The organism is Bauldia sp. (assembly GCA_037200845.1).
Lineage (GTDB): Bacteria > Pseudomonadota > Alphaproteobacteria > Rhizobiales > Kaistiaceae > DASZQY01.
The window spans coordinates 3021340-3130853 of the sequence record JBBCGQ010000001.1 but is presented as its reverse complement, the minus strand read 5'-3'; the positions used below and the strand labels follow the sequence as shown (position 1 = coordinate 3130853).

116 protein-coding genes, 1 tRNA gene and 1 pseudogene (1 of these 118 running past the window's edge) are annotated in these 109514 nt (G+C 68.0%); 53 read left to right on the top strand and 65 right to left on the bottom strand.

Annotation, left to right across the window (positions count from 1 at the left end):
* Positions 1–256: the 5' portion of an FAD-dependent monooxygenase gene (locus tag WDM94_15685; GenBank protein MEJ0014017.1), read on the bottom strand. The gene continues 176 nt to the left of window position 1, outside the view; 256 of the gene's 432 nt are visible here — the first part of the coding sequence; it begins with the start codon at positions 254–256; its stop codon lies beyond the left edge, outside the window.
* Between the two features lie 16 nt (positions 257–272).
* Complete coding sequence (locus WDM94_15680; protein MEJ0014016.1) at positions 273–1559, bottom strand: ATP-grasp domain-containing protein; 1287 nt, start codon at positions 1557–1559, stop codon at positions 273–275.
* A gap of 354 nt (positions 1560–1913) precedes the next feature.
* Here WDM94_15680 and WDM94_15675 point away from each other — a divergent pair, with 354 nt between their 5' ends.
* The 3 genes from WDM94_15675 to WDM94_15665 are packed head-to-tail and all read left to right on the top strand — an operon-like array spanning position 1914 to position 4308.
* The gene (locus tag WDM94_15675) at positions 1914–2669 is read left to right on the top strand and encodes a class I adenylate-forming enzyme family protein (GenBank protein MEJ0014015.1); all 756 of its coding nucleotides are present in this window, start codon (positions 1914–1916) and stop codon (positions 2667–2669) included.
* A gap of 12 nt (positions 2670–2681) precedes the next feature.
* On the top strand, positions 2682–3737 hold the full coding sequence (locus WDM94_15670; GenBank protein ID MEJ0014014.1) for a polysaccharide deacetylase family protein: 1056 nt from the start codon (positions 2682–2684) through the stop codon (positions 3735–3737).
* A 25-nt stretch (positions 3738–3762) separates the two neighbouring features.
* Positions 3763–4308 carry an NAD-dependent epimerase/dehydratase family protein gene (locus WDM94_15665; GenBank protein MEJ0014013.1) on the top strand — a complete coding sequence of 182 codons (546 nt, stop codon included), beginning with the start codon at positions 3763–3765 and terminating at the stop codon, positions 4306–4308.
* 176 nt (positions 4309–4484) lie between these two features.
* On the opposite strand, the gene WDM94_15660 is transcribed toward WDM94_15665, so the two are convergent.
* Both WDM94_15660 and WDM94_15655 read right to left on the bottom strand, forming a co-directional pair.
* On the bottom strand, positions 4485–5660 hold the full coding sequence (locus WDM94_15660) for a fumarylacetoacetate hydrolase family protein (GenBank protein MEJ0014012.1): 1176 nt from the start codon (positions 5658–5660) through the stop codon (positions 4485–4487).
* Between the two features lie 27 nt (positions 5661–5687).
* Complete coding sequence (locus WDM94_15655; protein MEJ0014011.1) at positions 5688–7607, bottom strand: CHASE3 domain-containing protein; 1920 nt, start codon at positions 7605–7607, stop codon at positions 5688–5690.
* A gap of 108 nt (positions 7608–7715) precedes the next feature.
* Here WDM94_15655 and WDM94_15650 point away from each other — a divergent pair, with 108 nt between their 5' ends.
* Positions 7716–8072 carry a response regulator gene (locus tag WDM94_15650; protein MEJ0014010.1) on the top strand — a complete coding sequence of 119 codons (357 nt, stop codon included), beginning with the start codon at positions 7716–7718 and terminating at the stop codon, positions 8070–8072.
* 224 nt (positions 8073–8296) lie between these two features.
* On the opposite strand, the gene WDM94_15645 is transcribed toward WDM94_15650, so the two are convergent.
* Positions 8297–9868 carry an altronate dehydratase family protein gene (locus WDM94_15645; GenBank protein ID MEJ0014009.1) on the bottom strand — a complete coding sequence of 524 codons (1572 nt, stop codon included), beginning with the start codon at positions 9866–9868 and terminating at the stop codon, positions 8297–8299.
* 205 nt (positions 9869–10073) lie between these two features.
* Here WDM94_15645 and WDM94_15640 point away from each other — a divergent pair, with 205 nt between their 5' ends.
* Positions 10074–10898, top strand: a complete 825-nt coding sequence (locus WDM94_15640) for an oxidoreductase (protein MEJ0014008.1) — start codon at positions 10074–10076, stop codon at positions 10896–10898.
* Here WDM94_15640 and WDM94_15635 read toward each other — a convergent pair.
* Positions 10895–11791 carry a ribokinase gene (locus WDM94_15635; GenBank protein ID MEJ0014007.1) on the bottom strand — a complete coding sequence of 299 codons (897 nt, stop codon included), beginning with the start codon at positions 11789–11791 and terminating at the stop codon, positions 10895–10897. The two genes, WDM94_15640 and WDM94_15635, sit on opposite strands and share 4 nt — an antisense overlap.
* 217 nt (positions 11792–12008) lie before the next feature.
* Positions 12009–12194 carry a tautomerase family protein gene (locus WDM94_15630; GenBank protein MEJ0014006.1) on the bottom strand — a complete coding sequence of 62 codons (186 nt, stop codon included), beginning with the start codon at positions 12192–12194 and terminating at the stop codon, positions 12009–12011.
* A 154-nt stretch (positions 12195–12348) separates the two neighbouring features.
* Between WDM94_15630 and pyc the strand changes: the two genes are divergently transcribed.
* Positions 12349–15807, top strand: coding sequence for a pyruvate carboxylase (gene pyc / locus WDM94_15625; protein ID MEJ0014005.1), 3459 nt, complete (start codon positions 12349–12351; stop codon positions 15805–15807).
* On the opposite strand, the gene WDM94_15620 is transcribed toward pyc, so the two are convergent.
* From WDM94_15620 to WDM94_15610, 3 genes are all read right to left on the bottom strand, one after another.
* The gene (locus WDM94_15620) at positions 15804–16184 is read right to left on the bottom strand and encodes a DoxX family protein (protein ID MEJ0014004.1); all 381 of its coding nucleotides are present in this window, start codon (positions 16182–16184) and stop codon (positions 15804–15806) included. The two genes, pyc and WDM94_15620, sit on opposite strands and share 4 nt — an antisense overlap.
* A gap of 23 nt (positions 16185–16207) precedes the next feature.
* Positions 16208–17047, bottom strand: a complete 840-nt coding sequence (locus tag WDM94_15615; GenBank protein ID MEJ0014003.1) for an aldo/keto reductase — start codon at positions 17045–17047, stop codon at positions 16208–16210.
* Between the two features lie 111 nt (positions 17048–17158).
* Entirely contained in the window at positions 17159–18028 is an 870-nt protein-coding gene (locus WDM94_15610; GenBank protein ID MEJ0014002.1) for a VOC family protein, read from the bottom strand.
* A gap of 177 nt (positions 18029–18205) precedes the next feature.
* On the opposite strand from WDM94_15610, the gene WDM94_15605 reads away from it, so the two are divergent.
* Complete coding sequence (locus tag WDM94_15605; protein MEJ0014001.1) at positions 18206–20698, top strand: hypothetical protein; 2493 nt, start codon at positions 18206–18208, stop codon at positions 20696–20698.
* Between the two features lie 9 nt (positions 20699–20707).
* On the opposite strand, the gene WDM94_15600 is transcribed toward WDM94_15605, so the two are convergent.
* From WDM94_15600 to WDM94_15570, 7 genes are all read right to left on the bottom strand, one after another.
* The gene (locus WDM94_15600; protein ID MEJ0014000.1) at positions 20708–21736 is read right to left on the bottom strand and encodes an extensin family protein; all 1029 of its coding nucleotides are present in this window, start codon (positions 21734–21736) and stop codon (positions 20708–20710) included.
* Positions 21737–21848: 112 nt separating this feature from the next.
* Complete coding sequence (locus WDM94_15595) at positions 21849–22763, bottom strand: ABC transporter permease subunit (GenBank protein MEJ0013999.1); 915 nt, start codon at positions 22761–22763, stop codon at positions 21849–21851.
* A gap of 8 nt (positions 22764–22771) precedes the next feature.
* Complete coding sequence (locus WDM94_15590; protein MEJ0013998.1) at positions 22772–23731, bottom strand: sugar ABC transporter permease; 960 nt, start codon at positions 23729–23731, stop codon at positions 22772–22774.
* A 32-nt stretch (positions 23732–23763) separates the two neighbouring features.
* Entirely contained in the window at positions 23764–25110 is a 1347-nt protein-coding gene (locus tag WDM94_15585) for an extracellular solute-binding protein (protein ID MEJ0013997.1), read from the bottom strand.
* Positions 25111–25273: 163 nt separating this feature from the next.
* Positions 25274–26494 carry an RNA polymerase sigma factor gene (locus tag WDM94_15580; protein ID MEJ0013996.1) on the bottom strand — a complete coding sequence of 407 codons (1221 nt, stop codon included), beginning with the start codon at positions 26492–26494 and terminating at the stop codon, positions 25274–25276.
* Between the two features lie 5 nt (positions 26495–26499).
* Complete coding sequence (locus WDM94_15575; protein MEJ0013995.1) at positions 26500–26856, bottom strand: YciI family protein; 357 nt, start codon at positions 26854–26856, stop codon at positions 26500–26502.
* Positions 26857–26867: 11 nt separating this feature from the next.
* Entirely contained in the window at positions 26868–27224 is a 357-nt protein-coding gene (locus tag WDM94_15570; protein MEJ0013994.1) for a YciI family protein, read from the bottom strand.
* A gap of 150 nt (positions 27225–27374) precedes the next feature.
* On the opposite strand from WDM94_15570, the gene WDM94_15565 reads away from it, so the two are divergent.
* Together WDM94_15565 and WDM94_15560 are read left to right on the top strand one after the other, a co-directional pair.
* A complete protein-coding gene (locus tag WDM94_15565) occupies positions 27375–27788 on the top strand; it encodes a GFA family protein (protein ID MEJ0013993.1) in 414 nt (137 codons plus the stop codon).
* A 102-nt stretch (positions 27789–27890) separates the two neighbouring features.
* A complete protein-coding gene (locus WDM94_15560; protein ID MEJ0013992.1) occupies positions 27891–29384 on the top strand; it encodes a winged helix-turn-helix domain-containing protein in 1494 nt (497 codons plus the stop codon).
* Between the two features lie 149 nt (positions 29385–29533).
* Here the strand turns inward: WDM94_15560 and WDM94_15555 are convergent, their stop codons facing one another.
* Entirely contained in the window at positions 29534–30316 is a 783-nt protein-coding gene (locus tag WDM94_15555) for a 3-hydroxybutyrate dehydrogenase (GenBank protein MEJ0013991.1), read from the bottom strand.
* A 91-nt stretch (positions 30317–30407) separates the two neighbouring features.
* Between WDM94_15555 and WDM94_15550 the strand changes: the two genes are divergently transcribed.
* From WDM94_15550 to WDM94_15515, 8 genes are all read left to right on the top strand, one after another.
* Positions 30408–30902: a transcriptional repressor gene (locus WDM94_15550; protein MEJ0013990.1), complete on the top strand. Its 495-nt coding sequence runs from the start codon at positions 30408–30410 to the stop codon at positions 30900–30902.
* Complete coding sequence (gene ispG / locus WDM94_15545) at positions 30902–32155, top strand: flavodoxin-dependent (E)-4-hydroxy-3-methylbut-2-enyl-diphosphate synthase (GenBank protein ID MEJ0013989.1); 1254 nt, start codon at positions 30902–30904, stop codon at positions 32153–32155. The genes WDM94_15550 and ispG overlap by 1 nt, the downstream gene beginning before the upstream one ends.
* An 11-nt stretch (positions 32156–32166) precedes the next feature.
* Complete coding sequence (locus tag WDM94_15540; protein ID MEJ0013988.1) at positions 32167–32319, top strand: hypothetical protein; 153 nt, start codon at positions 32167–32169, stop codon at positions 32317–32319.
* A gap of 72 nt (positions 32320–32391) precedes the next feature.
* On the top strand, positions 32392–32937 hold the full coding sequence (locus WDM94_15535; protein MEJ0013987.1) for a DUF6790 family protein: 546 nt from the start codon (positions 32392–32394) through the stop codon (positions 32935–32937).
* A gap of 222 nt (positions 32938–33159) precedes the next feature.
* Positions 33160–33708, top strand: a complete 549-nt coding sequence (locus tag WDM94_15530) for a DUF6790 family protein (protein MEJ0013986.1) — start codon at positions 33160–33162, stop codon at positions 33706–33708.
* Positions 33709–33965: 257 nt separating this feature from the next.
* A complete protein-coding gene (locus tag WDM94_15525) occupies positions 33966–34304 on the top strand; it encodes a hypothetical protein (GenBank protein ID MEJ0013985.1) in 339 nt (112 codons plus the stop codon).
* Between the two features lie 29 nt (positions 34305–34333).
* A complete protein-coding gene (locus tag WDM94_15520) occupies positions 34334–34933 on the top strand; it encodes a M23 family metallopeptidase (GenBank protein ID MEJ0013984.1) in 600 nt (199 codons plus the stop codon).
* The gene (locus WDM94_15515; protein MEJ0013983.1) at positions 34933–35700 is read left to right on the top strand and encodes a hypothetical protein; all 768 of its coding nucleotides are present in this window, start codon (positions 34933–34935) and stop codon (positions 35698–35700) included. The genes WDM94_15520 and WDM94_15515 overlap by 1 nt, the downstream gene beginning before the upstream one ends.
* Positions 35701–35715: 15 nt before the next feature.
* On the opposite strand, the gene WDM94_15510 is transcribed toward WDM94_15515, so the two are convergent.
* Positions 35716–36537 (bottom strand): polyprenyl synthetase family protein, encoded by an 822-nt coding sequence (locus WDM94_15510; GenBank protein MEJ0013982.1) that lies wholly within the window; start codon positions 36535–36537, stop codon positions 35716–35718.
* Between the two features lie 90 nt (positions 36538–36627).
* On the opposite strand from WDM94_15510, the gene mtgA reads away from it, so the two are divergent.
* From mtgA to WDM94_15490, 4 genes are all read left to right on the top strand, one after another.
* Entirely contained in the window at positions 36628–37401 is a 774-nt protein-coding gene (gene mtgA / locus WDM94_15505; protein ID MEJ0013981.1) for a monofunctional biosynthetic peptidoglycan transglycosylase, read from the top strand.
* Positions 37402–37436: 35 nt separating this feature from the next.
* Entirely contained in the window at positions 37437–37622 is a 186-nt protein-coding gene (gene rpmF / locus WDM94_15500) for a 50S ribosomal protein L32 (protein ID MEJ0013980.1), read from the top strand.
* A 105-nt stretch (positions 37623–37727) separates the two neighbouring features.
* Positions 37728–38165, top strand: coding sequence for a hypothetical protein (locus tag WDM94_15495; protein ID MEJ0013979.1), 438 nt, complete (start codon positions 37728–37730; stop codon positions 38163–38165).
* Positions 38166–38310: 145 nt separating this feature from the next.
* Complete coding sequence (locus WDM94_15490; protein ID MEJ0013978.1) at positions 38311–40068, top strand: bifunctional diguanylate cyclase/phosphodiesterase; 1758 nt, start codon at positions 38311–38313, stop codon at positions 40066–40068.
* Positions 40069–40306: 238 nt separating this feature from the next.
* Here WDM94_15490 and phaR read toward each other — a convergent pair whose 3' ends face one another.
* Positions 40307–40939, bottom strand: coding sequence for a polyhydroxyalkanoate synthesis repressor PhaR (gene phaR / locus WDM94_15485; protein ID MEJ0013977.1), 633 nt, complete (start codon positions 40937–40939; stop codon positions 40307–40309).
* 213 nt (positions 40940–41152) lie between these two features.
* On the opposite strand from phaR, the gene WDM94_15480 reads away from it, so the two are divergent.
* Both WDM94_15480 and phbB read left to right on the top strand, forming a co-directional pair.
* A complete protein-coding gene (locus WDM94_15480; protein MEJ0013976.1) occupies positions 41153–42331 on the top strand; it encodes an acetyl-CoA C-acetyltransferase in 1179 nt (392 codons plus the stop codon).
* 114 nt (positions 42332–42445) lie between these two features.
* The gene (gene phbB, locus WDM94_15475) at positions 42446–43171 is read left to right on the top strand and encodes an acetoacetyl-CoA reductase (protein MEJ0013975.1); all 726 of its coding nucleotides are present in this window, start codon (positions 42446–42448) and stop codon (positions 43169–43171) included.
* 414 nt (positions 43172–43585) lie between these two features.
* Here the strand turns inward: phbB and WDM94_15470 are convergent, their stop codons facing one another.
* Entirely contained in the window at positions 43586–45310 is a 1725-nt protein-coding gene (locus WDM94_15470; protein ID MEJ0013974.1) for an NYN domain-containing protein, read from the bottom strand.
* A 157-nt stretch (positions 45311–45467) separates the two neighbouring features.
* On the bottom strand, positions 45468–46238 hold the full coding sequence (gloB, locus tag WDM94_15465) for a hydroxyacylglutathione hydrolase (GenBank protein MEJ0013973.1): 771 nt from the start codon (positions 46236–46238) through the stop codon (positions 45468–45470).
* Between the two features lie 60 nt (positions 46239–46298).
* Here gloB and WDM94_15460 point away from each other — a divergent pair, with 60 nt between their 5' ends.
* A complete protein-coding gene (locus WDM94_15460; GenBank protein MEJ0013972.1) occupies positions 46299–47030 on the top strand; it encodes a methyltransferase domain-containing protein in 732 nt (243 codons plus the stop codon).
* Positions 47031–47032: 2 nt separating this feature from the next.
* On the top strand, positions 47033–47839 hold the full coding sequence (locus WDM94_15455; GenBank protein MEJ0013971.1) for a hydratase: 807 nt from the start codon (positions 47033–47035) through the stop codon (positions 47837–47839).
* Here the strand turns inward: WDM94_15455 and metW are convergent.
* A complete protein-coding gene (gene metW, locus WDM94_15450) occupies positions 47836–48471 on the bottom strand; it encodes a methionine biosynthesis protein MetW (protein ID MEJ0013970.1) in 636 nt (211 codons plus the stop codon). The two genes, WDM94_15455 and metW, sit on opposite strands and share 4 nt — an antisense overlap.
* On the bottom strand, positions 48468–49670 hold the full coding sequence (locus WDM94_15445; GenBank protein ID MEJ0013969.1) for a homoserine O-acetyltransferase: 1203 nt from the start codon (positions 49668–49670) through the stop codon (positions 48468–48470). The genes metW and WDM94_15445 overlap by 4 nt, the downstream gene beginning before the upstream one ends.
* Positions 49671–49809: 139 nt before the next feature.
* Here WDM94_15445 and WDM94_15440 point away from each other — a divergent pair, with 139 nt between their 5' ends.
* Genes WDM94_15440 through WDM94_15430 form a run of 3 tightly spaced genes read left to right on the top strand, consistent with a single transcriptional unit; the run spans position 49810 to position 52669 of the window.
* Positions 49810–50643, top strand: coding sequence for a chorismate mutase (locus tag WDM94_15440; GenBank protein MEJ0013968.1), 834 nt, complete (start codon positions 49810–49812; stop codon positions 50641–50643).
* Entirely contained in the window at positions 50640–51737 is a 1098-nt protein-coding gene (gene hisC, locus WDM94_15435; protein ID MEJ0013967.1) for a histidinol-phosphate transaminase, read from the top strand. Before WDM94_15440 ends, hisC begins: the two co-directional genes overlap by 4 nt.
* The gene (locus WDM94_15430; GenBank protein MEJ0013966.1) at positions 51734–52669 is read left to right on the top strand and encodes a prephenate/arogenate dehydrogenase family protein; all 936 of its coding nucleotides are present in this window, start codon (positions 51734–51736) and stop codon (positions 52667–52669) included. Before hisC ends, WDM94_15430 begins: the two co-directional genes overlap by 4 nt.
* 200 nt (positions 52670–52869) lie before the next feature.
* On the opposite strand, the gene WDM94_15425 is transcribed toward WDM94_15430, so the two are convergent.
* Positions 52870–53862 carry a DUF2125 domain-containing protein gene (locus WDM94_15425; GenBank protein ID MEJ0013965.1) on the bottom strand — a complete coding sequence of 331 codons (993 nt, stop codon included), beginning with the start codon at positions 53860–53862 and terminating at the stop codon, positions 52870–52872.
* 81 nt (positions 53863–53943) lie between these two features.
* Here WDM94_15425 and WDM94_15420 point away from each other — a divergent pair, with 81 nt between their 5' ends.
* The gene (locus WDM94_15420; protein ID MEJ0013964.1) at positions 53944–54465 is read left to right on the top strand and encodes a gamma-glutamylcyclotransferase; all 522 of its coding nucleotides are present in this window, start codon (positions 53944–53946) and stop codon (positions 54463–54465) included.
* On the opposite strand, the gene WDM94_15415 is transcribed toward WDM94_15420, so the two are convergent.
* From WDM94_15415 to ftsE, 5 genes are all read right to left on the bottom strand, one after another.
* Positions 54454–54837, bottom strand: coding sequence for a hypothetical protein (locus tag WDM94_15415; GenBank protein ID MEJ0013963.1), 384 nt, complete (start codon positions 54835–54837; stop codon positions 54454–54456). The two genes, WDM94_15420 and WDM94_15415, sit on opposite strands and share 12 nt — an antisense overlap.
* A gap of 105 nt (positions 54838–54942) precedes the next feature.
* Complete coding sequence (locus WDM94_15410; protein MEJ0013962.1) at positions 54943–55677, bottom strand: 1-acyl-sn-glycerol-3-phosphate acyltransferase; 735 nt, start codon at positions 55675–55677, stop codon at positions 54943–54945.
* Positions 55677–56306: a YdcF family protein gene (locus WDM94_15405; protein MEJ0013961.1), complete on the bottom strand. Its 630-nt coding sequence runs from the start codon at positions 56304–56306 to the stop codon at positions 55677–55679. The genes WDM94_15410 and WDM94_15405 overlap by 1 nt, the downstream gene beginning before the upstream one ends.
* 114 nt (positions 56307–56420) lie before the next feature.
* The gene (locus tag WDM94_15400; protein ID MEJ0013960.1) at positions 56421–57386 is read right to left on the bottom strand and encodes an ABC transporter permease; all 966 of its coding nucleotides are present in this window, start codon (positions 57384–57386) and stop codon (positions 56421–56423) included.
* The gene (gene ftsE / locus WDM94_15395; protein MEJ0013959.1) at positions 57379–58038 is read right to left on the bottom strand and encodes a cell division ATP-binding protein FtsE; all 660 of its coding nucleotides are present in this window, start codon (positions 58036–58038) and stop codon (positions 57379–57381) included. The genes WDM94_15400 and ftsE overlap by 8 nt, the downstream gene beginning before the upstream one ends.
* A 294-nt stretch (positions 58039–58332) precedes the next feature.
* Here ftsE and WDM94_15390 point away from each other — a divergent pair, with 294 nt between their 5' ends.
* Positions 58333–59007, top strand: a complete 675-nt coding sequence (locus WDM94_15390; protein MEJ0013958.1) for a DUF3426 domain-containing protein — start codon at positions 58333–58335, stop codon at positions 59005–59007.
* A pseudogene (gene hpt / locus WDM94_15385) lies at positions 59007–59540 on the top strand (hypoxanthine phosphoribosyltransferase). The gene WDM94_15390 and the pseudogene hpt overlap by 1 nt, the downstream one beginning before the upstream one ends.
* A gap of 10 nt (positions 59541–59550) precedes the next feature.
* On the opposite strand, the gene WDM94_15380 reads toward hpt, so the two are convergent.
* The 4 genes from WDM94_15380 to argH all read right to left on the bottom strand — a co-directional run bounded on the left by WDM94_15380 (position 59551) and on the right by argH (position 65302).
* Complete coding sequence (locus tag WDM94_15380; GenBank protein ID MEJ0013957.1) at positions 59551–62049, bottom strand: TIGR02302 family protein; 2499 nt, start codon at positions 62047–62049, stop codon at positions 59551–59553.
* Positions 62050–62335: 286 nt separating this feature from the next.
* A complete protein-coding gene (gene lysA, locus WDM94_15375; protein MEJ0013956.1) occupies positions 62336–63604 on the bottom strand; it encodes a diaminopimelate decarboxylase in 1269 nt (422 codons plus the stop codon).
* Between the two features lie 16 nt (positions 63605–63620).
* Positions 63621–63812, bottom strand: a complete 192-nt coding sequence (locus WDM94_15370; protein ID MEJ0013955.1) for a lipoprotein — start codon at positions 63810–63812, stop codon at positions 63621–63623.
* Between the two features lie 83 nt (positions 63813–63895).
* Positions 63896–65302, bottom strand: coding sequence for an argininosuccinate lyase (gene argH / locus WDM94_15365; protein ID MEJ0013954.1), 1407 nt, complete (start codon positions 65300–65302; stop codon positions 63896–63898).
* A gap of 27 nt (positions 65303–65329) precedes the next feature.
* Between argH and WDM94_15360 the strand changes: the two genes are divergently transcribed.
* Positions 65330–65995: a TlpA disulfide reductase family protein gene (locus tag WDM94_15360; protein ID MEJ0013953.1), complete on the top strand. Its 666-nt coding sequence runs from the start codon at positions 65330–65332 to the stop codon at positions 65993–65995.
* Here WDM94_15360 and WDM94_15355 read toward each other — a convergent pair.
* The 4 genes from WDM94_15355 to WDM94_15340 all read right to left on the bottom strand — a co-directional run bounded on the left by WDM94_15355 (position 65992) and on the right by WDM94_15340 (position 70516).
* Positions 65992–67191, bottom strand: coding sequence for a GGDEF domain-containing protein (locus tag WDM94_15355; GenBank protein MEJ0013952.1), 1200 nt, complete (start codon positions 67189–67191; stop codon positions 65992–65994). The genes WDM94_15360 and WDM94_15355 overlap by 4 nt on opposite strands.
* Before the next feature lie 138 nt (positions 67192–67329).
* Positions 67330–68529, bottom strand: coding sequence for a GGDEF domain-containing protein (locus WDM94_15350; GenBank protein ID MEJ0013951.1), 1200 nt, complete (start codon positions 68527–68529; stop codon positions 67330–67332).
* 144 nt (positions 68530–68673) lie between these two features.
* Entirely contained in the window at positions 68674–69552 is an 879-nt protein-coding gene (locus tag WDM94_15345) for a 3-hydroxybutyryl-CoA dehydrogenase (protein MEJ0013950.1), read from the bottom strand.
* A gap of 34 nt (positions 69553–69586) precedes the next feature.
* A complete protein-coding gene (locus WDM94_15340; protein ID MEJ0013949.1) occupies positions 69587–70516 on the bottom strand; it encodes an FAD-binding protein in 930 nt (309 codons plus the stop codon).
* A gap of 71 nt (positions 70517–70587) precedes the next feature.
* On the opposite strand from WDM94_15340, the gene WDM94_15335 reads away from it, so the two are divergent.
* Entirely contained in the window at positions 70588–71151 is a 564-nt protein-coding gene (locus WDM94_15335; GenBank protein MEJ0013948.1) for a DUF998 domain-containing protein, read from the top strand.
* Positions 71152–71159: 8 nt separating this feature from the next.
* Here the strand turns inward: WDM94_15335 and WDM94_15330 are convergent, their stop codons facing one another.
* From WDM94_15330 to WDM94_15315, 4 genes are read right to left on the bottom strand one after another with little or no spacing between them, the layout of a single operon-like run.
* Positions 71160–71906 (bottom strand): electron transfer flavoprotein subunit beta/FixA family protein, encoded by a 747-nt coding sequence (locus tag WDM94_15330; GenBank protein ID MEJ0013947.1) that lies wholly within the window; start codon positions 71904–71906, stop codon positions 71160–71162.
* Positions 71903–72694, bottom strand: a complete 792-nt coding sequence (locus tag WDM94_15325; GenBank protein ID MEJ0013946.1) for a rhomboid family intramembrane serine protease — start codon at positions 72692–72694, stop codon at positions 71903–71905. The genes WDM94_15330 and WDM94_15325 overlap by 4 nt, the downstream gene beginning before the upstream one ends.
* Before the next feature lie 15 nt (positions 72695–72709).
* Positions 72710–73279, bottom strand: a complete 570-nt coding sequence (locus tag WDM94_15320) for a cob(I)yrinic acid a,c-diamide adenosyltransferase (protein ID MEJ0013945.1) — start codon at positions 73277–73279, stop codon at positions 72710–72712.
* Positions 73279–73470, bottom strand: a complete 192-nt coding sequence (locus tag WDM94_15315; GenBank protein MEJ0013944.1) for a twin transmembrane helix small protein — start codon at positions 73468–73470, stop codon at positions 73279–73281. Before WDM94_15315 ends, WDM94_15320 begins: the two co-directional genes overlap by 1 nt.
* A 113-nt stretch (positions 73471–73583) precedes the next feature.
* On the opposite strand from WDM94_15315, the gene WDM94_15310 reads away from it, so the two are divergent.
* Positions 73584–74360 carry an SDR family oxidoreductase gene (locus WDM94_15310; GenBank protein ID MEJ0013943.1) on the top strand — a complete coding sequence of 259 codons (777 nt, stop codon included), beginning with the start codon at positions 73584–73586 and terminating at the stop codon, positions 74358–74360.
* Between the two features lie 236 nt (positions 74361–74596).
* On the opposite strand, the gene WDM94_15305 is transcribed toward WDM94_15310, so the two are convergent.
* Complete coding sequence (locus WDM94_15305; protein MEJ0013942.1) at positions 74597–75481, bottom strand: SDR family NAD(P)-dependent oxidoreductase; 885 nt, start codon at positions 75479–75481, stop codon at positions 74597–74599.
* A 184-nt stretch (positions 75482–75665) separates the two neighbouring features.
* On the opposite strand from WDM94_15305, the gene WDM94_15300 reads away from it, so the two are divergent.
* From WDM94_15300 to WDM94_15285, 4 genes are all read left to right on the top strand, one after another.
* Positions 75666–76499, top strand: a complete 834-nt coding sequence (locus tag WDM94_15300; GenBank protein MEJ0013941.1) for a YihY/virulence factor BrkB family protein — start codon at positions 75666–75668, stop codon at positions 76497–76499.
* A gap of 111 nt (positions 76500–76610) precedes the next feature.
* Positions 76611–77924 carry an efflux RND transporter periplasmic adaptor subunit gene (locus tag WDM94_15295; protein ID MEJ0013940.1) on the top strand — a complete coding sequence of 438 codons (1314 nt, stop codon included), beginning with the start codon at positions 76611–76613 and terminating at the stop codon, positions 77922–77924.
* 2 nt (positions 77925–77926) lie between these two features.
* Entirely contained in the window at positions 77927–78628 is a 702-nt protein-coding gene (locus WDM94_15290) for an ABC transporter ATP-binding protein (GenBank protein ID MEJ0013939.1), read from the top strand.
* Position 78629: 1 nt separating this feature from the next.
* Complete coding sequence (locus tag WDM94_15285; GenBank protein ID MEJ0013938.1) at positions 78630–79841, top strand: ABC transporter permease; 1212 nt, start codon at positions 78630–78632, stop codon at positions 79839–79841.
* Between the two features lie 103 nt (positions 79842–79944).
* On the opposite strand, the gene WDM94_15280 is transcribed toward WDM94_15285, so the two are convergent.
* Positions 79945–80382, bottom strand: a complete 438-nt coding sequence (locus WDM94_15280) for a response regulator (GenBank protein MEJ0013937.1) — start codon at positions 80380–80382, stop codon at positions 79945–79947.
* Positions 80383–80489: 107 nt separating this feature from the next.
* On the opposite strand from WDM94_15280, the gene WDM94_15275 reads away from it, so the two are divergent.
* Entirely contained in the window at positions 80490–81449 is a 960-nt protein-coding gene (locus tag WDM94_15275) for an AEC family transporter (GenBank protein ID MEJ0013936.1), read from the top strand.
* On the opposite strand, the gene gluQRS is transcribed toward WDM94_15275, so the two are convergent.
* On the bottom strand, positions 81446–82267 hold the full coding sequence (gene gluQRS / locus WDM94_15270; protein MEJ0013935.1) for a tRNA glutamyl-Q(34) synthetase GluQRS: 822 nt from the start codon (positions 82265–82267) through the stop codon (positions 81446–81448). The genes WDM94_15275 and gluQRS overlap by 4 nt on opposite strands.
* 76 nt (positions 82268–82343) lie before the next feature.
* On the opposite strand from gluQRS, the gene WDM94_15265 reads away from it, so the two are divergent.
* The 4 genes from WDM94_15265 to WDM94_15250 are packed head-to-tail and all read left to right on the top strand — an operon-like array spanning position 82344 to position 84707.
* Positions 82344–82889 (top strand): hypothetical protein, encoded by a 546-nt coding sequence (locus WDM94_15265; GenBank protein MEJ0013934.1) that lies wholly within the window; start codon positions 82344–82346, stop codon positions 82887–82889.
* Positions 82868–83419, top strand: a complete 552-nt coding sequence (locus WDM94_15260; protein MEJ0013933.1) for a hypothetical protein — start codon at positions 82868–82870, stop codon at positions 83417–83419. The genes WDM94_15265 and WDM94_15260 overlap by 22 nt, the downstream gene beginning before the upstream one ends.
* The gene (locus tag WDM94_15255) at positions 83416–84060 is read left to right on the top strand and encodes a DNA-3-methyladenine glycosylase (GenBank protein ID MEJ0013932.1); all 645 of its coding nucleotides are present in this window, start codon (positions 83416–83418) and stop codon (positions 84058–84060) included. The genes WDM94_15260 and WDM94_15255 overlap by 4 nt, the downstream gene beginning before the upstream one ends.
* Complete coding sequence (locus tag WDM94_15250) at positions 84057–84707, top strand: dienelactone hydrolase family protein (GenBank protein MEJ0013931.1); 651 nt, start codon at positions 84057–84059, stop codon at positions 84705–84707. The genes WDM94_15255 and WDM94_15250 overlap by 4 nt, the downstream gene beginning before the upstream one ends.
* A gap of 77 nt (positions 84708–84784) precedes the next feature.
* Here WDM94_15250 and WDM94_15245 read toward each other — a convergent pair whose 3' ends face one another.
* From WDM94_15245 to WDM94_15230, 4 genes are all read right to left on the bottom strand, one after another.
* Positions 84785–85222 (bottom strand): SH3 domain-containing protein, encoded by a 438-nt coding sequence (locus WDM94_15245; protein ID MEJ0013930.1) that lies wholly within the window; start codon positions 85220–85222, stop codon positions 84785–84787.
* 114 nt (positions 85223–85336) lie between these two features.
* Positions 85337–86314 (bottom strand): S1C family serine protease, encoded by a 978-nt coding sequence (locus WDM94_15240; GenBank protein ID MEJ0013929.1) that lies wholly within the window; start codon positions 86312–86314, stop codon positions 85337–85339.
* A gap of 79 nt (positions 86315–86393) precedes the next feature.
* Positions 86394–86780, bottom strand: a complete 387-nt coding sequence (locus tag WDM94_15235) for a hypothetical protein (protein ID MEJ0013928.1) — start codon at positions 86778–86780, stop codon at positions 86394–86396.
* A 49-nt stretch (positions 86781–86829) separates the two neighbouring features.
* On the bottom strand, positions 86830–87420 hold the full coding sequence (locus tag WDM94_15230; GenBank protein ID MEJ0013927.1) for an NAD(P)H-dependent oxidoreductase: 591 nt from the start codon (positions 87418–87420) through the stop codon (positions 86830–86832).
* A gap of 191 nt (positions 87421–87611) precedes the next feature.
* On the opposite strand from WDM94_15230, the gene WDM94_15225 reads away from it, so the two are divergent.
* Positions 87612–88169 carry an HNH endonuclease gene (locus WDM94_15225; GenBank protein ID MEJ0013926.1) on the top strand — a complete coding sequence of 186 codons (558 nt, stop codon included), beginning with the start codon at positions 87612–87614 and terminating at the stop codon, positions 88167–88169.
* 42 nt (positions 88170–88211) lie between these two features.
* Positions 88212–88871: a hypothetical protein gene (locus tag WDM94_15220; GenBank protein ID MEJ0013925.1), complete on the top strand. Its 660-nt coding sequence runs from the start codon at positions 88212–88214 to the stop codon at positions 88869–88871.
* A 27-nt stretch (positions 88872–88898) separates the two neighbouring features.
* On the opposite strand, the gene WDM94_15215 is transcribed toward WDM94_15220, so the two are convergent.
* Both WDM94_15215 and WDM94_15210 read right to left on the bottom strand, forming a co-directional pair.
* Positions 88899–89393, bottom strand: coding sequence for a disulfide bond formation protein B (locus tag WDM94_15215; protein MEJ0013924.1), 495 nt, complete (start codon positions 89391–89393; stop codon positions 88899–88901).
* A gap of 11 nt (positions 89394–89404) precedes the next feature.
* The gene (locus WDM94_15210; protein ID MEJ0013923.1) at positions 89405–89989 is read right to left on the bottom strand and encodes a YqaA family protein; all 585 of its coding nucleotides are present in this window, start codon (positions 89987–89989) and stop codon (positions 89405–89407) included.
* Positions 89990–90078: 89 nt separating this feature from the next.
* Between WDM94_15210 and WDM94_15205 the strand changes: the two genes are divergently transcribed.
* Positions 90079–90163 (top strand) — tRNA-Leu (locus WDM94_15205).
* A gap of 12 nt (positions 90164–90175) precedes the next feature.
* Here WDM94_15205 and WDM94_15200 read toward each other — a convergent pair.
* Positions 90176–90874 (bottom strand): outer membrane beta-barrel protein, encoded by a 699-nt coding sequence (locus WDM94_15200; GenBank protein ID MEJ0013922.1) that lies wholly within the window; start codon positions 90872–90874, stop codon positions 90176–90178.
* A gap of 298 nt (positions 90875–91172) precedes the next feature.
* Between WDM94_15200 and WDM94_15195 the strand changes: the two genes are divergently transcribed.
* Positions 91173–92132: a hypothetical protein gene (locus WDM94_15195; GenBank protein MEJ0013921.1), complete on the top strand. Its 960-nt coding sequence runs from the start codon at positions 91173–91175 to the stop codon at positions 92130–92132.
* Between the two features lie 6 nt (positions 92133–92138).
* On the opposite strand, the gene WDM94_15190 is transcribed toward WDM94_15195, so the two are convergent.
* From WDM94_15190 to WDM94_15165, 6 genes are all read right to left on the bottom strand, one after another.
* Positions 92139–93944: an ABC transporter ATP-binding protein gene (locus tag WDM94_15190; protein MEJ0013920.1), complete on the bottom strand. Its 1806-nt coding sequence runs from the start codon at positions 93942–93944 to the stop codon at positions 92139–92141.
* Positions 93944–95110, bottom strand: a complete 1167-nt coding sequence (locus WDM94_15185) for a M20 aminoacylase family protein (GenBank protein ID MEJ0013919.1) — start codon at positions 95108–95110, stop codon at positions 93944–93946. The genes WDM94_15190 and WDM94_15185 overlap by 1 nt, the downstream gene beginning before the upstream one ends.
* A gap of 56 nt (positions 95111–95166) precedes the next feature.
* Positions 95167–95808 carry an urease accessory protein UreG gene (ureG, locus tag WDM94_15180; GenBank protein ID MEJ0013918.1) on the bottom strand — a complete coding sequence of 214 codons (642 nt, stop codon included), beginning with the start codon at positions 95806–95808 and terminating at the stop codon, positions 95167–95169.
* Complete coding sequence (locus WDM94_15175; GenBank protein ID MEJ0013917.1) at positions 95805–96449, bottom strand: urease accessory UreF family protein; 645 nt, start codon at positions 96447–96449, stop codon at positions 95805–95807. The genes ureG and WDM94_15175 overlap by 4 nt, the downstream gene beginning before the upstream one ends.
* A gap of 223 nt (positions 96450–96672) precedes the next feature.
* The gene (locus WDM94_15170) at positions 96673–97206 is read right to left on the bottom strand and encodes an urease accessory protein UreE (GenBank protein ID MEJ0013916.1); all 534 of its coding nucleotides are present in this window, start codon (positions 97204–97206) and stop codon (positions 96673–96675) included.
* Between the two features lie 12 nt (positions 97207–97218).
* Positions 97219–97986 (bottom strand): SDR family oxidoreductase, encoded by a 768-nt coding sequence (locus WDM94_15165; GenBank protein MEJ0013915.1) that lies wholly within the window; start codon positions 97984–97986, stop codon positions 97219–97221.
* A gap of 83 nt (positions 97987–98069) precedes the next feature.
* On the opposite strand from WDM94_15165, the gene WDM94_15160 reads away from it, so the two are divergent.
* On the top strand, positions 98070–98771 hold the full coding sequence (locus tag WDM94_15160) for an HAD family hydrolase (protein ID MEJ0013914.1): 702 nt from the start codon (positions 98070–98072) through the stop codon (positions 98769–98771).
* Here the strand turns inward: WDM94_15160 and WDM94_15155 are convergent.
* Genes WDM94_15155 through WDM94_15130 form a run of 6 tightly spaced genes read right to left on the bottom strand, consistent with a single transcriptional unit; the run spans position 98768 to position 102861 of the window.
* A complete protein-coding gene (locus WDM94_15155; GenBank protein ID MEJ0013913.1) occupies positions 98768–99055 on the bottom strand; it encodes an antibiotic biosynthesis monooxygenase in 288 nt (95 codons plus the stop codon). The two genes, WDM94_15160 and WDM94_15155, sit on opposite strands and share 4 nt — an antisense overlap.
* A 28-nt stretch (positions 99056–99083) precedes the next feature.
* On the bottom strand, positions 99084–100793 hold the full coding sequence (ureC, locus tag WDM94_15150; protein MEJ0013912.1) for an urease subunit alpha: 1710 nt from the start codon (positions 100791–100793) through the stop codon (positions 99084–99086).
* On the bottom strand, positions 100793–101098 hold the full coding sequence (locus tag WDM94_15145; GenBank protein ID MEJ0013911.1) for an urease subunit beta: 306 nt from the start codon (positions 101096–101098) through the stop codon (positions 100793–100795). Before WDM94_15145 ends, ureC begins: the two co-directional genes overlap by 1 nt.
* A complete protein-coding gene (locus tag WDM94_15140) occupies positions 101098–101685 on the bottom strand; it encodes a HupE/UreJ family protein (GenBank protein MEJ0013910.1) in 588 nt (195 codons plus the stop codon). Before WDM94_15140 ends, WDM94_15145 begins: the two co-directional genes overlap by 1 nt.
* A gap of 11 nt (positions 101686–101696) precedes the next feature.
* On the bottom strand, positions 101697–101999 hold the full coding sequence (locus WDM94_15135; GenBank protein MEJ0013909.1) for an urease subunit gamma: 303 nt from the start codon (positions 101997–101999) through the stop codon (positions 101697–101699).
* Positions 102000–102009: 10 nt separating this feature from the next.
* Positions 102010–102861 (bottom strand): urease accessory protein UreD, encoded by an 852-nt coding sequence (locus WDM94_15130; protein ID MEJ0013908.1) that lies wholly within the window; start codon positions 102859–102861, stop codon positions 102010–102012.
* 232 nt (positions 102862–103093) lie between these two features.
* Between WDM94_15130 and WDM94_15125 the strand changes: the two genes are divergently transcribed.
* From WDM94_15125 to WDM94_15110, 4 genes are all read left to right on the top strand, one after another.
* Positions 103094–104260: a D-alanyl-D-alanine carboxypeptidase family protein gene (locus tag WDM94_15125; protein ID MEJ0013907.1), complete on the top strand. Its 1167-nt coding sequence runs from the start codon at positions 103094–103096 to the stop codon at positions 104258–104260.
* Positions 104261–104271: 11 nt separating this feature from the next.
* Entirely contained in the window at positions 104272–105270 is a 999-nt protein-coding gene (locus WDM94_15120; GenBank protein ID MEJ0013906.1) for a GTP-binding protein, read from the top strand.
* 134 nt (positions 105271–105404) lie between these two features.
* Positions 105405–106829 carry a lipopolysaccharide biosynthesis protein gene (locus WDM94_15115; protein ID MEJ0013905.1) on the top strand — a complete coding sequence of 475 codons (1425 nt, stop codon included), beginning with the start codon at positions 105405–105407 and terminating at the stop codon, positions 106827–106829.
* Position 106830: 1 nt separating this feature from the next.
* On the top strand, positions 106831–107997 hold the full coding sequence (locus tag WDM94_15110) for a GNAT family N-acetyltransferase (protein ID MEJ0013904.1): 1167 nt from the start codon (positions 106831–106833) through the stop codon (positions 107995–107997).
* A 136-nt stretch (positions 107998–108133) separates the two neighbouring features.
* On the opposite strand, the gene WDM94_15105 is transcribed toward WDM94_15110, so the two are convergent.
* Positions 108134–108703: a CAP domain-containing protein gene (locus WDM94_15105; GenBank protein ID MEJ0013903.1), complete on the bottom strand. Its 570-nt coding sequence runs from the start codon at positions 108701–108703 to the stop codon at positions 108134–108136.
* Between the two features lie 122 nt (positions 108704–108825).
* On the opposite strand from WDM94_15105, the gene WDM94_15100 reads away from it, so the two are divergent.
* On the top strand, positions 108826–109413 hold the full coding sequence (locus WDM94_15100) for a protein-S-isoprenylcysteine O-methyltransferase (protein MEJ0013902.1): 588 nt from the start codon (positions 108826–108828) through the stop codon (positions 109411–109413).
* Positions 109414–109514: the final 101 nt, after the last annotated feature.

Here is a 109514-nt window from a genome sequence, read left to right as displayed (position 1 = left end):
CATGGGCGGGCCCGCGACGGGCGATCCACACGTCGCCGCTCGTCGATGAGGCACGCCGCACCGCATCCTCGAGGCCGGTGGTCGTGAGCACGCGCACCTGGTCGCGGTCGAGTTTCTCGCAGCGGAAATCGGGCGGGTAGACCGGGTGCGGATCGACCAGCAGCGCGTCGATGTCGGCACGGCCGAGCATCGCGGCGGTGGCGGAGCCAGCGAGACCGCCGCCGATGATTGCTATGTCCGTTTGCCGGGTGACCACGGGTCTGGCTCCGTCGTTAATGCTTGAGACTGCGAAGGCGCGCCGGCAGGCGGCGGCTGAGGTAGCGCCACAGGACGAGCGGCAGGTCGGCGATTGCGGGCAGGGGATCGTTGCCGGAGAAGGCCGCGAAGACGATCGGCTTGCGGAACACCGACAGGTAGTCGCGGATGCTGAGGTTGCCGCGCGCCCATTCTTGCGCGGCGGCGACGATGTCGCGCGACAGATGCATCCAGACGACGCCGGGGCGGGCGCGGACGAGCGGCAGCAGCGGCTCGCCGACGGCGAGGCGCCAGGCGAGATAGGGGAAATCGACGCCGGCGGCGGCGCCGAGCGCGGTCCACGACCAGGCACGCGGATTGACGTCGAGAATCTTGTAGCGGCGGTCGCGGTCGTCGTACTTGAACTCGACCTCGACCAGGCCGCTGTAGTCGAGCGACTTCAGGAATTTGACGGCCGCGGCTTCGACCTCGGGCCGGTCGACGGTCTCGACGCAGGTGCTGGTGTAGCCGAAGTCGACGGGATATTGCCGCGTGCGGCGCGCGACCAGCGAGGCGACGGGGGCGCCGCGATCCCAAAGGGCGGCATAGGAAAACTGGTGCATGCCGTCGCCGGGGATCAGCTCCTGCAGCACCACCGCCGGCGCGCCGACCATCGCCACGGCGCGGTCGTAGAGGGCGAGCAGCGCGGCGCGGTCGCCGGCGCGCCAGACCTTGGCGAGGGTGAAGGCGTTGGTGGTGTCGCGGCTGGTCGGCTTGAGGATCACCGGGTAGGCGAAGTCCTGCGCGGCGACGTCGTCGCGGTCCTTCGGGTAGAAGCTGCGCGGCGCATCGACGCCGACGGTGGCGGCGCGCTCGTAGGTGAGGCGCTTGTCGTGGGCCCAGCGGGTCGTTTCCCACGGCGGCGTGGTCAGACGGAACACGGCGGCGAGTTCGTCGTGATGCTCGGCGACGAGCTTCACCTCGGCGTCGCCGCCGGCGAACAGGACCCAGTTTTCGAGTTTGTTGGTGCGGGCGATGGCGATGAGTTTGGCGACGGCGTCGGGCTCGTCGCTCGACCAGGCGACGGTCTTCGCACGGAAGCGCGAGAAGCGGACGACCGGATGGCCACCGGTCGCGACCCACACCGGAATGCCGCGCTCGCCGAGACTGCGCGCGATCGCGAGCGAACCGTGCGCGCCGCCGATGATGAGCGCGCCGGGCAGCCTGGTGCCGGGCTTTTCCGCGGCCGAGAGTTGGGGATTAACGGCGCCCAGTGCGGCCGAAGCATCGGCAACCTCGCCGGGGTGCAGTTTGCGCTCGTTCAACACGGAATTCCGCCTTGTCCCGCCGCCGCTTTCGCGTCCGAATTCGTCGCCACGCCTTCGGTCATGGAGGCGTGCCGTGCCGCTTCCACCGCGGCACTATTGGCACTTTCGGCGTTAGGGGAAACGACTGACTAACTTTAACCTTAAAGACATCGCTCACCCGTCGCGGTTGGCCCGATCGTGCAACGTATCGCGCGCCTGGCGGGCGAGCGGGCCATGCCGGTTCGACCGTCCGCCTCCGGTTAACGTTAATAGCTCCCATTCGATGCTCTGCGTTTACGATAGCGGGGGTTTCGCTTTGTCACGCCCGAGTGCGGTCGATACGGTCGCGCGCGAAGGATGACCGGGCGGGACATGCGCTTAGAGCAGTATCTCAACGACAGTGCCGTGCGCTTCGCCAAGCGGATCGCCGTGGTGGCCGGCGGACGCGAGCATTCGTATGGTGAGCTCGCGCGGAGCTCGAACCGCGTCGCGGCGGCGCTGGCGGCCCGCGGCATCGGGCGGGGCGATCGCGTCGCGCTTTTCATGGACGATAATTTCGAGGCGGTGGTCTGCGCCTTCGCCGTGCTGAAGGCGGGCGCGGTGGCGACGCCGATCGAGCCGACGACGGACGCCGACGCCCTGGCGCGGGCGCTGGTGCGCACGGGCGCAGTGGCAATCGCGACCGAGGCGCGGCTGGCATCGGTGGCGGCGTTGGCGACGGCGCGCGCGCGTGCCATCCGGCTGGTGCTGCTGTGCGGCGGCGACCGCGCGACCGCGAGCGCGAGCTGCATGATTTTCGAGGACATCGCCGGCGGCATCGGGCCCGGCCCCGAGCTCAAGCGGGCGGGCCCGGCCTCCGATCTGGCGCTGCTGATGTCGTCGCCGGGGCCGGATGGCGCACCCGCCGAATCGGGACTGACGCATGCCGAAGTCATCGCGGCGGCAGGCGTGACGCCGCAGGAGAAACGCGCGTTTTCGGCGGTGCTCAGCTATTACGGCCTTTGCCAGTTGTTCGCCACGGTGCGGGCCGGCGCGACGCTGGTGCTGGCGACGCCGTCGGCACTCCGCCGCGCGCTTGCCGCGCAGATCGCCGACGATGACGGCGCCGTTCCGGCGCTGGTGGCATAGGGGAGGCGGGCATTGGCCGACCGGAAATCCGTTTTTCGCGCCGGGCTCGACACGCTCTACTTCAGCGGCGCGCATCGCGTGGCGCGGCAGTTCCTGGCCGGCGAGGGCGCCATCCTCACCTTCCATCGCGTGCGGCCGGCGCGCGCCGATCCGTTCCAGCCGAACGGCAGTCTCGAAATCACGCCGCAGTTTCTCGACGAGGTGCTGACGTCGCTCCGCGCCGAGGGTATCGAGATCGTGACGCTCGACGAGGTGCATCGGCGGCTGATGGCCGGCGAGCGCACGCGCCGCTTCGTCGCGCTGACCTTCGACGACGGCTTCCGCGACAATCTCGAATTTGCCTGGCCGGTGCTGAAGCGGCACCAGGCGCCGTTCACGATCTACGTGCCGTCCGACTTTGCCGAGGGACGCGGCGAGCTGTGGTGGATCGTGCTCGAGATGGCGATCGCGCAGCACGACCAGATCGAGGTGACGCTCGACGGCGCCGAGCATGTCTTCGACTGCCCAACGGCGGAGACGAAGCAGGCGACGTTCGAGGCGATCTACCGGCACCTCAGGACGCGCGAGACCGAAGCCGAGCTCCGGCAGGTCTGCCGCGAGCTGGCGTTCGGCTACGGCATCGACATCGGCAAACTCTGCCGCGAGACGTGCATGGGCTGGGACGAGCTGGCGTTCCTCGCCAACGATCCGCTGGTCACCATCGGTGCGCACACCGTGATGCATCCGATCCTGATGAAGCTTTCGGCCGAGGCGGCGCGGGCGGAGATGCTCGACGGGGCGCGTGCGATCGCCGCCAATCTCGGCAAGATGCCGGCGCACTTCGCCTATCCGGTCGGCGGCACCGATGCGGCGGGGCCGCGCGAATTCGCGATGGCCGCAGGGGCCGGGTTCAAGACGGCGGTGACGACGCGGCCGGGCGTGCTGTTCCACGACCACGCGCGGTACCTGACGGCGCTGCCGCGGATATCGGTCAACGGCGCGTTCCAGCGCATGCGCTATCTCGACGTGCTGCTTTCGGGCGCGCCGTCGGCGCTGATCAACCGCTTCCGCCGCGTCGCCGCTGCGTGATACCGCTCTCTCCGAGGAGAGACGCGTGGCCATCGTCATCACCGGTTCGGAAGGCAACATCGGGCGGCGCCTGAAGGCCGCGTTCCCGGGCGCGATCGGCATCGACGTGCTGCCGGGCGCCGACATCGTTGCCGATCTTGCGACCATCGATTTCGAGCGCCGGCTGATCGGCGATGCACTGCGGAATGCGGATGCGGTGGTGCATCTCGCGACCAGCGCCAATCCCGACGCGCCGGACGATGTGCACTGGACGGCGGTGGCGAATGCGGCGCGGCTGTTCGCGGCCTCCGCCGCGGCCGGCGTGCCGGTGATCGTGGCCGCGTCGTCGGACTGGGCGGAGCCGCGCAACGGGCGGGCGGTCAACGCGTACGGGATGTCGAAGCGCGCGATCGAGGCGATGTGCGCGATGTACGCGCTGGCACCGGACCGGCGCGCGGTGGCCCTGCGCGTTGGCTGGGTGCCGGCGTCGGCGGCGGCGCTGGAGGGCGCGGAGGATTGGCTGCGCGCGAATTATTGGGACGATGCGCGGCTGGTGAAGGAATTCCGGATTGCATTGGGGATGAAGGAGTAGCTTCCCCGCCACTGTCATCCTTCGGCGGCGCGGAGCGCCGTCCGGAGGACCGATGTCCTCATGATTCGCTGTCAGATAGTTTGCCGAAGCTGGTCCTCCGGTCGAGGCCTCGGCTTCGCCGAAGGATGACAGTGGAGGGGAGGTGCGTGGGAATGAGGAACGCCCGGAGCATGAGGCTAGATCAGCTTCCGCTTCGCCAGATTCCGCATCAGGGCCGCTGCGCCAAATGTCCACGGTTCGGCCTCATGCGTCGCCACGACGCGGTTCGAGAGGCGGCCGAGCTTGGGCGAGGCGATGGTGACGATGTCGCCCTTCTTGTGGGTGAAGCCCTGGCCCTTGGCGTCGCGGTCTTCGACGGGCGCGAACATCGTGCCGAGGTAGAGGGCGACGCCGTCGGGGTAGCGGTGGTTTGGACCAATGGTGGCCGCCATGAGGTCGGCGGGATCGCGGCTGATGCGGCTCATCTGGCTGCCGCCGCGGAGCGCGAAACCTTCCTCGCCGTCGACCGACAGATCGACCTGCGCCTTGCGGACGTCGTCGAGCGAGAAGTGGCGGTCGAAGAGGCGGAGGAACGGGCCGATCGCGGCGCTGGCGTTGTTGTCTTTCGCCTTGCCGAGCAGGAGCGCGGAGCGGCCTTCGAAGTCGCGGAGGTTGACGTCGTTGCCGAGCGCGGCGCCGACGATCGTCCCGGCCGAGCTGGCGACGATGACGACTTCCGGCTCGGGATTGTTCCAGCTCGAGCCGGGGTGGACGCCGATCTCGGCGAGGTGGCCGACGGCGGCCATGGGCGGCGCCTTGGTGAAGATTTCGGCGTCGGGGCCGATGCCGACCTCGAGGTATTGCGACCACATGCCCTTGTCGATGAGCAACTGCTTCAGCGCCATCGCCTCTTTCGAGCCGGGCTTGAGGCGGGAGAGATCGTCGCCGATGACGGCGCCGATGTCGCGGCGGATCGCCGGGGCGAGGTCGGGGGCGCCGCGCGCCTTTTCCTCGATGACGCGCTCCAGCATCGAGACGGCGAAGGTGACGCCGGCGGCTTTTATTGCCTGCAGGTCGGTCGGTGCGAGCAGCCACGGCTGCGAGGCGTTGCGCCGGTCGCGCGGCGTGTTGGCAAGGATGGCGGCGAGCAGGCCGACCGGCTCGCCCTCGGCATCGTGGGCGAGGGCGGCCGGAAGCGGCGCCTCGCAGAGGTCGCGCATGGTCGGCACCGTCGCCGAGATGTCGACCAGCTCGGCGCCGCGGAGCGCCACGACCGAGGGGCCGTCGCGATCGGGACGCCAGACGCGGCCGACCAGCGCCGCCTGCTCGTGGTCGTCGGGGAGGGCGAACGCCGCATGCGTGTCGAGGGGCATTGTCGTCTCCCGCTTGTGCCGGTTGTCTTATTTCGCGGCGCCGCTGCCGTCGAGCATCTCGCGGACCTTGCGGGCGAGGTCGTGCTGGGCGAACGGCTTCGACAGAAGCTGGACGCCGGGGTCGAGGCGGCCGTGGTGGATGATGGCGTTCCGCGTGTAGCCCGTGGTGAACAGCACGGGCAGCTCGGGGCGGAGCGCCAGTGCGCGGTTGGCGAGTTCGCGGCCGCTCATGCCGGGCAGCACGACGTCGGTGAACAGGAGATCGACGCTCGGCTCGTATTTCAGGATGCGCAGCGCCGCCTCGGCCTCGGCGGCTTCGAGCACGGTGTAGCCCAGCTCCTGCAGTGCGCCGCGGGCGAAGTCGCGGACGCCCTCGTTGTCCTCGACCAGCAGAATAGTCTCGCGGGCGGAGCCGCGCGGAGCCGGTGCCGCCGATGCTGGGCGCGGTGCGGGGACCGAGGCCGCGGCCTCGTCCTGCAGCATGCGCGGCAGGTAGAGTTTCACGGTCGTGCCGTGGCCGACCTCGCTGTAGATGCGGACGTGGCCGCCGGATTGCTTAACGAAGCCGTGGACCATGGCGAGGCCCAAGCCGGAGCCTTGGCCGGCGGGCTTGGTGGTGAAGAACGGCTCGAAGGCGCGTTCGAGCAGCTCGGGCGGGATGCCGCCGCCGGTGTCGGCGATGCTGAGCAGGACGTATTGCCCGGGCGTCACGTCGCCGAACTGGCGGGCGTAGGCCTCGTCGAGATACGTGTTGGCCGTCTCGATGGTGAGGCGGCCGCCTTCCGGCATGGCGTCGCGGGCGTTGACGCAAAGATTGATCAGCGCGTTCTCGACCTGGTTGGCATCGGCGAGTGTCGGCCACAGGCCGGCGGCCAGGATCGTCTCGACGTTGATGGTCTCGCCAAGGGTGCGGCTGAGAAGATCGGACATGCCGGCGACCAGCCGGTTGAGGTCGAGGCGCGTCGGGTCCAGCGCCTGGCGGCGGGAGAAGGCGAGCAGGCGGTGCGTCAACTGCGCGGCATTGCGCGCGCCTTGCAGCGCAAGGTCGACGGGCTTGGCCAGCGCGGTCGCGAAGGCCGCGATGTCGGTCTGCTGCGCGCTGTCGGCGAGGCGGCGCTTCAGCGTGTCGAGGTTGCCGATGATGATGGTCAGCAGGTTGTTGAAGTCATGCGCGATGCCGCCGGTAAGCTGGCCGACGGCCTCGATCTTCTGCGCCTGGCGCAGCGTCTCCTGTGTCTCGCGGCGGAGCGTCACCTCGGCTTCCAGCTCGGTCGCGCGCTGGCGCGCCTCGGCCAGCGCACTGCGGGCGGCGTTGGCGAGGAAAGCGGCCAGCGCCATGGCGGCGGCGAGGCTGGCGATGACCAGACCGAGCAGCCAGGCGCGGGCGGCGGCGGCGGCGTCCTGGCGCACCATCAGCGTGTCGCGCTCGCTGTCGCTGATCTGCTGGATGACGATGCGGATCTGGTCCATCGCCGTCTTGCCCTGGCCGGCGATGACCATGTCGCGGGCGGCGGCGGTCTGGCCGGCGCGGTTGAGATCGATGGTGTGGGCGGCGATGGCGAGGCGCGTGTCGACCAGCGGGCGGAGCGCGATCACGCGCGCGGCCTGGTCGGGGTCGCCCTCGGTCTCCTCGGTCAGCGCGTCGAGGACGCGGTCGAGCGTGTCGCGAGCGGTGTTGTAGGGCTCGAGGTACGATTCGTCGTTGGTGAGCAGGTAGCCGCGCTGGCCGGTCTCGGCATCCTGCAGGGTGCTGAGCAGCCGGGTCGCGACCTGGCGGATCATGTAGCTCTGGGTGACCAGCCGATCGGCTTCCGTGGAGCGCAGCGCCATGTACACCGCGGCGGCGCCGGCGACGACCACCAGCGCAAAGGCGGCAACGAGCACACCGGCGTAAGACGCACGGCGGCTCCATCGGCCGCGCCAGAACTGCTGCCAGAAATCAGCCAACCGCGGCTCCAAGCGCATGATCGCGATGGGGATACTAGGTCGCGGCGCCGCGGCGCGCTATGTTCCCCGGCGCATCCTTAACGTTATGCCGCAGAGAAAACGCCCCCCATGAGCCGCGTGCTCGTGCTCGACGACGAACCGCTGATTGCGATGATGCTGGAAGACTGGCTGGCCGAGCTTGGCCACCAGACACTCGGCCCGGCACGGACCATCGCCGCGGCCCTCGAACTGGTGGAAAACGGGGCGCCGGAGGCCGCCATCCTCGATCTGTCGATCAACGGGGAGATGTCGTACGCGGTGGCCGAGCGGCTGGCGGTGCGCGGGATTCCGTTCGCGTTTGCCACCGGGCACGGCGCCGCGCGGCTGCAGGCGCCGTACGATGCGGTGCCGATGCTTGGCAAGCCGTTCGACTTTGCGGGGGTGAAGGCGATCGTGGCGAAGCTGACTGGCGGCGCAGGCGGCTAAGTCATCGCCCACCATCTCGGGCGTTTGGGATGGGAGAGACACCCCTCCCCAAACCGCCTTTGGCGGTTTGACCCTCCCGCAAGGGGAGGGTTCGCTTCGCTGCGCGACCGAGACTCCGCCCGTTGAGCCCTCCGCTTGTGGGAGGGCCAAAGCCGCATCGCGGTTTTGGGAGGGGTGTCTCTCCTGCCCAAGATTCCCAACGCTATTTCAACGCCGAGAGGCGCCTACATCACCGCGCCGATTTGCCAGGGCACGAATTCGTTATCGCCGTAGCCGAGTTCCTCAGACTTCGACTTTTCGCCTGAGGCCACTGCGATGACCTTGTCGAGAATCTCGCGGCCCTTCTGCTCGATCGAGACGCCGTCGAGGATGTCGCCGCAGTTGACGTCCATGTCCTCGGTCTGGCGGATCCAGGTGTCGTTGTTGGTGGCGAGCTTGATCGACGGCGCCGGCTTGAAGCCGAAGGCGGAGCCGCGGCCGGTGGTGAAGGCGATGACGTTGCAGCCCGAGGCGACCTGGCCGGTGACGCCGACCGGATCGTAGCCTGGCGAATCCATGAAGACGAAGCCGCGGGTCGTGATCGGCTCGGCGTAGTGGTAGACGCCGCGCATCGTGGTGGTGCCGCCCTTGGCAGCGGCGCCCAGCGACTTTTCGAGGATCGTGGTGAGGCCTCCGGCCTTGTTGCCGGGCGAGGGGTTGTTGTTCATCTCGCCCTTGTTGCGGGCGGTGTAGTCTTCCCACCACTTGATGATGCCGACGAGCTTCTCGCCGATCTCGCGGGTGGCGGCGCGGCGCGTCAGCAGGTGCTCGGCGCCGTAGATCTCGGGCGTCTCGCAGAGCACCGCGGTGCCGCCCTGCTCGACCAACAGGTCGGCGGCGAAGCCCAGCGCCGGGTTGGCGGTGATGCCGGAGTAGCCGTCGGAGCCGCCGCACTGCAGCGCCAGCATCAGCTCGGAAACGGGCAGCGTCTCGCGGCGGGCGGCGTCGGCGGTGGGCAGCATCTCCTTGATCATCTCGATGCCGCGCTGGACGGTCTTGCGCGTGCCGCCCGTGGCCTGGATGGTCATGGTGCGGAACATGTCGTGTTCCTTCATCCCGTACTCGTCGACGAGATCGGGGATCTGCATCACCTCGCAGCCGAGGCCGACCATGAGTGCGCCGCCGAGGTTCGGGTGCGTGGCGTAGCCCCACTCGGTGCGCTGCATGACCTGGAAGCCTTCCGAGCCCTTGCCCGCCATGCCGCAGCCGGAGCCCTGTACGAACGGGACGACGCCGTCGATGTGCGGGTAGTCGTCGAGGATGCCGGAGCGGTTGAACTCGTCGGCGATGAAGCGGGCGACGGAGGCCGAGCAATTCACGCTGGTGAGGATGCCGATGTAATTGCGCGTGCCGACCTTGCCGTTTTTGCGCCTGTAGCCCTCGAAGGTGCGGCGCTGCTCGAGCGGCAGCACATGCTCGGGCTCTGCGGCCTCGGCGAAATGATAGTCGCGGGCGAAATCGTGGACGCCGCAGTTGTGGGTGTGGACGTGCTCGCCGGGGCGGATGTCGGCGGTGGCGAAGCCGATGATCTGGCCGAATTTTTTCACCGGCTCGCCGGTCCGGATCGCGATCGTCGCCATCTTGTGGCCCTTGGGCACGCGGCTGATGGCGGTGACGCCCTCGGCGACGGCGCCGACCAGAATCGGGTCAACCGAGACGATGACGTTGTCGGCGGGATTGAGCCGCAGGACGCGGGGATTCCTGGCGCGCTCGGAAAGGCCGGGCATCGTCACAATGGCATCGGTCGGCGGCGTCATCGGCATTGCTTTCCGGCCGCCGGAGCAGCCATTTCGCACTGGGCAGACAAGATATGGCAGGACTTGCCCCTGCGGTGCAATTACGCCGCGGAACCGTAAGGTCAAGCTGGCATCCGGGGCTATGTCAGGCAGGCGCGGCTTGCAGGGAAGCGGTTAACGCCACAGCTATAGGTTTGGGCCGCGGCGCGTGCCCGGAGGGCGTCACATGAAGACGGCACTGGTCACGGGAGCCTCGTCCGGCATCGGCGAGGCGATTGCGCGGCAGCTTCTGGCGGACGGGTATCGCGTTTACGCCGGGGCGCGGCGGACGGAGCGCATGGCCGATCTTGCCGCGGCGGGAGCGAAGCTTCTGGCGCTCGACGTTACCGACGATGCCTCGATGAAGGCGGCCATCGCCGCGATCGAGGCGGAGAGCGGCGGCATCGACGTGCTGGTCAACAACGCCGGCTATGGCTCCTACGGTTCGCTCGAGGAGGTGCCGATCGACGAGGGACGGCGGCAGTTCGAGGTCAACGTCTTCGGCCTGGCGCGGCTGACGCAGCTCGTCTTGCCGGGCATGCGGACGCGGCGCGATGGCGCCATCGTCAACATCAGCTCGATGGGCGGCAAAATCTACGAGCCGTTCGGCGCCTGGTATCACGCGACGAAATTCGCGGTGGAAGGGATGAGCGACAGCCTGCGGCTGGAACTGGCGCCGTTCGGCATCCGCGTCATCCTGATCGAGCCGGGCGGCATCCGAACCGAGTGGAGCGGCATCTCGCGGGACAATCTGCTGCAGCACTCGGGCTCGGGGCCATATGCGAAACAGGCGCAGGCGCATGCGCGTCTGCTTGGCAGCGCCGATACCTCGTCGCTGGTGTCGCCGCCGGAGGTCGTGGCGCGCACGGTGTCGCAGTCGCTGAAGGCGCGGCGGCCGCGCACGCGCTACGCCAGCGGCGGCGGGGCGCGGCCGATCCTGTGGCTGCGGCGGCTGTTGCCGGACAAGGCGATGGACGCGCTGCTGCGGCTGATGTTCCGCGTCGCGTCCTAGCGCGCGGCGGCCTCTATCTCGCTGCGCGTCGGGAAGCTCGGCTGGGCGCCGGCTTTGGTCGTTGCCAGCGATCCGGCGACGGCGGCCTTGGTCATGGCGGCGCGCATGTCGGCGCCTTCGTCGAGATACGCGGCGAGCACGCCGCAGAAGGTGTCGCCGGCGCCGGTGGTATCGACCGGCGTTACGGCGAGCGCCGGGACGCGGATCAGGGCGCCTTCGTGGACGGCGACGGCACCCTCGGCGCCGAGCGTCGCGATGACGGTGCGGCCGAGGCGGCGGGCCAGGGCCGTGGCGGTCGCGTCGGCGCCCTTGGCCGAGACGCCGAGGTGGTGCGCCAGATCGGCGGCCTCGTGCTCGTTGACGATGATGGTGTCGAAGGCGGCGATGTCTTCCGCCGCCAGCGCCGTGTAGGGCGCGAGCGACAGCACGACGCGGGTGCCGGCGGCGCGTGCGGCCTTGGCGGCGGCGAGGCTTTCGGGGAACGGCACCTCCATCTGCAGCAGCAGCGTGTCGCGCGGGCCGAACGCGTCGGCCGGGATCGAGGCGGCGCCGGCGTGGCCGTTGGCGCCGGGCGCGATGACGATGGCGTTCTCGCCCTTTTCATCGACGGTGATGAGGGCGAGGCCGGTAGTGTGCGGCAGGCGGGAGACGCCGGTCAGCTCGACGCCGGCCGGCTTCAGCTCGAGCAGGGCGGTGTCAGCGAAGGCGTCGTAGCCGATCGCGCCATACATGCGGACCCTGGCGCCGGCGCGGCGGGCGGCGAGCGCCTGGTTGGCGCCCTTGCCGCCGGGGATCAGCGCGTAGTCGGAGCCGCGCACCGTCTCGCCCGGGCCGGGCGTGCGCTGGACGCGGGTGACGAGATCGACGTTGATCGAGCCGAAGACGACGATCATCTGATGTTCCTCGCGGTCGTCGCGTGTCACCTCTCCCTGAGGGAGAGGGCTTCGGATCTTGTGGGCGAAGCGAACAGAGACGAAGGGTGAGGGGTTAGGGACCCCTCGGCCCAAACTCCTGTCCCTAACCCCTCACCCCATTCGCCTAGTTCGCTTCGCTCTCAACGCTCATGGCCCTCTCCCTCCAGGGAGAAGGGTTCTGAGTTTGAGCCGCGACCTAGCGTTCGGTGAACGGGACGCCGCCCTTGGCCTTGGAGTCTTTCGCCGACTCGACGATCTGGACGGTGACCGCGTCGGGCGCCGTGCCGAAGTTTTTCACGACCGCGTCGGTGATGTCCTTCATCAGGCCCTTCTTCTGTTCCGCGGTGCGGCCCGCGACGGCGTAGACGTAAACTTCAGGCATGGTCGTTTCCTCTGGCAAAATCGGAGCGGCACTCTGGCCCACCGCGGGGGCATCCGGCAATGCTACTTCGCACCGCACAATTCCTGTTTTCGCAAACGCACAATCCGGCTAAGGATATGCCTTACCGGGCGTATTCCGGCGAGGGGCTGTCAGCGTGCGGATCAAGAAGATTCTGGTTGCCAACCGGTCCGAGATCGCCATCCGCGTCTTCCGGGCCGCCACCGAATTGGGCATGGGCACGGTCGCGGTCTTCTCGGAGGAAGACAAGCTCGCCCTCCATCGCTTCAAGGCAGACGAGGCCTACCAGATCGGCAAGCGGCCCGACGGCACCACGATGGGGCCGATCGAGGCGTATCTCTCCATTCCCGAAATCATCCGCGTGGCACGCGAGGCGAAGGTCGACGCGATCCATCCCGGCTATGGGCTGCTGTCGGAGAATCCCGACCTCGCGGAAGCCTGCGCCACCGCCGGCATCATCTTCATTGGGCCGACGCCCGACACGATGCGGATGCTGGGCGACAAGGTTTCGGCGCGCAATCTCGCGGTCTCGGTCGGCGTGCCGGTGATGCCGGCGACCGATCCGCTGCCGGACGACATGGCCGTGGTGAAGTCGGAGGCGGCGCGGATCGGCTATCCGGTGATGCTCAAGGCATCGTGGGGCGGCGGCGGGCGCGGCATGCGCGTCATTCCCGACGAGGAGACTCTCGTCAAGGACATCGGCGCGGCCAAGCGCGAGGCGAAGGCAGCGTTCGGCAAGGACGAGGTCTATCTCGAGAAGCTGGTCGAGCGGGCGCGACATGTCGAGGTGCAGATCCTCGCCGACAGCCATGGCTCGATCGTGCATCTGTTCGAGCGCGACTGCACCGTGCAGCGCCGACACCAGAAGGTGGTGGAGCGCGCGCCGGCGCCGTACCTCGACCAGGCGCAGCGGCAGGAGCTTTGCGGCTATGCCGTCGCGATCGCGCATGCGGCGAAGTACAAGGGTGCCGGCACCGTCGAGTTCCTGATGGATGCCGACAGCGGGCATTTCTATTTCATCGAAGTAAACCCGCGCATCCAGGTCGAGCACACCGTGACCGAGCAGGTCACCGGCATCGACATCGTCAAGGCGCAGATTCACATCGCGGAAGGCGCGGCGATCGGCGAGCCGGAATCGGGCGTGCCGCGGCAGGGCGAGATCAAGCTCAACGGCCACGCGCTGCAGTGCCGCATCACGACCGAGGACCCGGAGCAGAATTTCATCCCGGACTATGGCCGCATCACCGCCTATCGCGGCGCCACCGGCTTCGGCATCCGGCTCGACGGCGGCACGGCGTATTCCGGCGCGGTGATCACGCGCTTCTACGATCCGCTGCTCGAGAAGGTCACCGCGTGGGCGCCGACGCCCGGCGAGGCGATTGCGCGCATGACGCGGGCGCTCCGCGAATTCCGCATTCGCGGTGTGGCGACCAACCTGACGTTCCTGGAAAACGTCATCAACCATCCAAGCTTCCGCGACGCCAGCTACACGACGCGGTTCATCGATACGACGCCGGAGCTGTTCGCGTTCGTGAAGCGGCGCGATCGCGCGACCAAGCTGCTGACTTATATCGCCGACGTCACGGTCAATGGGCATCCGGATACGCGCGGGCGCACCAAGCCTGCCGCCGACGGGCTGACGGTGCCGCCGCCGCGTTTCGATGCGCTGCCGGCGCCGGGCACCAAGCAGCGGCTCGACCGCGACGGGCCGGACGGATTTGCGCGCTGGATGCGCGAGGAGAAGCGGGCGCTGGTCACCGACACGACGATGCGCGATGCGCACCAGTCGCTGCTCGCCACGCGCATGCGCAGCCACGACCTGACGGCGATCGCGTCGGCGTATGCCTCCGCGCTGCCGCAGCTCTTGTCATTGGAGTGCTGGGGCGGGGCGACGTTCGACGTCGCGATGCGTTTCCTCGCCGAGGACCCGTGGGAGCGGCTGCACGATATCCGCGAGAAGGTGCCGAACCTGCTCTTGCAGATGCTGCTGCGCGGTTCCAACGCCGTCGGCTACGCCAACTATGCCGACAACGTCGTGAAGTTTTTCGTGGCGCAGGCGGCGGACGCCGGCGTCGATCTGTTCCGGGTTTTCGACTGCCTGAACTGGGTCGAGAACATGCGCGTCTCGATGGACGCGGTGCGCGAGGCAGGGAAGCTCTGCGAAGGCGCTATGTGCTACACGGGTGACATCCTCGATCCCGACCGCGCCAAGTACAGCCTCAAGTATTACGTCGGGCTGGCAAAGGAACTGGAAGCAGCCGGCGCCAACATCATCGGCATCAAGGACATGGCCGGGCTGCTGAAGCCCGCGGCGGCGACCAAGCTGATCAAGACGCTGCGCGAGGAAAGCGGGCTGCCGTTCCATTTCCACACGCACGACACCTCGGGCATCGCGGCGGCGTCGATCGTGGCCGCGGTCGAGGCGGGCGTCGATGCCTTCGACGCGGCGATGGATTCGATGTCGGGGCTGACCTCGCAAGCGTGCCTCGGCGCGCTGGTCGAGGCGATCGCCGACACGGATCGTGACACCGGGCTCGATCCCGAAGCCATCCGGCGCATCTCGTTCTACTTCGAGGCGGTCAGGGCGAAGTACGTCGCCTTCGAGGCGGACTTCCGCGCCGGCGCGTCGGAGGTCTACCTGCACGAGATGCCGGGCGGGCAGTTCACCAACCTGAAGGAACAGGCGCGGTCACTGGGGCTCGATGCGCGCTGGCACGAGGTCGCGCGTACCTATGCCGACGTCAACATGATGTTCGGCGACATCGTCAAGGTGACGCCGTCGTCGAAGGTGGTCGGCGACATGGCGCTGATGATGGTGGCGTCGGACCTGACGCCGGCCGACGTGCTCGACCCGAAGAAGGAAATCGCGTTCCCCGAGTCGGTCGTGCAAATGATGCGCGGCGACCTCGGTCAGCCGCCGGGCGGGTGGCCGAAAGATTTGCAGCGGAAGATTCTGAAGGGCGCGCCGCCGATCACGGTCAGGCCGGGCTCGCTGCTGGCGCCGGCCGACCTCGAGGTGGAGCGCAAGACAGCGGCGGAGAAGGCGGGGACCGATATCGACGATCACGCGCTGGCGTCATACGTGATGTATCCGAAGGTGTTCACCGACTTCGCGCGCGCCGCCGACACCTACGGGCCGGTGAGCGTGCTGCCGACGCCGGTGTTCTTCTACGGCCTGCCGCCGGGCGAGGAAATCTCGATCGAGATTGAGCGCGGCAAGACGCTGGTGGTGCGGACGCAGGCGATCGGCGAGGTGGACGACCAGGGCCACCGCCGCGTCTTCTTCGAGATGAACGGCCAGCCGCGCGTCGCGCGCGTGCCCGACCGCGCGCACGGCGCGACGGGTGCGGAGGCGCGGCGCAAGGCCGAGGAGGGCAACCCTCTGCACGTCGCGGCGCCGATGCCGGGCGTGGTCTCGACGCTCGCGGTCAAGCCCGGCCAGGCGGTCAAGGCCGGCGACATGCTGCTTTCCATCGAGGCGATGAAGATGGAGACGGCGCTGACGGCGGAGAAGGACGGCACCGTCGCCGAGGTGCTGGTCAATGCGGGCAGCCAGATCGACGCGAAGGATCTGCTGGTGGTGTTCGCAGCCTAGGCGGCGAACAGCGGCCAGCGGCCCCATAGCGCGAGCGCGGCGAGGATCAGAAACACCACGTTGAGGACGATGGTGTCCCTGGTTTCACCGCGCATCGCGTGGAAGCCGATGGCGAGCACCTGAATCACGACAAAGCCCAGCGCGGCGAGCGGCGTCAGCCACGGCAGGATGCCGGTGAGCTGCGGCAGGATGATTCCGAGGGCGCCGGCAATTTCTACCACGCCAATGAAACGCACCAGCCAAGCTGGGACCTCCGCCGGCCACGGGAACATCTTGACGAGATCCGGAATCGATTTCGCCACCTTGATGTAGCCGGCGAAAGCGAAGAAGCCGGCCAACGCGATCTGGATGATCCAGAGGACGATGTTGAGAATCATGGCAGAGGCTCTCGATTGAGCGGCTAGAACAGGAACGCGGCCACCGCCGGGTCGGAGCCGTAGCGGCCCTTCACCGGATCGTCCATAGCGTCGAGCGCGCGGCGGTCGGCATCGTCGAGCGCGAAGTCGAACACCGCGATGTTCTCGCGGATGCGCGCCGGCGTCACCGACTTCGGGATCACGATCAGACCCTGGTCGAGGTGCCAGCGGATCATCACCTGCGCCGGCGAGCGCCCGTGCTTTTTTGCGATGGCGGCGACGGTGGGATCGTCGATCAGCCGGCCACTGCCGAGCGGGCTCCAGCTTTCGATGGCGATGTCGTGCTGGCGATGGTAGGCGCGCTTGTCGCGCTGCTGGAAACGCGGGTGGAGCTCGATCTGGTTGACCGCGGGCGTTACGCCGGTCTCGCCGATGATGCGCTCGAGGTGATCGAGATTGAAATTCGAGACTCCGATCGAGCGGACGCGGCCCTGGTCGCGCAGCTCGACCAGCGTCTTCCACGCTTCGACGTAAAGCCCGCGCGAAGGGATCGGCCAATGGATCAGAAACAGATCGAGCCGGTCGATCGCCAGGTCGTGCATGGTGGCGTCGAAAGCGCGGAGCGCCAAGTCACGCGCGTGCGAGCCGTTGCGCAGCTTGCTCGTGATGAACACCTCGCTGCGCGGCACGCCGCTTTCACGGAGCGCCTGGCCCACGCCGGCTTCATTGGCATAGCCTTCGGCCGTATCGATCGAACGATAGCCCGCGCTGAGCGCCTCGCGGCAGCAGCGCGCCGTGATCTCGGGCGGCACCTGCCAGACGCCGAAGCCCAACTGGGGAATGATGTTGCCGTCGTTCAGCGTGATTGTCGGCTGTGCTGCCAAGGTCGTTCTCCCTGAGGTGGGTCGCGGCGGAACTTAGTCGATGGGCTGTCGTGGGCAAGGCGCGGCGATGTTTTTTCGCCGGCCGCAGATTCTTTTCGGTGCCGATGGCGGCTAAGGGGCGATGCGCGCCTTGAGCAGGTTGCCGGCGGGGTCTTTCGTCTCGAAGCCGCCGGGGATCTCGGCGACGTCGCCAAGGCGCGTGCGCAGTGCGGCGAGATCAGCGGCCGTCGGCAGTTGCAGCGTGAAATGACGCAGGCCGGCCGAGCCCGGCGGCGCCTGCGGCACGCCGGTGCCGGCCCATGTGTTGAACGCGATGGCGTGCGGCTGGTAGCCGAGGCCAACGTCGCCCATGCGGACACGGCGGTTCAGGATAAGCGGCTCGAAGCCGACGGCCGGACCGTAGAACGTCGCGGCCTTGTCGAGATCGCCGACGTGGAGATGGATGTGGCCGATGCGCGTGCCGGCCGGGAGGGGCGCGCGCAGGTCGTCGTCGGGGGAAAGCTCGGCGAGGAGGCCGCGAACGTCGATGGCATCGCGCCCCGAGTGGCGGCGGCCGTCGGTGGTCAGCGCATAGTAGTTGTCGCCGTCGGATTTCATGACGCCGCGCCACGGCGTCTCGAAGGTCATCTCGATGCCGTTGCCGTCGGGGTCCCAGAGGTAGACCGCCTCGGAGACGAGATGGTCGGTCGGCGAATTCGGATAGCGGTTGGCGAGGAAGCGGGCGGTGACGCGCGCCAGCTCCTTGCGCGTCGGGACGTGGATGGCGACGTGGTAGAGGCCGCTGGTGTGAGGCACGACCGGGCGCTCTGCGCCGGGCTCGAGCACGATCAGCGGCCGGCCGCCGGCGCCGAGGGCGATCGTGCCGGCGTCGCGGCCGATCTCGGTCAGGCCGACGAGATCGCGCCAGACGATGAGGGCGCGGTCGCCGTCAGTGACGGCGATATGGACGGGGCCGAGTTTCGTGGCGAGTGGAAGCTGCACTATCGGCGATCCTAACCGTCCCGGGGCCGGGGGGAAGCAGGCACGCGCGAGTGACCGAGGCACTCGCGGTAAATCAGCGCCGCCGTCCGCCGAGCCAAAAGGTTTCTTAACGCTGCGCAGATACACGTTGGCATTGTTTCAAGAAAGCCTTGGGGGCCGGTCTTGTTCGAGACGACGTTGGCCGCACGCGGTCGCTACTATTTCGCGATCTTCACCGTCGCGTTCGCGACGCTGGCCTACCAGATCCTGATGACGCGCTTCTTCAGCGTCATGCTCTACTATCATTTCGCGTTCGCGGCGATTTCCCTCGCCATGCTCGGGCTGACGCGCGGCGCGATCCACGTCTTCCAGAATCCGGAACGCTATACGGCCGAGAACGTCGCCGCGCAGGTGGCGCGCCACGCGGCGCTGTTCGCGATTACCGGCGTCGGCACGATGGCGCTTTTCCTTTGCGCGCCGCTCGTCGTGCCGGAGCCGCTCCTGGCCGGCGTACTGGCGGCCGCCACGCTGGCGTTCGTGCTGCCCTTCACGCAAAGCGGCATCTGCGTGACGCTGCTTCTGACGCGGCTGCCGTTCGGCGGCGGCTGGATGTACGCCGCCGACCTGTCAGGCGCGGCGCTCGGCTGCCTCGGCGTGATCCTGGCGCTGCTGGTGGTCGATCCGGTGAGCGCGACGCTGTGGATGGCGGCGTTCACCGCCGGCGCCGGATGGCTGCTGACCGCGGGCGGTGCGCCCAGCCGGGCGGTACGCTTCAGCGGCGCGGTGGCGCTGACGATCGCGGTGGCGGCGGCAGCGCACACCGGGCTCCATGCTTCGGGCAGGGGCCTCGGCGTGCTGTGGGCCAAGGGCGTGCCGCAGACCGGCACGCTGTTCGAGCGGTGGAACACCTATTCGCGGGTGCGCGTCATCGGGCTCGGCGTGAGCGCGCCGGAGGGTTGGGGCTTCGCGCGCCAGCAGGAAGGCAAGATCGACCAGGACCGGCTGGACATCGACGCCGATGCGGCGACGGTGATCACGCGCTTCGACGGCGACCTCAGCAAGGTTGCGTATCTCAGGAACGACGTCGTCAACGCGGCGTATCTCGTGCAGCCCGCCGATCATGTCGCCGTGGTCGGCGTCGGCGGCGGCCGCGACGTCCTCTCGGCGCGGTATTTCGGGGCGGGGCGCATAACCGGGATCGAGATCAATCCGGCGATATTCGAGGTGCTGACCGACAGGTTCGGGGACTTCAGCGGGCATCTCGACAAGCTGCCCGGCGTGGCGCTCGTCAACGCCGAGGCGCGCAGCTACATCAACCATTCGAGCGAACGCTACGATCTCGTGCAGATCTCGCTGATCGACACGTGGGCGGCGACGGCGGCGGGCGGACTGACGCTGACGGAGAACCGGCTCTATACGGTCGAGGCGTGGCAGGATTTCTACCGCGCGCTCAATCCGGGCGGCATGCTCAGCGTTTCGCGCTGGTATCGCCCCGGCGCCTATGCCGCCGAGTTCTACCGGCTGGTCGCAATCGCGGCGACGGCGCTGGAAAATACCGGCGTGCCGGCCGGCGACCTTCGCAACCATGTGATCGCCGTCAACGCCGGAAATATCGTCACCGTCGTTACGCGGCCGCAGGCGTTCACCGACGCGGCCTGGCGCGATGCGCGGGCGAAGCTTGAGGCCGAGGGGTTCAAGGTGCTGCTCGGGCCCGACGTCGCATTCGACGACGTCACCTCGACGATTCTTGCCGGCGAAGCCGACGCCGCGTTCTACGATTCGCTGCCGGAGAATGTCGCGCCCTCGACGGACAACCGGCCGTTCTTCTTCTACACGGCGCGGCTCCGCGATATTTTCGGCGGCGCCCGGTCGATCGTGGCGGAAGCAGCGTCGGCGGGCGGCGAATCCAGCGGGGCAGGGTCCACCGTCTCGCGCGTCGTCAGCGCGATCTTCCAGGCGGCGTCGGCGCCGTTCAAGAACAACATCGCCGTGGCGACCACGGTGATCCTCATCATCGGCACGCTCTTCGCCTGCCTCTACTACGTCGGCATTCCGTTCGTGCGGCTGGCGCGGCGCGTTCCGCTGTCGGTGCTGTCGCCGCCGGTTGCCTATTTCAGTGCGATCGGCATGGGCTTCATGCTGATCGAGGTGGCGCAGATGCAGCGGCTGATGGTGTTCCTCGGGCACCCGGTCTATGGGCTCGCGGTCGTGCTGTTCACGCTGCTGCTGTTCAGCGGCATCGGCAGCGCCACCGTCGGCCGCCAGCCGGCGGGCATGGCATCGGTAGCGCTCCGCGCCGCCGGCCTGCTCGCCGTTCTGGTCGCGGTCGGGCTGGCGACGCCCGGCATCACGGCGTGGGCGCAGTCGGCGGCGACGGACGTCCGCATCCTCCTGTCGATCGCGCTGCTGGCGCCGGCCGGGCTGTTCATGGGCATGATGTTTCCGCTGGGCCTCAGCACCTGGCGGCGGGATGCCGAGCTCCTGCCGTTCTTCTGGAGCGCGAACGGCATCATGTCGATGCTGGCGTCGGTCGCGGGTGTGGCGCTGTCGATGGAAGTCGGCATCGCCGAAACCTATGCCGCCGGCGTGGCGTTCTACGTCGGCTGCACGGCCATCCTGCTCGCGGCGCGCGGCTCGCTTGCCAAGGCGGCCGCGTCGCGGCCGGCCGGCGGCGTCGTGGCGGCGAGATAGCGACGACGGCTAGTGGCAGTAGAGGCCCTTGCTCGGCCCTGCCGTGCGGCGCTGGATCATGTCCAGATGGAAGTGGGTGGCGTGGAAGGAATCCGACCCGGGGCCGAGCACCGTCGTGAACGGGCCGCACGCTGACTTCCGCGCATCGGCGAGGAAGGTCGCGTCCTCGCCGTCGCTCGCCCAGCCCTTCTCCACCTCGACCCAGCGCTCGCCGACGCGGAAGGCGGAGATGTCGATGGCGTTGCCGTGGGCGTGCTCGGAAATCTTGGCGTCGGGGATGCTGTCGCGCGTGCGGCAGGAGTAGGAGGCGGCGATGCGCAGGCCGGTCAGCTCCTCGCCGTAGTCGGCGCGCACCTTCGGCTTGACCTCGTCATTGACCCAGTTGGCCAGCCGCTCGGCGAGGTGGCAGTCGATGATCGCCTTGGTGGTGAATTTTATCTGGCCGCTGTCCAGCGCCGAAACGGCGACGGGATTTTCGATGCCGCAATCGCCTTCGTCGCGGATCGGGGCGAGCGGCGTCGCGATGACGCCGAGCTGGGCAATGGCGACGCCGCAGGCGGTGTCGACGGCGGGCGGCGGCTTGACCAGATCGGGCAGCGGGGCGTCGGGAAGCGAGGCGACCTTCGGGGCGGACGCCTCGGGCATGATCGCCGGCCGCTCGGTGAGATCGGGCAGGGCGGCGTTCGGCAGCGCTGCGACTTTTGGCGCCGGCTGCGTCGGCTTCGCCGCCGGTGCGGTCTGTGTCAGCGCGGGCAGCAGATCCTTCGGCCGCAGGCGCGGCAGCGGCATGTCGTCAGTCGCGATGGCATCGATGCCGTCGTCGGCGTCGTCGGGCTGGTAGCCCAGCGGCGGCACTGCGGTTGCGGTGGTCGGACGCAGGTGCGGCAGGGGGACGGACAGCAGCGGCGTCTCGGGCGCGGGCTTGGGGCGCGGCTTCACGCCGGGCGTCCGGCCGAAGACGTTGGCCGGGTTGGCGAGGAAGCGCTGCACGAAATCGATCGGCGAGACGGCGTGCGCGGCGCCGACGCTGAAGGCCACGAGCGATACCGCCAATGCTAACTGAAAGACACGTCGCAAACGCCAGACTCCGGCCAGCGCCCCCGCGCGATTCGGAGAAAAGCAGCCCCGGCGACGATGTACAAGCGCGCGGCTATTTTTCGGTCGCGATCAGCCCGCGGACGAACCAGCGCTGCGTGAGGATCACGACAATCAGCGGTGGCAGCATGACGATAAACGTGCCGGCCATCGCTACGTTCCAATCCGGGATGCCGTAGTTCGACGGGATCAGCTCCTTGAGCTCGACGACGGCGGTGCCGTGGCTGGGGTCGGTCGTCACCAGCAGCGGCCACAGGTACTGGTTCCACGTCCACACGAACAGGATGGTGCCGAGCGCCGCCATGTTGGTGCGCGAGAGCGGCAGCAGAATGCTCCAGAAGAAGCGCAGCGGGCCGGCGCCGTCCATCTTCGCGGCCTCGGCCAGCTCGTCGGGGACGGTGAGGAAGAATTGCCGGTAGAGGAAGGTGCCGGTGGCGGTCGCAATGAGCGGCAGGATCAGGCCGGCGTAGGAGTTGAGCAGGCTGAGCTTCAGCATGATGCGCTGGCCGGTGAAATGCTCGACGACCCAGTTGATGCCGAGAAGGTCGAGCAGGCCCTGGTAGGGCTGGAAGGCGTTGGCGGCGACCGCGTAGGTCGGCACGATGCGCACCTCGAGCGGCAGCATCAGCGTGATGAAGATGAGCCAGAAGATCAGCATGCGGCCGGGATAGCGGAAGTAGACGATCGAGTAGGCCGACAGCGCGGCGATGAAGATTTTGCCGAAGGCGACGCCGGCGGCGAAGATGAAGCTGTTGGTGAGCTTCACGCCGAGGTCGGCGCGCCGCCAGGCTTCGGCGAAATTCGCGAACAGCTCGTGGCCGGGGACGAGCGACATCGGCACTGTGTTGACCTCGCGGATGTCGTGCGTGGCGGCGATGAGGACGATCGCGAACGGCAGGATCGCCACGATCAGCCCGAGGAACAGCAGGAGCTGGGTGACGAGGTTGAGGAGGGGCGTGCGCTCGATCATCGGCGTCCTCAGGTGTAGTGCACGCGCCGCTCGATGTAGCGGAACTGGACGATGGTGAGGCCGATGACGAGCAGCATGAGGATGATGCTCTGCGCGGCGGCGCCGGAATAATCGAGGCCGCGGAAGCCGTCGAAGTAGATCTTGTAGACCATCAGCTCGGTGGCGCGCGCCGGGCCGCCGCTGGTCATGATGTCGACGATGCCGAACGAATCCTGGAAGCTTTCGGTGATGTTGATGACGAGCAGGAAGAAGATCGTCGGCGTGAGCAGCGGTATCTGGATGTATCGGGCGCGCTTGAAGAAGCCGGCGCCGTCGATGGCCGCCGACTCCAGCAGTGCGCGCGGCACGCCTTGCAGGGCGGAGAGGAAGAAGATGAAGTTGTAGCCGAGGTACTTCCACGCGAACGTGATGATGATCGCGATCATCGCGTCGTTACCGTCGAGGGTGGGATCCCAGACGCCCGGCCAGATGCGGTTGAAGACGGCGAAGAAGCCGGCCTCGGGCGCGAGGATGAAACGGAAGGCGAGGCCGAGCGCCGGCGCGGCGATGGCGTAGGGCCAGGCAAGCACGGCGCGGAAGACGCGGTAGCCGAGTAACTGGCGATCGACGAGCAGCGCGAAAAGCAGTGCGATGCCCATGGCCGAGCCGGTGCTGGCGACGGCGAAGACGAAGGAGTGGACGATCGAGTTCCAGTAGACCGGATCGCGGAGGATGGCGGCGAAGTTGTTGAAGCCGACCCAGGTGTTGCCGCCGCCCCACGGCTGCTCGAGGGTGAAGGCCCAGTACACGGCCTGCGCCGCCGGCCAGTAGAAAAACGTGAAGATGAGAAGGACCTGGGGGACGACGAAGGCGATGCCGATCCAGCGGTTCTCGAAATAGACGCGCTTGTCGTTTGTCTGGGGCCTGGGCCTGGCGACCGGCGCGGAGGCAGTCGCGGCCCCCGGAACGCTCCGGGGGCCGCGCACCATTTGCTCTGTGGCGGTGTTCGCCATCGGACTGCCTACGGCAGGGTCTTGCCCGGGTAGGTGTCGGCGAAGCGCTTGATCAGCGCATTGCCGCGCTCGACGACGCCGTCGATGGCTTCCTGCACCGGCTTGTTGTTGGCGAAGATCTCCTGCAGGCCGTTCGAAACTTCAGCGCGGATCTGCGTGAAGTTGCCGATGCGGACGCCGCGGGTGATCGGGGTCGGCTCGGAGGCGGTGAGCGATGCGATCGCGACCTCGCGGCCCGTGTACGGCGGCTTGTCGTAGAAGCCCTGCGCCTTCATGTAGTCGAAGCCGCTCTTGGTGACCGGGATGTAGCCGGTGACCGTCGACCAGAACAGAGCCTGCTCCGGCTGGGCAATGAAGTTCAGGAAGGCGGCCGCGCCCTTGTACTCGGCCGGCGACTTGCCGGCGAGGACCCAGAGCGAAGCACCGCCGACGAGCGAGTTCTTGCGCTCGGTGCCGGCGTAGACCGGAAGTTCGGCGACGTCCCAGTCGAGGCCCGGCACCGCGATCTTGGCAACCGTGCCGTGATCGCCGACCGAGGTCATCATCATGTCGCATTCGCCGGCGGCGAAGGCTTCGACGAAGGTCTTGCCGGTTTCCTTGGCCTTGATCTTGACGAGGCCCTGGTCGTACCAGCTCTTCAGGTCGGTGACGTATTTGACGAACTTGGTCTTGTTGAAGACCAGCTCGGTGTCGAGACCGCCGAAGCCGTTGTCCTTGGTGGCGACGGGCTCGTTGTGGATGGCGGAGAACTGCTCGAGGAGCTGCCAGCTTTCGTTGGCGCTGATGTTGATGCCCATCGGGCAGGCCGAGCCGGCGTCCTTGAGCAGCTTCATGTCCTCAGCCGCTTCTTCCCAGGTCTTCGGCGCTTCGGTCTTGCCGATCTTCGCGAAGTCGGCCTTGTTCCAGTAGAGGAGCGCGGTCGAGGAGTTGAAGGGGAAGGAGTACATGTCGCCGTTCGAGGCGGCGTAGTAGCGCGCGATGCCGGGGAAGTAGTCGTCCCACTTCACGGTGTAGCCGTTCTCGGCCATCAGCTTGTTCGCCGGATAGTAGGCGCCGGACAGCATCATGGTCGCGGTGCCGACGTCGTAAACCTGGACCACGGTCGGCTGGTTGCCGGCGCGGAAGGCGGCGATGGTGTTCTGCAGGGTCTGGTCGTAATTGCCCTGGCTGGTGCAGACGACTTCGAAATCAGCCTGCGAGTCGTTGAAGTGCTGGCACACCTCGCCGACGCGCTGGGCGAGGTCGCCCGTCAGGCCGAACCAGAAATCGAACTTGGTCTTGTCCGCCATGGCGGGAGCGGCGAGCGATGCGCTGAGTGCCAGCGCGCCGACCGCAGTGAGGAGATTCTTGTTCATCGGAGCCTCGTGGATGTGAGGAAAAGGCAGCCGACGATTTACTGTGCATCGCGGGATTTAACAGTGAAATATTGATGACGATACTTAGGCACATAAATATAATTCAGACTAGCAACAGAACATAAAATTCGTGTGTCAGCCCTGTGGAGAAATGCCGGCTAAGTTACTCCGTCAATTCTTCCAGTCGCTTGCGGAGGAACCGGCGTTCCGGCTCCTGCCCGGCGAGCGTCAGCGCGCGTCCGTACGCTGCGCGCGCCGAGGACACGTGGCCGAGGCGGCGGAGCAGATCGGCGCGTGCGGCGTGGGCGAGATGGAACTCCGCGAGGACGCCGTCGGCCATGATCGAATCGATGAGGGCAAGGCCGGCGGCGGGGCCGTCGCGCATCGCCACTGCGACGGCGCGGTTCAGCGCGACCACCGGCGAAGGGTTGGCGTGGAGCAGGAGATCGTAGAGCCGGACGACCTCGGTCCAGTCGGTCGCCGGCGCGGCATGCGCGGCGCCGATTGCCGCCTGGATGGCGTAGGCGCCGACGACCGGCGCGGCCATCGCGCGCGCGGCGAGCGCGGTTCCCTCGGCGATGAGCGCGCGGTCCCAGCGTGCGCGGTCCTGATCGGCGAGCAGCACCAGGTCGCCGGACGGCGACGCGCGGGCGGCGCGGCGCGACTCGTGCAGCAGCATCAGCGCCAGCAGGCCGACGGCCTCGGCATCGGGCAGCAGCGCCACCAGCAGGCGGCCGAGGCGGATCGCTTCGCTGGAAAGATCGGCGCGGGTGAGGCTCGGGCCGGCCGTGGCGGCGTAGCCTTCGTTGAAAACGAGATAGATGACGTGGAGCACGGCATCGAGGCGGTCGGGCAGGTCGGCCTTCTCCGGCATCTCGTAGGGGATGTGGGCGTCGCGGATCTTGGCCTTGGCGCGGACGATGCGCTGGGCGATGCGCGGCGCGCCGGCGAGATAGGCGCGGGCGATTTCCTCGGTGGTCAGGCCGCAGATTTCGCGGAGCGTCAGCGCCACCTGCGCGTCCGACGACAGCGCCGGGTGGCAGCAGGTGAAGATGAGGCGGAGCTGGTCGTCGGCGATGGCCGCGGCGTCCTCGGTTTCGGCATTGCCCTCGATCAGCATGGCGATGTCTTCCTGGGCGGCATCGAAGCGGGCCCGGCGGCGGAGCTTGTCGATGGCCTTGAAGCGGCCGGCGGAGACCAGCCAGGCGCGCGGGTTGGCCGGCAGACCTTCGCGCGGCCACTGCTCGGCGGCGGCGATGAAGGCGTCGTGGACCGCCTCCTCGGCGAGATCGAAATTGCCGAGGAGGCGGATGAGGGTGGCGAGCACGCGGCCGCGCTCGGCGCGGTAGACCGCATCGACCTCGCGCTTGCCGGCGTCCGCCATGTCGCTCAGGCGACGACTTCGAGGTGGTTGACCGGGCGCACCTCGATGGTGGCGAAGCGCGTCATCGGCAGCGCCGCGGCTTGCTTCAGGGCGTCGTTCAGGTCGCGTGCTTCGATGATGTAGAGGCCGCCGAGATATTCTTTCGTCTCGGCGAACGGCCCGTCGGTCATCTGCGTCTTGCCGTTCACCTGGCGCACGCACGTCGCCGTATCCGGAAAGCCAAGGCCGGCGGTCGCGATGAAATGGCCGCTCCGCTTCATGTCCTCGTTGTGGGCGGCGATCTCGGTCATGTACTCGGCGATGACGGCCTCGCTGACGACGCCGCGGGGATCGCCCTGATAGATGAGAAGAACGTACTGCATGGGCGTGGTCCTCAGGTCTTGCCGAGTTGAAGGATGGGGCGGACCTCGACGCTGCCGAGGCGGGCGAGCGGGATGCCGGCGGCGGCCTTCAGCGCCTCGTCGATGTTCGGCGCCTCGACCATGACGTAGCCGCCGAGCACCTCGCGCGTCTCGGCGAAGGGACCGTCGGTGACCGACGCTTTGCCGTTGCGGACGCGGACGGTCTTGGCCTGGTCCGTCGACTGCAGCGCGTTGGCGTCGACGAACAGGCCGCGGGCCATGAGAGATTCGTCGTAGGTGAGGGATTCGTTAGTGAACGCCGCGCCTTCGGCGGGCGTGAACTTGTCGAAGATGTTGGGCTCGAAATAGACCAGGCAGAGGTAGCGCATTGGCGGCTCCTGTCGGGGATTGGCTAGGATACGCCTCTGGTCGAGCGGCGGCGGCGGATTTCGACCGCGCCGGCTATCATTTTTTTCAGCGGCGGGCGTCGAAATCGCGGCATCCGGCTCGACCAAGCCGCGAGGGAAACGGAGATCGGCATGGCGATGTTGACCGGGCGGTGCTTGTGCGGGGCCGTGGAATACGCCGTCGCCGACGAATTCCTGTACGCCGCGTACTGCCACTGCTCGCGCTGCCGGGCGGCGACGGGCGCGGCCGCGAAGCCGTTCGCCGGCATCGCGGTGGAGAAGCTGCGCATCACCAAGGGCGAGGACTCGCTGCTGATCTACGGGACGCGCGAGCACGGCGACATCCGCTGCGGCAGGTGCGGCGCGTTTCTCTTTTCAGCGGTGGGCGAACGGGTGCACGTGTCGATGGGCACGCTGGTCGATGCGCCGTCGATCCGGCCGAGCGAGCACATCTTCGTCGCGTCGAAGGCGGCGTGGGACGAGATCACCGACGACCTGCCGCAGTATGCGGGCCATGTGTTCGAGGGGCCGCCGATCGACCGGTGACGCGGTCGGTAGTATCGCCGGACACGATTGGCGCTTCCGCAATGCGCGAGGCCGGCGTGGATCGGTTCCACGAAGGCCGGCACGCAGTATAGAGTCGCAGCCATGGCTGATGGCGCTCTCGCGTTCGGTCCGTTCGTTCTCGACACCCACGGCGCGCTGTCGCGCGATGGGGTCGCGGTCGCGATTTCGAGTCGTGGTGCGGCGTTGCTCAAGGCGCTGATCGAGGCGGACGGCCGCGCGGTCGGCAAGGGCGACCTGATGAACGCCGGCTGGCCGAACGCGGCGGTCGAGGAAAGCAATCTGACCGTCCAGATCGCGGCGCTGCGCAAGGCGCTCGGCGAATCGCCGAGCGGCGAGACGTGGATAGCGACCGTGCCGCGTATCGGCTACCGCCTGATAAGGCCGGCGGCGAGCGCGGTTTCGGTGGAGCCGCTGGCCGGCAAGCCGTCGATCGCGGTGCTCGCCTTCTCCAACCTGAGCAGCGATGCCGAGCAGGGATATTTCGCCGACGGCCTGGCGGAGGATCTGATCGACGACCTGTCGAAAGTGCCCGGTCTGCTGGTCATCGCCCGCAATTCATCATTCGCCTACCGGGGTAGCACGAGCGACGTGCGCACGATCGCGCGCGAGCTTGGCGTGCGCTATCTCATCGAGGGCAGTGTCCGCCGCGCCGACGCCCGCGTCCGCATCAGCGCCCGCCTGATCGATACGGTCGATAACACGCATCTGTGGGTGGACCGGTTCGACCGCGATCTCGTCGATATCTTCAAGCTCCAGGACGAGGTAGTCGGGCGCATCGTCAACGCGCTATCCGATGTTCTGCCCCTGGCGCGGGCGCTGCCGACGCGGCGGCCGACGAACCTCGAAGCATACGAATTGTTCATCAGGGCGCGGCCGCTGGTGACCATGTCGCCGGAGAAAAACCGCGCCGGGCTGGTGTTGCTCGACAAGTCGCTGGCGCTCGATCCGAGCTTTGCCGCCGCGCACGCCTGGCGCGCGATGAGCTATCACTTCAGCTGGATCTATTGGGGCGAGGAGGCCCGGCAAGCCGACGCGCTGGCCGCCGCGCGCCGCGCGGTCGAACTCGACCCCGGCAATGCCGACGCCCACATGGTGCTCGGCTATCTCAGGGCCTACGCCGGCGACCTCACCGGCGGCATCGCCGACATCGAATCGACGCTGCGCCTCAATCCGAACGACGCCGAAGCCTGGGCGCTCTACGCCGACATCCTGGTCTTCGACGGGCGGGCGATGGAGGCTATCAAAAGCGCCCGCAATGCCTTTCGGCTCAACCCGCAGCCGCCCAGCCAATACTACTGGCTGCTCGGCTGGGCGCAGTACGCCGCGGGGCTCTATGCGGACGCGGCGGAAACGCTCAGCCACGAGTCGACCCGCGGTTCCGGCTCGCGGCGCATTCTGGCGGCGGCGCTGGTTCAGCTTGGGCGGGTGGAGGAAGGACGGCGGGAGGCGGAGGGGTTCCTGCTCACGACGCCGGGTTTCTCGACCGCGGGGTGGGCGAAGACGCAACCCTTCCGCCACGACGGCGACCGCGAGCACTTCAACGACGGATATCTCCGCGCCGGGCTGCCGCCTTAGCGCACCGGCGCGGGGCTGCCGCTGTCGCGGTGCAGTCCGGCGTCGCGGTGCATCGTCAGCCGACGTTGTTGCCGACATCGACGTGGAAGACGTACGGGCGGCCGCGGCGCGGCGCATGGCGGACGCAGGCCGGCGCGCGCGTGGCGTAGCTATGCCGCCGTCCAGCCGCCGTCCATCGGCAGCAGTGCGCCGGTGATCGATTTCGCTGCATCCGAGGCGAGGAAGACGGCGAGGGCGGCGACCTGTTCGGTGGTCACGAACTGTTTGGTCGGTTGCGCGGCGAGGATGACGTCGTTCTTCACCTGCTCGGCGGTCAGGTTGCGCGCCTTCATCGTGTCGGGGATCTGCTTCTCGACCAGCGGCGTCCAGACGTAGCCGGGGCAGATCGCGTTGACGGTGATGTTTTTGGTCGCGACTTCCAGCGCCACGGTCTTGGTCAGGCCGGCGATGCCGTGCTTGGCGGCGACGTAGGCCGCCTTGAAAGGCGAGGCGACGAGCGCGTGCGCGCTCGCCGTGTTGATGATGCGGCCCCAGCCTTTCGCTTTCATCTTCGGCAGCGCGGCGCGTATCGTCAGGAACGCCGAGGTGAGGTTGATCGCGATGATGGCGTTCCATTTGTCGATCGGGAATTCGTCGACCGGCGAGACAAACTGGATGCCGGCGTTGTTGCAGAGAATATCGATGGCGCCGAATTCCTTCTCGGCGTCGGCAACCATGGCGGCGATGTCGTCGGCCTTGGACATATCCGCCGGCGAATAGGCGACGGTGACGCCATGATCCCTGGCGAGGCCGGCGCGGAGTTTCTCGATTGGCGCGGCCTCGCCGAAGCCGTTAAGGACGACGTTGCAGCCCTCGGCGGCAAAGGCCGTTGCCAGCCCCAGGCCGATGCCCGAGGTCGAGCCGGTTACCAGCGCAGTCCTGCCCTTCAGCATGGCCGTCTTACCCTCGCGATTTACCGCCGCTATCCTATATATTGCATGGCATCCTCCGCGCCGTCGCGGGCCATGCTAGAGCTTGGAAACCATGCCGCACGTCAGCCCCGTCCTGGAACACCGCGAGCACGACCACGCGCGCTGCGAGGCGGAAGCCCTGCGCCACGCGGAGGAGATCTGCGCGCGGGAGGGGCTGCGGTTTACCGAGCAGCGGCGGCAGGTGCTGGAAGCCTTGCTGGAGAGTCACGTGCCGGCCTCGGCCTATGACGTGATCGACCGGCTGGCAGGGCATGGCGAGGCGCGGCTGGCGCCGGTGTCGGTGTACCGCGCTCTGGAGTTTCTCACCGCGCACAATTTTGCGCACCGGATCGAGTCGAAGAACGCGTTCGTCGCCTGCGATCGCGGCGACGAGTGCGAGCCGGGCGCGACGCTGTTTCTCATCTGCGACAATTGCGGCGCGGCGGCGGAGGCTTCCTCCGACGCGCTCGGCTCGCTGGTGACGGCGGAAACGAAAAGCCGCGAATTCCTGCCGCGGCTGCGCGTGCTCGAGGTGCGCGGGCTCTGCGCTCGCTGCCAGGCGGACTGATGTCGTATCTCTCCGCTCCGCTCGATCGTCACGTCACCGTGCCGGTGATGGTGGGCGGCGTGCAGGTCGGCGGCGGTGCGCCGGTGGTCGTGCAGTCGATGACCAATACCGACACGGCCGATATCGAAGGCACCATACGGCAGGTGGCGGCGCTGGCGCGGGCGGGATCGGAGATCGTGCGCATCACCGTCGACCGCGAGGAGTCGGCGGCGGCGGTGCCGCATATCCGTGACGGGCTCGCCAAGCGCGGGCTTCGCGTGCCCCTCATCGGCGACTTCCACTACAACGGCCACACGCTGCTGACGAACTATCCGGCGGCGGCCGAAGCGCTCGACAAGTATCGCATCAATCCGGGCAACGTCGGCTTCGGCGCCAAGCGCGACACGCAGTTCGCGACGCTGATCGAGATCGCGCTGAAGAACGACAAGCCGGTGCGCATCGGTGTCAACTGGGGTTCGCTCGACCAGGCGCTGCTGACGCGGCTGATGGACGAGAACGCGGTCTCGCCCAATTCGATGGACGCGCGCGACGTGATGCGCGAGGCGATCGTGCAGTCGGCGCTCTTGTCGGCGGCGCAGGCGGAGGCGCTCGGCCTGCCGCGGTCGAAAATCATTCTCTCGGCGAAGGTCAGCCAGATTCAGGATCTCGTCGCCTGCTACACAATGCTGGCGGCGCGCTCGGACCACGCGCTGCACCTCGGCCTCACCGAAGCCGGCATGGGATCGAAGGGCATCGTCGCTTCGTCGGCGGCGCTCGGCATCCTGCTGCAGCAGGGGATCGGCGACACGATCCGCATCTCGCTGACGCCGGAGCCCGGCGGCGACCGGACGCGTGAAGTGCAGGTGGCGCAGGAACTGCTCCAGACGATGGGCTTCCGCGCCTTTGTGCCGGTGGTGGCGGCGTGCCCCGGGTGCGGGCGCACGACCTCGACGGTGTTCCAGGAACTCGCCAAGCGCATCGAGACCGACCTCGCCGAGGCGATGCCGGAGTGGCGCAGGAAATATCCGGGCGTCGAGGCGCTCAAGGTCGCGGTGATGGGCTGCATCGTCAACGGGCCGGGCGAATCCAAGCACGCCGACATCGGCATCTCGCTGCCCGGCACCGGCGAGCAGCCGGCGGCGCCGGTGTTCATCGACGGCAAGAAGGCGGCGACGCTGCGCGGGCCGATGATCGCCGATGACTTCCGCAAGATGGTCGGCGAATATGTCGATCGCCGGTTCGGGCATGGCGCGTCCGCCGACGCTGCCGAATAGGGGAGGCGACGATGGCCGACAAGAAACTGGAAAAGAAGGACGCCGGCGCTGCGGCCAAGCAGCAGCCGAAGCCGCAAGGCTCAAACCGCGATCCGAAGCCGGCGAAGAAAGGGGAAGCCAAGGCCATCCCCGTCGACAAGCTCAACGCCAGCAACGACGAGTAGCCGGCCCGACTGGCCCGGCCTTTGCACCTTTTCCACCTGAGCTAGACCCGCAGCAGAACGGAGCCGCCAACCATGCCGCCGCCTGATTTCGCCACCTGGATCCAGAGTGCCCGCGACCACCTGCCGCTGACGGCGCTGATCGCGGGGCTGGTTTATGCGGTGGTGATGCTGGCGGCGCTCCCCAAACCGCACCCGGGGCGGCGGATCGTCGGCATTCTGTTCGGCGGCTACATGTTCTTCACGATCGGGCTGCTGTTTCTCGCCAAAGCCACGGCCTCCGGGGCGTTCGGGACGGACGCCGCCAACTGGCTGATGGTGCCGGCGGACACGACCTCGCCGGAGGCGGCCTACGCCTACCTGGCGTTCGCGGCCATCGCGTTCCTGGCGCTGGCACGCAACATCGGTCTGCGCGCCGCCGCCGTGCTGGGGCCGGCGATCTACATGGTGGCGCCGCTGCTCGCCACGACGCCGACCATGGACGGGCTGATCGCCCATGCGGTGGAGCTGACCATCGTCACGATCGGGGCGGTGCTCCTGCTGCTGCAAGCGGCGGTTGACCGTCCGGCAAGGCCTTCGGACCACGCGACGCCGATCCTGGCGCCGGAGCCGTCCGCCTGAGACCGGCCATTTGCGAAGCCGGGCTTATTCCAAGTCTTTGACGAGAGGACAGGTTTCGCGGGATTCCGCCATTTTCCATCTGGCGAAACTGCAGAAAAAGACAGGGAATAGAGGCGAGGAAGACACAGTAAGCCCTTATTAACCAAGCCCTCTTGTGCCTGTGCAAGCTGTGGATAACCTTCGAGGCAGTACCGCGTATGCGTAACCTGTAGGAGTACCTCCATGAACCCGTCGTCGGCCTTCGGCCAATATCTCGAGTTTGCTCTCAACCGCCTGCCGCTGACGCTGCTTGTCGTTGGCCTGGTATTCGCCGTTCTCGCCCTCATCGTCATGCGCAAGCCGCACTCTGGCCGCCGCATCGTCGAGGTGCTGTTCCGCTCCTACCTGTTCTGGACGATTGGTGTGCTGTTCCTCTACGGCGCGGTCACCAAGGGCGCGCTCGGCGCCTCGGCCATCGCCGCGATCCACGCTTCGCCCGTGGTCGCTTCGCCGGAAGCCGCCTACGCCGAACTGTCGTTCGCCGTCCTCGCGCTGCTCGGCTTCGTGTTCGGCTCGATCGGCCTCCGCTTCGCTGCGGTCATCGCCCCGGCCATCTACGTCTTCGCGCCGATCGCGCTCAGCGAGCCGGCGACGCTCGACACGGTGGTCGCGCACGCGCCGCTCGCCGCGATCTACGCGCTCGGCCTGTTCTACACGCTGCTGCAGGCGGGTGCCGGCCGTCCGGCTCCGATCCGCCATCGCGCGCCGGACATCGACGTTCTGTCGACCTAGTTTGATCTCGAGGGGAGGCCACAAGCCTCCCCTCGCTTCTCCCGCCTGACGATACTCCTGCCCGCTGACCCGGCGGGCATTCCGCGAACGTGATCCGCTCCGTTCGCGTGGCGCTTTAGCGCAATCGATTTTCCCGATTCTTTTCTTTCACTTGGGTGCGCGGCCTTAACCCCTTTCTAATCACCTTCGGTCCAAATGGGGCCAAGGCGAAACTGGTGCTTGCGTATCGCCTCTTTTCTCTTCTCCGAGGTCCGCCGATGTCGCTCCGCGCCCTGGTTGCCATCGCTGCCCTTGCCACGGTCGCTGCGCCGGCGGCGTTCGCCGCCGACATGCCGGCGCCGCCGCCGCCTTCGGTCATCTATGCCCAGCCGGACGATGAGTGCGGGGCGGGCACGCGTCAGGTCGATCATGTGTGGAAGCCGGGCCAGGTTGCCTACATCGTCGCGCAGGCGTGCGGCTCGCCGATCGACTGGATCAACCATATCGGGCGCCATCCGCGCCGCGAGAACGTGCTGGTCTATTACAACGGCGGCACGTGGTATCGCCCGGACATCCGCGTGATCAACACGCCGTACCAGCCGCAGCTCCACCGCTAGACCCGATCCTCGACGTGTATGCTGGCGCGATGCGTCGGCTCGCGCTTGCGTTTCTTCTGCTGTCCGCCACACCGGGGTTTGCCGCGTCGCCGCTGATGATGATGGTCGCTGGCGGGTGGATCGCGCTCGACGGACCGCCGTGTGCGGGCAGAAGCAGCGGCGACTGCGCCGCAGCAAATACGCGCTTCGGCTTTGAGCTCATGCCGCTCGATCCTTTCGGGCGGCCGGCGGAGACCTGCCTCAACCAGCCGGTAATGGCGCCAAGCGACGGGGTCGTCGTCGAGATGCTCGACGCGTATCCGAATTTCGCTGCGGTCGGACAGCACCGGTTCGGCAACCACATCGTTATCCGGCGAAGCGATGCCGCGTACGTCGTGCTCGGGTCGCTCATGCAGGGGTCGCCGAAGGTCGAGGTCGGCGATGCGGTGGCGGCCGGCGAAATCGTGGCGCGCTGCGGGCTTTCGGGCGCATCCGGGCGGCCGGCGCTGCATGTGCACATGCAGGCGGGGCGCGATATTCTCGACGGCGACTCAACGGGGCTGCCGATGCCTTCCGCCAATCTTTCCGTCCGCACACCCGGCGGCTGCCGGCCGACCTCGCTGCTCTATCGCGGGCAGGGAACCTGCTGATGAACCGCGTCGTCGTCTATTTTCTTCTGCCCTTTGTCGTGGCGGTGGCGAGCGTCATCAGCCTCATCCTTTTCTGGCTGAACGATCTGCTGCGGCCGTCGTGGCCCGCACCGGTGAGCGTGGCGTTCGGCGGTGCGCTCATCGCGATCCTGCTCGCGTGCGGCGTCGCGTTCGGAGCCGTGTCGCGGACCAGGCGTGTGCGGCGTTCGCTGCTGGCGGTGGCGCTGGTGGTCATCGTCGCGGCCGGGTTCGCGCCGTGGGTCGTGGACTTCTTCGTCAGGGGCCAGCAGCAAGCGGCGGAGCAGGTGGCCGGCGCCGATGCCGAGATGCAGTTCCAGAGCGACTACCTCGACCGCAGCGACGACGTCGACGACCGCATCGCCAACAAGAAGCCGTACACCGCGCAGGAGGCGCTCGACTTCCTCGACTTTGCGGCGAGCGCCGATCTGTCGTGGCGTAGTTTGCCCGACCACACGCCGGAAGCGTTCACGCTGGTCGAGCAGGCGATCGCCGGCGGTATCCTCGACCCGAACGCGCTGGTGCCACCGCCGACGGCGGACTCGCCGGCGGTCACGGTGACCGTGGCCTTCTACGACAAGCGCATCCGGCCGTCGTCGCCCAGTACCATCGAGAAGCATGCGTGGGACGTGCTGCAGATACTCGTCGCCAAGGGCGCGGACGTGAGCTCACCGGACGCGACGCAGCTCCGCGCCGATCTCGCCAAGACCGTGGTGCTGGGGACCGGGCGATATATTTCGCTGAAGTAGCCGTGGAGGGCGGTCTTACATCTCGCGTGAGCCGGCAAAGCGGGCCGCATCGGCGAGAATTTTTCCCTGCGGGCCGAACGGAGCGATCAGCGCCAGCGCCTCGGCGACCGCTTCGTCGAGCAGCGCGCGGGCGCCCTTGACGCCGTGCAGCCTGACCAGCGTCGCCTTGTTGCGGTCGGCGTCCTTTGCCGTGGCCTTGCCGGCGGTCCTGGCGCTGCCGGTGGCGTCGATCAGGTCGTCGGCCAACTGGAAGGCGAGGCCGAGCTGCGCGCCGAATTTTGCCAGGCGCTCGCGCTTCTCGGTCGAGGCGCGGCCGAGGAGGGCGCCGGCGTCGCAGGCATAGCGGAACAGGGCGCCGGTCTTCAGCGCCTGCATGTGGCGGATTTCGTCTTCGTCGAGCCGGCGCGTCTCGGCGGCGAGATCGAGCTGCTGGCCGCCGGCCATGCCGCCGGCGCCCGAGGCGGCGGCGAGGCCGGCGATGAGCGCCACGCGCAGGCGCGCGTCAGCGTCGGTGGCGGGGTCGGCGAGGATAGCGAACGCCAGGGTCTGGAGCGCGTCGCCGGCAAGGATCGCGGTCGCCTCGTCGAAAGCCCTGTGCACAGTCGGGCGGCCGCGGCGGAGGTCGTCGTCGTCCATCGCCGGCAGGTCGTCGTGGATCAGGCTGTAGCAGTGGATGCATTCCAGCGCGGCGGCGGCGCGGATCGGGCCGTTGCCGACGTTGCCGAAGACGCGGGCGGATTCGATCAGCAGAAAGGGGCGCAGGCGCTTGCCGGGGCCCAGCACGGCGTGGCGCATGGCCGCCCGCAGCCGGTCGGGCCACTCGGCTTCGCCGGCCATGAGGGTGCCGGACAGGAGCGAATCCAGCACGACCTCGGTCGTCGCCGCCGCCATCTTCAGTTCCACCTGGAACTCAGCCATGCCGCTTCGATGGCGCGGAAGGCGGCGGCGGTCAAGATTGCGTGGCGCCGGGCGGGCGGCTATGCGACGGGGGTGAGCGACGATCCCCCCAGCGACAGACCCAAGCGCCGCGGCCTCTGGCGGCTCGTCCGGCGGGTCGTCGTGGTCCTCATTCTGATCCCGGTCGTGCTGGTGCCGGTCTACCGGTTCGTGTGGCCGGTCTCGACGCTGATGGCGTTCGACTTCGTCGCGCGCGGCGGCGACGTGCAGCGGACCTGGGTGCCGTTCGACAAAATTTCGCCGGCGCTGGTCGCCTCGGTGATCATGTCGGAGGATGGCAAATTCTGCAGCCATCGCGGCGTCGACTGGGACGAACTGTCCAAGGTACTGGACCGCGAAGACGACCGGCCGCGCGGCGCCTCGACCATCGCCATGCAGGCAGCGAAGAATCTGTTCCTGTGGAACTCGCGCTCGTACCTGCGCAAGGCGGTCGAGATGCCGATCGCGCTTTACGCCGACTTCGTCTGGGGCAAGCAGCGCGAGATGGAGATCTACCTCAACATCGTGGAGTGGGGGCCGGGCATCTTCGGGGCTGAGGCGGCGGCGCGGCACTACTTCAAACGGGGGGCGGATCAGTTAACCGCCGGCCAGGCGGCGCTGCTGACGGCGGCGCTGCCGAACCCGTGGGTGCGCGACCCCTCGCGGCCCTCCGCAGCCTTGCAGGCGCTGGCCCGGACCATTGCGGAACGGGCCAGAATGGCCGGCGCCTATATCGATTGCCTCTATCCGCGGCCCCCGCTATAAGGCGCCCACTCAAATACCCGTAAGGATTAGCAGTCATGGCCGTTCCGAAACGAAAGACCTCGCCGTCCAAGCGCGGCATGCGCCGCTCGGCGGACGCGCTGAAGGCGCCGACCTACGTCGAAGACAAGGATTCCGGCGAGCTTCGCCGTCCCCACCATGTCGACCTCAAGTCGGGCATGTACCGCGGGCGCCAGGTGATCACGCCGAAGAGCGACACCTAGCCGTCATTCGCGGCGCGTATTTGAAAGGCCGGCCCGTCGCCGGCCTTTTTCCTTTCTGGATCAATGCGCTATGATCGCGGGCGCGCGTAAAACCGGGGGAGTTCCATGCTGACCGCCATTCCGCTGACGATCGTTCCGCTGATCCTGTTCAACGTTATCGGCTACGCGGTCGGCGTCGCCCCGGGCGCCGAAAGCATCTGGCTCAAGGACCTGTTCAGTGTGCCGCTGATCTCGGGCGAAACCTGGCCGGTGACGCCCAGCGACCTGATGATCCTGCTCGGCCTCATCATGCTGTTCTTCGAGACGCTGCGCTCGGCGCTGCCGGCGCGGACCGCCACCATCGCCAACCACATCATCTCGACCATCCTGCTGATCGTATACGTGGTCGAATTCATCGTCGTGCCGGTCGCCGGCGACTCGCTGTTCTTCATCCTCACCGCGATCGCGCTGTTCGACGTTGTTGCCGGATTCACCATCTCGATCCGCACGGCGCAGCGCGACATCTCGTTCGGCGCAGGCGTCGATCAAGGCGTCCACCACTAACGCTCCGTTAACCGCGGGGCGGGCAGGGGCGCCCGCCGGCGCGCCGGACGTGTAGCTTTGTCGCTTCTTTAAGGCTCCGCCTGCTATGGCGGACGGCGACGCAACGCGCGTGCCCGCCGCCTCGCGGCAGCGGAAGGAACGAAACTTGGACGAGGTCATCGAAACTCCGCCCCTGGCGCGGCCGGCGATCGCCGGCCATGCGACGCGTGGCGCCGCCGCCAGCATCGACGAGATCCTGACCGCGGTCGGCGAGGTCGTCTACGAGTGGACGATCGAGACGGACGCGATCCGCTGGGGCGACAACGCCGCCGAGGTGCTGGGCCTCGCCTCGGCTGAGGCGATCGCCACCGGGCACAGCTTCGCGCTGCTGCTCGACCCCGCCAATCTCACCAGCCGGCACGACGTCGTGCTGAACGGCACCGCCGGCGATACCGGCGACGGCGTTCCGTACGAGGTGCAGTATGTGCTGCTGCCGGACGGCGTGCCGAGCGAGCGCAGGCTGATCGTCGAGGACTCCGGCCGCTGGTTCGCCGATGCGACCGGCCGCCCGGCACTGGCGCGCGGCGTGCTCCGCATCATCAACGAGCGCCACGAGCGCGAGCAGCGGCTGGCGTTCCTGTCGCGCTACGACGAGCTCACCGGATATTTCAACCGCCAGCATCTCCTCGCCACGCTTGGCGAGGCGCTCAACAATGCGAAGCGCTTCCGCACCTCGATCTGTTTCCTGATCGTGGCGGTCGACTCGTTCCGCGCCATCAACGAAGCCTATGGCTTCGACACCGCCGACCAGGTTTTCGCCGCGGCGGCGCGGCGGATCAAGACGCAGCTTCGCGACGGCGATGCGATCGGCCGCTACTCGGGCAACAAGCTCGGCATCGTGCTGATGAATTGCGACGACGAGGCGATGCACGCCGCGGCGGAACGCTTCCATGCCGCGATCCGCAACGGCGTCATCACCGCCGGCGAAAGTTCGGTGGCGGTCACGGTGTCGATCGGCGGCGTCAGCCTGCCGCGCCATGGCCGTTCGGTGAGCGAGGCGCTGGCGCGGGCCCAGGAAAGCCTGCACAGCGCACGCACGCGCGGCTACGGCCGCTTCGTTGCCTACACGCCGTCGGCCAACCGCGACTCCAAGCGCCGCGCCAATGCGGCGCTGTCGTCGGAGATGGTAGCGGCGCTGGAAAGCAACCACCTCCGCCTGTTCTTCCAGCCGGTCGTCGACCTCAAGACGCGGGCGATCAATTTTCACGAGGGGCTGCTCAGGCTCGAGCGCGCCAATGGCACTTTCGCGCCGGCGACGGATTTCATCGAGCTCTGCGAGCAGCTCGGCCTCATCCGGCTGATCGATAACTACACGCTCGGGCGGACGCTCGATGCGCTGGAGGGGACGCCGACGGCGCGGCTGTCGCTCAACGTCTCGGGCGAGACGGTCGGCGACGCCGAGTGGCTGTCGCGACTGGCGGCGGCGGTCTCGCGGCGGCCCGATATTGCCGGGCGGCTGATCGTCGAGATCACCGAGACTGCGGTTATCCGCAATCTCGAGGAGGCGTCGCATTTCGTCGCCACCATCCACGATCTCGGCTGCCCCGTGGCAATCGACGATTTCGGCGCCGGCTTCTCGTCGTTCCGGCATCTGCGGACTCTCGACGTCGACATGGTCAAGATTGCCGGCGAGTTCATCCAGAATTTGCCGCGCTCGAAGGACGACCAGGCGTTCGTCAAGGCGCTGACGGCGCTGGCGCAGAATTTCGATATCGAAGTCGTGGCCGAGTGGGTGCAGGACGAGGAGACGGCGACGCTGCTCGGCACCTATGGCGTCCACCTCATCCAGGGGACGCTCACCGGCATGGCGAGCCCGGAGTGGGCGCTGACCAATCCGCGGGTGCCGGCGCGGCGGGCCGGCTAGCAGTTCGAGCCGGCGTCGCTTCCGCCTTCACCTGCCATTCTGCATCCCCACTGCCGTCACCCGGCGGCGAAAGCCGGGGTCCAGGCCGAAGCAAAGACCATTTTTCCGCACTCCTCCGGCGTGCTCCTGGATCCCGGGTTTCGCCGGGACGACGATTGTGTGGATGTGGCGAGTCCGTGCTGCAACCGACGCCGGCGTCTACTGGGTCCCCGCCTTCGCGGGGACGACAGTGGCGGCGCTACTTCTTGTCGGACATCCGGTCGAGGCGGTTCTGCATCTCGTCGAGCTGGCGTTTCAGCGCGTCGATGTCGCCACCTTCCGCCTTGGGCGCAGCGGCCGGCGTTGGCCGCGGCGAGGCGTCAGGCTTCGCGGCACCGTTGCCGAAGGGCAGGAACATCCGCATCGCCTGCTCGAACATCTCGGTGTTGCGGCGGACCTGCTCGTTGATCGCGGTCATCGCGCCGGAGCCCAGCGCACCCGGCGTGAACGCGCCGGGGGTGAAGGCGCCCGGGCCGAAGGCGTTGGTCATCTGGCCGCGCAGCTTGTCCTGGTCGCGGACGAGCGAGTCGATCGAGAAATCGAGGTAGGTCGGGATGAGGTTCTGGATCGAGTCGCCGTAGAAGCGGATCAACTGGCGCAGGAAGGTTATCGGCAGAAGATTCTGCCCCTTGTTCTCCTGCTCGAAGATGATCTGGGTCAGCACCGTGCGGGTGATGTCCTCGCCCGACTTCGCGTCGACGACGGTGAAATCCTCGCCGTTCTTCACCATTCCGGCAAGGTCCTCCAGCGTCACGTAAGTCGACGTGCCGGTGTTGTAGAGGCGCCGGTTGGCGTACTTCTTGATGACGGTCGGCTCGTCGTCCTTGGCCATGGCGGATAGTCCGTAAACGTAGGTGACGTTTTCCTGGCCGGCTTCTTTTTGCATAGCCGGCATTCTTCCCTAACCCTTCCAAGATACGGGCTTTTTCCAAGTCGCGCCAATATATTGTGCGCTGCCGTTCTCTCTGCCGCGCTGCAACGATTGACATGGTTAGCAGCCGCGTTCAGGAGTCCGCCCAATCGTTAAATCCGGAGTTCCCATCCCATGCCCGCCACCGACATCGTCATCGCCGCCGCCGCCCGCACCGCGGTCGGTTCCTTCAACGGCGCCTTCGCCAACCTGCCGGCGCACGAGCTCGGCGCCGCGGCAATCGCCGAGGTGCTGAAGCGGGCGAAGGTCGAGGCGGCGGAAGTCGACGAAGTAATTCTCGGCCAGGTGCTGACCGCGGCCGAAGGGCAGAACCCGGCGCGGCAGGCGTCGATGGGCGCCGGGCTGCCGAAGGAGACGACGGCGTGGGTGCTCAACCAGCTCTGCGGGTCGGGCCTGCGCTCGGTCGCGCTCGGCATGCAGCAGATCGCCAACGGCGACGCGTCGATCATCATCGCCGGCGGGCAGGAGTCGATGTCGATGGCGCCGCACGCTGCGCATCTGCGCGCTGGTCACAAGATGGGCGACGTATCGTTCATCGACACGATGATGAAGGACGGGCTGGTCGATGCCTTCAACGGCTACCCGATGGGCATCACCGCGGAGAACGTCGCGCGCGAGTTCCAGATCACGCGCCAGCAGCAGGACGAATTCGCGCTGGCCTCGCAGAACAAGGCCGAGGCGGCGCAGAAGGCCGGCAAGTTCAAGGACGAGATCGTGCCGGTGACGATCAAGGGCCGCAAGGGCGACACCATCGTCAGCGACGACGAATACATCCGCGCCGGCACGACGATGGACACGCTCGGCAAGCTGCGCCCGGCGTTCCAGAAGGACGGCACGGTGACCGCGGGCAACGCGTCGGGCATCAACGACGGGGCGGCGGCGGTATTGCTGATGACGGCGGCGGAGGCGGCGCGGCGCGGGCTGACGCCGCTGGCGCGGATCGTGTCGTGGGCGACGGCCGGCGTCGACCCGGCGCTGATGGGCACGGGGCCGATCCCGTCGTCGCGGAAGGCGCTGAAGAAGGCGGGGTGGTCGGTCGACGATCTCGACCTGATCGAAGCCAACGAAGCCTTTGCGGCGCAGGCCTGCGCGGTCAACAAGGACCTCGGCTGGGATCAGGCCAAGGTCAACGTCAACGGCGGCGCCATCGCCATCGGCCACCCGATCGGCGCGTCGGGGGCCCGCGTCCTGGTGACGCTGCTCCACGAGATGGTGCGGCGCGGCTCGCACAAGGGCCTCGCCACGCTGTGCATCGGCGGCGGCATGGGCGTCGCGATGACGGTCGAGCGTTAACCGCTCGCACTGCAGCAACGAAAGTTCGGGTCGATTTGGCGTCCGCCGCTTTTGCGGCACATGACGGCGTGATTGTATCCAGCGAAGAACAATCACGTGGGGGAAGCAGGCGTCATGGCGGTCGCGATCGTTACGGGGGGAACGCGCGGCATCGGCGCGGCGATCGCGAAGGGGCTGAAGGCGGCGGGCAATTCGGTCGCGGCGACCTATCATGGCAACGACGAGGCGGCGGCGAAGTTCAAGGCCGAGACCGGCGTCGCGGTCTACAAGTGGGACGTCGCCGACGTCGCCGCTTCGGCTGATGGCGTGGCGAAGGTCGCGGCCGAACTCGGGCCGGTCGATATTCTCGTCAACAACGCCGGCATCACACGCGACGGCATGTTCCACCGCATGACCTACGACCAGTGGTCGGCGGTGATCCGTACCAACCTGGACTCGATGTTCGCGATGACGCGGCCGGTGATCGAAGGGATGCGCGACCGCGGCCACGGGCGGATCGTCAACATTTCCTCGATCAACGGGCAGAAGGGACAGGCGGGCCAAGCGAATTATTCCGCCGCCAAGGCCGGCATCATCGGCTTCACCAAGGCGCTCGCGCTGGAGAACGTGAAGAAGGGCATCACGGTCAACGCGATCTGCCCGGGCTACATCGACACCGACATGGTCGCCGGCATGCCGCCGAAGGTGGTGGACGCGATCGTGGCGCAGATCCCGCTGGGACGCCTCGGCAAGGCCGAGGAGATCGCCTCGCTGGTCGTGTATCTCACATCGGATGCGGCGGCGTTCATGACCGGGGCGGTGCTGTCGATGAACGGGGCGCAGTATATCGCGAACGGGTGAGGCAACTCCGGTCTGAGGCGTCCTGGGTCTGAGGCATCCCCGGGCTCTTGGCCGGCTGCATCTTCTCTGCCTCGCCCGCTCTACCCCGCGAATGCGGGGACCCAGGAGTCTCAGCAGGTATCCTCGGCTATTGGTTCACACCGGATCGCCGCTTTCGCGGGGATGAGCTGGTGGGGCGAGGCGTTTCCTGACGTCGGTCGTCAGTGCTTTGCTGAGAGACACCCCTCCCCAAACGGCCTTTGGCCGTTTGACCCTCCCACAAGGGGAGGGTTCATCCTTGTTGGAACGCCGAGCTTCAACAAACTCCACCTGAGCCCTCCCCTTGTGGAGGGGTGCCTCAGCCGGCGCTCTCTTTTCGACGGCACGAGGGGTATGCCTCTCCCGGCTCGCCCCTGCTCATTCGAGCGCCCGACGCTACTCGTCCGAGCGGTTGCGGTTGTACGACGCGATGATCCGCTGGATCTGGTCGCCGATGTCGTTGCTCTCGCCGATGTCTTCCTCCGCCTCGGGCGGGGAAGGCGGTTCCGGGTCGGGTTGGCGCGGGGGAGGCGGCGCGGACTGGTTGGCGCGCTTCTTTCCCTGCGGTTCGCGGGGCGGCGGAGGCAGCGGTTCCGGCGCGTGCTCGTCCTCGTCGCCGGAATCCTCGACCAGCACGTCGACCGCTTCCGCGATCGCGGCGAGGATCGAATTTTCCAGCGCGTCGCTTTTCGGGCCGTCGGCGGGCAGCGGGGCGGCGGCCTCGTTGGCGACCGGCTCCGGCTCGGGCTCGGCCGGCGGGGCGGGGGCCTTCGGCGCCGGCTTCGCCGGGATCGGCGTCCGCGTGCCGGCGGGCTTCATGCGCGCCGCGCCGGCGATGCGCGCGGCGATGACGGCCTTGGCCTCCTCGCGCGCCGACGGCAAGGGCGGGGGACGCGCGGCCGACTTCGGCATCTCGACCTTCACCTGCGGCGTCTTCTGCTGATTGGTCGCGTTCGGCCGAGGCGGCTGGGCCTGAGGCTGCTGCGGCTGCGGCGGCCTGATCGGCACACGTTCGGCCTGCGGCGGCTGGCGGGCGACGGCCTTCGCCACCTCCCGCTCGATGGTCTCGGCGATGGTTGCCTTCGCGTCCGACGATGCTTCGGGGACAGTCGGGGGGGCCGGCGGAGTGGGCGGCGCGGCGGCGGCCGGCTGCGGCGGCGGAGCGCCGGAAGCGGGCGCCAGAGGCGGCGCGGCCGTGGGCGGGCGGCTCAGGAACCACGCGGTCAGCAGGTCTTCCTCGTGCTGGTTGAGCGTGATGCCGGCGTTGGTGATGAGGTAGTGCGCCTGCTCGCGGAAGACTTCGGCGAGCTTGTCGGCGGTGTCGCTTGTCGAGAAGACGTGGCCCTTCAGCGCCAGTCCCTTGACGATGAAGACGACCTGGCGGCGCGTGACGTTGCGGCCGCCGGCGACCATGCGGTCGGCGACGTTCCGCGCCGTGGTCTGGAAGTGATAGCCGTTGGCGGCGATTTCCTCGGTGAGCTGGCGGAACAGCTCGGCGAAGGTCTTCGGCGAGAATAGCGGGATGCTGGTCGCGGCGTGGATGCGGCGGGCGAAGGCCTCGATGTCGGCGCGCGGGCTGGACGCTCCCGCCGGCACGCTGATCTCGCCGACCGGCGTCGGCTCGCCGGTGAGGACACGGACGAGATCGGAAGTCTCGATGATGGCGTCGGCCAACTGGCGGTCGCCGGCGGGCGTCGCCGGGTCGGCGTAGATGACGGTGACGCGTTTGTTGGCCTTGAGGCGGGAGAGCAGCGGCGCCAGCTCGGCGGCGGCGGAGAGGAGGATGAACTCCTGGTAGCCCTCCGGCTTGGCGAGCGCGTCGATGGTGTCCATCGCCATGTGGAGATCGGCGGAGCTGCGCGCCCCGGCATCGACCGCGTCGACCATGTCGAAGCCGGCGGCGATGAGCAGATCGCGCGGCTTGCCGCGCACGCTGGGCGTCACGTAGCAGCGCTTGACCATCAGCGTGCGCTTGACGTCAGGCCCGAGGCGGCCGGCCTCGAGCGCCGCCAGCCACGCTGCCGAGCGCTCGGCGAGACGGGTCTCGCCGACGGTCCCAACGAGGCTTCGCTGGACGCTTTCGTAGTCGACGAGCAATACGCTCTTGATCAGTTCGGCCATCGTGCTCCCCGGGCGAAAATGACAGCCCGGTACGTCTGGTGTGTCCAATGTTCCCGCAAGCTTAAGCTCTGCCGCGGGTGCGGGTCCACATTCTTTCCCGTTTTCCGGCGGTAAAGTAGCCTCTCCGTTCGGATAGGCTTAAGGCGGCGGGCTGCGGCTACTTGAAGCTGTCTTTCCGCTTGCGGATTTCGCCGAATACGGCAGCCGCCGGCGCATCGCGCATTTCGAGGCGGGCGCGGACGCCGGGATCGTCGGCGCGCAGAAACGGGTTGGTCTGCTTCTCGCGGCCGATGGTGGTGGGCAGCGTGACCTTGCCGGCGGCGCGGAGCGCCTTCACCTCGGCGGCGCGGGCGATGAGCGCCGGATTGTCAGGCTCGATGGTGAGGGCAAAGCGGACGTTGGCCTCGGTGTATTCGTGGCCGCAGTAGATGGCGGTGTCCTCGGGCAGGGCGGCGAGCTTCTGCAGCGAGGCCCACATCATCTCCATGGTGCCCTCGATGACGCGGCCGCAGCCGACCGAAAACAGCGTATCGGCGACGAAGGCGACGGTCTCCGCCGGGATGACATAGGAGACATGGCCGAGCGTGTGGCCGGGGGTTTCCAGCACGTCGATAGTCAGCGCACCGAACTGGAGCTTGTCGCCGGCGGCGACCGTATTGTCGACGTGCGGGATCTTCGATGCCTCGCGCGCCGGGGCGGTGACCGTGCAGCCGTGGTCGGCCTTGAGGGCGGCGATGCCGTCGGTGTGGTCGGCGTGGTGGTGGGTGACGAAGATCTGGGCAAGGTGCCAGTTGTTGTCGCGGAGCCTGGCCTCGATCGGCGCCGCGTCGGGCGCGTCGATGGCCGCGGTCAGCCCGGATTCCTCGTCGTGGATGAGGACGCCGAAATTGTCGTGGCGGCAGATGAACTGCTCGATGATCAGGCCCATGGGCGGTGACCTAGCATCCGCAGTCGCGTCCGGCTACCCGCCTGATGTACTCTGCCGGCCATGTATCTCGACGTCGTCGACCTTCGCGCCTTCTACAGCGAGCGCCTCGGCCTGGTGGCGCGCCGCCTGATCGGGGCGCGGCTCAAGGAACGCTGGCCGTCGTTGGCCGGCGAAAGCCTGCTCGGGCTCGGCTATGCGACGCCGTACCTTCGCAACCTCGGCGAGGGGGCGGAGCGGGTGCTGGCCTTCATGCCGGCGACGCAGGGGGTGGTGAACTGGCCGCGCGAGGGGCCGAACGCGACGGCGCTGGTCGCCGACGACGAGCTGCCGCTGCCCGATGCTTCGATCGACCGGGTGCTGGTCGTCCACAGCCTCGAGACGGCGGCGGAGGAGCGCAACCAGCTCCGCGAGATCTGGCGCGTGCTGGCGCCGGGCGGGCGCGTGCTGCTCGTGGTGCCCAACCGGCGCGGCATCTGGGCGCGATCGGAGGCGACGCCGTTCGGCACCGGGCGGCCTTTCGGGCGCACGCAGCTCACCATGCTGCTCCGCGATGCGATGTTCTCGCCGCTCGGCTGGACCGAGGCGCTGGCGGTGCCGCCCTTCCGGCATCGCTCGTGGATCCGCAGCGGCGCGGGATGGGAACGCGTCGGCCGCATCCTGTGGCCGGCGTTTGCCGGGGTGCTGATCGTCGAGGCGACGAAGCAACTCTATCAGGGCATACCGGCGCGAGCGCCGGCGCGCGGCAGGCTGAGGCCGGTGATGACCCCGGCGCTCATTCCGCCGGGGGCGTGACGATGGCGGACATCGGCACGATCGCGGCGCGGGTGCTGCAGGCGCATGATGCCGGAGCGACGATCGACCGGATCAGCGATTCCGACGCGCCGTTCGATGTGGCGGCGGCCTGTCGCGTGTCGGCGGAGGTCTTCGCGGCTCGCGTCCGGCGCGGCGAGCGGCCGGTGGGGTGGAAGATCGGGTACACCAACCGCGCCATACAGAAGCAGTACGGCGTGATGCAGCCGATCTTCGGCCGCATGTACGATTCGACGGTGACCGAAGTCCCGGCCGGCGCGACTGCGCATTGTTCGCTTGCCGCGATCGCCGAGCCGCGCATCGAGCCGGAAATCGTCGTGCGCATCGCGCGTTCGCCGGAGCCCGGGATGCGCCCGGCGGACCTTGTCGGGTGCATCGATCGCGTTGGACACGGCTTCGAGATCGTGACCTCCATCTTCCGCGACTGGAAGGGAACCGCGGCGGACTCCATCGCCGCCGGTTCGCTGCACGGACGCTATTTCCATGGTCCGCTGATGCCGCTGGACGGCGATCGCGATTGGGTTGCGGCGACCGGCGACGTCGAGGTCGTCATCTACCGGAACGGCGTCGAGATGGATCGCGGCGTCGGCCGCAATGCGCTGGACGGGCCGCTGGTTGCCCTTGGGCATTTCGTGACAGGTCTGGGCGCGATCGACGGCGAGCGGCTGAAGCCGGGCGAGATCGTGACTACGGGAACGCTGACGCAGGCGTTCCGCTGCTACGCCGGTGAAAGTTGGAGCACGGAGATCAGCGGTCTGCCGGTCGGCGGGATGCGGATCGCGTTCAGCTAACGGCGGAGCAGGAACACCGCCTGCTGGCCGAACAGGTTCCAGAACCACAGCGCATTGAACGGCACGCTCTCGGCGCCTTCCTGGCGCAGCACCATCTGCTGCTCGATCGTGGCGCCGACCTCGTGGCAGAGACTGACGAAATCGCGGATCGTGCAGAAGTGGATGTTGGGCGTGTCGTACCACGAGTACGGCAGGTTCCTGGTCACCGGCATCCGGCCGGTGAAGCCCAGCGCGGCGCGGACACGCCAGTTACCGAAATTCGGGAATGAGACGATGACCTTGCGGCCGATGCGCAGCATCTGCTCGACGACGACGCGCGGGCGGTAGGTGGCCTGCAGCGTCTGCGACAGGATGACGAAGTCGAAGGCGTCGTCGGGGTAGTCGACGAGATCGGAGTCGGCGTCGCCCTGCACGACCGACAGGCCGCGGGCGACGCATTCGTTGACGCCCTTCTGGCTGATCTCGATGCCGCGGCCATCGACGCCGCGGGTGGCTTCCAGCAGCTTGAGCAACTGGCCGTCGCCGCAGCCGATGTCGAGGACGCGGGCGCCGGCGGTGACGAGATTGGAGATGGCGAGGAGGTCGACGCGGCTTGCGGCGGCGACGACGGCGTCGGTCGGATGGGCGTTCATTTGAGCCCCCGCGCTTCGGCCGCGGCGGAGAGGAAGCCGCGGACGGTAGCGAACAGCACCGGCTCGTCGAGCAGGAAAGCGTCGTGGCCGCGGTCGGTCTCGATCTCGACGAACGAGACCGAGGCGCCGCCGGCATTCAGCGCGCGCACCACGGCCTTGTTCTCGATGGTCGGGAACAGCCAGTCCGACGTGAACGAGGCGACGCAGAAGCGCGTTTTCGTGCCGAGGAAGGCGTTCGCCAGCCGGCCGCCGTAGTCGGCGGCGAGGTCGAAGTAGTCCATCGCGCGCGTCATGTAGAGATACGAGTTGGCATCGAAGCGGTCGACGAAGGCCAGGCCCTGGTAGCGCAGGTACGATTCGATCTGGAAATCGGCGTCGAAGCCGAAAGTCGGCGCCTCGCGGTCCTGCAGGTTGCGGCCGAACTTGCGGTGCAGCGCCTCCTCCGACAGGTACGTGATGTGCGCGGCCATGCGCGCGACGGCGAGGCCCTTGCGCGGGCTGACGCCGAATTCGAAATAGCGGCCGCCGCGCCAGTCGGGATCGGCCATCACGGCCTGGCGGCCGACCTCGTGGAAGGCGATGTTCTGCGAGGAATGGCGCGCACCGGTGGCGAGCGGCAGCGCGGCGAAGACGCGTTCCGGGTAGGCCGCCGCCCATTGCAGCACCTGCATGCCGCCGAGCGAGCCGCCGGCGACGCAGAACAACTGCCTGATGCCGAGGTGATCGACCAGCATCGCCTGGGCGCGCACCATGTCGCGCACCGTGATGACCGGAAGTTCAAGGCCGTAGACGCGATCGGTCTCGGGATTCGTCGAGGCCGGGCCGGTGGTGCCGAGGCAGCCGCCCAGCACGTTCGAGCAGATGACGAAGTAGCGGTCGGTGTCGATCGGCTTGCCGGAGCCGACCATGGCGTCCCACCAGCCGGGCTTGCCGGTGACCGGGTTGGTGTTGGCGACGTGCTGGTCGCCGGTCAGCGCATGGCAAACGAGGATGGCGTTGGATTTGTCGGCGTTCAGCGCGCCGTAGGTCTGGTAGGCGATCTGGTAGTCGGTGAGCACCGCGCCGGAATCCAGGCGCAGCGGCTTGTCGGCGCCGAAGCGCGCAACCAGGCTCTGCGGGTTGTCGGCCTCGCTCGCAGCAAACTGCGAGCGGCTGCCGACGTTCCGCCTGGTCGTGCCCGTGTCAGTGTCGTTGGCCATGTTTGGCGCTTTCCGGAAGTGGCCGATTTGCTATGGGCCGCTTGGCTAAGTGTCAATGTTTTCTTTGATTTCCAGCCTTTCGTTGCCTATTAATCGCGCCCGCCCGGCGCCCTGCCGGGTGGCGAGAATGAAGCGACACATGACCGATACCGGCGAAGGCGATCCGCGTGCGCTTGCCAAGCTCCGCGGCAGGATCGATGCCATCGATGCCGAGATGCACCGCCTGCTTGTCGAGCGCGGCACGGTTATCGATTCATTGATCAAGACGAAGGGCACCAGCCGGCCGGGCGCCGCCTTCCGGCCGATGCGCGAGGCCGACATGATGCGGCGGATTTCGGCGCGCCATTCCGGCGCTCTGCCGCTCGCCACCGTCGAGCACATCTGGCGCGAGATCATCACGACCTTCACGCGCATGCAGGCGCCGTTCGGCGTCGCCATCGACACGTCGATCGACGGCGAGCGGATGCGCGACGTGGCGCGTTTCGTGTTCGGTTTCTCGGTGGAGCTGAAGCCGGTGGCGAATGCCGCGGCGGTGGTTGCGGCCGTGGCCGGCGCGAACGACCTCGGCATAATTTCGCGCGCCGCACGCGGCGCGTGGTGGCGCGGCCTCGTCGGCGTCGATACGCCGAAGATCATGGCGCTCCTGCCGTTCATCGCGGCACAGCAAAGGCCGGCCGATCTGCCGGCCTTTGTCATTTCGCCGCCGCTCGCGGATCCCACGCCGTTCGACATCGGCGTCGTGGCGATCACGGTGGACGGGCCGGTGAAAAGCATCGACGGCGTCGAGCTGCTGGAACTTGCGGAGAACGATGCGCTGGTGGCGGTCGCCAATCCGGTCGACCTTGCCGACCTCAATGCGCGGTTCGTCGCGGCCGGCGTTGCGGTGCGGGCGCTGTCGCCGGTCGGCGGCTTCGCGCGCGGCGTCACCGCCGACGGGCGGGCGACCGCGTTCTATGAGGAGATCGTGCGATGACGCGGCCGACACCACGCCCCGGCGTGCTCGACATCGATCCATATGTGCCCGGCAAATCTTCCGCGAGCGGCAGCGGCAAGGTGCACAAGCTGTCGTCGAACGAGACGCCGCTCGGCCCCAGCCCTGCGGCGATCGCGGCCTACAAGGCGGGCGCCGATTCGCTGGAGCGATATCCCGACGGCGGCGCGACGGCGCTCCGCGAGGCGATCGGCGCGGCGTACGGGCTCAACCCGGCGCGCATCATCTGCGGGGCCGGGTCGGACGAGATATTGAATCTCATCGCGCACGCCTACATCGGACCGGGCGACGAGGCGGTCTACTCGCAGCACGGATTTCTGGTCTACCCGATCGCGACCCGGGCGGCGGGCGGGACGCCGGTGGTGGCGCCCGAGAAGGACCTGACCGCCGACGTCGATGCGATGCTGGCGAAGGTGACGCCCAAGACGCGCGTCGTCTTCCTCGCCAACCCGAACAATCCGACCGGAACCTACCTGCCGTTCGCCGAGGTGCGGCGGCTGCATGCCGCGCTGCCGGCAGACGTGCTGCTTGTGCTCGATGCGGCCTACGCCGAGTACGTGCGGCGGAACGATTACGAGAGCGGGATCGAACTCGCCGGCACGGCGGAGAACGTCGTGATGGTGCGCACGTTCTCCAAGATTTACGGGCTCGCCGGCCTGCGCATCGGCTGGGCTTACGGGCCGGCCCATGCGATCGATGCGCTCAACCGCATCCGCGGGCCGTTCAATCTTTCGTCGTCCGCGATCGCAGCGGGCGTTGCGGCGCTCGGCGACCGCGCGCATCTCGACCGCGCGGCAGCGCACAACGATACGTGGCTGCCGAAGGTCACGGAGGCGCTGACGAAGCTCGGGCTGAAGGTGACGCCGAGCGTCGGGAATTTCGTGCTGATCCATTTTCCTGAGACCGCGGGCAAGCGGGCGCCCGACGCCGACGCATTCCTGTCGAAGCGCGGCGTCGTGCTCAGGCGGATGGAGGCATACGGGCTGGCGAATGCGCTCCGCATGACCATAGGCTCGGACGAGGCCAACGAGACGACGATCGCGGCGCTCGCGGATTTTCTGGGCAAGAAGCCGTGAGCGATCCGATCTTTCCGAAGCTGGCGCTGATCGGCATCGGCCTCATCGGCGGGTCGATCGCGCTGGCGGCGCGGCGCGGCAAGCTGGTCGGGCATATCGCGATCTCGACGCGGACGCCCGAGACATTGGCGCGGGCGCGCGAACTCAATCTCGGCGACAGTTATTACGCCGATCCGGCGGAAGCCGTGCGCGATGCGGACTGCGTGATCCTGTCGATCCCGGTCGGCGCGGTCGGCGCGGTGACCGCGGCGATCGCGGGGAAACTGAAGCGCGGTGCGATCATCTCCGACGTCGGCTCGGTCAAGGCGGCGGTGGTCGCGGCGATGAAGCCGCATGTGCCGAGCGGTGTGCATTTTGTGCCGGCGCATCCGGTCGCGGGCACGGAATATTCCGGGCCGGACGCCGCCTTTGCCGCGCTGTTCGACAATCGCTGGACCATCCTGACGCCGCCGGAGGGGACCGATCCCGCCGCGGTCGAGAAGCTCGCGGCGTTCTGGCGCGGGCTCGGCGCCAACGTCGAGACGATGAACCCGGAGCATCACGATCTGGTGCTGGCGATCACCAGTCATGTGCCGCATCTCATCGCCTACAACATCGTCGGCACGGCGGCGGATCTGGAAAGCGTCACGCAGAGCGAGGTGATGAAGTTTTCCGCCGGCGGCTTCCGCGACTTCACGCGCATCGCGGCGTCGGATCCGACGATGTGGCGCGACGTTTTCCTCAACAATCGCGAGGCGGTGCTCGAGATGCTCGGCCGCTTCACGGAGGACCTGACCGCGCTGCAGCGCGCGATCCGCTGGGGCGACGGCGACAAGCTGTTCGATCTGTTCACGCGGACGCGCGCCATCCGCCGCGGCATCATCGCGGCAGGGCAGGAAACCGGCGCAGCGGATTTCGGGCGGCCGCATGGGAAGGATGGGAAGTCGGGGTAGAGCGTGGAAGCAGCGTGCGGCGACGCTTGTTGAGGCACACCCCTCCCCAAAACGCCTTTGGCGTTTTGACCCTCCCACAAGGGGAGGGTTCATCCTTGTTGAAACACCACGCTCCAACAAACTCCGCTTGAGCCCTCCCCTTGTGGGAGGGCCAAAACCGCATCGCGGTTTTGGGGAGGGGTGTCTCTCCCCCGCGCGACCTAAAAACGAATCGGCGGGATCGGTGTCACCGGCAGCGGGATCACCGTCAGCCAGATCAACCCGTCGGTGAAGGTCAGCGCCGTCTGCAGCATCGGGCCGTCGGTCGTGTCGACCTTCTTGCTCATTCCGGCGATGCCCTGGAACGCGACGGCGTATTTTTCCTTGGCGCCCGGGTGCAGCGTCTCGACCAGGTTGGCGAGGGCGTCGATGTTGTTGTAGCGCAGCAGGATCGAGCCGTTGAGCAGGCCGTCCTTCGACAGCGACAGCGTGCCGCTCGCGGCGATCACCGCGTCCTGCGCGGCGAGGCGGAGGCTGCTGATGTCGAGCTCGGGCGTGCCGCGCAGCCACGCCACGATCGCGCGCTGCGGATCGACGCCGAGGGCGCCGACGTTGTGGGCGGTGGCGGCGAGGTCGAGGTCGAGCTGCGGATAGGCGGCGGCGTCGGTCGGCGTCACCAGCAGATGCCGGATGCTGCTCGCCAGATTGTACGAGCTGCCGTCGGCGGGCGAGATCGCGCCGCTGGCGGAGTCGGCGGTCGCCGACGCGATCGGCAGGCCGCCGCTGCTTTCGACCTTCAGCGTGGTGAAGGCGGCGCTCGCGGCATTGAGGCCGGAGAAGCCGGCGCCGCCGGTCGCGCTGCCGGCCGTCCAGTTCGCGGTCACGGCAAGGTTGCGGCCCGGCACGTTCAGCGTCAGCGGCGCCTCGAGCTTGGCGTTGATCTGGCCCGGCTGGTAGAGCGGCGCGTGGGCCGTGAAGCCGGCGATGGCGCCGGTGGCGGCGCTGTTCGCGCCGGCGTAGGTGGCCTTGTCGCAGCGCAGGTCGAGCTGGAGCGGGAAGCCGCTGAGGTCGACGCTGCCGCAGGCGATGCCGCGCGCGCCGGCGCGGGCAATCGCGGTCTCGGCGGCGTAGTGGGCGGCGTACCAGTAGCCGACCCAGAGCAAACCTAGCAGCACGATCACGCCGACGAGCCAGCCCGTTCCCCGTCGTCCCATGAACTCACGTCTCCGATTTGCACGCGCCTCGAGGCCCTGTTAGGCCGATGCCCGCTTACGCTCTTTTGACCCGCGCTTCCTATGTCCGATTTCTGGGTGTTTGGCTACGGCTCGCTGATGTGGCGACCGGGCTTCGATCATGTCGAGGCGGCGCCGGCGCGGCTGGCCGGCGCGCATCGCGCGCTGTGCATCTATTCGTGGGTCCATCGCGGGACGCAGCAGCGGCCCGGTCTGGTGCTCGGGCTCGATCGCGGCGGGGCGTGCCGCGGCGTTGCCTATCGTGTCGCCGGCGACAAGCGCGAGGGCGTGCTGGCGTATCTGCGCGAGCGCGAACTGGTCACTGACGTCTATCGCGAGGCGGTGCGGCCGGTGCATCTCATCGGCCAGGCGAAAACCGTCGATGCGATCGCCTATGTCGTCGACCGTACGCACGAGCAGTACGCGGGCAACCTGCCGCGGGAAAAGCTGCTGGAGATCGTGAAAGGTGCAGTCGGCAAATCGGGCAACAACGTCGATTACGTCATCGCCACGGTCCGCCATATGCGCAGCGTCGGCATCCACGACCCGACGCTGGAGTGGCTGGCGGATGCGCTAGGCGGCTAGGGCGACCTCGACCGGTGGCGGCGTCAGGTCCGCGACGACGTCGCGGCGGGCGCGATCCGTCTCGGACAGGAGATGGACCAGCACGATCTCGTTGGCGCCCGGCAGCGGCGGCCAGCGGCGATCGCCGGCCATGGGGCGGCCGAAGCTGTCCAGCACCGTCATCCAGTGCGCGGAAAGGCGGCCGTCGGCGGTGCGGCGGGCGAAGATCACGACGGCGGAGCGGAAATCCGCGAGTTCTTCACGGCCGACCGCGGAGAAGAGGTAACGGCGGCCGGAGAGCCCGCGGAAATAGTGAAAGCGGTCGCCGAGCCCCACCGTCTGGGGTGCCTTCGGGGACGTGGCGGAGAGGAGCGGCGGGAGCACGGCGATCATGAGAACAAACATAGAACATTTGTTGTTGGCAGGCAAGTGATCTCATGAAATCGCGCCGAAAAAAGAGTCGGATTTTGACGTAATCGAGTCAGAGGACGACGCCTCTCAGGACGCCTTCCGCGCGGCGCGGCCTTCGGCGACGAGACGGCGGGAGGCGGTCTCGATGCTGTCCTGCAGGCGCGTCAGAAAGGCGCGCGAGTCGAGGCCCGGCGGGATCGCGGGCAGAAATTCGATGACGATCTTGCCGGGATAGTGGAGGAAGCTGTTACGCGGCCAGACGACGCCGGAATTCAGCGCGACCGGCACGACCGGGATGTTCAGCGTCCGGTAGAGGAGCGCGACGCCGGTCTGGTAGTCGGGCGGGGCATCGGGGGGGCGGCGCGTGCCTTCCGGAAAGATGATGATCTCGCGCTCCTTGGCAGCCTCCTCGCGGGCGCGATCGGAGAGCGCCCGCAGCGCCGCGGTCTTGCCCTCGCGGTCGACGTGGATCATGCCGGTCTTCACCGTGTACGGGCCGAAGATCGGGTAGCCGCGTATCGACTGCTTCATGACGATGGTCGGATTACGCAAGAGCGGGATCAGCGCGAACGTCTCGAACGCCGACTGATGCTTCGAGGCGACCAGCGCCGCGCCTTTCGGCAGATTCTCGACGCCGCGCAGTTCCAGTGCGCCGCCGGCGATCTTGGCGTGCAGGAAGGTGCACACCCGCGCCCAGTTGCGGACGACGCCCATGCCGGCTTCTTGCGAGCCGAAGATGAATATCGGCGCGCTGGCGATCAGCATGATCGCGGTCACGACGTAAAACGCGATCTGGAAGAGGAGCGAGCGGACGACGATCATCAGGTGCCGGCCAGGCTGGTCGGCGCGGCCGGCGACGGCGCGATGGCGAGGCGCGCGGCGGTGAGCAGGTACTTGCCGTACTCGCGCACGAGCAGGCCGAAGGCTTCGGAATTGCCCCACCATTCGGCGAGGTGCAGCTCGGGATTGGAGACCGGGTAGGCGATCAGCTTCACCTGCGGCATGGCGTCATGCAATTCGGCCAGCGAGCGCGGCATGTGGTAGGCGCTGGTGACGACGATCAGCGACGTGTAGCGGTGGCCGGCGGCCCAGTCGCGCGTCTCGGTGGCGTTGCCGATGGTGTCGCGCGCGGTGTGGCCGAGGTCGACGCAGCAGGCGAGCACCGCGTCGAGGTCGGTGTCGAGCGTGCCGGCGATCGCCTCGGTGCCGACGGCGGGATTGACGCCGGAGATGAGCAGGCGCGAGGCGCGATGGTCGGCAAGCAGGCGGAGGGCGCCGTCGATGCGGGCGCTGCCGCCGGTCAAGACGACGATGCCCTCGGCGTGGGGATCGGCGGGCGGCGCGGCGCCGGCGATGCCGACCGCAAAGGCGATGAAGCCGACGACAAGCGCGACCGCGACCGCCCCGGCGAGGAGCAGAATGCCGCGTGTCAGCCTGGCGAAACCGCGCATCGGCGAATCCAGATTTTCCGGCGCCCTCGCGCCGGCCGCGTCGTCTTTGCGATCCCGTACAACATCGGTCATCGCTTGTGTAGTTCCGGGCTAATGCGGAGGTTGTAAGGCACCTCAATCACCATCGGCGAGGTGCTGATAGACGGTGAGACGCGAGGTCAGCGCCGTCATCACGGCTACCAGGAACGCAATGCCGAGGGCGCCGAAGTAGCCGATCGGGCCGACGGCGAAATGGCCGAAGAGGGCGGAGACCTGGTCGGTGTCGGTGCCGCGCATCGAGGGCGCGATGAGGAAACTCAGGAGCGCGAAAAGCACGCCGGCGATGGCCGCGCCGATCATGCCGCCGCGCAATCCGAGCAGCAGGAAGTGACGCTGAAACTCGCGCGCGATGAAGCCATCCTCGGCGCCGCAGAGATGGAGCACGGAGACGACGACGCCGTTCGCCGCCATGGCGCCGCGCGTGGCGAAGACGACGGACAGAACCGTGGCGACGAAGACCAGCGACAGGATGCCGAGGCCGGCGATGACGGTGGCGTTGGCCATCGATTGGAGACGCGAGGCCCAGGCGCGGTGATCGTCGAGGGAGGCGCCGCGCACCTGCATCTGGAGGCGGGCGGCGAGGTCGGTGAGGTTCACCGCGTTCTGGTCGGATAGGCGGACGACGACGAGGCGGGGGATGGGCAGGTCGGTGAGGTCGAGGCCGGCGCCCAGCCACGGCTCGAGCAGCGCGGCATTTTCCTTGGCGCTCAGCACCTCGACGCCGGAGACGCCGGCCGTCTGGCGGGCGAGGGCGGCGGCCTTGGCGGATTCGGTGTCGAGATCGACGCCGTCGATGGGGCGGACCTGGATGGTCACCTCGCGCTGGATGTCGAGCTGCCAGTCGCGCGAGGCGTCGCGGACCAGTGTCACGGCGCCCAGCGTCAGGCAGGCGAGGAAGCTCATGATGGCGATGACGACGGTGAGCGCGTTGCCGGCGACGGTGCCGGCGGGCACGAGCTGGTTCGGCTTCGAGGTTCCCTGCCGCGCCTGGCGGCGGAAACTCGCGACCTGAATTTTGTGGGCGAGCTCGGTGTCAGTCATAGATCGTCAACCGCCCGTCCTCGAGGACGAGGCGGCGGGCCTCGAACTGATTCATCAGGTTGATGTCGTGAGTCGCGATGACGACCGAGGTGCCGAGCTTGTTCAACTCGATGAACAGACGCATCAGCCGCTTGGCGAGCGGCGGGTCGACGTTGCCGGTCGGCTCATCGGCGAGCAGGATTTCGGGCTTGGTGATGAGGGCGCGGGCGATCGCGGCGCGCTGCTTCTCGCCGCCGGAAAGAATTGGCGGGAAGGCGTGCATGCGGTCGCCGAGGCCGACCCAGCGGAGCAGGTCAATCACGTCGGCGCGGTAGGACGGCTCCTCGCGGCCGAGAACGCGAAAGGGCAGCGCGACGTTCTCGAACGTGGTCAGGTGATCGAGCAGGCGGAAATCCTGGAAGACAACGCCGATGCGGCGGCGGAAGGCCGGCATCTCGGATTTCGCGATGCCGGAGACCTCGCGGCCGAAGACCGAGATGAGGCCGCGCGTCGGGCGGAGCGCCAGGAAGAACAGGCGGATCAGCGACGTCTTGCCGGCGCCCGACGGTCCGGTCAGGAACTGGAACGACTTCGGCCCGATCTCGAAGGAGAGGTCGCGCAGCACCTCGGGGCCCACCCCGTAGCGCAGGCCGACGTTCTCAAAGCGGATCAAGTCTGTTGCCTCACGTCCCGCCCTTAGGCTGAGCCGGACTCTCGTCCGCGGCCGGCTAAGCCTCTGTTAACGATCACCACGGGATCAAGGCAAGGGCGGGGCATTCCTCGCCATGGGCATGCCCTCGAAGTTACCCGCGTCCGGCGCATCTTCCGCTTTCCCCGCGAAGGCGGGGATCCAGGTCCCAATTCCGGATTGGGTGTGTCGAGGCTCCTGGATCCCCGCCTACGCGGGGAAAGCGGAAGGGCGGGGAGTTACCACCCCGTTAACCAATCACCCCCTACCTTGCCGGACATGACCGTTCGCTGCCCCCAGTGCGCGACCATCGCGCCGCTTTCCGCCGAAGATGTCGGTGCCGACGGGGCGATGGTGCGCTGCAAGGCTTGCGGGACGCGCTGGCTGGCGCGGGTGTTCGACGCCGATCCCTATGCGCGGAAGCCGATCGAGCGGATGGACGCCAGCGACATCGTCGATGCGCTGGTGATCGAGCACGTCGGGCCGGGTTTCGGGCGGTCGGCGAAGCGCACGCGGTTGCCGGTGCCGGCGGCCCCGGCGCCGCCGAAGCGCGACTGGCGCGGCTGGAAGATCGGCGCCACGGTGCTCGGCGCGCTGGTGGCGATTGTGCTGCTCCGCTCGCCCATCCTCGCGGCGCTGCCGGGCGGATTGCCGGACGAAGTTTCGGCGCTGGAATTCACCAGCATCCACAGCGAGACGCTGCACCTCCGGAACGGCAGCACGCTCGTGGTCGAGGGCGAGATCGTCAACCGTTCAGCCACCGACATTGCCTTGCCCGCCATCCGCATCACGCTGCGCTCGCCGTCGGGCGATCCGGTGTCGTCGTGGCTGGTCGAACCTGCGGTTGCGGGACTCGGGCCCGGCAAGTCGATTGGCTTTCGCAGCGCGCTTGCTTCTCCCCCACCGGATGCGGCACAAGTCACCCTCGATCTCGCAGCCCGCGAAGGGATCTGATGCCGAAGGTGAGGGGCCGGACGCTCCGCGTCCTGTTTGACGCTGAGGCGATTGCTGCCCGCAATCTGACGCTCGCCGCCGAGATCGCCGCCGCCGGTTATGAAAACCTGCTGGTCGTGTCGGTGCTCAAGGGCAGCTTCGTGTTCGCCGCCGATCTCATCCGCGCGCTGCACGATGCCGGGCTGGCGCCGGAGGTCGAGTTCATCTCGCTATCGAGCTACAAGACCGGGACGGTGTCGACCGGCAAGGTAACGCTGACGCGCGACGTGGAAAGCGACGTCGCCGGGCGCGACGTGCTGCTCATCGACGACATCCTCGAATCCGGGCGGACGCTGTCGTTCGCCAAGAAGCTGATGCTGAAGCGCGGGGCGCGGCGGGTCGGCGTCGCGGTGCTGCTCGAGAAGCCGGGCAAGCTGGCGCAGCCGATGAAAGCCGAGCACGTCGGCTTCGTCGTGCCTGATCTTTTCGTCGTCGGCTACGGCATGGACGTGGCGCATGCGTTCCGCGAGCTGCCGTATGTCGGCGTGGTCGAGGACAAACCGCCTAGAAGGGCTCGAGCAGGCGTTCGAGGTAGTCGCGTTCCAGCTCTGGCCGGTAGGCATCGCCGAGCCGCTGGCGAATCGCGTCGAGGATCTCGCGCGCGCGCTGGGTATCGATCTCGTCGGGAACCTTGACGGTCGAGCCGAGGTCGGCGCCGGTGGTGCGGCGCGGCCGGCCCAGCGGATCCGAGTTCGGCGTATCGCTGTTGCCGGTGCGCATGCCGCGCCCGCCCTGTCCGCCCTGACCCTGCTGCTGCGCCAGTTGCTGGGCGAGCCCTTGAGCCCCCTGACGTAGCGCATCGAGGGCGGAACTCTGCTCGCCGACGGCGCTGCCGGGACGCCCGGCGCCGAGCGCATCGCCGGCGCGGCCCATCGATTCGCCGGCCTGGCCGAGCTTGCTGCCCGGGTCCATGCCCTGGCCCTGCATCTGCTCCATCAGCTTCTGGAGCTGGTCGCCCAATGCCTGCTGCTGGGCCTGCAGGTCCTTCAGCGCCTGCTGCATCTCTTCCGGCGTCATCGGCTTGCCGTCCGGCGACTGGCCGCGTTGGGCGCGGAAGGTCTGGTTCATCAGACTTTCCTGCCGGCGGATCATGTCGCCGAGCTGATTGAGATTCTCCATCGCCTGCTGCTGGCCCTGGTCGCCCTGCTGCGGCTGGCCGGCCTGCAGGTTCTCCAGCATGTTCTGCAACTGGCTGAGCAACTGGCGGGCGGCATCCTTGGCGCCGGTCTTCGACAGATTCTCGATCTGGTCGAGCATGCGCTCGAGGTCCTGCGCGCGGAGCTGCTGGATGTCGGCGTTCGGCGGCAACTGCGCGACGTTCGGATTCTTCTGCGCCTGCTCGGCGAGCGCCTGCAGGAATTTCTGCATCGCGTCTCGCAGTTCTTGCGTCAGCTTGGCGATCTCCTCGTCGGAGGCGTTGTTCTCCAATGCCTTCCGCAGCGCGTCTTGCGCGGCGCGCAGTTGCTCGGCGGCGAGCGAGGCGCCCTGATCCTCGAGACCCAGCGCGATGGTCCAGAGATAATCGACGACGCCGCGGAGTTCGTCGTCGCTGCGCGCATCGACCAGCCGGTGATAGGCGCTCCGCATCATCAGGTAGTCTTTCGACTGCATGTGATCCTCGGGCGCCATGGTCAGCGCGTCGAGCGCGTCGGCGACGCCATCCTGCGCGTTGGCGTCGAGCGCCAGGCGGCCGCGCTGCTCGACCACGGCGCGGGCGAGGGGATTGACGAACTTGCGTGAGGGTAGCGTCACCTCGATCGGCGCGCTGCGGCCTTCCTGCCCGGCCTCGTCGCGGGCAACCAGCGTCAGCTTGACCTTGGCGCCGGCCCACGGGTGAGCGGTGAGGTCGCGTGTCGTGTCGCCCTGGCCCTTGCGCGTGCGCAGTTGCGGCAGCGACAGGGGCAGGGCCGGCGCCTCGTAGAGCGGGCGGACGCCGGCGGCGCTCTTGTCGCTATCGCCGGGCGCGAACTCGCCGAAGGCGGTGACGACGCCGTAGTCGTCCTCCAGCGAATAAGTGAGATGGAGCGCGCCGCTCTCGGCGACCTTCGGCTCGCCGACGAGCGCGATCGCCGGCGGATTGTCGGGCTGGACGGTGAAGCGCCAGGCGGAGATCTCGCGGCTGCCCTTCTTCACCTCGACGCTGGTCGCGGCGGTGAGCTTCACCTGATGCTCCAGCGGCGGCTCGGCGCCGTCGGCGGTCGCCGTCTTGGCGGCGACGGTCGGCGCGATCCTGGCGTTGGCGGCGAGGACGTCGAGGTCGTGGCTGCCGCCGGTGCGGACCGTCACGATGCTGCCGGTCGGCACGGCGTATTCGGTGCCGCTGGGCTTGGCGGCGTCGCCGGTGAGGAATATCGGCGGGCGGCCGGTGTAGGCCGGCGGCGTCACCCAGGCATCGATGCGGGCGACGGTGGCGGCCGCCGGCTCGCCGTCCTGGAAGGCTTCGCCGATGCGATCTAGGCGTTCGCCGCCGGCGACGAAGAAGCCGACAACGGCGAGAAGCAGCACCAGGAAACGGAGCGCTAGCGGATCGCGGTGCGTCAGGCGCGGCGCGGGCACGCCGGCGCGCAGGCGATCCATGGCGGCGAGCAGGCGCCGGCGGTGCGCCAGCCACAGCGCCTCGGCCATCGGGTCGCCGGTTCCGGTCGCCATGGTGTCGGAAAAAGACGTCGCCGGGCGATGCGGTGCGCCGGTCGCCTGCTCGACGCGGGCGAAGGCGGCAGCGCGCGTCGGCCACGCGAAGCGGACGAGGCGGACGACGTAGTAGATGAGCGCCAGCGCGAAGGCGGCGAGGATGGCGTAGCGCGCCGGCGTCGAGGTGAGGCGCCAGAGGCCGAACCACGACAGCGCGGCGAACAGGCCGGCGAGCGCGACGATCGGCGCGACGCGCGGCCAGACGGCTTCCCAGATCAGGTTGAGGCGCGCGCGGCCGACGGCGCGGTCGATGCGGATGCGCGCATCCGCCTCCGCGCCTGAGGGTATCCGGCCTTGATCGGAATCGGTCATCGCCAATCCGTCTTCGCCCCCGCCCGAGGGAAAGCTAACACAGAGTCGGGGGAAAGCGAGGCGTCAGGCGGGGGTGTGGATCACGATTGGGGGAGGCCGGGCCTCCTTCCCTCTCCTCTTGTGGGAGAGGGCGCTTTCTCTTGGCGAGCGAAGCGAGACTAGAGAAAGAGGGTGAGGGGGCGCTCCTCGCGCTTTTTTCCGTCTCCGCCAGTGCCCCCTCACCCTTCGCCTCTAGTTCGCTTCGCTCTCAAGAGGCGGAGCCCTCTCCCACAAAGGGAGAGGGGAGCTACGTCAGCCACGGCGCGACGCGGTCCAGCCCGATCAGGTCGTCGTAGCTTTGGCGCGGGCGGACCACGGCCCACTTGTCGCCGTTGACCAGGATCTCCGGCGCCAGTGTCTTTGAGTTGTAGGTCGAGCCCTGCACCGCGCCGTAGGCGCCGGCGGTCATCACCGCGATCAGGTCGCCCGATTCCACCGCGGCGATCGTGCGGCCGAGCGCGAGGTAGTCGCCGGTCTCGCAGATGCCGCCGACGACGTCCGCGACGACGGTCTTCGCCTTGTCTTCGGGGTCAGTGACCGGGCGGATGTCGTGCCAGGCTTCGTACAGCGTCGGGCGGATGAGATCGTTCATGCCGGCGTCGACGATGACGAAGGTCTTGGCGCCGCCCCGCTTCACGTAGACGACCTCGGCAACGAGGATGCCGGCGTTGCCGACGAACAGGCGGCCGGGCTCGAACAAGATGCGGGCGCCGAGGTTGCCGAGGCGGCGGCGGATGATTTCGGCGTAGGCCTTGGGGTCGGGCGGCGGCGGATCGTCGAGGCGGTAGGGAATGCCGAGGCCGCCGCCGGCGTCGACGTGATCAATCTCGTGGCCCTCGGCGCGCAGGTCGCGGACGAGGTCGGCGAGGAGGCCGTAAGCGGCGTCGAAGGGCGCGAGGTCGGTGATCTGGCTGCCGATGTGCATGTCTACGCCGGAGATGCGGATGCCGGGCAACTCGGCCGCGCGGGCGTAGACGTCGCGGGCGCGGGCGTAGGGGATGCCGAACTTGTTCTCGGCCTTGCCGGTGGTGATCTTGGCGTGGGTCCTGGCGTCGACGTCGGGGTTGATGCGGATGGCGATCGCGGCGGTGGCGCCCTTGGCGGCGGCGATCTCGGAGATGCGCTCCAGCTCCGGCTCCGACTCGACGTTGAAGCAGAGGATGCCGGTATCGAGCGCGAAGGCGATTTCACGCGCCGTCTTGGCGACGCCGGAGAAGACGATGCGGTCGGGCGGCGCGCCGGCGGCGAGCGCACGGCGGAGCTCGCCCTCGGAGACGACGTCGATGCCGGCGCCCTCCTTGACGAAGGTCGCGATCACCGACTGGTTGGAGTTCGCCTTCGCGGCGTAGCAGACCAGCGTATCGAGCCCGGCGAGCGCCTCGGTGAACACGCGATAATGACGGCTGAGCGTCGCCGTGGAATAGCAATAGAACGGCGTGCCCACCGCATCGGCGATTTCGGGCAGGGGCACGTCTTCGGCGTGGAGCACGCCGGCGCGGTAGTGGAAGTGATTCACGGGTGTAAGTGCCGGTTTACTGGATAAGCGGGTCGAGGACGAACTTCTTGTCCGGTTTCGCTTTCCCGTCGGGCGGCAACTGGGGCTCGCCGGCGTTGGCGGCCTTCAGCGCCATGCCGGGCGGCGCTTCGAGCGCGCCCTTGCGGCCGCAGCCGGCGAGGCCGACGGCGGCCACGACGAGGCCGACGACAACGATACGGGCCAGCAATCCGCGATTTTCCGGCGCCACGGGCGCACCCCCAAGCTCAAACTCGCCGGGCACCATACCATTCCGGTGGCGCGCGGGAAGCCTCAAGTGGCGGCTTTGGGCGCGGCTTCTTTGGCCAGCCGCTTCAGCCAGCGCCGGGCCTCGCGGCGGACGTTTTCCGGCGCCGTGCCGCCGTAGCTGGTGCGGCTTTTGACGGACTGGCGGGCGCCCAGCACGCCGTAGACATCGGTGGTGATCCGGGGCTCGATCACCTGCATCTCGGCTATCGGCAGTTTTTCGAGCAGCACCTGCCGCTTCTCGGCTGCCGAGACGATGCGGCCGGTGACCTCGTGGGCCTGGCGGAAGGGCATGTCGAGATTCTGCACCAGCCAGTCGGCGAGGTCGGTGGCGGTGGCGTAGCCGGCGCTGGCGGCCTTTTTCATGACGCTCTGGTTGGGCGTCATGTCGATGACCATGCCGGCCGTGGCCCGGATCGCCAGCAGCAGCGAGGCGAAGGCGTCGAAGGTCGGCTCCTTGTCCTCCTGCATGTCCTTGGCATAGGCGAGCGGCAGGCCCTTCAGCACGACCAGCATGCCGGTGAGGTCGCCGACGATGCGGCCGGACTTGGCGCGCACCAATTCGGCGGCGTCGGGGTTGCGCTTCTGCGGCATGATCGAGGAGCCGGTGCTGAACTTGTCGCTCAGCTTGATGAAGTTGAACTGCGCCGACGACCAGATGACGATCTCCTCGGCGAAGCGCGAGAGATGGATCGCGGTGAGGCTCGCGGCGGCGAGCGCCTCGACGACGAAGTCGCGGTCGGAGACGGCATCGAGCGAATTTGCCGCCGGGCGGTCGAAGCCGAGCGCTTCGGCCGTCATGTCGCGGTCGATCGGGAAAGACGTGCCGGCGAGCGCGGCGGCGCCGAGCGGCATCTCGTTCAGGCGCGTGCGCGCGTCGGCGAAGCGGCCGCGGTCGCGCGCCAGCATCTCGACGTAGGCGAGCAGGTGATGGCCGAGTGTCACCGGCTGGGCGACCTGCAGGTGCGTGAAGCCGGGCATGACCATGGTCGCGGCGTCCATCGCTTTGGTCGCCAGCGCCTCCTGCAGCGCGGCGAGCGCGGCGTCGGTCGTGTCGATGGCGTCGCGCACCCACAGCTTGAGGTCGGTCGCGACCTGATCGTTGCGCGAGCGCGCGGTGTGCAGCCGTCCGGCCGCCGGGCCGATCAACTCGGCAAGGCGCGACTCTATGTTGAGGTGGATGTCCTCCAGGGCGCGGGAAAACTTGAACTTCCCCGCTTCGATTTCTCGCAGGATCGTGTCTAGACCGGCGTCGATCTTGTCGGCATCGTCCGCCGCGATGATGCCCTGTTTGGCAAGCATGCGGGCGTGGGCCCTCGAGCCGGCAATGTCCTGGCGGAAGAGCTCGCGGTCGAAATCGATCGACGCGTTGATCTCTTCCATGACGGCATCGGGGCCTTCGGCAAACCGGCCGCCCCACATGCGGTTCTTCATGACCATGACCTTCCGGGATACGGACGAATGACTTCAGGCAGACGCCGCGGCTTGACGATCCTGGCGCTGGCCGCCGTGGCCGGCATCGTTGCCGGGACGGCGGGGGTATATGTCAGAGGGTCGGGGGCTGGCAACGGCGACCCGGCGGTGGCGGCGCTCTGCGCCGACGCCGTGGCCGCCGCGGCGCGGGTGGCGCCGTTCGCCAAGGGCGAGGTGGCGGCGTTCCGCGTGGCGACGGCGCCGGAGAGTTTCGGGGACCTCACGTTCAAGACGCCGGAGGGGGCGCCGACGACGCTGGCCGCGCTTTCCGGCAAGGTCGTGCTGGTCAATCTGTGGGCGACATGGTGCGTGCCGTGCCGGGCCGAGATGCCGGCGCTGGACCGGCTGCAGGCGGCGGCGGGCGGCAAGGATTTCTCGGTCGCGACTATCAATCTCGACGTGCAGAATCCGGAGCGGGCAAAGGATTTCATGGCGGAAATCGGCGTCCACAATCTGCCGCTCTACTCCGATGCGACGATGGGCGTGTTCAACGACCTCAAGAAACGCGGCCTGGCGATCGGGCTTCCGACCACGCTGCTGATCGACGGCAAGGGATGCCGCATCGGGATCGTCGAGGGGCCGGCCGAATGGGACTCGGCCGATGCACGGGCGCTGATACAGGCGGCGCTGCCGCCGCCTGCGTCGTCCGGCTAGGCGACCTTCAGCGCCTCGGAGGCGTGATCCTCGACCGGCACGTCGTTCTTCTCGGCGACCTCGACGCGGTCGCGGCCCTGCAGCTTGGCGCGGTAGAGGGCGAGGTCGGCCGCCTGGACGAGCGAGTCGAGCGTCGAACCGGTCTGGGCCTGGGCGATGCCGGCGCTGACGGTGGCCTTGATGGCGCCGTCGTTCAGCCGCGCGCAGGCATCGGCGAAGGCGACGCGGATGCGTTCGGCGGCGATGTAGGCGGCGCCGACGCTGGCGCCGGGCAGGATGGCGCCGAACTCCTCGCCGCCGAGGCGGCCGATGAGATCGGACGAACGGAGCGTCTTCAGGGCCGCCGCACCAAACCGTTTCAACACCTCGTCGCCCGGGCCGTGGCCGAAGGTGTCGTTGATCTTCTTGAAGGCGTCGAGGTCGAAGAGGATGATCGCCAGCGCCGAGTCCTGACGCGCGGCATCGGCGACCAGCGTCTCGCCGCGGTCGTAGAAGGCGCGGCGGGTGGCGACGCCGGTGAGGCCGTCGGTCGAGGCGGCGATCTTGTGCACGATCTCGTTGCGCTCACGCGCCATGGCGACGGTGAAGATCGAGGTGCCGACGACGAAGGCCAGCGTCTCGAGGTGGACGAAGCCGAACCAGCCGTAGAGCACGGCGACGCCGGCCGGGGCCATGCCGCCTGAGATCGCGGCGAAGGCGGCGCCGGCCGAGAAGGTGGCGTGCAGGCCGAGCAGGACGACCAGCGGCCAGCGGCTCATCAGCTTCTCGTCGCGGCCCCGCCAGAACTCGTAGGCGGCGGCGAAGAGAAACACGGCGACGATTCCGAGGTTGAGCGCGACCTGGATGCGCGTCTCGGCGCGCACCAGCGGCATGGCATAGGCGACCAGCCAGAGCACGGCGCCGGCGCCGACGATGGAGAAGTCGACGCGGCGGTTGTTGACCGCGCGGGCCGAGGCCCAGATGAGGGCCGGGCTGATGTTGAGCAGCGTGATGGCGACAACCAGCGGCGGCTCGCCGGGGGTGAGCGTCGGCGAGGCCATGATGGGAATCGCGGTGGCGAGCACGAGATCGGCGGCGGCCCACCACAGCATGCCGTGGGCGCGATCGGTCTGCAGCCAGGCGAAGATCAGGAAGACGCCGCTGATGGCGGACACGAAGCTGCCCGCAACCATAAGGGTCGGAAAGTCGATCGTCATGGGGATCAACGCGCCTCGCAACCTTGGGCGGCTCCGCACGGCCGCCTCTTCGATTGGCTGCACCATACGCGGCGCACACTGAATTCACGTTAGCGCGTTGCCTGCAAACCTAACGAATTCGTCAACGTTTTCTTAAGCTTACGCGACGCGGATGACGTTGGTCCCGGCGGTGGGCTCGGCGTCGGTTTTTGCCGGACGCTCGACGCGATTGCGGCCGAGTTCCTTGGCCCTGTAGAGGCAACCATCGGCAATTTTCATGATGGCATCGAGCGTCATGGCCGACGACGTCGCGCTGGCGACGCCGGCGCTCGCCGTCACCTTGACCGGCTCGTCGCCGATGATCACCGCCGTCGCGGCGAAGCCGGCGCGGATGCGGTCGGCGATGACGTAGGCCGCCTCGATGGTGGCGCGCGGCAGGACGACGACGAATTCCTCGCCGCCGAGGCGGCCGAAAAGATCGTTGGGGCGGAGGATGCCCTGGGTCGTCTGCGAGAAGACGCGGATGACCTCGTCGCCGGCGGCGTGGCCGTAGGTGTCGTTGACCCACTTGAAGTGGTCGAGGTCGAACATGATGAGGGAGAACGACGCGCCTTCCTGGCGGCAGCGCTCGAGCAGGCGCTTGCTGCCGTCGAGCAGGGCGCCGCGGTTGGCGATGCCGGTCAGCGAATCCTTGCGGCTGGCGAGCACGATCTGCATCTCGCTACGCTCCTTGACGAGGATCGCCATGAAGACGGCCGTGCCCATCGAATAAATCAGGCTTTCGAAGCTGATCAGGCCGAACCAGGTCGCCAGCACGGGCAGTGCGCCGGCGGTGAAGCGGCCGGCGATCGTGTCGAAGACGCCGCCGAGGAAAGTCACTCCGTGGAGGGCGAACATCGCGATCAGCGCCCAGCGGGCGGGCAGCATCTCGCGGCGGCCACGCCACAGTTCATGGGCCGAGGCCCACAGGTAGACGATGGCCGGAACGAAGCCGAACGCGGTGCGGATGAAGTAGTCGGTCTCCGGCAGCGGCACGAAGATGACGAGCAGCCACGCGACCAGCCCGCCGAACAGCAACGCCGGCGGTATCGACCGCGAGGCGAAGCGGCGCGTGCCGCCCCAGACCAGGGCCGGACCGAAAACGATAAGCGCGACGCCGCCGAGGACGACGGTGTGCGAGGCCACGGTGTGGCCGACGGCGATGAGGGCGATGCCGGCGGCAGCGGCAAAGTTGGCGGCAGCCCACCACAACAGGGCAGGGGCGCGCGCGATCTGCGTCCACGCCACCAGCAGCAGTAAACCGGCGAGCAGCGCCACGAAGGCGCCGACCCACGTCAATGTCTGGATATCGAGATTCATGGCCTTCGCGTGACCGCCGGCGTCGGCCGGCGTGAAGGCGCGCGACCTAGTGAATTACTGCAGCGGACGTTGGGCTCAGATCGTTACGAACAGGTGTTGGCGCGAGCCTGCCTTTTCGCGAACAGCGATAAGGCGGCGTTAACGCTACCGCGTCGGTACGGGTTTCTCGCCGCGGTAGTCGTAGAAGCCGCGGCCCGATTTCCGGCCGAGCCAGCCGGCCTCGACGTACTTCACCAGTAGCGGGCAGGGCCGGTACTTCGAATCCGCAAGGCCCTCATGCAGCACCTGCATGATCGACAGGCACGTATCGAGGCCGATGAAGTCGGCAAGCTGCAGCGGGCCCATCGGATGGTGGGCGCCGAGGCGCATGGCGGTGTCGATCGCATCGACTGTGCCGACGCCTTCGTGCAGCGCGTAGATCGCCTCGTTGATCATCGGCAGCAGGATGCGGTTGACGATGAAGGCGGGGAAATCTTCCGCGAGCGTCGCGGTCTTGCCGAGGCGGGTGGTGAATTCCTTGGCCGTGGCGAAGGTCGCGTCGGCGGTGGCGATGCCGCGGATGATCTCGACGAGCTCCATCCTCGGCACCGGATTCATGAAATGGATGCCGATGAATTTTTCCGGGCGGTCGGTGGCGGCGGCGAGCCGCGTGATCGAGATCGACGAGGTGTTGGTGGCGAGCAGCGCCTCCGGCTTCAGCGACGATGAGACGTGGCGGAGGATCTGGCTCTTGACCTGCTGGTCCTCGACTGCCGCCTCGATGACGAGATCGGCGTCGCCGAAAGAATCGTAGCCCGGCGCGGCGGAGACGTGCGCCATGGCCGCCTTGCGCTCCGCCTCGGTCATCTTACCGCCGGCGACCAGGCGGCCGAGGTTGGCGTCGATATTGGCGATGGCCGCCTTGATGCGCTCGCCGCCGACGTCGTTGATCTGCACGTCGTAGCCGGCGACGGCGCACACCTGCGCGATGCCGCTGCCCATCTGGCCGGCGCCGATGACGCCGATTTTATGCAGTGTGGTCATGATGTTCCCATTGTCGTCCGCGGATGCTTCGCCGTCAAAGGGCGCGCTCCAGCTCGGGCAGTATTTCGTAAAGATCGCCGACCAAACCATAGTCGGCGATGGCGAAGATCGGGGCGTCGGGATCCTTGTTGATCGCCACGATGATCTTCGCTTCCTTCATGCCGGCGAGGTGCTGAATGGCGCCCGAGATGCCGACCGCGATGTACAGATCGGGGGCGACGATCTTGCCGGTCTGCCCGACCTGCAGCTCGTTCGGGGCGTAGCCGGCGTCGACCGCGGCGCGCGAGGCGCCGATGGCGGCTTTCAGCTTCTCGGCGATCGGCTCGAGATATTTCTTGAAGTTTTCCGACGACTGGAAGGCGCGGCCGCCGGAAATGACGATGCGCGCCGAGGTCAGCTCGGGGCGGGTGGAGCGGGTGAGCTCGGCGCCGACGAACGTCGACTGCGCCGAGGCTTCCGGCGCGGGCACCGTCTCGATCGGCGCGTTGCCGCCGTCGCCGGCCGCGGCGAACGCAGCGGCGCGCACGGTGACGACGCGTTTCGCGTCGTTGGAGGTCACGGTCTCGATGGCGTTGCCGGCGTAGATCGGGCGCTCGAAGGTGTTCGGCGCGATCACCTTCACGATCTCGGACACCTGCATCACGTCAAGCAGCGCGGCGACTCTGGGCATCACGGTCTTGCCGGTGGCGGTCGCGGGCGCGACCAGTGCGTCGTAGTGCTGCGCCAGCGAGACGATCAGCGCGGACAGCGGCTCGGGCAACTGGTTGGCGAGCGAGTCGCCATCGGCGTGAAGCACGTTGGCGACGCCGGCGAGCTTGGTCGCGGCCGTCGCGGCCGCCGCGCAGTCCTTGCCGGCGACGAGCACGTGGACGTCGCTGCCCAACGCGAGGGCGGCGGTGAGGGCGCGGGCGGTGGCCTCCTTGATGGAGCCATTGTCGTGTTCGGCGAGCAGCAGGGTCGTCACAGGTTGGCTCCGGCGAGAAATGCGTTCGCGTCTTTGTGGTATGGTGCGCGAAGGGAAATGAGGGGCGTGCCTTGGCTTATTCCACCACGCTTGGCGGCGTCGCCATCGTTGGCGCGCTGGTGACGCTGGTCGCGATCGGCGGCGTGCACTTCGTCGCGACGGACAAGAACCCGCTGCACGATCCGGTCAGCGATTACGGCGCCGGTCCGCACCGGCGATGGTACTGGGCGGGCGTCGCCGGTGTCTCGATCGCGGCGCTGGCGCTGGTTCTGGCGGCCCTCGCCGGCGTATCGGCCGCGCCGCCGGTCGCCATCGTGCTGCTGGTGCTGTTCGCCGTGGCGCGCGTCGCCATCGCGTGGTTCCCGACCGACGTCGGCGTCGCCATTCCAACCACGGCCACCGGGCGCATCCATGGCGCATTGGCGATCGTCGCTTTCGCCTCCGTCGCGATTGCCGCCAACGGCTATCCAGGCGTATCGCCGTGGTTCGGCTGGGCGCTCTACGTGACGGTCGCGCTGCTCCTGCTGTGCCTTCTGTGGCCGCCGGCGCGCGCCATTTTCGGCCTGCTCGAGCGGCTGTTCTATGTCGCGATGATCGCGTGGTTCGTCGCCGCCGGGCGCGCGCTGATCGGATAGGCGCGGGGTCATATCGCTCCGGCGTCCTTCAGCTTGGCGACCAGTTCGGCGACGGAGGCTACTCTCGCGCCGGCGCGGCGGCCGGGCGGCTCGCTGACCTTGACCACGGTCAGGCGCGGCTTGGTATCGACGCCGAGGTCGGCAGCGGTCATCTCCTCCAGCGGCTTCTTCTTCGCCTTCATGATGTTGGGCAGCGAGGCGTAGCGCGGCTGGTTGAGGCGGAGGTCGGCGGTGACGACCGCCGGCAGCGTCAGGCGCACCGTCTCGTGACCGCCATCGACTTCGCGGGTGACGGTGGCGGCGCCGTCGGCAATCGCGATCTTCGAGGCGAAGGTGGCGACAGGCCACGACAGCAGCGCGGACAGCATCTGGCCGGTCTGGTTGGCGTCGTCGTCGATCGCCTGCTTGCCGAGAATTATCAGGCCGGGCTGTTCCTTTGCGGCGACTGCGGCAAGCGCCTTCGCCACGGCCAGCGGCTCGAGCCGGCCCTCGGCCTTGACCAGGATACCGCGGTCGGCGCCCATCGCGAGGCCGGCGCGGATGGTTTCCGCGGCGCCTGCCTCGCCGACCGAGACGGCGACGACCTCGGTCGCAACGCCGGCTTCCTTCAGGCGCAGCGCCTCCTCGACGGCGATCTCGTCGAACGGGTTCATCGCCATTTTGACGTTGGCGAGATCGACGCCGCTGCCGTCGGCCTTAACGCGAACCTTTACGTTGAAGTCGACGACGCGCTTCACGCCAACAAGAATCTTCATGCCCACGGTCCCCTCGGATCGACGCGTGGCGGCTCGATCCGTTCCTGCTCTGCCGGCGCCGGCTCTCCTGCCGCCGCCTTCTTCGGATGCTCGGGCAGCGCCGCGGCAAACAGCGGCACGCCCTTCTGGCGCATGACGAGCACGAGAAGGGCGCCGGCCGCAAGTCCGCCGATGTGGGCCCACCATGCAACTTCTGCGTCACCGCCGGCGAAGGCGGAATAGATCTGGAACAGGATCCAGAAGCCCAGCACCCATTCGACGCGCAGGCGCAGCGGCAGGCGGAACAGCACGAGAATCCAGACTTTGGCGCGCGGGTAGAGCAGTACGTAGGCGGCGATGTTGCCGGCCACGGCGCCCGACGCGCCGATCACCGGCGCCTCGGACAGCGGGTCGGAGAGGACGAAGCCGTAGCCGGCAGCGGCGGCGCATAACAGATAGAAGATGAAATAGCGGAAGTGGCCGAGGGCATCCTCGACGTTATCGCCGAAGACCCAGAGGAAGATGAGGTTGCCGGCAAGGTGCCAGAAATCGGCGTGCAGGAACGAGTAGGTGATGAGCGTCAGGAGATCGGGGATCGAGGTGAGGTCGATGGCGCGGCCAACGGCGAGGTTGAAGTAGGCCGGCACCAGGCCGAAGTCGGTCGCCGAGGCGTTCATCGGCTCCCGCGAGAACGAGCCGTCCTCGAAGAAGAAATAGACAACGATGTTGAGGGCAATGAAACCCCAGCAGATATACGGCCAGCGGATGCGGCGGAGCGGATTGGTGTCGTAGAGGGGGATGAACGCCACGCGCTCGCCTGTCGATCAGCGGTTCTTGCCGGGCACCCAGAGGACATCGGCGGCGCCGTTGTCGTTCATCACGCGGGCGGCGACGAAGAAGAAATCGGAGAGGCGGTTGATGTAGTGGACCGCCTCGGGGTTCACGGTCTCCTTTGCCGCCAGCTCGACCATCAGCCGCTCGGCGCGGCGCGCGACGGTGCGGCAGAGGTGGAGAGCGGCGGCAGTCGGCGTGCCGCCCGGCAGCACGAACGAGGTGAGGGGATTCAGCGCCTCGTTCATGGCATCGATCTCGCGCTCCAGCCGCTCGACCTGGGACGCGACGATGCGCAGGCGCTCGCGGGCGCCGACCTTCTCGGGCGTGGCGAGATCGGCGCCGAGGTCGAACAGGTCGTTCTGGATCGCGGCGAGCATCGCGTCGCGCGTCTCGCCGATCGCCTCGCGATGGAGGCGCGCCTGGCCGACGTGGGCGTTGAGTTCGTCGATGGTGCCGATGGCGGCGAAGCGGAGATCGGACTTCAGCCGGCGCTCGCCGGTTGCCAGCGCGCTGGTGCCGTCGTCGCCGGTGCGCGTGTAGATGCGGTTGAGGACGACCATCAGCGCGACGAGAAATACAGCGCCGTCATGCCGATCACGACGGCGATGAACTGGAGCAGCACGCGCAGGCGCATCAGCTTCTGCGAGCGGGTCGGCGAGCCGCCGCGCATCATGTTGACGAGGCCCAGAACCAGCACGATGGCAACCGCGCCGACGGCAAACGGGGTGATGTATTCGAGGATATTCGACATCGTCGGAAGGCCGGAAAGCTGCGGAAAGTTTCGCCCATATAGCCATATTCCGGGCGTTGCGTCTTGCCGTTTGAAGCCGCAGCGCGCATCGTTTGCGGCGAGGGAGGCGGGCCATGCGCGGGCTCAAGGGCAAGCGGGTGCTGATCACCGGGGCGGCGACGGGCATCGGCCGCGCCACGGCTATCCGCTTCGCCGAGGAAGGCGCCAGCGTCGCGGTCAACTACATCGGCGACCCGGAGCCGGCCGAGGCGCTGATCGAGGAACTGACGCGCATCAGCCCGGATGGCGGCCACGTGCTGGCGCCGGCCGATGTCTCCGACGAGGACGCCGTCGATTCGCTGTTCGCCGGCGTCGTGCAGGCGCTCGAGGGCCTCGACATCCTGGTCAACAATGCCGGCATCAAGGTCACGCACCAGCCGCACGAAGCGGCGATCGCCGACTACGACCGCGTCATGGCGGTGAATCTCCGCGGCGCGTTCCTGTGCGCGCAGGCGGCGATCCAGCATTTCCTCGACAACGAGCGGCCAGGCGCGATCGTGACGACGTCGTCGATCCAGGCCGACACGCCGGTCAACGACGACGCGATCGCCTACGTCATGTCGAAGGCAGGCATCACGGGCATGACGCGCGCGCTGGCGCTGCGCTACGCCCGCAACGGCATCCGCATCAACGCGGTCGGTCCCGGTGCGGTGATGACGCCGATGAACGCGGAGTTCCAGTCGAACCCGACGGAGCTCAGGCGAACGGAACGCGCGGTGCCGCTCGGCCGGGTGGGTCGGGCGGAGGAGATCGCCAGCGTCATCGCGTTTCTCGCGTCGGACGAGGCGAGTTACGTGACCGGGCAGACGGTGTTTGCCGATGGCGGGCTGGGTGTCGGGCGGCCGGTGTAGCGCCGATCCGAGTTGAGCGCCGCCCCGTTGGTCACCTCTCCCTGGAGGGAGAGGGCTTTCGAGCTTGGTGAGCGAAGCGAGCCTAGCGAGAAAGGGTGAGGGGTTAGGGACCCATCGCTCATAACTCCTGTCCCTAACCCCTCACCCCATTCGCCTAAGTTCGCTGCGCTCACTAAGGCTCATGGCCCTCTCCCTCAGGGAGAGGTGACTAACAAGCGTCTGTGAGTGGGTGGGACCTACCGCTGCCTTATCAGCACCAGATCGAGCAGTCGCGTCGGCAGCAGCCGCTTCAATGCGGCGCCGACCTGGCTTGGGATCGTCACGCGATAACGCGCGCGCGGCGATCCGCTTTCCAGCGCGTGAATCAACGGACGCACGATCGCATCCGGACCGCGCTTGAAGGTGAACGATTCCGGACCGCCGTTGAGGCGCGAGATTTCGCGGCGGTAGTCTTCCAGGAACGGCGAGTTGCGGATGTCGGTCGTCTCGAGGAAGCGCATGCGCGCGTTTTCCAGCATGCGGCTGTGGATTGGGCCGGGCTGGAGCAGGCAGACGTAGATGCCGGTGCCGGCGAGCTCGAGCCGCAGCGTGTCGGACAGCGCCTCGACGGCGTATTTCGAGGCGCTGTAGGCGCCGGTGAACCTGACCGCGACGAAGCCCAGCACCGAGGAGCAGTTGACGATGCGGCCGTGCCCCTGCTTGCGCATGACGGGCAGGACGCGGCGGATGAGGTCGTACCAGCCGACGACGTTGGTCTCCAGCACGGCGCGGAGGTGATCGGCCGAGACGTCCTCGATCGCGCCGGGGTGGCTGTAGGCGCCGTTGTTGAACAGCGCGTCGAGCGTGCCGCCGGTGGAGGCGAGCACCTCGGCGACCGCGGCGGCGATCGACGCCGGCTCGGCATAGTCCAGCCGCACGGTCTCGAAGCCTTCCGTGGCGAGGCGGTCGCAATCCGGCTGCCGGCGGCAGGCGGCGAACACGCGCCAGCCCCGCTCCTTCAACGCCTTTGCCGAATGATAGCCGATGCCCGACGAGCAGCCGGTGATCAATATGGACCGTGGCATCGCCCGTCTGGTCTTGCCGTCGCTCGCTTCGATGGCGCGCGGCGTGGAATCAAGCATCAGTGCACCAACCCCCGGAAAGCCTGCCGCGCGGGCGACCTTGGCCGAAACCGCCGGGCGGGCGCAAGCGCTTTTCCGCGCCGTTCCGCCTCTCCGCCTGCCTCGGAAATGGCCGCGAATTGCCCGCGGCGGCCAAGAATCGCGTATCGTTTACCAAAGTCGAGCGGAGGCGGGCGACAGCGTGATGAACGTCGGCGGGGAGGGGGTCGCGCGCCGCGCGTGGGCGGTCTTCTGGGATGCGTTCAATCATTTCAACGCCGACGACGGCTGGGCGATGGCGAGCCACGTCGCGCTGTCGGCGCTGATGGCGCTATTCCCGTTCCTGATTTTCGTGGCGGCGTTTGCCGGCACGCTCGGCGAGGCGAGCCTCGCCAACCGCGTCGCCGAGATCGTGTTCGCGGCGTGGCCCGCTGAGGTCGCCAACCCGATCGCGGCCGAGGTGCGGCGCGTGCTGGTGCCGATCCACGGTAACCTCCTCACCATCTCGGCGGTGGTTGCGCTCTATCTCGCGTCCAACGGCGTCGAGGCGGCGCGCACCGCGCTCAACCGCGCGTACCGCGTCATCGACCGGCGCTCGATATTTTTCCGGCGGGCGCAGAGCCTCGTCTTCGTGCTGATCGGGACGGTGGTGTTCCTGCTCATCGCGGGCTTCGGCGTGTTTACCGCCGGGCTGCCGGCGCTGCAGCAGTTTGCCGCCCAGTTCGCGCTGCTCGGCGCCGCCGTTACCAGCATCCTCGTCATCGGCGCGTTGCTCGGCGCGCACCTCTGGCTGCCGGCGGGCCGGCCCTCGGCGCGCTACCTGTGGCCCGGGATCGTGGCGACGCTGGTCGCGTGGCTGTTGTCGGCGTGGATCTTCGCGATCTATCTGCGCACCTTCGCCAACTACGCGGCGACCTACGCCGGCCTCGCCGGCGTCGTGACGGCGATGTTCTTCCTCTACGTCGTGGCGGTCCTGATGATTTTTGGCGCCGAGTTCAACGCCGCGCTCGGCCGCCTGCGCGACGGGCGGATCGGGTAGCAATCGCGTCTGTTTCGCGGCGAAACCTGTCGGAATCGTAATGTTTCCGCCGTAGGAATTGGTGATTGGATGCGTGTGAACCGCGTCCACGATCCCTATGTAGAGAGCACCATGCTCCAGAAATCGCCCGAAACCGCGCCCGCCGGGAATTTGGCCGCCGCGCCCGACATCGCCTCCGTGCTCAACGCCGGCGCGCCCTCGCGGCGCTGGCGGCGGTGGATCGTGGGCGCCGTCGTCGTCCTGATCGCTGCCGGCGGCGCTTATGCGTGGTCGGCGTCGCACTCGACGACGCGCGCCGTGGTCTACGCCGCGGTGCCGGTGACCAAGGGCGACCTCACCGTAACGGTGACCGCGACCGGCACGGTGCAGCCGACCAACCAGGTCGATATCTCGAGCGAATTGTCGGGGACGGTCGCGACCGTCGATGCCGACTTCAACGACCATGTCGCCAAGGGCGCTACGCTCGCCACGCTCAACACCGACAATCTCGAGTCGGCAGTGGCGCTGTCGCAGGCCACTCTGACGGCACGGCAGGCCGACGTGCTGCAGGCGCAGGCGACGGTGGACGAAACGTCCGCCGCCTATGCGCGTAACGCACCGCTCGCCGAGAAAGGCCTGACCTCCGCTGGCTCGGCCGAGTCGGCGAAGGCCGCCGCGGATCGCGCCACTGCGGCGCTGGCGTCCTCCAACGCCAATCTTAAGATCGCGCAGGCTAACGCCTCCATCGCGCAGGCTGATCTCAGCAAGGCGAAGATCGTGTCGCCGATCGACGGCATCGTGCTGTCGCGCGCCGTCGAGCCGGGGCAGACGGTGGCCTCCTCGCTGCAGGCGCCGATCCTGTTTACGCTCGCCGAGGACCTGACCAAGATGCAGTTGCAGGTCGACATCGACGAGGCCGACGTCGGCAAGGTGGCGGAAGGCGACAAGGCCAGCTTCACGGTCGAGGCGTATTCCAACCGCCAGTTTCCGGCGACCATCTCGCAGGTGCGCTACTCGCCGGCGACGGTCGAGGGCGTCGTGACCTACAAGGCGATCCTGACGGTCGACAACACCGACTTGTCGCTGCGCCCGGGAATGACCGCGACGGCGGAGATCACCGTCGATCACGTCACCGACACGCTGCTCGTGCCGAATGCGGCGCTGCGCTACACGCCGCCGGCGGCGCCGGTGGCGGCGCAGCGCCAGCGCAGCGGCGGGCTGCTTGGTCTGCTGCTGCCCTCCGGTGGGCCCGGCGGCCAGCGCACGCGCACGACCGTGACGCCGACGGGCGACACCAGCGAGCGCACCATCTACGTGTTGCGCGAGGGCGCGCCGGTGGCGGTGCACGTCAAGACCGGCGTCACCGACGGCACGCGGACGGCGATAGTTTCCGGCGACCTCAAGGAAGGCGATCGCGTCGTTACCGGTTCGCGGGCGGCGAGCTAGAGATGGCCGCGCCGCTCATCCGCTTTCGCGGCGTCACCAAGATTTACGGCGCCGGCGATGCCGCCGTGGCGGCGCTCAAGGGCGTCGATCTCACCATCGAGCGCGGCGAGTTCGTCGCAGTGATGGGGCCGTCGGGCTCGGGCAAATCGACCGCGATGAACATTCTCGGCTGCCTCGATACGCCGACCGGCGGGTCGTACGAATTCATGGGCTCGCCGGTCGGCGATCTTTCGCGCGACCAGCAGGCGATGCTCCGGCGCTACTACCTCGGCTTCGTATTCCAGGGCTTCAACCTCTTGCCGCGCACCTCGGCGCTGGAGAATGTCGAGATGCCGCTGATGTATCGCGGTGTGCCGGCGGGCGAGCGCAAGAAGCTGGCGCTGGCGGCGCTGACCAAGGTCGGGCTGGCGCAGCGCGCCCACCACGATCCGAACGAACTTTCCGGCGGGCAGCAGCAGCGCGTCGCGATCGCGCGCGCCATCGCGGCACAGCCGCAGGTGATGCTCGCCGACGAACCGACCGGCAACCTCGATTCGGCGACCAGCCGCGACGTGATGAACCTGCTCACCGACCTCAACCGCAGCGAGGGCATCACCATCGTGATGGTGACGCACGAGCCCGATATGGCGGAATACGCCCAGCGCGTCATCCGCTTCGTCGACGGGCACATTGCCGTTGACGGGTCGCATGTGGAGGCGGCGTGAGATGCTTTATGAGACGCTGAAGCTGTCGATCCGGACCATCCGCCGCAACGTGCTGCGGTCCATCCTCACCGTGCTCGGCGTGGTGATCGGCGTTGCCGCCGTCATCGTCATGGTGACGCTCGGGCAGGGGACGAGCGCGCAGGTGACGTCGGACGTCGCCAAGCTTGGGTCGAACATCCTGATGGTGCGTGCCGGGCAGGCCGGTTTCGGACCGGCGAGCGCCACCGCCGACAGCCGCAACTTCGATGCCAAGGATGTCGATGCCGTCGAGAACGAGATCGCCGGCGTCGCCGTCGCGGCGCCGATGCTGTCGCGGAACCTGACCGCCATATCGGGCAACATCAATCATGCGCAGCAGGTGATCGGCACGGACAACCGCTATTTCGTCGCGCGCGACTGGGATGTTGTGCTTGGCCGCACCTTCACCGACAGCGAGATCCAGGCGGGCAGCGCGTCGTGCATCCTCGGCGCGACCACCAGCCAGGCGCTGTTTCAGGGCAGCGATCCGGTCGGCGAGACGATCCGGCTGCGCGCCATCGCCTGCAAGGTGATCGGCGTGCTGGCTGCCAAGGGCAACTCCGGCTTCGGGCAGGATCAGGACGACCTGATCGTGATGCCGCTGAAGGCCGTGCAGCGGCGCATCGCCGGCCATCCCGATATCCAGATGATGTACGTGTCGGTCGATCCGGCCTACACGACCAGCGACGTGCAGGCGTCGATCGAGGACCTGCTGCGCGAGCGCCGCCAGGTCGGGCCGGACGACCGCGATAATTTCTCGGTGCAGGACATGGCGCAGATCGCGTCGATGCTGACGTCGATCTCCGGCGTGCTCACGGGGCTGCTGTCGGCGGTCGCCGGCGTCAGCCTGCTGGTCGGCGGTATCGGCATCATGAACATCATGCTGGTGTCGGTGACCGAGCGGACGCGCGAGATCGGCATCCGCCTCGCCATCGGTGCGCAGGCGCGTCAGGTGCTGCTGCAGTTCCTGGTCGAGGCGGTGGTGCTGTCGCTGTTCGGCGGCGTGCTCGGCATCGCGCTGGGTCTTGGCCTCGCCGCCATCGGCGGTCGGTTCCTCTCGGTGCCGTTCATCTTCAACCCGACGATCGTCGCGATCGCGTTCGTCTTCTCGGCGCTGGTCGGCGTGGCGTTCGGATACTTCCCGGCGCGGCGGGCGGCGCGGCTCGATCCGATCGAAGCGTTGCGGCACGAGTAGCTGCCGGCGTCAGGGGTAAGACGAGGCACATCCCTCCCCAAATCGCCTTCGGCGTTTTGACCCTCCACAAGGGGAGGGTTCATCCTTGCTGGAACACCGTGCTTCAGCCCGTGGCGCCGGCGGCAGAGGCCTTGCCGAGCGCCGCCTGCATCGCGGCGTAAAGCTCGCGCGGCGAGTACGGCTTGACCACGGCGCCGCTGAAGCCGGCGGCGCGGGCCCGGTTGTTGGCGACCTCGGAGCGGTCGCCGGCGAGAGCCACGACCGGCAGGGCGCCGCGGGCGCCCATGGCGCGGATCAGTTGCACCGCGACGATGCCATCCATGTCGGCGACCGAAAGATCGATGACCACGAGATCGACGGGCGTATCGCGGCGCAGAAGCGCCAGCACCGACTCGCCGGTCGGCGTGCTGATCGTCGAGCAGCCGAACTGCTGGCAAAGCACGGCGGCGACCATCGCGGCGGAAGGCGTGCCGCCGACGATGGCGACGCGCGGGCGCTGCCCCTTGGCCGTCGTCAGGCCTGTCGATGCCGACGCGGGCATCCCCTCCGCACGCTCCATGCACGTCCCCCGCGATCACGCCGAGCTTGCAAGTATCCCCGGGCTTGCTTAACGAGCGGCTAAGTCTCCGCCCCTCGCCGGTCGTTTTCATGGATCAGATCGTCGCCATCGTCGTCCCGGTCTTCGGGCTGATCGGGCTGGGCTTCGGGGCGGCGTGGACGAAGCTGCTCAGCGAGCAGACAGGCGAGGCGGTCGCCGAATTCGTCTTCACCATCGCCATCCCGCTCTTGATCTTCCGGGTCGTCGCCACCGCCGATTTCTCCGACGGCACGCCATGGCTCCTGTGGCTCGACTACTACATCGGCTTCGTCATCGCGTGGGTGCTCGGCACGCTCGTCGTCCGCCGCGTGTTCGGGCGCGATGCGCGCGCCGGACTGGTCGCCGGCGTCTCCGCCGCCTACCCGAACGCGCTGCTCATCGGCATTCCGCTGGTGATGACGGCGTATGGAGCGGCGGGCGCGGCGGCGGTGTCATTGGTCATTGCCATCAATCTGCCCGTGATGATGACGGTGAGCGCGATTCTGATCGAGCGGGCGCTGGTCGTCGACGGCCTGTCGCCCGATGCCAACGGCTGGACGACGGCGCGCAGCATCTTCGCGGCGCTCGTCAAGAATCCGATCGTGCTCGGCCTTTTCGCCGGAACGCTGTGGCGCATAGCGGGCCTGCCGATCGCCGGGCCGCTCGGCGACGTCGTCATTCGTGTCGGCGACGTTGCCTCGACGCTGGCGCTGTTCTCGGTCGGCATGAATCTCCGCCGCTACGGGATCTCGGGCAACCTCAGAGCGGCAATGGCGGTAGGCGTGATCAAGCTGATGATCATGCCGGCGATCGTGTTTTTCGTGGTCGGGTTCGTGTTCCACCTGCCGCCGGTGTGGGGCAAGGCGATCGTCATCGCGACGGCGTGCCCGACGGGCGTCAATGCCTATCTGGTGGCGACGCGGTTCAACACCAGCCAGGCGCTGGCGTCGAACGCGATCACGCTGACGACCGCGTTCGCCGTGGTCACGGTCGCGTTCTGGCTGCACGCGGTGCAGTGGCTGTCGCCCTAGAGGCCGACCATCCGGCGGGTGTCGTCCGGCGTCTTCCCCGCCGCGCGCAGCGAACGCAGCGACGTGTCGCCGTCGGATTTGGACAATTTGCGGCCGTCGGCGTCGAGTATCAGGCGGTGGTGGTGGTAGGCCGGCGAGGGCAGGCCCATCAGGCGCTGGAGCAGAACGTGGACGGCGGTGGCGTAGTAAAGGTCGCGACCGCGGACCACGTTGGTGATGCCCTGCGCGGCGTCGTCGATCACGACGGCGAGGTGATACGAGGTCGGCGTCTCCTTGCGTGCGATCACGACGTCGCCCCAGGCGGCGGGGTCGGCGGCGATGGTGGCGTTGTCCTCGCGCCAGGTCAGCGGGCCGGTCGTGGCGATGGCGCGGTCCATGCGCAGGCGGAGCGCGTAGGGCGCGCCGGATGCGATGCGCGCCTCGGCTTCGGCCGCGGGCAGGTCGCGGTCGGTGCCGGGGTAGATCGGCGCGCCGTCGGGGTCGCGGCCGCTGCCTGCCGCGGCGATCTCGGCGCGGGAGAGGAAGCTCGGGTAGACCAGGCCCATCGCCGAGAGCCGCGCCAGCGCTGCGGCGTAGTCGGCCATGTGCTCCGACTGGCGGCGCACCGGCGTCTCCCATGCGAGGCCGAGCCAGGCCAAGTCGTCGTAGATCGCGGCCTCGTATTCCGGGCGGCAGCGGGCCGGGTCGATATCCTCGATGCGCAGCAGGAAGCGTCCGCCGGCGGCGCGGCAGCGCTCGCAGTCGGTCAGCGCCGAGAAGGCGTGGCCGAGGTGGAGATAGCCGTTGGGCGAGGGAGCGAAGCGGAAGACGGGCTGCATCAAATGGGCCGCTTGATCGGTTACCGACCTTGCTTTAGCAGCGAGGGCATGGTCGCGGCCACCGGGAGAAACCGCTTTGCTTAAGCCAACTGCCGTGACGCTCGCCGCCCTCGTGGCTCTGATGCCGGCTGCCGCCTCGGCGGAAACCCAGACGCTCAACTGCATGGTCGGCAAGAAGCCGATGACGCTCGTCTACGAAGGCGACAACATGGGTGGCACGCTCACGGCGAAGACGCCGTGGGGCGACATGACATTCGACGGGGTCATTTATGCCGGCGGCGATCCGGTCGGGGAATTCACGTTCCTCTCGTCTGGAACGCAGCAGGCGGTCGTGATGCCGGATCTCGCCAAGCTCGAGGCATGCGTCAAGCAGCGGGCGACGCCGGCGGAACTAATGGACGCCGTGGAGCTGGAGTTTCACACCAGCTACTGCGTGTCGCAGGTGCCGGATGGCCCTCCGGTAGCGGCGATGGTCGAGATCAACGCGTCGGTGATCGCCGACTATGGCATCGACGTCGATGTCTATCGCACCTATGCGGCAGAGAGCCCGGTGGCGAACGGGCATCTGGTCGTGCTCCTGCCGGAGGAGTTGCAGCCGAAATGCACCGTCGCCGCTCAGTGAGGCCCGCCGCTATCATCGTTGCGCTTCTGCCGACGTCGGCGTTCGCCGCATCGGGCATGGTTACGTGCGCCGTCGATCCCTTCACCAAGGACGGCGTCGGCGCGAAGCAGCAGCTTACCATCACCTACGACGGCGACGGGCCGGGCGCGAAGGTCACGGTGCAGTCGCCGTGGGGCACGCTGACCTATGACGACGCGCTGATCAACGGCAGCGCCGAGCAGAAGAAGATCGGGATGATGCTCGGCGGCGAGCGCGAGGCGGAGCTGCCGGATTTCGCCGGCATGGAGGCATGCCTGTCGAAGGCGACGCCGGACCAGCTCCACGATCTCGAAACGCTGGCCGGCTTGGTCGCCGATTGCGGGCACGCGCTGCCGTTCGGCGGCGCTCCCGTGCCGGTGCAGACGCTGTTCGGCGTCAGCATTGATGGCGACAAGGCCGGGCTGACGATGTCGATGAGCTACAGCGAGGACAGCAAAGTCGCCGGGGATTATCTCGAGTTCCGGCAGGACGCGGTGTGCAAGCCGCTGTGAAGCTCCGGACCATCGAAACGATGGACGATCTCGCCGAGGGGCTGGCGTACCTGACGCGCGTCGACAAGCGGCTGAAACCGGTGGCGAAGATCGCGGGCGCGTTGCCGCTCCGCCGTCGCGCTGCCGGGTTTGCCGGGCTGGCGCGGATCATCGTCGGGCAGCAGCTTTCGGTCGCCAGCGCCAACGCCATCTGGGCCGGATTCGAGACGGCTTTCCCGGAGATGACGGCCGACGCGCTGCTCCGCGCCCGCGTGCCGCGCTTCCGCAAGGCGGGCATGTCGGCGCCGAAGATAAGGTCGCTGCGCGCCATTGCTGCCGCCGTGCGCGACGGGCTCGACCTCGACGGGCTGGCGCATGCGCCGACCGAGGAGGCACACGCGCGGCTGACCGCGATCCATGGCGTCGGGCCGTGGACGGCGGACATCTACCTGCTGTTCTGCCTTGGGCATCCGGACATCTTTCCGGTCGGCGACCTGGCGCTGCGTAATGCGGTCGGCGATGCGTTCGGGATGGATGGGCCGGTGATGCTGGCGCCGCTCACCGAGATCGCGGAAAAATGGTCGCCATGGCGCAGCGTCGCGGCGACCCTGTTCTGGGCCTACTACGCCGCGCGGCGGGAGAGAAAGATGGTGCCGGTATGATTGCGATGATCGACGGGCCGCGCATTCATCCGGTCGGGCGGCCGGCGAAGTCGCTGGTCGTGTTCCTGCACGGCTATGGCGCCGACGGCAACGACCTGATCGACCTCGGCCGTATCTGGGCACCGCTGCTGCCCGATACGGCGTTCGTCTCGCCCAACGCGCCGGAGCCCTGTGCCGAGGCGCCGGTCGGGCGGCAGTGGTTTCCGCTGGCGGGCATCGACCCCTCGAAGCTGCGCGACGGCGTGCTGACTGCGGCGCCGGCGCTCGACGCGTTTCTCGATGCGGAACTGGCGCGGCACAGGCTGACCGACGATCGCCTGGCGCTGGTCGGCTTCAGCCAGGGCACGATGATGGCGCTGCATGTCGCGCCGCGCCGGGCGAAGAAGATCGCGGGCGTCGTCGGATATTCCGGGCTGATACCGGGGCCGGAGTTTCTTGCCGGCGAGGTGAAGCAGAAGCCGCCGGTGCTGCTGGTGCACGGCGGCGCCGATCCGCTGATCCCGTCGATGGCGCTGTTCGCGGCGACGCGGGTGCTGGGCGACGCCGGCTTTCAGGTCGAGTGGCACGTCGAGCCGGGGCTGGCGCACGGCATCGACCAGAAGGGCCTCGACCTCGGCAGCGATTTCCTGCAGCGCGTGCTCGCCTGACAAAAAGAAACGGCCCGCCGCGCGAGCGACGGGCCGATCCTTGAGTCAACCGACGGACTTAGCCGCCGAAGACGGACTTAGCCGCCGAAGTTGAAGCCGAACGAGAAGCCGCTCGGGCTATTGTACCAGACGCCGTTGCGATACCAGCGGCGGCCGTCGTACCAAGCCTGATGCTGGTTGTCCCAGTAGGGCTTCTTGTAGTAGCCGCGGATCGGAGCCGGACCACGGAAGATCGGGCGCGGCTGCACATTGGCGACGCGCGTCTGGATGTACGAGCCGGAGACGTAGCCTTCGTTATTGGCGTAGGCGACGTGGTACCAGCCGTTCTTCTGGCCATCGATCCGCACCTGGGCGTGCGCCGGGATGGTGAGAATCTTCGGCGCGGTCGGCGATGCATCGACGCGCATGTTGACCGAGCCAGTGGTCTGGCCGAACCAGGTCGCGGCCTGGGCAATGCCGGGGACGGCGAGCATCGCGACTGCGACGGCGCCGAGAGCGAGTTTCTTGATAGACATAGGTCTCTCCTTCATGGATGCCCCTCCATGCTGCAGAGATAATCAGGACCGCGCTGAATGGTTCCTGAACCCGTCATTCATATTGAAAAATCGCCGGGAACTTTTCCGGCGTCGTTAATGAAGACTCGGTCCCTTGAGGAAGCGATTGCGGTCGCCCGAGGTGACGGTCAGATCGACGGGGCGGCCGTCGCGGAACACCGTCATCGGCACATCGACGCCGGCCTTGCCGAGTGACCACACGCTGCGGAACAAGCCGGCGAGACCGGACACCTTCATGCCGCCGACGGAGAGCACGACGTCGCCCTGCTTGAGCTTGGCGCGCGCCGCCGGGCCCTTGCCGGCGACGCCCGCGATGACGACGCGGTTGTCGACTTCGGTGGCGTAGAGGCCGAGCCACGGGCGCGGCGGACGGTTGGGCTGGCCGAGGGTCAGCACATCCTCCATCACCGGCTTCAGGAGATTGGTCGGCACGTACATGTTGAGTGGCACGCCCTCGCCATCCTCGCCGGCCTGCTCGAGCTGCAGCGAGCCGATGCCGAGCAGATTGCCCTCCGGCCCGATCAGCGCCGTGCCGCCCCAGTAGGGATGGGCCGGCGCGGTGAAGATCGCCTCGTCGACGAGATACTCCCAGTAGCCGGCGAACTCCTGCCGCGCGATGACACGCGCCGCTACCGCATGATCGCGGCCGCCGGCGCCGGCGGCGACGACGCGCGTGCCGGGCAGCGCATCCGCGGAGTTGCCGAGCGACAGCGCCGGCAGGTTGAGCCGGCCGAGCGTCTGGATCAGGCCGAAGCCGGTTTCCTGGTCGTAGCCGATGACGTCGCCCTTGACGGTGCGGCCATCGCCGAGCGTCATCCAGACCTCGCTCGCCTCGGTGACGAGGTAGCCGATGGTCAGCACGATGCCGTCGTTGCGGATGATGACGCCGTTGCCGGTACGCTCTGTGCCGAGGATATCGGCGGTGAAAGCGTCGGAAGGGACGACCGTGCGGATGCCCACGACCGCCGACAGGGCGGCGTTCAGGTCGTAGTCGTAGTCGCGCTCCGCCGGGGCGATTTCGGGCGGCACCTTCCAGTCAAAAGACATAGCCATAATTTCAGCTCCAGCCGCCCGTTACCGCTTTATGTAGGCAATTGCGGCGGGGTTGGGGAGGGGTACGGCTTAGCCGGCGTCAGGGCGCCTTGGCGTAGGGCTGGACCTCGCATTGGCGCGGGTTCGTCAGGAGATAAACCACGTCGGGCACCTCCGGGTCGCCACTGTCCTTGAACATCGGCACGGCGCCAACGAAGCCGTGGAACTCGATCTCGCCGATGCCCACGAGACGGGGCAGGCCGTATTTTCGGTAGCTCTGTTCGTGGTCGATCAGCGGCTCGTTGCTGATCACCCAGTCGAGTGTCGCGCCGGTCTGGTCGGCGACGAAGTAGGCGTTGTCGGTCGGGATCAGGTGATCGCGGATCTCCAGCGTCTCGCCGTCGACCACGCACATGCCGGCGTGGGCGGTGAGTGGGGCGGCGACGGCGAGGGGAAAGGCAAAGGCAAAGGCAGCGAGGCGAGGCATGCGAAGCTCCGGTTGACCGAGCTGCATACTGTACGCCGCGCGGCCGGCGTCAAACCCTGGTCGCGTCGGGCTGGCCTTCCTCCATGACGATGCCGGCGATCTTGCCGATCCAGTCCGCGAACGCCGCGAGAAACTTCACGAGGAAGACGCGCACGGCCTCGTCGGTGACGTCGAAGTTCACATCGATCAGCCCGGGCGTGACCGTGATGTACGCCTCGGGCTGGCCCATCAGCGCTACGTCCAGCACTACCAGGCTGTTGCGGAGGTGCGACTGCGCCACCGCCGTGCCGATTTTGCCGCCGGAGGCGCCGGCGACCGCACCGGGCTTTCCCTTCAGCGAATTCTGCCCGTAAGGGCGGCTCGCCCAGTCGACGACGTCCTTGATCAGGCCGGGGACCGAACGATTGTATTCCGGGGTGATGAACAGCACCGCGTCGGCGGCTTCCATCGCGTGCTTCATGCGCGTGACGGCGGCGGGCGGCGTGCCCTCCCAGAGGTCGTTGTTGTAGTGAGGCAGGTCGCTGATATCGACGAGCTCGAATTCGAGCGTCGGTGCGGCGAGTTTCGCCAGCGCCTTGGCGAGCGCGCGGTTGATGGAATCGCGTCGGAGGCTTCCGACGAAGACGGCGACTTTGACCATGATGACGTTCCCGGGAGTTTGGGGCGGAGTGCCTCGCTGATAACGAGGGCGCCGGGTCCTCCCGGCAAGGTGCTGCCGGGCGGGCTCTTCGTCGCGGCGGGCACCCCCTTCACACGCCCGTCATGGCCCGTATAGAGTATCGGCCAAGAGGGGCCTAAGCCCCCGTCATCGCAGGTGATTCGGGAGCGCGCGTGAACATAGCCGTCTCGCCGGGGTCCAATCCGGCGCTGGTCCTCAATGCCGACTATCGGCCTCTCAGCTATTACCCGCTGTCGCTCTGGTCATGGCAGGACGCCATAAAGGCGGTTTTCCTCGATCGCGTGAATATCGTCTCCGAGTACGAGACGGCCGTGCACTCGCCCTCGTTCTCGATGCGGCTGCCCTCGGTCGTGTCCCTCAAAACGTACGTGAAGCCGGCGCGGCATCCCGCGTTCACGCGGTTCAACGTGTTCCTGCGCGATCGTTTCCAGTGCCAGTATTGCGGCGACCGCAACGACCTGACGTTCGACCACGTCATCCCGCGCTCGCGCGGCGGCATGACGACGTGGGACAACGTCGTGGCGGCGTGCTCGTCGTGCAACCTCGCCAAGGGCGGGATGTCGCCACGCGAAGCGCGCATGTTCCCGTCGCACCGGCCGTACCAGCCGACGGTGGCGGACCTGCACAACAACGGCCGGCTGTTCCCGCCGAACTACCTCCACGATTCGTGGATGGACTATCTCTACTGGGATACCGAGCTGGAGCCGTAGGCCGCTAACCCTGTGTTAGCCACGCTGGGCCAAGATCGGCGGATGAGCGCCGATCGCCAACCGGACTCCGCCTTCGAAAAACGTGGACGCGACATTCGCGCCGCCGCCGAGGCCGTGTCGGCGGAACGGGCCGCCCGCGATGTCGGCCCCGTTGTCGGGCTGCTGCTCCTCGCCAGCCTCTGGGTGGCGGTCGCCGGCGCTTCGCTCTGGCTGTTCCGGAGCATGGAGGCCCTGAACGCGGAGACTGCGCAGGCGGAGAGCAGGGTCAGCGACATCGTCAACCAGCCGGTGAACCGGCTGGTCCGCATGGGCCCGGTGCAACTGGTTTCGCCGGGCTGGTATCCCGCGGGCGCCGAGAAGCCGGACTTCGACACGGTCGATGTCCGCAAGACGCAGGAGTTTCCCTACGCCGGCTACAGTTACGTCTCGTCGGACCTGAACCCGACCGAGATGTTCGTCGGCCGCGAACTCGAATTCAACGCGATGACCAAGTATTTCTACCGCGACCGGACGGTGCCCAAGAAGCGCCTGTCCGAGGCCGAGATGCTCGAGATCAACAATCTCTATCGCGAGATCGGCCGCAACCAGCCGCAGTCGTTCACGCTCCTGCTGGCGTCGGGCACGCTGGCCGTGCTCGGGATCCTGCTCGGATACGGATTGTTTCTGCAGGGTCGCCGGGCGCTCGACCTCGAGCCGAGCTAGCCGACAGCGACCGCCGTCGGCGGTCCGCTACTTCCGCCCGGCGCCGATCGCCGCGACCACCACCAGCACCGCCGAGACGACCGCGTTCCAGCCTGCGAACGACAGGCCCCAGTTGCCGGGGAAGCGGAAGCTCGCGTCGGTGCACGAGACGACGTGGATGTTCTTGAGCTGGTTGAGCAGGTCGGTGCCGCTGGCGCCGGCGCTGCCGCCGCCGCAGTCGGTCGGGCCCGGCCACCAGGCCCACTCGGCGCCGGCGTGGTAGGTGCCGAGCCAGGCGCCGTAGGCGAAGACGATGGCCGCGAGGCCGAGCAGCACGCGCGGCACCCAGGCCGGCGCGCCCATGCGCTGCGCGACCAGCGCGACGAGGGCGAGGGGCACCCCGATGTAGTACGGCCAGCGCTCCTCCAGGCACAGCTTGCAGGGCACGTAGCCGCCGACGATCTGGAAGCCCCAGGCGCCGAGGATGGTGGCGAGGCCGATGATGAAGACGAAGGCGGCAGGGTATTCGCGGCGGGACAGCATGGGGCGGTGTCCTACAGGAAGCGGGTCGCGACGAAGAGTAAAATGATCGCGACCGCCACCCCCGCGACGACCGGGCCCAGCCGCTTCTCGATGAAGTGCAGGATCGGCGCGTCGTATTTCCTGAGCAGCCAGGAGAGAATGAAGAAGCGGGCGCCGCGCGCGGCGATCGCCGAGACGACGAACAGCCACAGGCTGACGCCGCCGGCGCCGGAGAGGATGGTCACCACCTTGATCGGCGGCAGGTGGGCGATGCCGGAGGTGATCAGCATCAGCAGCACGAAGTCGCCGCCGCCCGACTGGCGCAGCTTCTCGAACGAGTCGAGCTTGCCGTAGAATTCGAGCACCGGCCGCGCGATGGCGTCGAAGGCGTAGTGGCCGAGGTACCAGCCGGCGATGCCGCCGAGCACCGAGGCGACCGTCGCCACCAATGCGTAGCGATAGGCACGCTGCGGCCGCGCCAGCACCATCGGGATGAACAGCACGTCGGCGGGGACGAGGAAGATCGAGCTTTCGACGAAGGCGATCACCGCCAACCAGATTTCCGCGGTCGGCCGGGCGGCCAGTGCGAACGTCCAGTCGTAGAGGCGGCGGAGCATGGCGGCTGTCTATCGACGCCCCGCGACGGTGTCAAAACAGCGGGCGCGGTTGACCGTCCGCCGACGGCCAAATAGAGGTGGGCACGCGAGCCCCTGTGGCGGAACTGGTAGACGCGACGGACTCAAAATCCGTTGCCGCAAGGCGTGTCGGTTCGAGTCCGACCGGGGGCACCAGCTTTCCTCGATCTAGAAACGGTAGAGCAGACCGCCGCGGACGGTGTTGGCGGTGACCGTGTCCGCCGACGTGCTGGTCGAGCCGTTGCTTGCCGGGAAGGCGAAATCGTAACGCGCGGCGCCGAGGTTCAGGTAGAGAAATTCGAGCCGCGCCGTCCAATGCCGGTCGATGGCGGCCTCGATGCCGCCGCCGAGCGCGTAGCCATACTGCATCCTGCTGTCGCCGGCGGTGAACGTTGGCGGCACCGTGCCGCCGCTTGGCGTGACGGAGACCTGACCCTCGGCGTTGCCGTAGGCGAGGCCGCCCGTGCCATAGATGTGGAAGCGATCGGCGGCGAGGCCAATGGTGCCGCGGAGCGTGCCGAACCAGTGCAGCGTCGCGCTGGTATCGATCCGCGGGTCGCCGTGGGGCGCGCCGGGCACCGTGTCGCTGCGCACGAAATTGGCGGCGGCGATGTCGGCTTCGGCGCCAAATACCATCGCGCCGACCTGCCGGTTGAACCCGATCAGCGCGCCGCCGAACGCGCCTTCGAAAGGCACGTCGCTGTCGGCGCCGTAATACGTGTCGACCGTGGTCGGCCCGATGCCGAACAGCGTGCCGTCGGTGGTCAGCGACGATTCCGTGGTGATCAGGCGTCCGGCGGAATAGCCGACGAAGGTGCCGAAGACCGGGCCGCTCCAGTCGAGCGGCGGGGCTTCCGCGGCGCGCACGGCCGTCGCTCCCGCACCTGCGCACAGCAGCAAGACAGTCGCTTGAAGACAGGCACGCCGCATCGCAAATGCCTCAATCGAATCAGCAGATTACGATTGTGCCTGAGGGCGCCGCCGGGCTTGACGACTAAGGATTCAACTTCGTGTGTGGATGTATTTCGCGTGGTCAAATGCGCGGTGGGCGCGATGCGCAATTATTCCGGAACCGCCGGCGGCAGGGGCCTACCGCCGGTTTGGCAGGCTTGCCATCATGCAATCATAGGTGCAGCTTGCGGCCAGTTGCCGAGATGCACCGGGGATGGTTGTGCGCGTTCTCGATGGCCGTGAATACAAGCTGTTGCTTGAGCCGCGGCGATTTTCCGGTGCGCCTGGCGCGGAGCAGGCCAACCAGTTCTGGTCGGCGAAAATCGTGCCGATCATCGACCGGCGCCTCGGGCCGCGGGGCTCGGGCAAATCACGGGCGGGCCAGCAGTTCGAGGACGCCAAGCCGCGCGTCGTGACCTATTGGGACACGGCCGGCCGCACCCTGACGGCGTCGGAATACAGCCTGCGCAAGCGAGAGCGCGACGGCGAGGGCGCGGTCCTCACGCTGAAGCTGCGCACGCCGGACCAGTTCGTCGTCGGCGGCACCGATCTGCCGGGCGCGGACGAGGCGGCGAAGATCTCGCTCGAGGAGGACATCGCGCCGGTTGAAGTGGCGTGCGAGGAGTCCCGCGGCGCGCCGGTCCGCATGGCGACGCCGCGCTCGTTTCGCAGCCGCTTTTCGTTGTCGTCCTCGCAGTCGGTGTCCGACGACGATGGCGTCTCGCGGCTCGGCGCGCTCTGCGCGCGCTACCCGACGCTGGAGCGGAGCCTCAAATCGAGCGGCGCGAAGTTCGCGGAGGGCAGCGCACTCCGCCACGGGCCGGTCATTCGCGAATTCGTGTTCGAGGGCGCCAAGGTAAAATTCGGCAAGGGCGTCACGGGCAAGTTCGCGTTCACGCTGTGGTACTTCGAGCCGGTCGCGACGGTGCCCAACGTGGCGGAAATTTCGTTCCGCTGCACGACGAAGAACGGACGCATGCCGCTCGCTGCTGCGCAGCGCGCCTACGCCCTGTTCGCGGGCTTTCAGGAAGACCTCACCGGCTGGGTCAATCTTCGCGACACCAGCAAGACCGAGCTTGCCTTGCCGCCGGCCGGTGCGGGCGCCGCGACCGATATCCGCCGCGTGAAGAAATCGGCCGCAGCGACGCCTGCGCGGCACCTCGCGCGGGCCTAGCGGAAACTACTCGGCAGGAATGGCGACGGGCGCGGTGCGGTCGCGCGTCTCGAACTGCAGGCGGTAGAGGCGGGCGTAGTGCTTGTTCAGCGCCATCAGTTCGTCGTGGCGGCCTTCCTCGATCAGCTTGCCGTCGACCAGCACGCAGATCTTGTCGGCGTTCAGCACCGTCGAGAGGCGGTGCGCGATGACGATGGTCGTGCGGCCTTCCATCAGGCGGTCGAAGGCGACCTGGACCTGATGCTCGGACTCGGTGTCGAGCGCCGAGGTCGCCTCGTCGAGGAGGATGATCGGCGCATCGCGCAGCATGGCGCGGGCGATGGCGATGCGCTGGCGCTGGCCGCCGGAAAGTTCGGTGCCGCCGGGGCCGAGGTTGGTCTCGTAGCCGTCGTTGGTGGCGAGGATGAAGTCGTGCGCCATCGCGGCTTTCGCGGCGGCTTCGACGTCGGCATCGGTAGCGGCCGGGCGGCCGAAGCGGATGTTCTCGCGGATCGAGTCGCGGAAGAGATACGTGTCCTGGCTGACCAGCGCGATGGCGTCGCGGAGCGAGCTCATCTTCACGTCGGCGATGTTCTGTCCGTCGACCTTCACGGCGCCGCCGGTCGGGTCGTAGAAGCGTTCGATGAGCGTGATCATCGTGCTCTTGCCGGAGCCGGAGGGGCCGACCAGCGCCGTGCGCTTGCCGGCAGGCGCGAGGAAATCGAGGCCGCGGAAGAGGGGCGCGCCGCCGGGATAGGCGAAGTTGACGAGGTCGAAGGCGACTTCGCCGCCCTTCACCGCGAGCGCCGGGCCGTTCTCGTTGATGTCGAGCGTCGGCTTGGTGTCGAGCAGTTCGTACATCAGCCGCACGCCGACGAGGCCGGCCTCGACGTTGATCTGCATCATCGCGAGGCGCTTTGCCGGCTCGTAGGCGAGGCCGAGGGCCGCGATGAACGAGAGCAGGGCGCCCGGCTGGATGTTGAGGTAGATGGCCTGATAGCCGGCGTAGAAAATGATGATGGCGATGGCGAAGCCGCCGACCACCTCCATGAGCGGGTTGGAGCGCGCCGAGATGCGGACGATCTTGTCGGCGCGCTTGCGCACCGTCTCGATCGAGGTGGCCATGCGCCGGCCCATCGGGCCTTCGAGGTTGAACGCCTTGACGATGCGGATGCCGTGGGCGGTTTCCTGCATGTCGGAGATGACGTTGCCGAACGAGGCGAACTGCTGCTCGGAAGCGCCGCGCACGCGCCGCACCAGCCGGCCGATGCCGAGGAATGTGATCGGCACGATGACCAGGATGATCAGCGACATCAGGGGGCTCTGCACGAGCATGACGGCGACCAGCCCGATGACAGACAAGAGGTCGCGGCTGCTCGTGTTGATCAGGGTATCGAGCACCTGGCGGGCGGCCTGCGCGTTGTAGGACATGCGCGCGATCAGCTCGCTCGACGGGGTGCGCGTGTAGAAGTCGATGCCGAGGTTCAGCATGTGATCGAACATGCGCCGCTGCAGGCGGGCGACGACGGCGTTGCCGATGCGGCCGAGGAGCACGGACGAGGCGTAGAGCGTGTAGCCGCGTACGAAACCGTTGGCGACCACGATCCCGGTCAACACGAACAGCATGGTCGCGTCGCGGTCGAAGAAGACCTTGTTGATCAGGTCCTTGATGATCCAGGCGTTGAGACCGGTGGTGATGGCGATGACGACACCGAGCACCGCGGCGAGCGCATAGCGGGTGGCGAACTGGCGCGCGGTGTCCGACAGCAGGCGCCGGATCAGCTCGATCGAGCCGTCCTTGGCGAGCTTGGTGAAGGGCAATCGCCAGGCCATCAGGCGGGCAGGGCCGTTTCGACGAGGCGCGCCCAGTAGGAGCAGCCGAGCGGGATGATCTCGTCGTTGAAGTCGTAGGCCGGATTGTGCAAGCCGGCGGTGTCGCCGTTGCCGATGAAGATGAACGCGCCGGGGCGGGACTCGAGCATGTAGGAGAAATCCTCGCCGCCGAGAACCGGCGGCGCTTCGCCATCGACATGGATCGCGCCTGCGACCTCGCCCGCGACCTTCACGGCGAAGGCGGTTTCGGCGGCATGGTTGCGGGTCACCGGATAATTGCGGTCGTAGTCGACTTCGGCTTTGGCGCCGTGGGCGGCGGCAATGCCGGCGACGATCGCCTTGATCCGGCGCTCTGCCAGGTCGCGCATTTCCGGCTCCAGCGTGCGCACCGTGCCGCCGATCTCGGCCGTCTGCGCGATGATGTTGTGGGCATCGCCGGCATGGAACTTGGTGACCGAAACGACGACCGACTCGATCGGATCGATGTTGCGGGACACGATGGTCTGAAGCTGCTGGACGATGGCCGTGCCGACGACGATCGGGTCGATCGTGCCGTGCGGCTTGGCGGCGTGACCGCCAAGGCCGGTGATGGAGATATTGAATTCGTCGGTCGCGGCGAGCAGCGGCCCGACGCGGGTGGCGAACTTGCCGACCGGCAGACCGGGCATGTTGTGCATGCCGTAAACCTGCTGGATGTTCCAGCGTTCCATGAGGCCATCCGCGACCATGGCCTTGCCGCCGGCGCCGCCTTCTTCCGCCGGCTGGAAGATGACGATGGCGGTGCCGTCGAAGTTGCGCGTCTCGGCGAGGTAGCGCGCGGCGCCGAGCAGCATGGCGGTGTGGCCGTCGTGGCCGCAGGCGTGCATCTTGCCGGGTGTCTCAGAGGCGTAAGGCTTGCCGGTGATCTCGGTGAGCGGCAGCGCGTCCATGTCGGCGCGCAGCCCGATGGTCTTGCCGCTGCCGTTCTTGCGGCCGCGGATGACGCCGACGACGCCGGTGCGGCCGATGCCGGTGACGACCTCATCGAGGCCGAAGGCGCGCAGCTTTTCCGCCACCGTCGCGGCCGTGCGCTGCACGTCGTACATCAGCTCGGGATGGCGATGGATGTCCTGCCGCCACGCGGCGGTGTCGGCCTGGAAATCCGCGAAACGGTTAACGATCGGCATGGGTCGGCTCCACTTGGGCCGGACTATAGGCGCTTAGCGCATATGGTGCGAGGCGGCTATTTGCCCAATGCCGCCATGGCGTTATCGGCAAGGCCGCCTGTCGTCTCGATGAAGTCGACGATGGTGTCGAGGCCGGTGCCGGCGCGCATGTTGGTGAAGACGAAGGGCCGGCTGCCGCGCATCTTGCGGGCATCGCGGTCCATCACCTCCAGCGAGGCGCCGACCATCGGGGCGAGGTCGATCTTGTTGATGACGAGGAGATCGGAGCGCGTGATGCCGGGGCCGCCCTTCCGCGGGATCTTGTCGCCGGCGGCGACGTCGATGACGTAGATGGTGAGATCGGCGAGCTCGGGCGAGAAGGTCGCCGCGAGATTGTCGCCGCCCGATTCGATGAGCACGACGTCGAGCGCCGGAAATTTCGCCCTGAGGTCGGCGACGGCCGCGAGGTTGATCGAGGCATCCTCGCGGATGGCGGTGTGCGGGCAGCCGCCGGTCTCGACGCCGAGGATGCGATCGGCAGTCAGCGCACCGGAGCGCGTCAGGAACTCGGCGTCCTCCTTGGTATAGATATCGTTGGTGATCGCGGCGATGTCGTAGCGATCGCGGAGGCGTTTGCAGAGCGCATCCATCAACGCCGTCTTGCCGGAACCGACGGGGCCGCCGACGCCGACGCGGAGCGGACCATTGGGCGAGATCATGAGCGGAACAGCCTTGTGTACTGGGTTTCGTGTTTCATCGAGGCGATGTCGGCACGGAGCGCCGCGCCGCCGAGGTCGTCAAGCGATGCGTGCGCGGCTTCTCCCGCTATCGCAGCAACTACCGGGCCAAGCGCGGCGATGAGGCGCTGGCCGTCGCTCTGGCCGATGGGGATGGCGCGGACGCCAGCGGAAATGACGTTGGCGGCGAAGGCGGTCAGCGTCGTGATCAGCGCCGGCATCAGCGGGATATCGTGCGCCGCCGCCGCGGCGCCGACGGCGACGGCATAGGGAACGGGAGCGTCGGCGAAGATTGCGACGGCGGCCGTGAGGCGCGGTGTCGGCCAGGCCGAGGTGACGGCGGAGAGGAAGGCGCGGCCCTGCGCCACCGCTTCCAGGTGGCGCTCCTTGGACGGCTGGAACGCGGCACCGAGCTCGGCGACGGCGCGGAGCGCCTCGCCTTCGGCGCGCCAGGCGTGGGTGAAGAGGATCGCGTCGGTGCGCCCGGCGCCGTGGCGCAGGATCGCGGTCAGCCATATCCCGAGCGATGCGGCGCTGGTGACGGTGCCGTCCTCGATCGCCCATTCAAGGCCGTGGCTGTAGGTGTAGGCACCGACCGGGAAGGATGGCGACAGCCACGCCATCAGCTTTTGGAGGGCGGCCGGAGTAAGCGTCCCCTCTTCCCGCAGGGGAGAGGGATAGGGTGAGGGGATACTTCCCTCGGCGGTCGGGGATTCTGCAGTGGAGGGCTGCCTGCCCTCACCCCGCACGCCTAGTTCGCTAACGCTCTCAAGGCGTACGGCCCTCTCCGCTGTGGGGAGAGGGGAAGCCCCGCGCTGCGTCGAAGCGGGTATCCGAATGCGCCCGTCAGCCACGGTCGGTTTCCTCGCCGTGTCCGTCGTCGAGGCGGTCGTCGTGTTCCAGCGCGCCGTCGTCTTCGCTGTGGCGGTGTTCGTGATGATGATGCCCGCCGCCCGCATAGGCGCCGCCTTCCGGATCGAACGGGGCGTCGATGTGCACGACATGCGCTCCGAGTCCCTCGACCATCTCCTCGATGACGTGGTCGCGACGGATGCGGATGCGATTGGGCTCAAGCTGCGCCGGCAGGTGGCGATTGCCGAGGTGCCAGGCCACCCGCAGCAACTCGGCGGGCGTGTGCGCCACGATCTCGGCCAGCGGCTCGGGCGCCGCCGCGACCGCGATCATGCGCTTGTCGTCCAGAAGCAGGCCGTCGCCGTCGCGCAGCGGCACGGCCTCGGCGAGATCGAGCAGGAACTCGGTGCCCTTCGCCCCCTTCATCGCCATGCGGCGGCGGTGGCGCTGGTCGTAGTCGAGCGTCACGGTGTCGGCGGGCGCTCCGTTCCAGGTCCCGGCTGGGGATACGCGGATGGCCCTGACCATGCTGCTCCTGACTTACGCGGCGCGCCATCCTCCATCAGCGGGGATGATCGCCCCGTTGATATAGCGCGAACCGTCGCCCGCAAGGAACAGCACGAGCCGGGCGATGTCGATCGGGTCAAGAGATACCGGCATCAGCGGGTAATATTCGCTGGCTCGGGCGAGGCCGCCCGGGTCCATCGGCGTGGTGCCGACGCTTTCCATGATGTTGGTATTGACGCCGCCGCAGGCGATGGCGTTACAGCGGATGCCGCGCTTGGCGTACATCCAGGCCGTGTTTTTCGTCAGGCCGACGAGGGCGTGCTTCGAGGTGGTGTAGGCCGCGCCAGCCGCGGCACCGCCGACACCGGCGACCGAGTCGATATTGACGATCGAGCCGCCCGACTTCAGCAGATGCGGCATGGCGGCGCGCATGGCGAACATCGGGCCGTCGACGTTCACCGCCATGACCCGGCGCCAGATGGCGAGGTCGAGGTCGCCGACCGGCTGGGTGAGATCCATGACGCCGGCGTTGTTGACCAGGATGTGCAGCCCGCCGAAGCCGGAGATGGCGGCGGCGACCATGCGCTCGACGTCGGCGAGCTGGGCGACGTTGGCCTTGACGGCGCTGACGGTGAAACCTTTCGCCGCCATCGCCTTCACGGCCTCGTCGAGGCGCTTCTCGTTCCAGTCGGCGGCGACGACCTTGGCGCCGTTCGCCGCCAGCAACTCGGCGGTGGCGAGGCCGATGCCCGAGCTCGCGCCGGTGACGATCGCGACCTTGCCGTCCAGTTCTCCTGCCATGCCATTCTCCATTGTTGCAGACGGCATAGACCCGAAGTGCGGCGCCCGGCATTGATCCAGAGCAAATGGTGTAGAAGGCGGAAATGCGCGGAATTCTTTTCGACAAGGACGGCACGCTGCTCGATTTCGAGGCGACGTGGACGCCGGTGCTGAAGCGGCTGGCGCTGCAGGCGGCCGGCGGCGATCCCGACCGGGCGGCGCGGCTGCTCGACGAGGGCGGGCTCGACGCCAAGACCGGCAAGGTCCGGGCGGGGTCGGTCATCGGCGCGGGGACCAACGCGCTGATCGTGGAACTATGGCATCCGGACCTGTCCGGTGCGGAGCTGGCGCAGGCCATCGTAGACATGGACCGCGCCGCGCTGGAGCATGGTTCGCAGCACTCGGTGCCGATACCCGGCGCGCTCGACGCGCTGGCGACGTTGTCCGCGCGGGGCATCGTCATGGGCGTCGCCACCAACGACGGCACCGCGGCGGCGCGGGCGGCGCTCGCCGCCACCGGCATGGCGGCGCACCTACCGCACGTCTTCGGCTACGACTCGGTGACGCGCTCCAAGCCGGCGCCGGACATGGTGCTGGCCTTCGCGCGCGAGGCCGGGATCGCGCCCGCCGACGTCGCGGTAGTCGGCGACAACCCGCACGACATGGAGATGGCGCGCGCCGCCGGCGCCACGGCCATCGGCGTCACCTCGGGCAACAGCAGCGCCGACGACCTGGCGCCGCTCGCCGATGTCGTGCTGCCCAGCGTCGCGGCGCTGCCGGAGTGGCTGGACGCGAACGCGACCTAGGCTTCGTCGTCGACGATGGTCTCGGATTTTCCGGAAACGAAATATTGCCGGGCCGTGGCCATGAATTTCCGGAAATGCTCCGAGGCTTCGTGGGCCTGGTGGACGGCGTGGTTCTCGAATGCTTCGAGCACGACGAAGGAATCGCTGCCGTCGAAGTTGGCGTAGAGCCCGAACTCAAGACAGCCGGGCTCGGCGAGCGTGTCCCGGGTGAAGGCCGGCGCGGCGGCCATCGCGATCGGCAGCGTGCCGGGCTGCATCACGATCTTCACGACGAAACGGTACATGCGGTTCCTCCCCCGAAGGGGAGGAAAGCTAGAACAGGAAATAGCGCTGCGCCATCGGCAGGCTTTCCGCCGGTGCGCAGGTCAGCAGCTCGCCGTCGGCGCGGACTTCGTACGTCTCCGGATCGACCTCGATCTTCGGCGTCGCGGAATTGTGGACCATCGATTCCTTCGAGATCGAGCGCGTGTTGTGGACGGGAAGGAACGTGCGCTCGACGCCGAGCTTTTCGCGCAAGCCGGTGGCGAAGGCGGCGCGGCTGACGAAGGTGACCGACGAGCGCGTCGCCGACTTGCCGAAGGCGCCGAACATCGGGCGATAGTGGACCGGCTGCGGCGTCGGGATCGAGGCGTTGGGGTCGCCCATGGGCGCGGCGGCGATGGTGCCGAGCTTGATCACGAGATCGGGCTTCACGCCGAAGAAGGCCGGCGACCAGAGGACGAGATCGGCGAGCTTGCCGACCTCGACGGAGCCCACCCATTCGTCGAGGCCGTGGGTGATCGCCGGGTTGATGGTGACCTTGGCGATGTAGCGCTTGACGCGGAAATTGTCGTTGTTGCCGCGCTCCTCGGGCAGGCGGCCGCGCTGCTGGCGCATCTTGTGGGCGGTCTGGAAGGTGCGGATGATGACCTCGCCGACGCGGCCCATCGCCTGGCTGTCCGATGCGATCATCGACAACGCGCCCATGTCGTGGAGGATGTCCTCGGCCGCGATGGTCTCCTTGCGGATGCGGCTTTCGGCGAAGGCGACGTCCTCGACGATCGACGGATCGAGGTGGTGGCAGACCATGAGCATGTCGAGATGCTCGTCGAGCGTATTCTTCGTGTAGGGCCGCGTCGGGTTGGTCGACGACGGCAGCACGTTCGGCAGGCCGGCGACCTTGATGATGTCGGGGGCGTGGCCGCCGCCCGCACCTTCGGTGTGGTAGGCGTGGATCGTGCGCCCCTTGAAGGCGCGGATCGTGTCTTCGACGAAGCCGGATTCGTTCAGCGTGTCGGTGTGGATCATCACCTGCACGTCGAAGGCGTCGCCGACGGAGAGGCAATTGTCGATGGCGGCGGGGGTCGTGCCCCAGTCCTCGTGCAGCTTCAGGCCCATGGCGCCGGCCTCGATCTGCTCTTCCAGCGCGCGCGGCAGGGCGGCGTTGCCCTTGCCGGTGAAGCCGAGATTCACGGGGAAGGAATCCGCCGCCTCGATCATGCGGGCGAGATGCCAGGCGCCGGGCGTGACGGTGGTGGCGTTGGTGCCGGTCGAAGGGCCGGTGCCGCCGCCGATCATGGTGGTGACGCCGGAGTACAGCGCCTCGTCGATCTGCTGCGGCGCGATGAAATGGATGTGGCAGTCGAGCGCGCCGGCGGTGAGGATCTTGCCCTCGCCGGCGATGGCGTCGGTGCCCGGGCCGATGACGATATCGACGCCCGGCTGGACGTCCGGGTTGCCGGCCTTGCCGATGCCGACGATACGGCCGTCGCGGATGCCGACGTCGGCTTTCACGATGCCCCAGTGGTCGATGATCAGCGCGTTGGTGATGACGGTATCGACCGCGCCCTCGCCGCGCGGGCGCTGCGACTGGCCCATGCCGTCGCGGATGACCTTGCCGCCGCCGAACTTCACCTCCTCGCCATAGGTGGTGAAATCCTTCTCGACCTCGACGATGAGATCGGTGTCGGCGAGACGCACCTTGTCGCCGGTCGTCGGGCCGAACATGTCGGCGTAGTGGGAACGCGAAATCCGGTACGGCATCAGAGCGATCCCATCACCAATTGGCGGAAGCCGAAGACGATGCGGTCGCCGCGGTAGGGGACGAGCGTCACCGTCCGCGATTGGCCGGGCTCGAAACGGACGGCGGTGCCGGCCGGAATGTCGAGCCGCATGCCGCGGGTCGCCTCGCGGTCGAAGGTCAGTGCGGCGTTGGTTTCGTAGAAGTGATAGTGCGAGCCGACCTGGATCGGACGGTCGCCGGAGTTGGCGACCGTGACAGTCGTCGTCGGCTGGCCGGCATTCAGCTCGATCTCGCCGGGTGCAGGAATGATCTCGCCGGGGATCATCAGATCACGCCCGCCATCAGGCCGACCCCGACGACGGCGCAGGCAGCGCCGGCGAGGCGGACGAGATTGCGGAAGCGCAGGCCGAACGTCATTGCCGCGGCGATGCCGATGGCGTGGAGCGTCGCGGTGGCGAAGGCAAAGCCGGCCATGTACTCGATGCCGCTGACGCTCTCCGGCACCTCGGTGCCGTGGGCGTGTCCGTGGAAGAGGGCGAAGGCGCCGATGATGACGGCGCCGGTCCACACCGGCAGGTCGACGGCCAGCGCGACAAGCAGGCCGAGCGCGACGACCGAGGCGAGGATGCCGGGCTCGACGAACGGGATCGGCATGTGGGCGATGCCGAGCGCGCCGCCGACGAGCATCACGCCGACGAAGGCCGCCGGCCAGACCCAGAGGGCGCGGCCGCCTTTCAGCGCCGCCCACAGGCCGACGGCGATCATCACGGTGACGTGGTCGAGGCCGAAGAACGGATGCTCGAAGCCGGCGAAGAAGCCGGAGGTCGCGCCGACGCCGACGTGGGCGAAGGCCGGGGTCGCGGCGAGCGCGAACACGGCGGCGGTGGCAAGGGGTGTGGCTACGCGCTTCATCTGACGGCTCCTCAGCGAATGGGATTGTGGACGGTCACCAGCTTGGTGCCGTCGGGGAAAGTCGCCTCGACCTGGATGTCGTGGATCATCTCGGCGATGCCATCCATCACCTGGGCGCGGCCGACGACGTGGGCGCCGGCCTCCATCAGGTCGGCGACGGTGCGGCCGTCGCGGGCGCCCTCGACGACGAAGTCGGAGATGAGGGCGATGGCTTCGGGATGGTTGAGCTTGACGCCGCGCTCCAGCCGCCGGCGCGCGACCATCGCGGCGGTGGCGATCAGCAGCTTGTCCTTCTCGCGCGGCGTCAGATTCATTCCATCCCCCTCAGCACAGCCAGTTGCCGGGCATCGTGACGCCGCGGAGCGCCTCGATCAAGCGGATGAGATCGGCGCGCAGCGTTTGTCCATCGGGCGCGGCGAGGCGGGCGACGAGGATGCCGTTCCAGGCCGAGGCGCCGGCTTCGCTTCTGGCATCGGCGAGGGCGGCGCGTGCGGTGTCTATTGCCGCTTCCGCGTCGGGCGCGATCAGCACCAGCGTCGCGACGGCAACAGCGCCGCCGCCGGTGGCGCCGTTGGCGAGGATGGCGACGCTGTCGCCGTCGAAGCGGAGGCCATCGGCGAAGGCGAGCTTGCCGCCGCGGCGGATGCGCCAGCTATCGGCGAGCGCGGCGTTACGGATCTGCTCGCCCATCGCCGTGCGGCCGAGCAGGATCGCCTCCACCGCCAGCAGGCGGCCGGTCGGGTGCACGTCCGCGGTGAGTGTCCGCTTCAGCGCGGAGCGGTCGAAGAGGATCGTCTCCTGCGGCAGCCAGTCGAGCGAGGCGCCGTCCGCAACGGTCAGCATCGTGTCGATGTGGGCGACGCCGTCGCTGCGGCGGTAGATGCGCTCCGCGGCTTGCGTCGTGGCGACGCCGCTGGCGTGCGGGCCGACCGAGACGGCGAAGCTCAGGCGATCGCCGCCTGTGACGCCGCCGGCGGTGTTGAGCAGCACGACCTGCGGGGCTTCGCCCGGACGCGACCTCGGGAATCTTGCCTTGGCCGAGCCCGACTGGAAATTTTCGGCGAGCCGCGTCACGCCGCCGTCGGCGTTGAACGCAATTCGCGCCGCCCCGCGTACGCGTTCCAGCGTCGGGCGGGCGGCGGCTGGGGGTGGGTCGGCTATCTCGGCGAGGCTCATCAGGCGATCGTCTCTTTCCCGGCCGGCAATGCAAGGTTGGCGCCAGTCTGCCCCGCACGGCGCACGGAACCGCCATTTCCGGGCGCCTGCCGATTATTGTCGCACTTGCCGAGGAAAGCACCAGCCGACACATTTCGGTGCTTTGCAAAGGCGCCGGAAAATCGGTTAGGAAGGGCCGCGGGGAGACGAAACCGAGCGCGGCCGATCTGCCGCCAACGAGGGGTCTGGGCTGTTGCGCCGGTTGCTGCCGCTATTCGCGATTTTCCTGATCCTTGCGGCCTTGCCGGCGCGCGCGGCCAACGGGCCGGCGACCATCCTGATCGACGTCGAAACCGGCAAGGTGCTGAGCAGCAACCAGTCCGACGCGCTCTGGTATCCGGCATCGCTCACCAAGATGATGACCGCGTATCTCACCTTCCAGGCGCTGAAGGACGAGAAGCTCAAGCCGACGTCGCCGGTGAAGGTCTCGGCGCACGCGCTGGCCCAGGCGCCGGCCAAGATGGGCTTCAAGGTCGGCACCGTTCTCAACGTCGACAACGCGCTGAAGATGATGCTGGTGAAGTCGGCGAACGACATCGCCGTGGCGGTCGCCGAGACGGTCGGCGGCAGCGAGCCCAAGTTCGCGGCGAAGATGAATGCCGCGGCGGCCAGCCTCGGCATGGCATCGACCCACTACGACAACGCCAACGGCCTGCCCGACTCCGGCCAGCTCACGACGGCGCGCGACCTTGCGGTGCTGGCGCGCGCGATCCTCACGGAGTTTCCGCAGTACCGCGATTATTTCGGCATCCCGGCGATCAAGGCCGGCAAGCGCGTCCTGCGCTCGCAGAACGCGCTGCTCGAGCGCTACCGCGGCACGATCGGGATGAAGACGGGATTCATCTGCTCGTCGGGCTACAATCTCGTCGCGGCGGCGAAGCGCGACGGGCGGACGCTGGTCGCGGTGGTGCTCGGCGCCGCTTCGGCCGACGAGCGCAACGAGACGGGGGCGCGTCTCCTCGACGAGGGCTTCGCCAACTGGTTCGTCGGCAGCAAGCCCGATCTCGCGACCTTCCAGGCGAACCCGACGCTCGGCGCGCCGGCCGATCTGCACGACCTCATCTGCGGCAAGCATCCGGACGCGGGCGAGGAGGAGCCGACCGACGAGACGGCTTCCGGCGACAGCGTGGTGAAATCGGCGCTCGGCCCGCGCTTCGTGCTGATGGATCCGGTGCCGGTGTTTACCGGCCGCGCCGACCTCAGCCCGGCCGACGCCGCGCAGGCAGCGGCCAAGCTTGCCGCGAAGATGCCGCTGCCCCATCTAAGGCCGCGGGCGAGCGACGCGATCGGCAATGCGCCGACGGCGTATGCGCCTGATAAACCTATAGAATCGCCGACGGTCATCCAGGCGAAGCCGTAAAGGCAAACTCCATGGCGCGGGCGCGCAAGAAGCCCATCCCCGTCACCGTCGTCGCGGGTCCTCGCGGCGCCGGCAAGACGACGCTGATCAACCGGCTGCTCGGCGAGCCGGGGTTTGCCAACACGGCGGTGATCGTTAACGACTTCGGCGAGGTGGCGCTCGCCGGCAGCATCGTCGAGACGGCGGCGGACGGATATATCGCGCTGAGCTCGGGCTGCGTCTGCTGCTCCGTGCGCGGCGCGCTCACCGACAGCCTCGAAAATCTGCTGCGCGATCTCGACAACGGACGCGTCGCCGCGATCGGCCGCGTCGTCATCGAGGCGGACGAGGCGGCAGACCCGGCGGCGATCGTCGGCGCGATTCTCCGCCATCCGTATCTGTCGCTGCGCTTTGTGCCGGACGGCATCGTCGGCGTGGTCGATGCGACGGCGCGTTTCGCGGCGCGGCCGGAGACGGTGCGGCAGGTGGCGATGGCCGATGTGGTTGTCTCGACCCGCGGTGTGTCTGCCGAAGCGACGGCGTTGAATGCGCGCGTCGTCGATGCGAGCGACGTCGGCGTTGCGGACGTCATCGGCCACCGCGCATTCGATGCCGAGGGCGGCGACCTGGATGCGTGGCTCGCGATCCGATCGGGCGATGCGGGCGACGTGCACGCCTTCGCCACGGTGCGCGAGCGCGCGATACCGTTCGCGGCGCTCGACCGGTTCCTCGAGTATCTCGCGATGCTGCAGGGGCCGAACCTGATCCGCGTGCGCGGCGCCGTTGCGACCTCGCCGGAGGATACCGTCATCGTCGAAGGCATCGGCGGCTTCTTCTACCCGCCGGCGATCCTCGACCGGCCGAGCGGCCGGACGCGCTTCGCGGTTGTGGCGCATGGCCTCGACCGGGCGATGTTCGAGGGCTACCTCGATGCGTTCCTGGGCGAGGCGCGCATCGACATGCCCGACCGGGATGCACTTATGGCTAATCCCCTCGCGATAGCCGGATTCTCGGCGCGCAGCGGGCAATAGTTGCGGCTTTCGCCGGTGCGGTTAAGCCTTTGTTAACCTTTATGAGAGTCCTAATTTCCCGATAATTGTCAAAGCATTGGCCAGCACTTATTGGACTCTTCGACCACGGGTCATGGTCGGTGCGGAGTGTGGCGGTGCGGTTTTCACTGGTTGCCGCGGTAGAGCGGATTTTCCCGGGTAGGTTGCTGTCGCGTATCCTGCCGCTGGCGCAGGCGATCGACTCGATCCTCTACGACAGCGACGACCGCGCGGTGTCGCGGCGCATCGCCCTCATCACCTTCACCGTGCGCATCATGTCCGGCGTCATCGCCTACATCAGCCAGGTGCTGCTGGCGCGCTGGATGGGCGATTTCGAATACGGCGTCTTCGTCGTTGTGTGGGTCGGCGCGGTGATCGTCGGCAGCCTCGCCTGCCTCGGCATCCAGACCGCGATCCTGCGCTTCGTGCCGGAGTACACGCAGCGCGGCGACGTGCAGCTCGTGCGCGGCGTCATCATCGGCAGCCGCATCCAGGGATTCCTCGCGGCGACCGTGCTCGCCGTCGTCGGCGCCGGCGGCCTCTACTTCTTCGGCGACAACGTCGAGGGCTACTATCTGATCCCGCTCTATCTCGGCGCCATCGTGCTGCCGATGATGGCGCTGTCGGAGATCCAGGACAATCTCTCGCGCGCCTTCAACTGGGCCGACCTCAGCCTGTGGCCGACGTTCATCGTGCGGCCGCTGCTCATCCTGCTGATCATGTGGCTGGCGGTGCATTTCGGCTGGAAGCCGAATGCGGTGACCGGCATGGCGGCGGTGATCATCGCGACGTACATCACCTCGATCGGCCAGCTCGTCTCGCTGGCGCGGCGCATGCGCAAGGCGGTGCCGCCCGGCCCGCGCGCTTATGCGCCGGCGCAGTGGATGGCGATCGCGCTGCCGATCTTCCTGGTCGAGGGCTTCTTCAACCTGCTCACCAACGTCGACATCATCATGGTCGGCCATTTCATGGAGCCCGACCGTGTTGGCGTGTACTACGCCGCCGCCAAGACGCTGGTGCTGGTGCACTTCGTCTACTACGCGGTGAAGTCGGGGAGCGCCCAGCGCTTCTCGCAGTATTACTCCAACGGCGATCGCACCAAGCTGGTCGCGTTCCTGCGCGACACGATCCACTGGACCTTCTGGCCGTCGCTGGCGATGGCGGCGTTCCTGCTCATCTTCGGCCGTCCGCTGCTGTCGCTGTTCGGCGAAAGCTTCGCCTCCGGCTATCCGCTGCTTTTCATCCTCATGGTCGGCATTCTCGTCCGCGCCACGATCGGGCCGGCCGAGACGCTGCTGATGATGGCCGGCCAGCAGGGCATCGCCGCGATCGTCTACACGCTGACGTTCGCGTTCTGTGTCACCCTCAACCTCGTGCTCATCCCGCGCTTCGGTCTGGTAGGCGCGGCGAGCGCCATGTCGCTGGCGCTGACCGCCGAGACGATCGCGCTCTATACGATCACTGCGACGCGTCTCGGCATCCGCTGCTCGATCTTCACGGCCTTCACGCCCCAGCGTCCGGCGCCGGCGCAGACGGCGTGATATGAGCGCCAGCGGCATCCTCGATACCGCCATCCGCAGCGCACGCCGCGCGCCGCCGCCGCGCCCGGGTCTGGAGTTCGCGGTCGCGCCGCTCGACGGCGCGATGGCGTTGCTGCCCGAATGGTCGGCGCTCTCCGGCCGCGCCGTCGGCGACAATCTCTTCTTCCATCCGGATTTCGCGCTGCCGGCGATGCGCCATCTCGGCGCCGGCGTTTCGCTGGCGATCGTTCGCCACGCCGATCGCCGGCTGGCGGCGCTGGCGCCGTTCACGCGCGTGCGCCTTGGGCGCATCGCTCCGGCGGCCCGGCTGTGGGCGCACGACTACGCGCCGCTCGGCCTGCCGCTGGTCGACGAGGATGCGGTGACGGCGGCGACCGCCGCGCTGCTCGACGGCCTCGCGCCGGCCGAAGGCGGCGCCAGCCTGATCGCCGCCGACCTGCCGATCGAGGGGCCGGTCGCCAAGGCGCTGGTTGCCGCGGCGCTCCGCCAGTCGCGCCCGGTCGACGTCCTCGACGGCCACGTGCGCGCCGCGCTGGTGCGGAGCGAGTCCGGAGCCACCGACCCGCGCGCGGCGCTACCGGCGAAACGGCGGAAGGAAATCGGGCGTCAGCTGCGGCGGCTTGCCGATGTCGGCGAGGTCAAGTTCACCGCTGCGATCGAACCGCAGGAGGTGCGCGCGGGCTTCGAGATTTTCATGCAGCTCGAGGCGGCGGGGTGGAAGGGCAAGCGCGGCACGGCGCTCATCTCGCATGCCGGGACGGCGGAATTCGCGCGCGAGGTCGTCGCCAACCGCGCCGAAGCGGGGGCCGCGCGCGTCGATTCGATCGACCTCGGCGGCAACCCGATCGCCATGGTGGTGACGTTCGCGGCCGGCTCGACTGCCTACACGTGGAAGATCGCCTACGACGAGGAGCGGGCGCGTTTCTCGCCCGGCGTCCAGTTGATGCTGGAGGTGCCGAAGGCGCTGTTCAGCGACCCGACGCTGATGCGCATCGATTCCTGCGCCAGCGCCGACCACCCGATGATCGACGCGCTGTGGAGCGGGCGGCTGGCGATCGGCACGCTGGTCGTCGGTCCGCCGGGCGGCAGCCCGCTGCACCGCATCGGCCTTGCCGCAGCGCGCGCCGAAATCTCGGCGCGGGCGACGCTCAAGCGCCTGCGCGGCTAAGCCCCCTCAGTCGGCTTCGCCGACAACTCCCCCGTAAACGTGGGAGCACCGGAGGTAGGGTTGGGTGATCCTCCCCGGTGAAACGGGGGAGGGGGACCGTGCGAAGCACGGTGGAGGGGCGCCACTGCCTCCGCGGCTAGTTGATCGTCAGCGTCGTGCCGTTTTCGGTCGTGATGCCGGCCGGGCCGCCCATGCCGACGGGCCGCTTCTTGCCGAGCACCAGCGTCCAGAAATATTTGTACTTGCCGCCCGAGGCGATCGAGACCGCGATGCCGATCTCATCGACGTGCTCCTCGAGCAGGTTCTCGTTGTGGCTCGGCGAATTCTGCCAGGCCTGCAGCACCTCGGCTAGCGTCGTCTGGCCGACCGCGACGTTCTCGGCCGCCATGCCGGCCTGGTAGCCGCCGGCCTTGAGGCGATCAAGGAAGCTGCCTTCGCCCGGCAGCACATGCGTCATCGTATCGGCGGCCGCCATGCGATCGGAGTGCACTTGCGCGATCGCCATCAGCGTCGGATCGACGGCCACGGCCGATTTCCCATTCGCCCGGCGGTATTGCGAGATCAGGGCCGCGGCCTCGGCGGCGTCTACCGTGCCCGCCTTGGTGGCGAGCGCGGTCTGGAAGTTCGCCCCCGACGAGCCGCCGGTCGTGCAGGCGGCGAGCGCCACGGCGGCGGCAAAGGCGAAAGCGAGGGCAGGGGCGCGCATCGAAGGTCCGTCAATCGGTGAGGGAAGGGAGATTTCCCGGTGCAATGCGTCGGAATTGGGGGAAGCGCAAGAGGGCCAATCGGCGCTTGGCAGCGGCGGCGCGCATCGGCTAGTCACTGCCCATGATGACAGTCGTGGCCGCCAAGATAATCTGGCTTCTCGGAATCGTCGCCTGGTACGCGATCCGCTATCCCTTCCAGCGCCATGCCGCCAAGAACGGCGTTGCCCGGTCGGCAGGGGGCACTGGCGACCGCGTCGCCCTCACCATCTCGGCCATCGGGCAGTTCGTCGTGCCGGCCATTTACGTCGTAAGCGGCCAGCCGGCGTTTGCCGACTATCCGTTCCAGCCGCCGCTGACCTGGCTCGGCCTCGTGGTGCTGATCGCGGCGCTGGCGCTGTTCCGCGTCACCCACAAGCAGCTCGGGCGGAACTGGTCGGTGACGCTGGAAACGCGGACCAGGCATGAGCTGGTCACCGACGGCCTGTACGGATACGTACGCCACCCGATGTATTCGTCGTTCCTGCTGCTGGCGATCGCCCAGGCGCTGCTGCTGCCCAATTGGGTCGCCGGGCTGTCGGGCATCGTCGGCATCGCCGTGCTGTTCTTCTACCGGATCGACAAGGAGGAGGCGCTGATGACCGAATCCTTCGGCGATGAATACCGGGCCTATATGCGGCGCACGGCGCGCATCGTTCCGTGGCTCTACTGAGCGGCAAGGTGTTGTAAGAGTGCGACAATTTCGACGAATCGGGCGGTTTCGGCCCATTTCGGCTTGTGCCGGTCGGTGGCGTGCATATCGTACGGGTCGGG

What these genes read in the sequence shown, in the direction of transcription:
- WDM94_15110 (MEJ0013904.1), top strand. Translation starts at nt 106,831, where the DNA reads ATGAGCGCCAGCGGCATCCTCGATACCGCCATCCGCAGCGCACGCCGC.
- hisC (MEJ0013967.1), top strand. Translation starts at nt 50,640, where the DNA reads ATGACGCGGCCGACACCACGCCCCGGCGTGCTCGACATCGATCCATAT.
- phbB (MEJ0013975.1), top strand. Translation starts at nt 42,446, where the DNA reads ATGGCGGTCGCGATCGTTACGGGGGGAACGCGCGGCATCGGCGCGGCG.
- WDM94_15185 (MEJ0013919.1), bottom strand. Translation starts at nt 95,110, where the DNA reads ATGCCGATCGTTAACCGTTTCGCGGATTTCCAGGCCGACACCGCCGCG.
- WDM94_15170 (MEJ0013916.1), bottom strand. Translation starts at nt 97,206, where the DNA reads ATGGTCAGGGCCATCCGCGTATCCCCAGCCGGGACCTGGAACGGAGCG.
- WDM94_15245 (MEJ0013930.1), bottom strand. Translation starts at nt 85,222, where the DNA reads ATGTCTATCAAGAAACTCGCTCTCGGCGCCGTCGCAGTCGCGATGCTC.
- WDM94_15650 (MEJ0014010.1), top strand. Translation starts at nt 7,716, where the DNA reads ATGAGCCGCGTGCTCGTGCTCGACGACGAACCGCTGATTGCGATGATG.
- WDM94_15350 (MEJ0013951.1), bottom strand. Translation starts at nt 68,529, where the DNA reads ATGAATCTCGATATCCAGACATTGACGTGGGTCGGCGCCTTCGTGGCG.
- ispG (MEJ0013989.1), top strand. Translation starts at nt 30,902, where the DNA reads ATGTCGTATCTCTCCGCTCCGCTCGATCGTCACGTCACCGTGCCGGTG.
- WDM94_15640 (MEJ0014008.1), top strand. Translation starts at nt 10,074, where the DNA reads ATGAAGACGGCACTGGTCACGGGAGCCTCGTCCGGCATCGGCGAGGCG.
- WDM94_15630 (MEJ0014006.1), bottom strand. Translation starts at nt 12,194, where the DNA reads ATGCCTGAAGTTTACGTCTACGCCGTCGCGGGCCGCACCGCGGAACAG.
- WDM94_15520 (MEJ0013984.1), top strand. Translation starts at nt 34,334, where the DNA reads ATGCGTCGGCTCGCGCTTGCGTTTCTTCTGCTGTCCGCCACACCGGGG.
- WDM94_15495 (MEJ0013979.1), top strand. Translation starts at nt 37,728, where the DNA reads ATGCTGACCGCCATTCCGCTGACGATCGTTCCGCTGATCCTGTTCAAC.
- WDM94_15130 (MEJ0013908.1), bottom strand. Translation starts at nt 102,861, where the DNA reads ATGAGCCTCGCCGAGATAGCCGACCCACCCCCAGCCGCCGCCCGCCCG.
- WDM94_15360 (MEJ0013953.1), top strand. Translation starts at nt 65,330, where the DNA reads ATGACTTCAGGCAGACGCCGCGGCTTGACGATCCTGGCGCTGGCCGCC.
- ureG (MEJ0013918.1), bottom strand. Translation starts at nt 95,808, where the DNA reads ATGATCTCGCCCAATGGTCCGCTCCGCGTCGGCGTCGGCGGCCCCGTC.
- WDM94_15145 (MEJ0013911.1), bottom strand. Translation starts at nt 101,098, where the DNA reads ATGATCCCCGGCGAGATCATTCCTGCACCCGGCGAGATCGAGCTGAAT.
- argH (MEJ0013954.1), bottom strand. Translation starts at nt 65,302, where the DNA reads ATGAAGAACCGCATGTGGGGCGGCCGGTTTGCCGAAGGCCCCGATGCC.
- WDM94_15175 (MEJ0013917.1), bottom strand. Translation starts at nt 96,449, where the DNA reads ATGGCGTGGCTGTCGCCATCCTTCCCGGTCGGTGCCTACACCTACAGC.
- WDM94_15345 (MEJ0013950.1), bottom strand. Translation starts at nt 69,552, where the DNA reads ATGACCACACTGCATAAAATCGGCGTCATCGGCGCCGGCCAGATGGGC.
- WDM94_15275 (MEJ0013936.1), top strand. Translation starts at nt 80,490, where the DNA reads ATGGATCAGATCGTCGCCATCGTCGTCCCGGTCTTCGGGCTGATCGGG.
- WDM94_15240 (MEJ0013929.1), bottom strand. Translation starts at nt 86,314, where the DNA reads ATGGCTATGTCTTTTGACTGGAAGGTGCCGCCCGAAATCGCCCCGGCG.
- WDM94_15310 (MEJ0013943.1), top strand. Translation starts at nt 73,584, where the DNA reads ATGCGCGGGCTCAAGGGCAAGCGGGTGCTGATCACCGGGGCGGCGACG.
- WDM94_15410 (MEJ0013962.1), bottom strand. Translation starts at nt 55,677, where the DNA reads ATGATCGTCGTCCGCTCGCTCCTCTTCCAGATCGCGTTTTACGTCGTG.
- WDM94_15230 (MEJ0013927.1), bottom strand. Translation starts at nt 87,420, where the DNA reads ATGGTCAAAGTCGCCGTCTTCGTCGGAAGCCTCCGACGCGATTCCATC.
- WDM94_15190 (MEJ0013920.1), bottom strand. Translation starts at nt 93,944, where the DNA reads ATGGCCTGGCGATTGCCCTTCACCAAGCTCGCCAAGGACGGCTCGATC.
- WDM94_15380 (MEJ0013957.1), bottom strand. Translation starts at nt 62,049, where the DNA reads ATGACCGATTCCGATCAAGGCCGGATACCCTCAGGCGCGGAGGCGGAT.
- WDM94_15250 (MEJ0013931.1), top strand. Translation starts at nt 84,057, where the DNA reads ATGATTGCGATGATCGACGGGCCGCGCATTCATCCGGTCGGGCGGCCG.
- WDM94_15460 (MEJ0013972.1), top strand. Translation starts at nt 46,299, where the DNA reads ATGTATCTCGACGTCGTCGACCTTCGCGCCTTCTACAGCGAGCGCCTC.
- WDM94_15120 (MEJ0013906.1), top strand. Translation starts at nt 104,272, where the DNA reads ATGGCGCGGGCGCGCAAGAAGCCCATCCCCGTCACCGTCGTCGCGGGT.
- gloB (MEJ0013973.1), bottom strand. Translation starts at nt 46,238, where the DNA reads ATGGGCCTGATCATCGAGCAGTTCATCTGCCGCCACGACAATTTCGGC.
- WDM94_15565 (MEJ0013993.1), top strand. Translation starts at nt 27,375, where the DNA reads ATGGCGATGTTGACCGGGCGGTGCTTGTGCGGGGCCGTGGAATACGCC.
- WDM94_15165 (MEJ0013915.1), bottom strand. Translation starts at nt 97,986, where the DNA reads ATGGCAGGAGAACTGGACGGCAAGGTCGCGATCGTCACCGGCGCGAGC.
- WDM94_15525 (MEJ0013985.1), top strand. Translation starts at nt 33,966, where the DNA reads ATGTCGCTCCGCGCCCTGGTTGCCATCGCTGCCCTTGCCACGGTCGCT.
- WDM94_15160 (MEJ0013914.1), top strand. Translation starts at nt 98,070, where the DNA reads ATGCGCGGAATTCTTTTCGACAAGGACGGCACGCTGCTCGATTTCGAG.
- WDM94_15440 (MEJ0013968.1), top strand. Translation starts at nt 49,810, where the DNA reads ATGACCGATACCGGCGAAGGCGATCCGCGTGCGCTTGCCAAGCTCCGC.
- WDM94_15195 (MEJ0013921.1), top strand. Translation starts at nt 91,173, where the DNA reads ATGGTTGTGCGCGTTCTCGATGGCCGTGAATACAAGCTGTTGCTTGAG.
- WDM94_15105 (MEJ0013903.1), bottom strand. Translation starts at nt 108,703, where the DNA reads ATGCGCGCCCCTGCCCTCGCTTTCGCCTTTGCCGCCGCCGTGGCGCTC.
- WDM94_15555 (MEJ0013991.1), bottom strand. Translation starts at nt 30,316, where the DNA reads ATGCTGAAGGGCAGGACTGCGCTGGTAACCGGCTCGACCTCGGGCATC.
- WDM94_15550 (MEJ0013990.1), top strand. Translation starts at nt 30,408, where the DNA reads ATGCCGCACGTCAGCCCCGTCCTGGAACACCGCGAGCACGACCACGCG.
- WDM94_15530 (MEJ0013986.1), top strand. Translation starts at nt 33,160, where the DNA reads ATGAACCCGTCGTCGGCCTTCGGCCAATATCTCGAGTTTGCTCTCAAC.
- metW (MEJ0013970.1), bottom strand. Translation starts at nt 48,471, where the DNA reads ATGAACGCCCATCCGACCGACGCCGTCGTCGCCGCCGCAAGCCGCGTC.
- WDM94_15390 (MEJ0013958.1), top strand. Translation starts at nt 58,333, where the DNA reads ATGACCGTTCGCTGCCCCCAGTGCGCGACCATCGCGCCGCTTTCCGCC.
- WDM94_15455 (MEJ0013971.1), top strand. Translation starts at nt 47,033, where the DNA reads ATGGCGGACATCGGCACGATCGCGGCGCGGGTGCTGCAGGCGCATGAT.
- WDM94_15295 (MEJ0013940.1), top strand. Translation starts at nt 76,611, where the DNA reads ATGCTCCAGAAATCGCCCGAAACCGCGCCCGCCGGGAATTTGGCCGCC.
- WDM94_15470 (MEJ0013974.1), bottom strand. Translation starts at nt 45,310, where the DNA reads ATGGCCGAACTGATCAAGAGCGTATTGCTCGTCGACTACGAAAGCGTC.
- WDM94_15330 (MEJ0013947.1), bottom strand. Translation starts at nt 71,906, where the DNA reads ATGAAGATTCTTGTTGGCGTGAAGCGCGTCGTCGACTTCAACGTAAAG.
- WDM94_15585 (MEJ0013997.1), bottom strand. Translation starts at nt 25,110, where the DNA reads ATGAACAAGAATCTCCTCACTGCGGTCGGCGCGCTGGCACTCAGCGCA.
- WDM94_15420 (MEJ0013964.1), top strand. Translation starts at nt 53,944, where the DNA reads ATGTCCGATTTCTGGGTGTTTGGCTACGGCTCGCTGATGTGGCGACCG.
- WDM94_15285 (MEJ0013938.1), top strand. Translation starts at nt 78,630, where the DNA reads ATGCTTTATGAGACGCTGAAGCTGTCGATCCGGACCATCCGCCGCAAC.
- WDM94_15155 (MEJ0013913.1), bottom strand. Translation starts at nt 99,055, where the DNA reads ATGTACCGTTTCGTCGTGAAGATCGTGATGCAGCCCGGCACGCTGCCG.
- WDM94_15535 (MEJ0013987.1), top strand. Translation starts at nt 32,392, where the DNA reads ATGCCGCCGCCTGATTTCGCCACCTGGATCCAGAGTGCCCGCGACCAC.
- WDM94_15575 (MEJ0013995.1), bottom strand. Translation starts at nt 26,856, where the DNA reads ATGCAGTACGTTCTTCTCATCTATCAGGGCGATCCCCGCGGCGTCGTC.
- WDM94_15510 (MEJ0013982.1), bottom strand. Translation starts at nt 36,537, where the DNA reads ATGGCCGGCGAAGCCGAGTGGCCCGACCGGCTGCGGGCGGCCATGCGC.
- WDM94_15515 (MEJ0013983.1), top strand. Translation starts at nt 34,933, where the DNA reads ATGAACCGCGTCGTCGTCTATTTTCTTCTGCCCTTTGTCGTGGCGGTG.
- WDM94_15315 (MEJ0013944.1), bottom strand. Translation starts at nt 73,470, where the DNA reads ATGTCGAATATCCTCGAATACATCACCCCGTTTGCCGTCGGCGCGGTT.
- WDM94_15635 (MEJ0014007.1), bottom strand. Translation starts at nt 11,791, where the DNA reads ATGATCGTCGTCTTCGGCTCGATCAACGTCGATCTCGTCACCCGCGTC.
- WDM94_15305 (MEJ0013942.1), bottom strand. Translation starts at nt 75,481, where the DNA reads ATGCTTGATTCCACGCCGCGCGCCATCGAAGCGAGCGACGGCAAGACC.
- WDM94_15355 (MEJ0013952.1), bottom strand. Translation starts at nt 67,191, where the DNA reads ATGACGATCGACTTTCCGACCCTTATGGTTGCGGGCAGCTTCGTGTCC.
- WDM94_15570 (MEJ0013994.1), bottom strand. Translation starts at nt 27,224, where the DNA reads ATGCGCTACCTCTGCCTGGTCTATTTCGAGCCCAACATCTTCGACAAG.
- WDM94_15400 (MEJ0013960.1), bottom strand. Translation starts at nt 57,386, where the DNA reads ATGACTGACACCGAGCTCGCCCACAAAATTCAGGTCGCGAGTTTCCGC.
- WDM94_15235 (MEJ0013928.1), bottom strand. Translation starts at nt 86,780, where the DNA reads ATGCCTCGCCTCGCTGCCTTTGCCTTTGCCTTTCCCCTCGCCGTCGCC.
- rpmF (MEJ0013980.1), top strand. Translation starts at nt 37,437, where the DNA reads ATGGCCGTTCCGAAACGAAAGACCTCGCCGTCCAAGCGCGGCATGCGC.
- WDM94_15660 (MEJ0014012.1), bottom strand. Translation starts at nt 5,660, where the DNA reads ATGCCCCTCGACACGCATGCGGCGTTCGCCCTCCCCGACGACCACGAG.
- gluQRS (MEJ0013935.1), bottom strand. Translation starts at nt 82,267, where the DNA reads ATGCAGCCCGTCTTCCGCTTCGCTCCCTCGCCCAACGGCTATCTCCAC.
- WDM94_15290 (MEJ0013939.1), top strand. Translation starts at nt 77,927, where the DNA reads ATGGCCGCGCCGCTCATCCGCTTTCGCGGCGTCACCAAGATTTACGGC.
- WDM94_15405 (MEJ0013961.1), bottom strand. Translation starts at nt 56,306, where the DNA reads ATGCGCGGTTTCGCCAGGCTGACACGCGGCATTCTGCTCCTCGCCGGG.
- WDM94_15580 (MEJ0013996.1), bottom strand. Translation starts at nt 26,494, where the DNA reads ATGGCGGACGCCGGCAAGCGCGAGGTCGATGCGGTCTACCGCGCCGAG.
- ureC (MEJ0013912.1), bottom strand. Translation starts at nt 100,793, where the DNA reads ATGCCGTACCGGATTTCGCGTTCCCACTACGCCGACATGTTCGGCCCG.
- WDM94_15645 (MEJ0014009.1), bottom strand. Translation starts at nt 9,868, where the DNA reads ATGACGCCGCCGACCGATGCCATTGTGACGATGCCCGGCCTTTCCGAG.
- WDM94_15445 (MEJ0013969.1), bottom strand. Translation starts at nt 49,670, where the DNA reads ATGGCCAACGACACTGACACGGGCACGACCAGGCGGAACGTCGGCAGC.
- WDM94_15595 (MEJ0013999.1), bottom strand. Translation starts at nt 22,763, where the DNA reads ATGATCGAGCGCACGCCCCTCCTCAACCTCGTCACCCAGCTCCTGCTG.
- WDM94_15675 (MEJ0014015.1), top strand. Translation starts at nt 1,914, where the DNA reads ATGCGCTTAGAGCAGTATCTCAACGACAGTGCCGTGCGCTTCGCCAAG.
- WDM94_15425 (MEJ0013965.1), bottom strand. Translation starts at nt 53,862, where the DNA reads ATGGGACGACGGGGAACGGGCTGGCTCGTCGGCGTGATCGTGCTGCTA.
- WDM94_15280 (MEJ0013937.1), bottom strand. Translation starts at nt 80,382, where the DNA reads ATGCCCGCGTCGGCATCGACAGGCCTGACGACGGCCAAGGGGCAGCGC.
- WDM94_15620 (MEJ0014004.1), bottom strand. Translation starts at nt 16,184, where the DNA reads ATGATTCTCAACATCGTCCTCTGGATCATCCAGATCGCGTTGGCCGGC.
- WDM94_15215 (MEJ0013924.1), bottom strand. Translation starts at nt 89,393, where the DNA reads ATGCTGTCCCGCCGCGAATACCCTGCCGCCTTCGTCTTCATCATCGGC.
- WDM94_15560 (MEJ0013992.1), top strand. Translation starts at nt 27,891, where the DNA reads ATGGCTGATGGCGCTCTCGCGTTCGGTCCGTTCGTTCTCGACACCCAC.
- WDM94_15100 (MEJ0013902.1), top strand. Translation starts at nt 108,826, where the DNA reads ATGATGACAGTCGTGGCCGCCAAGATAATCTGGCTTCTCGGAATCGTC.
- WDM94_15590 (MEJ0013998.1), bottom strand. Translation starts at nt 23,731, where the DNA reads ATGGTGCGCGGCCCCCGGAGCGTTCCGGGGGCCGCGACTGCCTCCGCG.
- WDM94_15300 (MEJ0013941.1), top strand. Translation starts at nt 75,666, where the DNA reads ATGAACGTCGGCGGGGAGGGGGTCGCGCGCCGCGCGTGGGCGGTCTTC.
- WDM94_15540 (MEJ0013988.1), top strand. Translation starts at nt 32,167, where the DNA reads ATGGCCGACAAGAAACTGGAAAAGAAGGACGCCGGCGCTGCGGCCAAG.
- WDM94_15320 (MEJ0013945.1), bottom strand. Translation starts at nt 73,279, where the DNA reads ATGGTCGTCCTCAACCGCATCTACACGCGCACCGGCGACGACGGCACC.
- WDM94_15260 (MEJ0013933.1), top strand. Translation starts at nt 82,868, where the DNA reads ATGCACCGTCGCCGCTCAGTGAGGCCCGCCGCTATCATCGTTGCGCTT.
- WDM94_15210 (MEJ0013923.1), bottom strand. Translation starts at nt 89,989, where the DNA reads ATGCTCCGCCGCCTCTACGACTGGACGTTCGCACTGGCCGCCCGGCCG.
- WDM94_15220 (MEJ0013925.1), top strand. Translation starts at nt 88,212, where the DNA reads ATGAGCGCCGATCGCCAACCGGACTCCGCCTTCGAAAAACGTGGACGC.
- WDM94_15480 (MEJ0013976.1), top strand. Translation starts at nt 41,153, where the DNA reads ATGCCCGCCACCGACATCGTCATCGCCGCCGCCGCCCGCACCGCGGTC.
- WDM94_15140 (MEJ0013910.1), bottom strand. Translation starts at nt 101,685, where the DNA reads ATGAAGCGCGTAGCCACACCCCTTGCCACCGCCGCCGTGTTCGCGCTC.
- WDM94_15135 (MEJ0013909.1), bottom strand. Translation starts at nt 101,999, where the DNA reads ATGAATCTGACGCCGCGCGAGAAGGACAAGCTGCTGATCGCCACCGCC.
- phaR (MEJ0013977.1), bottom strand. Translation starts at nt 40,939, where the DNA reads ATGGCCAAGGACGACGAGCCGACCGTCATCAAGAAGTACGCCAACCGG.
- mtgA (MEJ0013981.1), top strand. Translation starts at nt 36,628, where the DNA reads ATGGCGCGGAAGGCGGCGGCGGTCAAGATTGCGTGGCGCCGGGCGGGC.
- WDM94_15415 (MEJ0013963.1), bottom strand. Translation starts at nt 54,837, where the DNA reads ATGATCGCCGTGCTCCCGCCGCTCCTCTCCGCCACGTCCCCGAAGGCA.